The organism is Haloplanus aerogenes (genome assembly GCF_003856835.1).
GTDB classification, from domain to species: Archaea; Halobacteriota; Halobacteria; order Halobacteriales; family Haloferacaceae; genus Haloplanus; species Haloplanus aerogenes.
Genome location: NZ_CP034145.1, coordinates 2,451,036 through 2,559,907 on the forward strand (window position 1 = coordinate 2,451,036; position 108,872 = coordinate 2,559,907).

Genomic DNA, 108,872 nt, shown 5'->3' on the forward strand with positions numbered 1-108,872 from the left:
GCGACAGCGATGATCTCACGCTGATCTACCAGGATCTCGCGAAAGACGACGATCGCAACGAGTAACGCGGCGGGTCGCCGCGGCCGTCCGCCGCACCGATCCCGTCCGCCGGTTTCTTTTTCCTTTCTATTTTATGTCAGTGATCAACTGCATTAATTGATTATATTAACTATCAGATATTCTCGAAAAATTATAATTCGTAGTCACCCGACGGGTAGAGTGCAATGTCCGAACGTGACAGCAGTACGGTGAAAACGGCCCCGGCAGACAACCAGTTGACGGCGGACGGCAACGGCGGGGGAATTTCCGGCCCGATGAATGCCGACGGCAACGGCGGGGGAATTTCCGGTCCGATGAATGCCGACGGTAACGGTGGCGGTATCTCCGGTCCGATGAACGCCGACGGTAACGGTGGCGGTATCTCGGGACCGATGAACGCCGACGGCAACGGCGGCGGTATCTCGGGACCGATGAACGCCGACGGTAACGGTGGCGGTATCTCCGGTCCGATGAACGCCGACGGTAACGGTGGCGGTATCTCCGGTCCGATGAACGCCGACGGTAACGGTGGCGGTATCTCCGGTCCGATGAACGCCGACGGCAACGGCGGCGGTATCTCGGGACCGATGAACGCCGACGGCAACGGCGGCGGTATCTCCGGTCCCTAAAGTTTCGAGAATTCGAGTTCGTCGCTCCAGACGAGCGAGCCGTCGATTTTCACTGGTACCGTCTCGAGCGAGAGGAACTGCTGTAACTCGTCGAGCGTCAGGTCGAAGGTCCGAGAGTCACCCGACCAGAGGTGGTACTCGTCCACGTCGTTGAGCCACGGGATTACGAGACTTCCCATGCCGAACGACGTCGAGGGGTGTGTCTGCCAGTCGAGTTCGAAGTGGTCGTCGCCGCGGCGGCGAACGACGCAGACGTTCGGCGGCCCACCGTCCGTCCGGGCCAGCGACAGACTACTGTCCCCGATGATCGTGTACTGGTCGCCGATGATGGAGTCGTCGCGGGCGACTTCGAGGGCGCTTCCGACGGTGAAGCCCTGATTCAGGAGTCGGGCCAGCATCCGCCCCATCCGGACGGCACCGCTGTTGATCACGTCCGACAGCGTGACGATACCGGCGATGGCGCCCGCTTCGATCAGGGCCGAACCCTGTTCGTATGACTGGCAGGCGTTGAGCAGGAAGGCGTCGGGACCGGCCCTTCGGAGCGTCGTCGCGTCGAGTTTGCCGTCGGAACACTCGAACCCCTCGCCGTCGATGTGGCCGATGTAGTGGAGGAGGTCGGCCTCGACGGAGAGCACCTCCCGGAGTTCTGCCCGCGTCAGGTCGTGGTGGACCCGTACGTCGAACGGGAGTTCGTCGCGGGAGGCGTACACTTCGTCGACCACGTCGCGTTCGTCCGCCATCCGGGGGTCGTTGCAGACGACCGTGATGCCGATGTCGCCGTCGGCTGGCGTCCGGTCGAGACGGTTGTAGAAGGCGTTCGTCGTCGCCTTGCTGGCGCCGATGGGCGCCCCCTCGCCCACCCAGGACTGTTCGAGCGAGTCCGTCGCCTCCGGCTGGACGTACGACCGGGCCGCCCCGTCGGCCGACGCGCTCCGGGTGAACGACGCATCGCGGAAGAACTCGTTCGCGGCCGTCGTCTGTACCTCGGAACTCGGTTCCGGCTGATCCTGCGGCGTCCGCACGACGGCGAGGTCGTTGGTGACGAAGGGCAGGAGTTCGACGTTCTCGGGCGTGGGGGCGACGTGGGACGTCATCCGCCACTCCGGAAGTTCGTCCTCGACGGCGCCGAAGGGAACGGAGAGATACTCCTCCAGTTGCGTCCGAAGCGGCTGGTCGTACAGCCACCCGAAGTCGAGGTCGAGACTGGTCTCGATGGCCTCGCGTTCGTGGAGGTCGACCGAGTAGTATCCCTCCGTTCGCGTCACGCAGTCGAGGAAGAACGTCTGTTTGAGGACGCGCTCGACCTCGGTTTCGAACCCACGAACCGTGTCCAGGTCGTGGACGAAGCCGTCGTCGGTCACGAGTCGGGGACTGTCACCGGGAACGATGTCGGCCGCGATGTAGTACGCGAGCGGTGCGGCGACGTAAATCGACTCGTACTCCCGTGGGAGTTCGAGTCTGACGCCCGTGTCGGGCGAGACGACGCCGTCGGGAACGTCGAACTGCTCACCGAGTTCGACGAGCGGCGGGTGCCCCCGAAGCGTCGGATACGACCGCTCCGGCGACGTGGTCTTCAGGGCCGAGGAGAACTCGGACACGGCCATCATCACGTCGGTCGGGTCGTCGGTCGTCGTGATCGTCGCCGCCGGACCTTCGTGGTGGGAGCGGGCCCCGACGCGTACCTCGCGGGTGCCGTCGAAGTCGATCCGCGTGTGGCTCACGTCCGACGCGATGGCGACCGGTCCCTCGACCCGCAGATAGATCTTGATCGGCCCACAGAGTTCGAGGCTGTAGCTCCCGTGCGGGAACTCCTCGTGGGCGGAGTGATCCGTCTCCGCGAGCATGTCGCCCGCCTCGTTCCGGACACAGACCGAGACGACCGTCGGGAGTTCGATCGTCGCGGCGTCGATGGCCACCGCGGCGTCGATGGGGAAGCGGTGGCCCGCGGGGTCGACCGGCGTCGGCGAGACGGGCGTGTCGGTGAACAGGCGGAACTGATTCCGCTCGATCAGATCCGACACCACCAACCCCGGATCGTCCTCCAATGTCGAGAACGACACTTCGAGGTTGTCACTCTCCATCTCGAAGCGGTCCCCGCGCGGCCGCTCGGTCCGACTCATCGTGTGTATAGGTCAGTCGTCGTCCACAAAAGCGTATTGTTGGTTATGATACATTATTGAGAGGATCACGTCCCGCCAAGCGGTAACCAGTCGGACGTGAGGTCGCGGTCGCGGAAGTGCCACCGCTGATTGAGTTCGCCGCCGTCGATCCGAAGTTCGACCGTCGCGTCGAACAGCGGCTGGAACAGCCTGACGAGCTCGGAGTCCATGTCCCGCGGCAGCCGGAAGTGGACGAGGCCGGACACCGCACGGGCCTGTGCGACCATGACGTGCACGAAGCGAAACGCCGTCTCGCGGCCGTACGCCGAGAGCATCGTCGGCAGACAGTCGAAGGCCATGCGGAACTCCGCGGCGTCGAGGCCGCCCGCGAACAGGTCGAACTCCTCGATCACTTCGGCGACCGTCGTGCCGAGGTCACGGATCGAGCCGTCGATCACGTGCGTCCGCGGCGTGATCTGATCGAGTGGCCGGCTGGCCGCTGCGGCGCTCCGTGCTTCCTCGCCGCGCGTGACGAGACGGGCGTACTCCGAGGAGAGTGGCCCCGTCTCGCGGAGGCGACGGATCGCACTCGACCGATTCGGTTCCGGCGCCACGACGAGACGCCGCCGCGGGGGGTCGGCGGACGGATCGCCCAGCATCGTCGCTGACGCGTCTGCAAACATCTCTTCGGGGACTGATCCCACGACGAGAAGGGCGCTCCCTTGCTCTTTCAGCGTCGCCAGGGCGTGGGCGAAGCTGACACCGTCGTCGTCGGGTCCCATCCCACCACCCGCAACCATCAATCGTCCGAACGGAACGCCCCCAAATAATACTTCTTATCGAAGAATCACGGATAATATTCGGCCGGCGATGCAGTCGGGGTCTTCATCGGGTCTGCGGTGGCTGTGTCCCGGTGGACCGCCACCCGCCCGCTACGGACGTCCTCTCAGCGCTCGTCGATGAACGCCTCGATGCGGTTCAGCGCCTCCTTCAGATCCGACATGCCCGTGGCGTACGAGACGCGGAGGTGACCGTGCCCCTCCTCGCCGAAGACTCGACCGGGCACCAGCGCGACGCCCTTCTCGTGGAGGAGATCCTCCGCGAACTGCTCGTCGTCGTACGGCGCTTCGGGGAAGGCGTAGAAGGCGCCGGTCGCCTCGAAGCAGTCGAGGCCCATGTCGCGGAACCGCGAGATGACGAACCGCCGGCGGCGGTCGTACTGCTTGCGCATGTCCTGCACGTCGTCGTCACACGATTGCAGGGCTTCGAGCGCGGCGTACTGCGCCGTCGTCGGCGCCGAGAGCATCGTGTACTGGTGGATGCGGTTCATCGCGTCGATGGCCTCCGCCGGCCCCAGCGCGTACCCCAACCGCAGGCCAGTCATGGCGTAGGCCTTCGAGAAGCCGTTGAACACGATGGTCCGCTCGCGCATCCCGGGGAGCGTCGCGATAGAGGTGTGATCGCCGCGGTAGGTGAGCCCCGCGTAGATCTCGTCGGACAGCACCATCAGGTCGTGTTCTTTGGCGAACTCGGCGATCTCCGCGAGTTCGTCGCGTGTGGCCGTCGCCCCCGTCGGGTTGTTGGGGTAACAGATCATCAGCGCCTCGGCGTCCGCGGCACCGGCACGCTCCAAGTCGTCGTAGGTGAGCACGAAGTCGTTCTCGGCGCGGGTCGAGACCGGGAGCGGGTCGCCGCCCGAGAAGCGCACACCCGGCCCGTAGGAGATGTACGCCGGCGACTGGATGGCGACGGCGTCGCCGGGGTCGACGATGGCCCGGAGCGCCAGGTCGACCGCCTCGCTCGCGCCGGTCGTCACCAGAATCTCCTCCTCCGGCCCGTAGTCGAGGTCGTACCGCGTGACGTGCTCCGAGATAGCCGCTCGGAGGTCGTACATCCCGCGGTTGGTGGTGTAGGAGGTGCGGCCGCGCTCCAGCGAGTGGATGGCGGAAGCGCGCGCCTTCCACGGGGCGCTGAAGTCGGGTTCACCCACCCCGAGCGAGATGACGTCGTCCATCTCCTCCGCGAGCTCGAAGAACCGCCGAATGCCGGACGGTGGCGTGTCTCTGGCGCGTTCCGACAGCTTCATGGCGAAACCGAGAGCCGATCGTCGTCGTCGCGTTCGGTGAACTCGATCCCACGATTCTTGTAGGTCTTCATGACGAAGTGCGTGACCGTCTGGGTGACCTCCGGAATCGGTGCGATCTGTTCCGAGACGAACATGGAGACAGCGCGCATCGACTCCGCCTCGACGGTCACGTCGAAGTCGTAGTCACCCGAGACGAGGTGCAGCGCCGTCACCTCGTCGAACTTCGCGATCCGCTGGGCGACCTGCGCGTACGTCGTGTCGCGGTCGAGTTCGAGATTGAGTTCGACCTCCGCCGTGACGTGGTCCTCGTCGACCTTGCTCCAGTCGACGACGGCCTGATAGCCGGCGATGGAGCCGTTCGACTCGAGTTCGTCGAGCATCTCCTCGACCTCGTCCTGTGATCGGCCGAGCTGTCGCGCCATCGTCTCCGTGTCCTCGCGAGCGTCCTCCAGAAGTAAATCGACCAATTCCCGTTTAGCGTCCATACGGAGGGGTTGGACGCCTCAGTAAAAGGGTTTGCCTACGCGTCAGTATCCGTGTGGAACGATGGTGACACTACGTGTGCGTCGGCGTTCGAAGAGCGCCCGGCGGGGGTTCTCGGCGGCGAAAGACCGATGGTCGACGACGCCGATTTGCGGGCATGGCCCTCTCCGACGTGTTTCTGACACCGCTGGGGCTGGTCGCCCTGCTGGCCGTGGTCCCCATCGTCATCCTCTATCTCGTCCAGCCCGACCCGCGCCGAATAAAGCTCCCCACCCTCCGCCTCCTTCTCGAGGACGACGAGCGCGACGCGTCGAACCCCCTCCTCGAACGGCTTCGGCGCAGTCTCCTGCTCCTGTTGCAACTGCTGGTCATCGTCACCCTCGCCCTCGCCCTCGCCGGCCCCTACGTCACGGTCTCCGAGAGCCAGACGGTCGAGGAGACGGTGATCGTCCTCGACGGGAGCGCGAGCATGGGCGTCCAGACCGACGGCGGCACCCGTTTCTCGGCCGCCGTCGCCGCCGCCCGCGAGTCGACCACCGGCACCAACTCGGTCGTCTTTGCCGGGAGCGAGAGCCGGATCGTCCTCCGCTCCGGCGGCGTCGACGAAGTGGAGCGGACGCTCGACGGCCTCTCGGTCGCCGACACGCCGGCCGACCTCGGCGCCGCCATCTCACAGGCCGCCTCCATCGCCGGCGAAAACGCCCGCGTCGTCGTCTTCAGCGACTTCGCGGACGACACGGGGTGGACCGACGCCGTCCGATCCGCGCGCGCCAGAGACCTCCAAGTCGATCTCCAGCAGTTCGCTGGCGGAGGGGAGTCGAACGTCGGTATCGTCGACCGCGCCTTCTCGGGGCGACAGGTCACGCTCTCCGTGAAGAACTTCGGCACGTCGGAGGTCACCCGCTCGGTCGCGCTCGGCAACCAGCGCCAGTCGGTCACGCTCGGCCCCGGCGACCTCGAACGGGTGACGCTCACCGTCCCCGCCGGTGGCGGCGAGGCGCGACTCACGCCCGGCGACTCCTTCCCCACCGACGATACGGCGTACGTTTCCGCCCCCGCCGATCCGACGGTGGACGTGCTCCTCCTGACCAACGACCAGAACCGATATCTCACCACCGCGCTCTCGGTCATCGACGAGGTGCAGCTCACCGTCGACCAGCCGCCGACGACCGTCGGCGACGACTACGACGTGATCCTCTACAGCAACCTCGACTCCGAACGCCTCCTCCGGGGTAACGTCGAGGCCGGCCGCGACCTGATCGAGGCGGGCGGCGGCGTCGGCGTCCTCGCACAACCGTCGCCCCCGGACCTCCTCGGCGACCTCCTCTTACTCTCGCCGTCGGGGGTCGCCACCAACCCCTCCGTCGGCCGCGTGACGACGGACGAACTCACCCGCGGCATCGACTTCCCGCCGCCCGAGCGCTACCTCCAGGGATCGCTCGATTCCGGCACGCCCCTCGTCCAGACCGGGAACGGCACGGCGCTCGTCGCCACCCAGCAACGCGGCCAGGGGCGCGTCCTCTACTACGGCTACGTCGTGAACGACGACCCCTTCCGGTTCAACTACCAGTACCCCGTCTTCTGGAAGCGGGCGACGTTCTACCTCGCGGGGCGAGAGCCGCTCCCGACGCTGAACCGCGAAACCGGCGGCCGTCTCCAGTTCGCGAACGAGACGACCGTCGGGACGCCCGGCGGGAGCGTCTCGTCACAGGTCGTCCCGCTCGACAACGTTGGCTTTTACACCACCGCGACCCGCCGGATCGGCGTCTCGCTCTACAGCGAGAGCGAGTCCGACGTGGCCGCCGAATCGCTCGACGCTCGCAGCGACGAGACGGGCATCACCACGCGCGAGGAGGAACGGCAGGTGCCCCGGCCGCTGACGCCCATCGTCGCGCTCGCGGCCCTGCTCGTCGCCGTGGGTGAAATCGCCTACCTCCGCCGGCGGGGTGATCTCTGATGACGCCGCTCGCAGTCCGCACGACACTCGGTGACGGCACCGTCATCGGCCTCGAACGGCCGCTCCTGCTCGTGGCCCTGCCCGTCGCCATCGCCCTGTTCGTTCTGCTGATCCGCTACCGAGCGGCGGGGACGGCCTCGACGCGGAGTCGTCGCCTCCTGATCGCCTCGCGGGTCGTCGTCGCGACGCTGATCGTCGTCGCGGCCGCCGGCCCCTTTACCGTCGTCACGATGGAGACGCAGGGCGACCCCACCGTCTCTCTGCTCGTCGACCGCTCGGACAGCACGGCCGTCTCGCCGGACGTGGCCGAGGGCCTCGCGACCCGGATCGAGGAGGAGGGCGTCCCGGTCACCACCTCGACCATCGCTCAGGGGACGAACTCCCGGATCGGCGACGGCATCGCCGCCAACCTCCGCGAGAACGGCTCGGTCGTCGTGGTGTCGGACGGGCAGGTGACGGGCGGCCAGAGCCTGACCGAGACGGCGGAGTTCGCCCGCTCGCTCAACGCCACGATCAGTACCGTCACGCCCGGCCCGGCGGAGACGGAACGCTACATCACGCTCGCCGGGCCGAGCAAGGCCAGCGTCGGCGTCGAGAGTCGCTTCCTCGTGCAGGTGAACGGCGTACAGGCCGACGGCCCGGTCGAGGTAACGGTCGAAATCGACGGCACGCCCATCACGACCGAACGGATCGCGGAGGGAACGGGCAGCGTCTCCGTGAGCCACACCTTCGAGCAGACCGGGAGCCACGAGATCACGGCGGAGATCGACGGCAGCGACACCTACCCCATCAACGATCAGGCGCTGAAGACGGTCCGCGTGGTCGATCAGCCGAAGATTCTCTACGTCTCCCGTGGCAACTACTCCCTGCAGTCCTACCTGAGCGAACTCTACGACGTGGAGACGGCGGAGTCGGTGCCCGCGAACCTCGACCCCTACTACGCGGTCGTGGTCCAGAACGTCGCCGCGGGGGATCTGGGGAACGTCGACGAACTCCAGCGGTTCGTCATCGACGGCGGCGGCCTCCTGACGGTCGGCGGGCCGAACAGCTTCGAGAACGGCAACTACGCCAACTCCTCTATCGCCGCGACGCTCCCGGTCACCTTCGGCGAGTCGACGCCCGGCAGTGCCCGGATCGTCATGCTCATCGACGTCTCCGGGAGCGCGGGCGAGGGGATGCGTATCCAGAAGGCCATCGCGCTCGACGCTCTCTCGCAACTCGACGACGAGAACACGGTCGGCGTCGTCGGCTTCAACTATCAGGCGTACAGCGTCGTCGATCCTGCGCCGCTGAGCCAGAACCGTGGGACGGTACAGGATCGGATCAGGCGCCTGCAGGCCGGCGGGGCGACGAACATCGCCAACGGTCTCCGGGGGGCCGAGGAGATGCTCGGCGGCCAGCGCGGGACGATCATCCTCGTCAGCGACGGCGGCGACACCGAGAGTCGGTCCGCGGTGGTGGCGAACGCCCTCGGCCGGCAGGGCATCCGCGTCATCGCCGTCGGCGCCGGGCGCACCGTCAACGAGGGCGTCCTCCGGCGGATCGCCGAGGAATCGGGGGGGAACTACTTCCGCGCCGACGAAACCGACCGCCTCCGCCTCCTCTTCGGCGGCGGCAGCCGACGGTTCCAGGGCGAGGGGCTCACCATCGTCGATTCCGGCCACTTCATCACCAGCGGCGTGACGCTGGAGTCGAACCCCGGGCAGGTCAACGACGTGTCGATGCGCCCCGGCGCGGACTTCCTCGTCGCCGCGCCGGACGGCACGCCCGCCGTCGCCTCGTGGCGGTACGGACTGGGCCGGGTCGCCACCATCACCACCTACGGACCGGATGGCGGGCTGGACGGCCTCTTGCAACAGCCGGACTCCCTGCTCGTCTCGAAATCGGTCAACTACGCCATCGGCGACCCCGAGCGCAAGGCGTCGGGCGTGACGGACGTGGCCGACACCCGCGTCGGCGAACCGACGACGGTCATCTACCGTGGCGACAGCCCCCCGAGCGGGACGGACGCACCGTTCACCGCCGTCGACGAGGGCGTCTACCGGGCACAGGTGACGCCGACGAGTACCGGGTTCAAGAGCGTCGCCGGAGCGACCTACGCCGCGAACTACCCGGCCGAGTACGCCGCCTTCGGCACGTCGACGGCGCTGACGGAGGCCGTGCGGTCGACCGGCGGTCGGCAGTTCCAGCGCGGACAGGCCGCCGAAATCGCCGCGTTCGCCCGCCAGCAGTCGACGCGCATCCGCGACGTGCGCCAGACGTGGGACTGGGCGTTCCTCGTCGCCGGCCTCCTCCTCTTCTTGGCGGAGGTGGTCGTCCGGCGGCTTCAAGTGTACAACGGACGTACACAAACAGAGAGTGGTCTCCCATGAGCCTGATCGGTCGTTCGATTAATCTCGTCCTCGCCCTCCTCATCTGTGTGTCCGTCGCGGGCACCGCAGGTGCCACCCTGTACTACCAGGAGTCGGTCGAGGAACTCGACGCCGAGAACAGCCAACTCCGACAGCAGAACCAACAGCTCCGGCAGGACCTCCAGTCGACCCGATCCGACCTGCAGGACACCCGCCAGCGCCTCCAGGAGCTGAATCAGAGCCTCAGCACCACCCGGAGCGACGTGAACCAGGTCTCCGAGAACCTCGAAGAGACCGAAGGGGAACTGGAGTCGACGGAGGAGGAACTCGCGTCGACGCGCCAGAACCTGCAGTCCGCCCGGCAACAAGTGCAGGAACTCGAAGGCCGGGTCAGCACGCTCGAAGACCGGAACAGCGACCTCCAGTCCGAGGTCAACAGTCTGGAGTCCACGAACCAGAACCTCCGCCAGCAGCGCAATCAGCTCCAGAACGACGTGGACGACCTGAACGACGAAGTGTCGCAACTCGAAGACGACGTGAGTAGCCTCGAAAATCAGGTGAACGACCTCGAAGACGAGAACGCCAATCTCCGGAATGAGGTGCAGGACCTCCGGCAACAGCGAAACCAGGCGTGTTCCATGATCAACGGCTCCAAGCCGAGTTTCTGCCCATGAGTACGTCGGATACCGCCACCGCCGAAGAGGCGGACGACGCCGACCCGCCGACCGAGGCGCGCCGCATCCGCCGCGCGCTCACCGAGATCAGGCGCGAGGGGTGGAAGGTGGCCGTCATCTACGCCGTCGTCGACGCGACGCTCGCGACGCTGCTGGTGAACCTCGTCGCGACGTTCGTGGGTGGCGTTCCTCGACTCCCGACGCGGCTGCCCATCCCGCCGGCGATTCTCCGTTTCCTCCGGGAGACGGTGGGGGTGACGCTCGCGGAACCGACGGTGTCGAGCGCCGCCGTCGTCGGCGCCGCCGTCGGGCTTCTCGTCTTCGTCGTCGAGGTGGCGTGGCGGGTGCGACGGCCGCTGGTCGAACAGTTCGAGGCCGCCAACCCCGCACTCCGCGAGTCGCTGCGGACCGCGCGGGACGCAGTGGGCGAGGGGCGACGCCCCTCGAAGCGCCGGCCGACGGCCGGCGGCACGGACCGCCACTCGCGGATGGCCCGCCGGCTCTACGAGAGCGTCCTCGACGACCTCAAACGCTCGTCGAGCATCGGTCTCCTCGACCTCCGGCGCGTCGCGGTGACCGTCGTTCTCATCACCGCCGTGAGCGTCGCGACGATTCATCTGGCCGTCGTCGACATCACGCTCGCCGGTCTCGGTGACACGCCGGAGGCGGAGACGCCTGGCGGCGGCACCCAGTCGGACTACACCGGCCTGCAGGACGGGTCGTCCATCCTCGGCGAACCGGAGGACGTGCCGACGGGCGAGGAGAATCTGGACGCCACCGTCGACACCAGCGGGTCGGGGAGCGGCCAAGGGAGCGACGCCGAGTCGGCGGCAGCCTACGAGGACAGCGGCTTCGGCGGAGATGATGCTGTCGAGAGCCAGCGCGCCGGCTTCACGGAGCGCGAACAGCTCGAAGACGCGGAGCTGATCCGGGAGTACAACCTTCGAATACGGCAGGAAAGTCAGGAGACGGAAAACGAATGAGCGAAACGGACATCGACACGCTACAGCAACGACTCGGCCGCGTCCGCGAGGAGGTCGGCAAACGTATCATCGGGCAGCACGAGGTGCTCGAACGCCTGCTCGTCTGCATCATCGCGGACGGCAACGCGCTACTGGAGAGCAATCCCGGCCTCGGGAAGACCACCATGGTCCGGACCGTCGCCGACGTGACCGACCTCGACTTCTCGCGGGTGCAGAACACGCCCGACCTGATGCCCTCGGACATCACGGGAACCGAGATCATCCGCGAATCCGGTGGCAACCGCGAGTTCGTCTTCGAGAAGGGGCCTATCTTCGCGAACGTCGTCCTCGCGGACGAGATCAACCGCGCGACGCCGAAGACACAGGCCGCCCTGCTGGAAGCGATGCAGGAGAAGCAGGTGACGGCGGCGGGCGAGACGTACGACCTCCCGCGGCCCTTCTTCGTCCTCGCGACGCAGAACCCCATCGACCAGGAAGGGACCTACCCGCTCCCCGAGGCGCAGACGGACCGCTTCCTGCTGAAACTCGTCCTCGATTACCCCTCCTACGAGGAGGAACAGGACATCGTGAACCTCTACACCGGCGGCGGGTCGGGTGGGGCGCCCCCGCCGGTCGAGAAGGTGCTCACGCGCGAGGAGATCAAGCAGATCCAGTCGCTCGTCCGCGAGGTGCCCATCGCCGACGACGTGCGCGACCGGGCGATCCAACTGGTGCGAGCGACCCGCGAGGCGGAGACGGTCGACTTCGGTGCGAGTCCGCGCGCGAGCATGGGTCTCGTCCTCACCGCCAAGGCGCGGGCGTTCCTGCAGGGCCGCAACCACGTCTCGTGGGAGGACGTGGAGGCGATGGCGCCGCCGGTCCTCCGTCATCGCATCCTGCTCGACTTCCGGGCCGAGCGCGAGGGCCTGACCACCGACGACGTGATCGCGGATCTCGTCGACGACGTATGACCATCGACCCCGACTTTCTCGACGAACTCGATCGCTTCGAGGCTTCGATGAACCAGCAGACCACGGCGATCAAGAAAGGCGAGCGGGAGTCGCCGAGCGTCGGGGAGGGGTTGACCTTCAGCGACTACCGGCGCTACTCGCCGGGCGACGACACCCGCCTCATCGACTGGCGGCTCTACGCCCGCACGGAGGAGTTCTTCATCAAGCAGTTCGAGGAGGAGCGCAACCTCACGGTCCACATCCTGCTCGACGCGAGCGCGTCGATGGATTTCGGCGAGGGCGACGAACACAAGTTCGAGTTCGGCGCGAAACTGGGACTGAGCTACGCCTATCTCACCGCCGAGGAACACGACGACTTCCGCTTCTCCCTGTTCCGGGAGCGCCCCGAACGCATCGACACCAGCAAGTCCTCACGTGGCGAGGTGTTGGCGCTGGTCGACCGCCTCAACGAGACGGTCCCCGACGGAGAGGCGGACTTCGAGACGGCGCTCTCGGAGTACGCGGCGTCGATTCGCTCGCGGTCGCTCGTCGTCGTCGTCACCGACTGCATCGGCGATCTGGACGGCCTAGAGACGGGGCTGGCGTCGCTTTCGCGCAACGAAGTCGTCCTCGTGCAGGTGCTCTCGCCGGACGAACTCGATCCCGAAGTCGGCGGCGACACCATCTTCGAGGACCTCGAATCCGACCTGACCAGACGAACTTACTTCGGCGGGCGACTGGCGACGGAGTACCGGAGCCGCGTCGACGACTTCGTCGACGACGTGACGGGGCGGGCACAGGACCTCCGGATCACGCACGAACTCATCGCGACCGACGAGGACTTCTTCGACGCCTTCTCGTCCGTCTGGATCGGGTGACTCGTCAGGAGGTTTTTCCATCCACCCTGCCTACGGCGACTGGATGTCGTACGACGATCTCGTCGCCCGTCTGGCGGACGGCCTCGACCCGGTCCGCGTTGGAGCCTTTCCGGACGGCAGCGTCGACGACTACTACCGGCTTCGAGACGGCGAGTCGACGGTCACCTCGCGCGAGGCGTTCGCCGCGGGACTTACCGCCGGCCGCGACTCGTTCACGCTCGATCACGTGGTGACCGACGCGGGCGGGCAGTCCGTGAACGCGGCGCGGCAGGCGGCGGCGCTGGGCGACGACGTGACCCTCGCCGGCCACCTCGATCACCCCATCTTCGAGTTCGCCTTCGAGACGGTGTCGATGGGATCGCCTGCCCGCGTCCGGGTCTGTCTGTTCGACGCCGACGACGTGATGCTCGTCGAGGAGTCGGACGACCTCTCCTCGTGGTCCTTCGCGGATCTGGAAACGGCGCTGGACGTCGACGACTTTCTCGAACGCGACGCGCTCTGCTGTGTCAACTGGGCGTCGATGCCGGGACTCGGCCCGACACTCGGCGACATCGCGGCACGGGACCCCGACGGCGGCGTCTTCTGTGTCGACCCCGGACCGCTCTCGACGGCGCAGGCGGGCGACCTTCTCGACGCGCTCACCCGCCTCGACGGCGTCTACGATGTCGTGTTGAGCGTCAACGACGACGAGGCCAGACGGCTGGCGGACGCTGCGGGCAACGGGGAGTCGGCCGCGACCGACGCCGACGCTCTCGACGGCGTCCGGGCGGCGGCGGGTGCGACGGGCGTCGTCGTCCACGGCGAGGACGCCGCCGTCGCGGCGACGCCCTCGGGGAGGGTGCGGGTCCCGACGCTCGACGTGTCGCGGGCGCTGACGGAGACGGGAGCGGGTGACCGCTTCAGCGCCGGCCTCGCGCGCTCGCTGGCGGCGGGGTGGGATTGGCCCCTCGCCGTCGCCATGGGGAACGCCTGCGCCGCCTACTACGTCTCGGGGAACGGCACGGGAAGCGCCACCGACCTGCAGGCACACGTCGACGCGCATCGACCGTAGGGGAGGGCGGCTTCCCCAGAATCGAAACCCTATACTGGCCACCGGGCGGCGTACCCCACATGGGTTATCTCCAGTGGGCGCTCGTGGCGCTCGTCGCCTACTCGGCGGTCGCACCGCTGGTCGGTTTCGCGACGACCGGCGATCCGAAGATTCCGAGTTTCGTCGCCGCACTCATCACCAACGGCCTCCTCCTCGTCGCCACCATCGGCGTCGTCCTCTACGAGGGCCACTCGGTGACGACGTACCTCTCCCACCCCAAGGCGCCGTATCTCTACCTCGCCGGCCTGTTTCTGGCGGTGGGGATTCTCGCGTACTACCGCGCGCTCTCGCTCGGCCCCGTCAGCGCCGTCGTCCCCATCTTCGGCACCTTCCTCGTCGTCAGTTCCGTCGTCGGCATCGTCTTCCTGAGCGAATCGCTGACACTCCGCAAGGTGGCAGGCATCGCGTGTGCGATGCTCGGTATCTATCTGGTGTCGGTGTAGCGAGCCCCAACGATTTTGTGTTGGTTATCCGAAAACTCTGCCGTGTCCCGAACTGGTCCCCTTTCCGAGACGTGGCGGCACGCGCTCGTCGGCGGCCTCGTCGCCCTCCCCGGTACCGCCTACCTGCTCTGGCAATTGGGTAGCGAACTCTCCCTCGGCCCCGTCCTCCTCGGCGGCCTCGTCGCCGGCTACCTCCACGCAGGCGACACGTCGGCGCGCCGCTCGGTCGGCATCCGCGTCGGCCTGATCGGCGGGTTGCCGGTGCTCTGGATGCTGACCGACGTGCTCGTCGCCGTTCGTGGCGCGGCGGGGCCGGCGTGGTTCCAAGCCGCCGCCGTCGGGATGGGTGTCGGAGCGATACTAACGGTGTCCCTGCTCGCCTTCGGGCTGGCCGCGGTGACGGGCGTCGTCGGCGCGGCCATCGGTGACTGGCTGTCGCGGAAGACCGGCCGGCGACAGTCGCCCGCCACGGGCACCTGACGGGGAGTGGCTTCGACGGTGCAACAGCCGCTGACCCGATGCCGTTGCCGCTGGCCCACAGTATTTCACCGTCGCGGCTCAACTTTCGGTATGGCACTTCCGGAATCCGACTCCGAACTCGAAGACGGCGACGTAGCGCCCGACTTCGAACTTCCCGGCGTCGACGGCGAGACGTACACCCTCGACTCCTTCGACGAAGACGCCCTCCTCGTCGTCTTCACCTGTAACCACTGCCCCTACGCGCAGGCGAAGTTCGACCTGCTGAACGACATCGCGACCGAGGACGACGTGGCCGTCGTCGGCATCAACGCCAACGACGCCGAGGAGTACCCCGAGGACTCCGTCGAGAAGATGCAGGCGTTCGTCGAAGAGGGCCGCGTCGCCTACGACGCCTATCTCCGCGACGAGACGGCCGAGGTGGCCCGCGCCTACGGCGCCGTCTGCACCCCCGATCCCTTCCTCTTCCGGCGCGAAGACGGCGAGTATCGACTGGCGTACCACGGCCGCCTCGACGACGCCCTCGGCCCCGACGAGGAGGCCACCGAGTTCTACATCCGGCAGGCTATCGACACGGTGCGCGCGGGCGAGGACGTGGACCTCGACCCCGGTCCGTCGCGTGGCTGCGGGATCAAGTGGCCGTAACGTCGGCGACGGACGCGCCACCGAACGACTCACGAGCCTCGAACGCGTAGCTCCGGTATGCAAGACACCGACGCCGCCCCGATTCGTGTCGACACGGCTGCCGACCTTGACGCCCTCGTCGACGACCACGACCGCGTCCTCGTCGAGTTCTTCACCGAGGGCTGTGGCGTCTGCGCCTCGATGGAACCGGTCCTGAGCGTCGTCGCCCGAGAAACGGACGTTCCCGTCGTCCTCGTCAACCCTCGCGACGACCCCGTGTTGGTCGACCGGTTCGACATCCGAAGCGTGCCGACGCTCGTGCTGTTCGAGCGCGGAGCGGAAGTGAAGCGACTGGCGGACGGGTTCGTCGGCGCCGAACGACTGGTCGCGTTCGTCGAAGAAGCGGACTGATTACTCGCGCGCCGCCTCGAACGCCTCGCGGGCGTTCTCGACAGCCGACTCGCGTTTCGCGGGGTAGGCCTCGACTTTCCCGCGGAGGGTGATGCCGTCGCCCTGTCGCACCTCGCCGCCGAACGCGGCCTGCTTGTCCAGTGTCAGGTAGAGCGAACAGTCTTCGGACACCCGGTCGTCGAGTTCGTCGAGGAAGGTGTCGTAGTCGGGGAGGTCGGTCAGGCAGTCGAGGACGTGACGCACGTCGTCGGCGTTCTCCAGTCGCGCCGAGAGGACGACGATCCGGTCACCGTGGTGCCCGGTCGTCACCTGTCGCTCTATCTCGAACTCGTCGGGGAGATACGTCCGGAGCGCCTCCTCGACGCGCTTCTCGTCTTCCGTCGCGTAACAGAAGGTTCGCAGATCGACGTAGTGAAAGGGGACACTCGACATGCGGGCGGGGCGTCCGAACTATTCGTCGTCGTCGCTGTCGCCGTCGGCCGCTTCGAGGGCGTCCTCCGGCACACCCGTCTCCTGTCCGTCTTCGAAGCTGACCGTGTACGTGGCGTCGCCGAACATCGTCTCCATCACCTGCGTGATCGTCCCGGTCTCGCCGTCGTACTCGCTGTGTTTGTCGTGGAGTACGACCGAGTCGTCTTTCTCGAAGCTCATGTCTCGTCGTTCCGCCGGGGCACATTTAAGCGCGCTGATTCGGCGGGGTGATCGAACCACGAGTATAAGTTCGAAAGCGGCCAGTACGGAGTATGCATGGAACTCGGCGGCAGTATCTGCGTGCGGCGGTCGGCGTCGGCGGCGTCGGACTCGTGGCTGGCTGTCTCGGCGGCGGCACTCGCGGCACGAGCGACTGCGACATCGAGGACGAACCGACAGTGTCGGACCTCCCCGCGCCGACCATCGGCCCCAGCGACGCCGAGGTGACCGTCGCGGCGTTCGAGGACTTCGCCTGTCCCCACTGTGCGACCTACAGTCTGGAGGTGTTTCCCGACCTCCGCGCGGAGTACGTCGAGACGGGTGTCGTCCGCTACGAGTTCCACGACTTCCCCATCCCCGTCGACGAGCGGTGGTCGTGGCAGACCGCCAGCGCCGCCCGCGGCGTGCAGGACGAGACGGACGATGCGACCTTCTTCGAGTACGCCCACGCACTCTTCGAGAACCAGAACGACTACTCGCCGGCGCTCGTCACGGACCTCGCGAACGACGTGGGGGCGCCGGGATGTGCGATTCAGGCCGACGCCCTCAACGAGACGTATCGGCCGGTGATCGAAGCGGACCGCCAGCGTGCTCTCGACCGCGGGGCGCAGGGGACGCCCGCTATCTACGTCGCCGGACGGTCGGTCGAGCCGAGTTACGACGCCATCGCGAGCGCTATCGAGGCCGAACGGTAGCGTCGGCTTCGACGGGCGTACCACGGGACACTTGGTCGTCGGCCTCGAAGCGCAACCGATGAGCGACGACTCGGACGACGGGGGCACCCTCGGCCGCCGGCACCTCCTCGCTGGCCTCGTGGGCACGGGACTCGTCGGCGCCGGCGCCGTCGGGAGCGGCGTCGTCGACGTGGGGAGCAAGAGCGGCGCCCACCTCCCCGTCGAGGTGACGACGCTCGACGCTGTGGGATCGACGGCCGGTACGCAGCAGGTGCCGGCGGCGGGGACGCCGACACTGATCGACTGCTTCGCGACGTGGTGTGGCCCCTGTATCGAACAGATGGACTCGCTGGGGACGGCGTACGACCGCTACGGCGACGAGGTGGCGTTCGTCTCGGTCACCAACGAACGCTTCGGCGGCGGCCTCGACGCCGACGACGTGCGGGCGTGGTGGCGCGACAACGACGGCCGGTGGACGCTCGGCCACGACCCCGAGGGCGACTTGCTGGCGGCGCTCGGCGCCAGCGGCCTCCCCTACCTCGCCCTCACCGACGCCGAGGGATCGGTCGTCTGGACTCACGGGGGCGTCGCCTCGGCCGAGACGCTCGACCGGGAGATTTCGTCGGTCGTGTGATGGTCGACGCCGCCTTCCTCGGGACGCTCACGTTCGCGGTCGGCGCCGGCCTCGCCACCTTCTTCGCGCCCTGTGCCTACCCGCTCCTGCCGGGGTACGTGGGGTACGCCGTCCAGAACGACGAGACGGGGCTGGGCGGGGCGACCCTCCGCGGCCTCGCCGCCTCCGCTGGCGCCGTCGTCGTCCTCGCGGCCATCGGTGGCCTCCTCCTCGCCATCGGGGGGCGACTCGCCCAACGGTTGCCCCTGCTCGAACCGCTGGTCGGCGTCGCGCTGGTCGTCCTCGGTGTCCTGTTTCTGACCGACCGGGCGCCGACGCTCCACCTCCGACTCCCCGAGCGTCGGGGGTCGGTCGTCGGGGCGGCCATCTTCGGCGGCGGCTACGCGCTCGCGGCCGCGGGCTGTGTCGTCCCCGTCGTGCTTGGCGTGTTCACGCAGGCGCTCACGCTCGCCCCGCCGCAGGCGGCCGTGGCGCTCGGAAGCTACGCCGCGGCGACGGCGCTGCCGCTGACGGGCGTGACGCTCCTCGCGGCCGTCGGCAGCGACGCCCTCCGGGCGTGGAGCGGCCACGTCGGGACGGTAAAGCGCCTCGCCGCCGTCGTCATGATCGTCGCCGGCGTCGCACAGATTATCGCGTCGCTCCGCTATCTCGGCGTCCTGTAGCCGCGTTCGACCCGCGACGATAGCTTTCGACGGCCGGACCAGACGCGTTTTGAGTGGCGACCCCTTCCCACCGCTATGGACCGACGGACGTATCTCGGCACGCTGGGCGCAGCGAGCCTCGGCGGTGTCGCCGGCTGTCTCGGCGGCGGCAACCCGAACACGACGCTCGGCGAACCGGACCGCCCCGACGGCGTGACGAGCGAGGCGCTTTCCTATCCGGCGTGGGGCGAGCAGATTCCCGACGTGACGCTCCCCGATCCGTTGACCGGGACGGGGATCGGCCTGCGCGACGTGGACCGCCCGGCGCTCGTGAGCTTCTTCTACTCCAACTGTATGAGCGTCTGCCCGCGTCTCATCTCCGCGCTCCGCGAGGTGCAGATCCACAGCGTCAACAACGACTACGCCGACGACGTGGGCTTCTACCCCATCACGTTCGACCCCCAGCGTGACACGGGCGAGCGCCTCCGCGAGTACGCGGGGGAGATGAACGTCGAATTGGACGCTGGCAACTGGCACTTCCTGCGGCCCGAGAGTCGCGAGCGGGCGAAACGCGTTCTGGAGGAGGAGTTCGGCTTCGTCTTCCAGCGCACCGAACCCGAGGACGGCGGGAAGTACATGTTCAACCACATCGGCCTCGTCATCCTCGTGAACGCCGACGGCTACGTCGAGCGTGCGTATCGCGGGCAGGAAGGGAAGGAAGGAACCTACATCGAGGACCTGAAGAAAGTCCGCAACGGGGGCGGCGGCTTCCTTTAATCGTGCCCGGAGACGGGCACCGGTTCGTACGGCTCCTCCAGATACTCGATGTCGCTGTCCGAGAGGTCGATCTCCAGTGCCTCCACGGCGTCTTCCAGATGCTCGACCGTCGAAGTGCCGACGATGGGGGCGTCCACCCAGTCCTTGTGTAACACCCACGAGAGGGCAATCTGGGCCATTTTCACGCCGCGCTCCTCGGCGAGTTGCTGGACGCGTTCGTTGACTTCCGGCCCCCCGCCCTCGCGGTACGGGTGTTCGTACAGGTACTCCTCGGTCTCCCCGCGGGTCGTGGCGTCGATGTCCTCGTCGGGGCGGGTGAGGTAGCCCCGCGCCATCGGCGACCACGGGATGACGCCCACGTTCTCCTGTTCGCAGAACGGGAGCATCTCGCGCTCCTCCTCGCGGTAGGCGAGGTTGTAGTGGTTCTGCATGGTGGCGAAGCGCTCTAGCCCCAGCGCGTCGCTCGTGTGGAGCGCGTCGGCGAACTGGTAGGTCCACATCGAACTCGCGCCGATGTAGCGCACCTGCCCGCGCCGAACCGCGTCGTCGAGGGCGCGGAGCGTCGTCTCGATGGGGGTGTCGTAGTCCCAGCGGTGGATCTGATAGAGGTCGACGGTGTCCATCCCCAGCCGATCCAGCGAGTGTTCCAACTCCTGCTCGATGGCCTTCCGGGACAGGCCGCCGGAGTTGGGGTCGTCCTCGTCCATCTGGAAGTAGCCTTTCGTGGCGACGACTTTGTCCTCGCGTTGCCCCTCCAGTGCCTTCCCGAGGACGCGTTCGGACTCGCCGTCGGAGTACATGTTCGCGGTGTCGAAGAAGTTGATCCCGAGGTCGATGGCGCGTTCGACGAGTTCGATCCCCTCCTCCTCGTCGAGCACCCAGTCGCGCCAGTCGCTCGTCCCGATGCTCATACAGCCGAGACAGAGGCGCGAGACCTCCATGCCGGTGTCTCCGAGGGTGGTGTACTCCATGGACGGGAATCGGCGCGGCGGGACAAAAAGCTACGGCGGGCCAGTCAGTCGGAGGCGACCCCAACCGGAGGGTTGCGGTCACGCCCGAACTCGTCGACCGTCTCGGTGTCCGATGGGAGGTCGTACGCGATGCGACGCCGTTCGCGATTGTCCGCGAGTCGGCCGGGGTCCTCGGCAACCGACTGCCAGCCCGGTTTCACCTTGACGCTCTCGGCTGGTGTCCCGACGGCGACGTGATGGGCCGGCACGTCGCCCCGGACGATGGCCTTGGCGCCGACCATCGCGTTCTCTCCGACGCGACTGCCGGCAGCGACCATCGCGCCGGAGGCGATGCGCACGTCGTCGTCGACGACCGTCCGGTAGATAGACACGTCGGACTGGTCGACGATGTCGTGACTGTGACTGTGGAGGGCGGCGTCGTCGGCGATAGAGACGCCGTCACCGATGTCGAGTGCGCCACGGTCGTCCAACAGCACGTTCTCGTGGATGACCGTTCGGTCGCCGATTTCGATGTTGTGTCCGTAGGGAAAGCGGATGCCCCGGAAGAGTTTGAGATCGTCGCCAGCCTCGGCGAACAGGTGTGTCGCGAGCATCTGCCGGAACGGCAGGGCGACGGCATCGTTGTCCGCCAGCGGTGACGCGTCGAATCCGGTCCAGAGCCACCGGAGCGGTTTCGATTCCCGGAACCGATCCTCGTCTTTCTCCGCCCACGTCTCGCCCTTCGTGAGCGTGTTCGCGGGGTGGTACGTGTCGAGTCGGACGCGCTCGACGAGTGACAGCGACGCCCCGGACAGCCACCGGTCGTAGACGTCACCGTCGCCGTGGATGCGGCTCAGCACCTCCTGTACTACGTCGGCAGTCGGTTCGTCGGCCGACAGTCGCGCGTCCACTCCCTCGACGAACTCCTCGATCCGCGCTTCGATTTCCGGCGACACGGCGACGTGAACTTTTGTCATGTAGATACTGACACTAGCAAATTACTAAAGTTATGCGATTTTACCAAATATAACCTTCACGAACAAGTAGTATTTTCTTGTGGAAAGAATCATACTTTCATTCAATTATCGGCAGAGCCGACGCCGCCGTCGGAGGGGCTGATCGGAGGCCACACCGTTTTGCCACCCCCGTTCCAACGCCGGCCATGACCGTCTGGCTTCTCGGTGACCACCTCCACCCCGAACACCACGTCCTCGACGACGCCGACCGCGTGTTGCTGATCGAGGCGACCGAGTTCGCCGCCCGACGGCCGTACCATCCGCAGAAACTCGGCCTCGTGTTCGCCGCGATGCGTCACGCCCGCGACCGACTGCGCGGCACGGGGTACGAGGTGGACTACCGCCGCGCCGACACCTTCGGGGACGCTCTCGACGCCCACTTCGACGCCCACCCCGACGACGACCTGCGACTCATGCGTCCGCCGAGTTACGGCGCCGGGGAGCGCCTGCGTGAACTGGTCGCGGCCCGCGGCGGATCGCTGACGCTCGTCGACGACGACCGCTTCCTCTGTTCGTCGGCCGCGTTCGACGAGTGGGCCGGCGAGGACGCCTGCCCGTTCAACGCGCTGTACTGGGATTTCCTCAAAGCGCACGAGGAGACGGGGGACGGGTCGGATGGGGCTGATGTACAGCCACGTCGACCGGAAGTCGGCGGCTGAGTGGGACGAGATTCGTGAGCGAGCGGCGTGGCTCCGGGACCGGATAGCAGCGGGCACGCTGTAGCCACGGCTGGTGGGGGTGAAAATTGGAAGAATCTTTCTGCGGCGCTACCGAAGGGTCGAACCGGAAACCGGTTCGGCCTTACAGTCGCTGGAGATTGGTCGCTCGCGGGCCCTTGTCGGCCTGCTCGATATCGAACTCCACCTCCTGCCCTTCTTCCAGGTCCGGACCGCCGATGTCTTCCATGTGGAAGAAGACGTCTTCGTCCGAATCTTCAGTCTCAATGAACCCGTAGCCGCCAGTGTCGTTAAAGAACGCAACCGTACCAGTCGCCATTGCGTTGCTAGCGACGAAAAGCAGAAACATAAGGTTTCCGGGCAAATACACAGAAATATATATCCGTCAACTATTGGTCAGGATAGATCCGATCCCGACAGTTATCGTGGCCTACGTCTCCCGACCGAGCGTGTGAAACTCGGCATTCGGGCGCATATCGGCGAAACTCGCCAGCCGGTTGCTGAGATTGAAGAAGGCCGTGATAGCGCCGATATCCCAGATTTCGCGCTCGGAGAAGCCCGCCTCGGCGAGTCGGTCGAGGTCGGCTTGCGTCACTTCCCACGGCCGTTCGGTGAGTTTGACGGCCACGTCGAGCATGAGGAGGCGCTCGTCGCTCACGTCCGCCGTCCGGTAGTTGGCGACGAGCTGGTCGGCGAGCAACGGATCGTCCGCGTAGATCCGCACTAGCGCGCCGTGGGCGACGTTGCAGTAGTAGCAGTGGTTGACGCCGGAGACGGCGACGACGATCATCTCCACCGCCTCGCGGTCCAGACTCGTCCCGTCGACGAGGGCGTCGTGGAAGTCGACGAACGCGCGGAACTGGTCGGGGGCGTACGCGAGCGCCGCGAAGACGTTTGGCGTAAAGCCCGCACGCTCGGTCTCCGCGTCGATACGCTCGCGCAGGTCGTCGGGCAGGTCGTCGTAGTCGGGGACCGGGAACCGCGTCATCGCGTCGTCGTTCATGGACGCGCATGGGCGCGAACCGACAAAAGATCACGCCATTCGCAGGGCGACAAAGCCCGCCGCCGCCGTCGCACAGACGCCGACCGCGAGGAGGACGTAGTTGGCGAGGGCGTTGTCGGCGCGGGTGAGATACACCGAGAAGTCCCGGCCGGAGAGCGGCCAGAGGAACGGGACACCCGCGGGCGTCAGCGCGTCCGCGAGAAGGTGGGCGAGGATCGCGAGCGCACCCACGGCGAAACCGAAGGGAACGAGCGTGGCCCGGCCGCCGTCGAAGACGGAGGCGAGGCCGACACCCGCACCGGCGCCGACGGCGCCGACGAGGAAGGCGAACGCGAGGGTGTGGGTCGGGCCGCGGTGTGAGAGGAAGGGGACGCGGTGGTCCCAGTCGGGGAGCATCGACAGCCAGAGCATAGCGGCGCCACCGAGAAAAGCGAGGTCGGGCCGACCGAGGAGAACGAGTGCGAAGCCGACCGGTGCGAACACGAGCAAGGAGACGCCCCAGTGACCCCGTCGGTACATGGGAGAGGGTGTGGCAGGCACCGACCAGAACCTTTCGGCCGAGGCGAGGGATACGGTTATCGCGTTCCGGCGCCTCTATCGACCGTGTTCGATGGATTCGTCGCCAGTCTCGACGCTCTTCCCGCGTGGCAAGCCACGGCCGCCGTCCTCGCGGCCTCCTTCGGGAGTGCCGTCCTCCTCGAAGTGGTGGGGGTGCGCCTCGCCCGCCGTCTCACGAGTCGCACGGAGACGGCACTCGACGACATCGTCTTCGAGGAACTCCGCCTGCCTATCGTCGTCACCGTCGCCCTCGCGGGCGTCTACCTCCTGACGCGCGTCGAGTCGGTGGCGACGGCGACGCTCGTCGATCCCGCGACGCTCGCGCTGTTTTTCGGCAAACCCTCGCTGTCGGTCATCGTCCTCGTGTGGGCGCGGGCGCTCAACCGCGTCGTCAACCGGGTGGTGGAGGCCGTCAAGAACCGTGGCGACCGCTTCGACTTCGCGCCGGTCTTCTCGAACGTCTGGACGCTCGTCGTCCTCGTCGGCACCGTCGCCGTCCTCCTCTCGCTGTGGGACTACGACATCTCACCCCTGCTCGCAGGGGCGGGGATCGCCGGCATCGCCATCGGCTTCGCCGCCAAGGACACCGTCGCCAACTTCTTCGGCGGGATTGCGCTGTACTTCGACGACACCTACAAACTGGGCGACTTCGTGGTCCTCGACTCTGGCGATTCGGGGACGGTGGTGAAAGTCGGCGTCCGGTCGACGACGCTGCTCACCCGCGACGAGGTGCTCGTCACCGTCCCCAACTCCGTGCTGAACGCCACTCGCGTCACCAACGAGTCGGCGCCGGGCCGTCGCCGCCGGGTGCGCGTGCCCATCGGCGTCGCCTACGGCACCGACATCGACGCCTTCGAGGAACTGCTGGTCGACCTCGCGCTGGCGGAGTCGCTGGTACTCGACGCCCCCAAACCGCGGGCGCGCTTCCGGCGGTTCGGTGACTCGGCGCTGGAGTACGAACTCCTCTGCTGGGTCAACGGGCCGACGCGGGCGGCGAAGACGCGCCACCGACTCAACCGCGCCATCTACCACGCGCTCGACGACGCGGGGATCGAGATTCCGTATCCCCAGCGTGACGTGCGGATGCGAGCGAGCGGCGGCGAGATGGATCTCGGTGCAGTGGGCGACGGCGACGCCGTCGCTAGCGAGCGGTGAGGACAGCAAAGTGGAGGGAGGTGTACGTTACCATTGCCCACGGTAGCGGGGTGTCGGTGGGGAGGGGCCCCGTGTTCACACCGTCCCGATTCGGCCCTCCCGTACCGCCCCCTCGCGGGCGTGGCGTCCGCCGATTCGCCGCGAGGTCGGCCGATTCGTCGGGTCGAGTGGTCGTCGTTCGGGTCGCTGCACGGATTTAGGTTGGCCTAAACACACAAAAACGCATCGGATTTTTAGGTCAGACGAAACCGGTGTCAGTCCCGCAGGAATCGGTCGAACGCGGAGGCGAAGTCGGACTCGTCCTCGGTCGCTTGCTCCCACTCGACGAGGCCGCGTTCCTCGCGAGTGCCTTCGATGGTGTTGTCGAGGACGAAAGCGACGAGGCCGCCGACGGCCATGCCGGTCGATCCGATGACGTAGATCGTGTCCGCGACGGCGCGGGCGCCGAGGATCGGGCCGAGGACGGCGACCCCCTGCATCCCCTGCCGGAACGCCTCGGCGCTCCCCACGTTGCCCATATAGGCCGGGATGGCGAGGCCGGTAAAGAGGGCGATGCCGACGACGAAGACGTTGCGCGAGGAGTTCAGGTCGACGTACTCCAGATTCGAGAGGCCGACGGCGACGATCTGCCCGAACATGGCGACGTAGAGACCGCCGACGATGGGATCGGGGATGGTGGCGATGAGTTGGCCGAAGTAGCCGACGAAGCCGACCACCAGCATGACTGCAGCCCCGATCTGGACCACGTAGCGCGAGGCGACGCCAGTCAGGCCGATGGCGCCGATGTTCTCGGAGTAGGAGGTGGAGCCACCGGTCCCCATGAGACCGGCGAAGACGTTCATTATCCCCTCCATCCCGATCCCGTGGTTGATGCGGCGCTCGCTGGGCGCACCGACGCCGGAGAGGCGGGCAACGGCGTGGTAGTCACCGAACGATTCGAGCATGGATGCCGCGACGCCCGCGAGCATGCCGATCACGAACGCCGTCTCGATCCGCGGCATCCCCCACTGGAGGGGGTAGATGGGCATGAGCGCCGGCGCCGCGGCGACGGAGGCGAGGTCGACGTAGCCCGGCGTGTCCGGCGCGTAGACGGCGGTCACCGACAGGACGGCGGCGACGACCCACGCGACGACGACGCCGAGCAGGACCGGGAACAGTTTGAACGCCCGCGAACGACCGCCGAGATACTGCGAGAACAGGACGATCAGCCCGAGCGTCAGGCCGAGCAGCCACCAGTTCCCGCTCGGGCTCGTCACCTGCGGCGTGTTGAAGAGCGCGAGACCGATGAGCGCGATGGTCGGCGCGATGATGACCGGCGAGATGTAGGAGCGGAGGCGACCGAGCAGGCCGAAGTAGCCGACCGCCACCTCGACCACTGCGGCGACGACGATAGCGCCCTGGAGTTGGAGGAGCGCCGCCTCCCACGCTGGCCCCGTCGGGTTGCTCGCCTGCACGACGCCGATGACCGCGAGCGCCGGCGCGAGCATCGAGAACGGCGCCCCCTGCACGATGGGGTAGCGGTTCCCCAGCGTGGTCTGGGCGAGCGTCGCGATGCCGGAGACGACGAAGAAGGTCCCGACGAAGCGAGGAATCACCGACTCGGGCATCCCCAGCGCCCCCGCGAGGATCAGGGGCACCGCGACGTTCGCGCCGACCATCGTCAGGTAATGCTGGACGCCGAGGAAAATCGACGTGACGACCGGTGGCTTGTCGTCGATACCGTACGATACGAACCCGGCGCGGCCGTCCTCGCCGCTCATCGTCTCCGCTCACCCGCGTGCATATCCGGCATCTCACCACGGAGGTATCTAAAACTGACCGGATCGGGTCGGCGCCGGCCGAAAGTGTCACGGCGGCCGGGGCCGAGAGTGTGGTCGATGGACGCGGACGCGGACGACGATTCCCGTGGGACGACCACCCCGAACGCGAGTGGCGGCGGAGTCGGCGTGGCGAGCGTCGGCACTCCCGATCCGGTCGATGGGTCGACCGACTACGACCCCGAACGCCTCTGTTATGCCGGCGAGCGTGTCGTCGAGCGGGCGCCGCTGGGTGCCGGGTGGGCGGCCGTCACCACCCACCGCATACTGGCGTACAACCCGACCGCCGACGGGCAGCGATTCGAGGCCGTCGACCGCCCGAACGTCAGCGACGTGCGCGTCGACGCCGACGGCGACGGGCAGTTCCTCGGGTGGGGACTGCGCGCCGCCGTCTACGGGCTGGCCGGACTCGGCGGCGGCGTCGCCCTCCGGGCGATGGACCTCCAGTCGACGCTGTCGATGGACGCGTCGGCCGGCGCCGCCCCCGTCGGGAGCGTCCTCGCAGTGACCGACGCCCTCGCGGCGGCGCTCGCCCTTCTCACGACCGTCCTCCTCGTCGGCGGCGTCGCGCTCCTCGTCGGAGCGCTCGTCCTCCTCGGACGCTACCTCCGAACCCGCAAGCCGGCGCTCGTCGTCGAACGCTTCGGCGACGACCCGGTGCGGCTATCCGCCCCGCAGGGCGACGGCGAGCGGGCGGCGCGGGCGCTGTCGACGGCGCTGGAGCGAGCGGACGGAACGCGACCCGCGTCGAGATGAGACGGTGCCGCACACGGGACGCCAGTCGATCACGAACGAACCGAGTATTCACGCCCAGCAAGACATCTTTCGCCGCGTATCGCAGCGTGAACACCGGTGTGCGTCGCGAAAATTCGTCGACTCCACCTCGGGAGTGGTTGCCAGCGGACGGCTGTCAGCGGATGCGACGGTATCCGACACCGGAGACGACGGCGACGGCGTAGCTCCCGAGCAAGAAGGGCGCCCAGAACACCCAGATGGCGAGGTTCGGGAACAGATAGCTCCCGACGGAACTGCCGAGCATCAGCGCGAGGTAGCCCGGGTACGCCAACGGCGTCAGTAGTCGGCCGTCCAGACTGCCGACGACGAGTGGGATCGTAAGGAAGGCGAATACGGCCACGACGACGCGGCCGGTGAACACCGTCCGGAGATGCTGGCGGTCGAGTCCGCCCGCAGTCGAGTCGCTCATGTGTTCCTGTCACCGCCCGTGGGTTCGACCCGTCCGTCATGCCGCAGGATGCCGTGGTTCGCCAACAACGTCTCGGCAACGAGCGAGGTCCACCGTGCCGCAGTCGACGGATCGAGGACGAACTTCGTCGACTCGACGATGTACCCCGGGAGGTCGAGGTCACCCGCAACCTTGTGGACGAGGAGTGGCGAAGACCCGTCGAGGAGGTTCCCGCGCTCGTAGCGATGGTACGGCAGATACCACGGGACGACGGTGTCGTTCGCGGTATCGACGGCCGCCTGCGCGTACGTCGGGGCCGGGTCGACTACCGTCGGGAAAATTGCCTGCCCGACGAACGATTCGTGGGTTCGATACACCCCCTTCGAGGAGTGTAAATCGAGGACGACATCGGGGTCGGTTTCCTCGACCAGTTGCCAGATGGCCCGCGCGAGTTTCGTCTCCACCTCACGGCCCGTGGGAAACTTCCGATTCAGGTCACCGTTGTCGTTGTGTCGCGTCCCTCGCTCGATGGCCGGTTGATTCGCCTTCGGAAGGACGACCAGTTTCCCGGCGTCGAACGCCCACGAGGCGACGTCGCTCGCCGCCCGATATCCGCTCGGTTCGTCACCGTGCATCCCGCCGACGACGACGGCAGTGGGACCGTCGTTCGGCGCATCGATGGTGACCACCGCCGATGCGTACTTCGTCCCCGGCAGAAGCGTCTCCGTCGTGCGCGTCCCTCCACCTGGTTGCGCTGCCGCCATCGTCGATCCCGTCCCGAGAAGTGCTGACCCACCGAGGGCCGCCGCCGAGTGGGCGAGGACCGTCCGTCGTCTCATTGTCCCCCCCTTACTTCCACGGATGGAAAATTATCGGGAGGCTAAATGCGTTCGTCGTGTCTCGTTGCCGCCGACTACCGGTTCGATTTCCGCTCCTGATCGGGGTGATCCGAGATGAAGACGCTGGTGTTGTCCGGCACGTCGTCGGTCACCCAAGAGTTCGCCCCGATGCTCACGTGGTCGCCAATCTCGACCGGCCCGAGGATGTTGCTGCCGGCCCCGATAACGACGTGATCACCGATGTCGGGATGGCGCTTGTAGTCTTTCGCCAGCATGTGCTCCTCGCCCTCCTCCTCCTCGAAGTGGAGGGCACCGAGCGTCACGTTCTGGTAGATTCGGACCCAGTCACCGACCGTGGCCGTCTCGCCGATCACGACCCCGGTCCCGTGATCGACGAAGAAGTAGTCGCCAATCTCCGCACCCGGGTGGATGTCGATACCCGTCTCGCTTTTTGCGTACTCGGCGAGTTCGCGTGCGTACTGGAAGTGCTCCGCCTCGTAGAGGACGTGTGCAATCCGGTGGATCAGGATGGCGTGAAACCCGGGATACGACCGAATGATCTCACAGTAGCTCTTCGCCGCGGGATCGCCCTTGTACGCGGCCTCGACGTCACGCTTGAGGGTGTCCCGAATCGTCGGCAATCGGTCGAGCGTCCCGTCGACGATTGCGGTCAGGTCGTCCGCGCCGCGATCCGAGTAGGCCGTGATGCCTTTCTGGATGCACGTCCCGAGCCTGTTCAAGCGGTTGCGAGTTTCGGCCGGATCGTCGAGCAGGTCCGTCCCGTTCCAGCACAGGGGGAACAGAAGCTGTTTGAGGAGGAGTGGTTCGTCACGCAGGAAATCGCGGCGTGGATACTCCCGCGAGTCGTCAGTCGGGAACGGCGAGTCGTCCGCTCGATAGGCGTCGACGAGTTCGTCGTGAGTGTCGCCGGTGTAATCGTATCCCATTTGTGTGGCTGTTGTCGCTGTCGAGTAAAGTAGTTCTGCTACGTCACCCCCCGCCTCAGAAGACGGCACCGCAGTTCGCGCAGTCGTCGGCGTCGAGACCGATCCGTGACTTGCAGTTGCTACAGTACCCCCGGGACCCGCTCCGAAGGACGCGCGCGACCACGACGTCGTCGTCCTCGTCGAGCGGTTCGCCACACTCGGCACAGTAGTTCGGCGCGCCCTCGTGGTTCGTCGAACACGCTGGACAGCGGCGGAACCGCTCGGGGTCGTCGTCGTCGACCGTGTCGGCCGCGCTCCCGGCGACCACCACGTAGATCAGGAGGCCGATGAGCCCCGTGAAGAACGTAAGCAATCCCCACAGGAACCCGGATCGACCCCGGTCCATGGCGTGAATGCCGACGCCGACGGAAAGGGCGGTCCAGAACAGGAGGGCGACGACAGCGATGACCTCACTGGCCATGCGCGGGAGACGGCCCGCCGCGCCGAAAGGTCTTGCCCCGACCAATGATATATGCCCGCCGACGGCGTAGGAGCGTTCGATGGAAGTCCGGCGGTTCCTCCGCGGTCGGATCGACGACGACCGCCTCAACCGGGTGATCACGGAAATCGCGGACCGGTACGGCCGCGAGGAGCCGTCGGTTCGCTATCTCGACGCCGACAACTGGCTCTCGACACCGCTCGTCCTCGACGAGGACCTCTTCGTGAAAGTCATCTCCAAACAGAACTCGCTGGTCCACGCGCTCATCACGACCGGCCGCAACCTCGGCGTCTTCTCGGCGGGCACGGAGGGCTTTTTCGAGCATTTCGGCACGCCGTACGGGATGGCGAAACACGAACTCGAGGCGACCGAGCAGATGCGTGAGATCGGGGTGAACGCACCCGAACCCCTCGAAGCGCTAGAGATCGACGGCCTCGGCGTGGTCATCCTCGAATATCTCCCCGAGTTTCGGCCGCTCGACGAACTGGACCAGGAAGCCGAACGCGAACTCGCGCCGAAACTGTTCGAGGCACTCCGGACGATGCACGACCACGGCCTCGCCCACGGCGACCTCCGGGCGGAGAACGTCCTCATCCTCGACGGCGACCTCTACTTCATCGACGCGACGAACGTCGGCTCCGAGAGCCGAGACGACGCCCGGTCGTACGACGCGGCGTGTGGGCTGGCGGCGCTCGAACCGCTGATCGGCGCGACGGCGACCGTCGACGCCGCCGCGACAGTCTACACGCCCGAGGAACTACTCGACGCCCGCGACTTCCTCGACTTCGTCAACATCCGCCCGGATCACGACTTCGACGCCGCGGCGCTCAAGGGCGAGATCGAGAAACGCGCGGCGTAACGCGGTGCGTGGAACGGGTAGACGAAACGAGAGGTGGTGGCGGAACGGGACGAGGTGAACCCGGATCGCCCCCGCCGGGCAAAGGCGATCCGGGTCCGAGTCGGGCCGGGGCGAGCGACGACGTGGTGGAGTTGTTGATGCCGAGTCTCGACGAGAAAAGCGTCGATGCGTCGGCAAGCATGGATAACGGCCTCTGGGTCATAAACCCACCGGCACCGGCGGATTAGTCGCGGCGGTCGCGGAGCGCCGGGAACTCCTCGCGGACCGACTCGATCCGATCCGGATCGATATCGGCGACGACGAGCGTCGGGTCGTCGCCCGCACTCGCGAGCGTCGTCCCCCACGGATCGTAGACGGTCGACCGCCCGAGTACCGTCGCGTCCTCGAACTCGGCCGCGCCGTTCACGGCGGCGACGTACGTGAGGTTCTCGATGGCGCGTGCCCGGGCGAGCGTCTCCCAGTGTTCGACCCGGGGGTACGGCCACGCGCTCGGGACGCAGACGAGCGACACGCCCTGATCCGCCAGCCGGCGGTAGAGTTCGGGGAAGCGGAGGTCGTAACACGTCGACATGCCGACGGTGAAGCCCTCGAAGTCGACGATCGAGAGGTGTTCGCCGGGGGTGAGCAGGCGCGCCTCCGCGGATTCGTAGCCGAAGAGGTGGTGTTTGCGGTAGACGGCGCGGCGCGTCCCGTCGCGGTCGTAGAAGACGCAGGTGTTCGCCAGCCCCTCCGCTTCCGGCACGTCGACGCCGGCGTCGGCGCTGGCTTCGAGGTCCTCGACGTGACTACCCGCCAGCAAGCCGACGCCGTGGTCGGCGGCCATATCGGAGAGCCGACCGAACGTCGGCCCGTCCAGTCCCTCGGCGGCGCGGGCGTACGACTCGAACGCGAAGAAGCCGACGGTGAACAGTTCGGGGAGCGCAACCATGTCGGCGCCGCGAGCGGCGGCGTCGGCGATGGCCGTCTCCGCACGGTCGAGGTTCTCGCTCACGTCGCCGGCGGTCTGGTCGAGTTGGGCGAGTGCGATCTTCATGCTGTGAGTTCGAGGTCGCGTCTGAGCGCCGGTTCGAGGGTGGTGAGTTCGTCGTCGGGGCGTCTCTCGAACGCCCGCCGGACACGAACAGTCATACGATGTGGTCCCGTCGAACCCTCAAAAATTCGTGGGGTACGGTCAGCCTTGCGTGACGCGCCACGTCGTCGACCGGGCGCGCCCCCACTTCTCGATTTCGACGTCCTCGGACTTCTCGGCCAGTCGCGGGAGTCGGGAGCCCACCTGTTTGGCCGTCAGCCCGATAGCGTCGGCGATGTTTTTCGCGCGGAAGTAGCGTTCACCCCGGGAGACGCTGTCGTGGAGGTACGCGAGGATCCGCCGTTCCTCTTCGGTCAGGGAGGTCATCGTTCACCACCGTTAGGGGATTCATGCTCTTAACTCTTTCAAGGACGACCCGCGAATGGACGGACGTATCAGCGCCGTCGGGACTGGTTACCGCCGGTGCACCCGAATGGCAGCGAACCGGCGGAAATGACTGACGACTGGCCGTATCAGGCGTACGCCTGCACCGCCACGATGGAGAGCAGGGCGGCCACGATGGCGAGGGCGAACCCGCCAGCTTTCGTCAACTGTCCCGGCGCGGCCAGCATCGCCAGCGCGCCCACGACGGCGAGAATACCGAACAGCACGCCGAATCCCACTCCTTTGTCCGTCTCGACGGCGTCGAGTGCCATACACGCAGGGTTCGACGGGGAGAACTTAGCCCCTTCGGTGGCTGGAACGGCCAACAGTATTACCCCCGGCCGCCATACGCCCGCTATGGACTTCAGCCTCTCCGCCGAGCAGTCCCAGATCCGCGAGATGGTCGCCGAGTTCGTCGACGAGGAGATCGTCCCCGTCGCGGGCGAAATCGACGAGACCGACGAGTTCCCCCACGACTTGATCGACGAGATGGCCGAATTGGGGCTGATGGGCATGCCCTTCGACGAGGAGTACGGCGGTGCCGGCCTCGACTATCACTCCTACGCCGCCGCGCTTGCAGAGATCAGCCGAGGGAGCGGCGGTCTCGGCACCGTCGTCGCGGCCCACACCAGCCTCGCGGGTGGGATGCTGGACTCGTTCGCCTCCTCGGAACAGAAAGAGCGCTTCCTGACGCCGCTGAACGATGGAACCGACATCGGCGCGTTCGCGCTCTCGGAGGCGGGCGCGGGAAGCGACGTGCCCGCCATGGAGACGACCGCCGTCCGCGACGGCGACGAATACGTGATCGACGGCGAGAAACTCTGGATTTCGAACGGCTCCGTCGCGGACACGGTCGTCCTGTTCGCCAAGACCGACCCCGACGCGGGCCGGAAAGGTATCTCCGCCTTCGTCGTCCGCCCCGACGAGGACGACGGCTTCCACGTCGAAGGGACGGAACACAAACTGGGCGACAAAGGGTGTCCGACGGCGGAACTCCGCTTCGCCGACCTCCGGGTGCCAGCCGACCGTCGCCTCGGTGACGAGGGCGACGGCTTCGTGCAGGCGTTGAAGACGCTCAACGCGGGACGAATCACCATCGCCGCCCGCGGCGTCGGCATCGCGCAGGCGGCGCTGGACGAGGCGGTCGCCTACGCGAACGAACGCGAGCAGTTCGGCCAGCCCATCGGCGACTTCCAGGCTGTCGGCCACAAACTCGCGGACATGGACACGAAAGTGGAGGCGGCCCGCCTGCTCATGCACTACGCGGCCGACCGGAAGATCCGGGGGAAACGCTTCGTCAAGGAGGCGGCACAGGCCAAACTCTACGCCAGCGAGGTGAGCCGGGAGGTCGCCAACGAGGCGATCCAGATCCACGGCGGCTACGGCTACACGAAGGACTTCCCGGTCGAACGCTTCTACCGCGACGCCAAACTCAACGAGATCTACGAGGGAACCAGCGAAATCCTCCGCAACACCATCGCGGACGAGGTGCGGTAACCGGAAGCTTCGACTGGCCGGCGTCCCGACGGGTGGACATGACCGACTCCGGCGACGATAGTGGCGGTGTGACGGGGACGACGACCGACGACGATGTCACCGCGCGCTACTACGAGACTGGCGGCGAGCGTGTCCTCACGTTCGAATTGGACGGCCGGCACGCCACCCTCGCACAGAACAGCGAGGGGTACGCGATGTTGGCCGTCCGCCGCGCTCCCGACGGCGACGAACTCGAGCGCTACTACGGCTTCGACATGGCGCTCGACCACGCGGCCGAACTGCTCGGGGTGCGTCCGGCGGCCCTGCCGGTGCCGGACGAGGCGAGCGACATGGGGATGTGAGGATCAGGTCCAGTAGAAGCGCGGTCCGAGGAACAGGTAGGCGAGCGCGAGAAAGAGCAGGGCGAAGGCGAACACCTCGCCGGGGCGCCCGCGGAGGAAGATGGCGAGCACCTGCACGACACCCATCACGATGGCGTCCTGCGGGTGAAGGTCCGGGTACGTGATCTGTGTCACCATGAGCGCCGCAAGCAGTCCGGAGAGGGCGACGAGGAGGCCGGGACCGACGAAACCGGCGAGTACGCCCGCCGAGAGGACGGTCGCCGCGAGCGTCGACGGGACGCCCTTGGTCTCCGAGGCGTCGCTGTCGTAGGCCGTGTAGAGGCCGAGACGGGTGACCGCCATGGCGACGTAAATAGCGGGCAGGAGAAGCGCGAGGCCGTACTTGACCGGGTCGCCCCCGACCGTCCACGCGTCCGCCGCTCGCGAGGAGACGAGCAGGGCTGGCGCGACGCCGAAGGAGGCCACGTCGGCGAGCGAGTCGAGATACGGGCCGGCGAGCGTCCCGCCCCGTTTGCGGGCGATGACTCCGTCAAGGCCGTCGAGGACGGCCGCGAGCAGGACGATCCGGGCAGCGAGCCCCGCGTCCCGCGTCGCGACGAACGCCGCTAAAAATCCGAGCATCGCGTTGCCCACCGTCACGGCGTCCGCGAGGCCGAGTCGCCCGACGAACCGCGGTTGCATAGTCGCTCACTCTCCCACCGCGGATTTACGTCTTTATATCGTCCGTTTCGATCCGCGAACCAGTCTGCATATATCCGTCGACCACCGAGAGCCGCGTATGCGCAGACGTCGGGTACTCGCGACGCTCGGATCGGCACTCGCTGCTGGGAGTGCCGGCTGTACCGCCGTCGGAACGCTCGGCGGCGTCGACGGCGACGTGGGCATGACCGCGGTGGCGTTCGAACCCGCGACGATCACGGTCGGTGTCGGCGACGAGGTCGTCTGGTACAACAACAGCGCCCGCGCTCACTCGATCACCGCCTACGAGGACGGCATCCCTGAGGACGCCGCGTACTTCGCGACCGGAGGGTACGACTCCGAGAGCGCCGCCCGCGAGGCGTGGGACGGCATGCACGGCGCCATCACCAACGGCCAACAGTACGCCCACACGTTCGAGGTGCCCGGCACCTACAACTACTTCTGTATTCCCCACGAGCGGGCGGGGATGGTCGGACGGGTCGTCGTCGAGGAGTAGCAGTCGCTCGGTGGCGTCGCCATCGCCGTCACGGTCACCGTCGCTGACGCTGGCGTCGCTCAGGTGTCGACGACTCTGATCCGCCGAACGTCCGCGACGGACACACCGTAGACGGTCGATAGCACGTCGACCGCGACGCGCGCGACGGACTCCACGTCGACGTCGCCCGGCGCCCGCCCGGAGCTGAACGTGACGATTTCGCCTGCCGGATACGACTCCCTCACGTCGATCTGGTGTCCGTACTCGTCGGCGAGCCGCTCCGCGGCGGCGGCGGCCGCCTCGCTCAACCCAGTCAGGTTGTGCTGGTCCCACATGTTGATCTGGTAGTGGGCATCGGTGACGCCCTCGTGTTCGAACTCGACGTTGGCGAAGGCGTCCCCCTCGTTTTCGAGGTGTCGGTGGAGGCGGCGGACGCCGTCGATCAGATCAGCGGGTGCCGCTGGCCCACCTCCCGTGTCGGGCTGGGCGGCGTCACCAGCCTCGTCCCGACGAGGGTCGTCGAGATACTCGTCGAGGATGTCACGAGCGTCCGCGTCCAGCAACAGCGACGCTAACTGGTCACCCGCGATCAACTTCACGTTCAGACTCGCTGCGACTTCGCGCGCCCGTTCCGTGAAGTCACTCGTCGTGACGACCACCACCGTATCCACGTTTCCAAACTGCTGTTTTAGGCTGCTATACTGCTGGATGTCCGGACTTCCGACGTTGTTCCCACGGGCGTATCGTTTCGCCTGTATGAGCTGTTTTCGTGGGAACGGGTCGTCTTTCTCCGCGACGACATCGACGCCACCGTCGTTCGACCCCGTGGTGATCGTCGTCTCCCATCCGCGCAGGCGCCACAGATCCGCGACCACGCGTTCGAAGTCGTATGCGTCGATGTCATGCAGGTCGTCGAGAACGTCGTCCGGAGTCGGGCCCATGGAGTGGCGGATGGTTCGGGGACAGTCCCTAAACGGTACGGATTCCGCGCCGGGGAGATATCGACGCCGACGCGGCTCGCTCACCCGATAGTCGTGAGCGGGGCTACTCGTCGCTCGGCGACGGCTCAAAAGAGGCGTGTGTTCGAATTACTCCTCGACGGCGACGTCTTCTTCGTCCACGTCGACGGCGGCTTCTTCCTCGGCGGCGACCTCTTCGGGTCGCGCTTCGAGGGTGAGCTTCTGGATCTCGACCCGGCGAAGCGGGTAGACCGTCTTGGCGTCGCCGTAGATGGCCGAGGAGAGTCGGCCCTCGACGGCGCTCTCGACGAAGGACTGGAAGTCGCGTTCGGCGGCGGCGTCCTCGATGATGTCGATCATGATCCGACGGATGGCCTGCTCCTGACTGCGGTCGGCCTTCTTCGTCGTGAACGCGACGGGCTGGACGCGGACGCGGTAGTCGTCCGTCGTCAGCACCGTGATCGTCGCGTCGATCTTCGAGGCGCCGCGGCGCACGAGGCTCCGCAGGTAGTCCCGCGTGAGTTCGTGCTTCACGAACTCCGTGTAGGCGGCGTCCGAGCCCACGTCCGTGATCTTGAACGTGAGTTTGGTGTTGTTCGCCCCGGCGTCGTCAGTGAGTTCGCCGAGGGTCGTTTCGATCGTTCGTCCGATGACTTTCTCCGGTTCGTCGGCAACCGTCTGGCCGAGTTCCGCCCGGTCGTACTGCTCCGGGGCGAAGATGGTGTACCAGCGCTTGCCGCGTTTCTGCTTGGATACTGAACGTTCACTCATGGTTGTCGTGTTCGCGTGCTGTTCGTGCAACGGTCTCCGCGACCGTCAGGTTCACCACGTAGTCGTCCACGGTCGACTGCAGTCCGCCCGCAGTCTCGCGTTCGATGGTCGTGCGGACGACGTCGTCCGACACGTCCGTCGACATCGACGGCGTGTTGTCCGGCCGGAGTGCGGCCGCAATCGTCGCCGCGTGGTCGTGTGTCGTCTCGACGCGAGCGCGCTTCATAGCGCCTCCCTGAACGCCGTGACGAACCTCGATACCTCCACTGTACCGCTGAACCGCGCCGTCGCTCGCCGGCTCTCGCCAGCACTCGATCCCTCGGCGTCGACCGTCCGTACCGCCTCGGCCAACGCCGTCCCGAGCCGCGCGTCGTCGACACTCGCGGCGGCCGCGGCCGCGGATTCGCCCACGATCAACACGACCGGTTCCGGCGACCGGAAATCCCGACAGAGTCGAGCGATCGTGCCGAGTCGACCGGGGTCGCGCTCGTCGACCCGGGCGACGAAGACGCCGTCGTACCGGCCCGTCGCCGCCTCGGCCAGCGCGCCGTGCACGGCGCTGGCGTGGGCCCGCCACGCGTCGAGGGCCGCCGTTCGCAACCCGTCGTCGCGAATGGCGAGAGCGACGCCCGTCCCCGGTCGCTCGCGCGCGACCGCGTCGAGTGCGTCGCCGAAGCCCTCTATCGTTGCGAACGCCGCCTCTGGCGTCGCGTGCGGGCGCAGTGCCCGCTCGACCGCCTCGGCAGCCCGCGCCGACGACGCCGTCGCCTCGATGGCCAGCCACGACGCGAGCCGTCGGTACTCGTCGTCGGTCGGCTCCGCCGACAGGTCGAACTCCGACAGCGCCGCCCGCGCCGCCTCGGGATCGCCCGAGACGGGCGCCGAAACGAGCATCGAGTGGGCGAGGCCGTCCGCGAGATCCGTCGTCGGCACCGCCACGCCGGGGCGGCGGTCGACGGTCGTCCGCTCGCGGGCCGCGTCCAACAGCGTCGCCGCGTCACCCGCATCGAGCGGTCGATTTGCGGTCGCGACGCCGGCGAGCGCGAGCAACGGGTCCGGGTCGACGCCGAGTTCGCGCGCCACCGCGGCGGCCGTGAGGCTCGCCGGATCGGGGCCCGTGAGGGCGAGATCGCCACCCGTCGTTCCGACACCGACGACGAGGTCGTCCTCGTCACCCGGTACCGGGTCGGGCACCGCGTCGACGCGCACCTGGAAGGGGATCGCAGAGTCCCTGCACGCCCGCACGAGGACGCCGCTCGCGGCCAGCGAATCGCCGTCGGCGGCCGCGACGACCCGAACGAACGGGGCCGTGCTGACCGCGTCGGCAATCTCGCCGGCGTCGGCGTCCTCGGCAGTGGCGGGCGCGGTGGACATTTACTCTTCGAGGAGTTCGACGGCGACGTCGTAGCTGTAGGTGAAGTCCTCGTCGAGCGCGTCACCGCGGTAGTAGCTGACCAGGCGGCGGATCTTCGACTCCGTGTTCTGGAGCGCGCGCTTGTTCTGGTGGTCCTGCGGGTTCGCCTCCATGTGCTCGCGCAGGCGGATCGCCCGCACCATCAGGTTGCGTAGATCCGCCGGCAGGTCGCCGTCGGCGTCGTGCTCCTCGAGGATCTCGGTGAGCTTCTTCCCCGTCGCCAGCTTCACGTCGGGGATCGGCGTGCCCTTCACGCCCTCGTCGCGCAGTTTCATCCCGATGACGCTCGGGTCGTGACCCTGCTCGGCGAGTTCGACGACGCGCTCTTCGATGGCTTCCTCGTCTACGTCGCTCCACTCCGGGGGTTCGTCTGCCACCGGCTTGTCCGAACCGGACGAGCCACGGCGGCGGGTGTGCATTCGTGCCATAGATTGATTGGAACCGCACAGACCGCAGAAGCGTATCGTGTACCGACGCCTGCCGGTACACGCACTCCCGCAATCCCAAGCCCAGACGGGCGAGTCAGATTTGCGGTCGCGCCGTTCCCGGCAGTCCGTTCGTGAATCCAACACTAAACCGTTTCGAAGCCCCAATGTGCCACGCCATCGCGTACCTGACGGCCGAGTCGAAGCCCTTATTATTCGGACCGCGGTACGAATCGATGCGACGAGGGCTCGTAGATCAGGGGTAGATCACTCCCTTGGCATGGGAGAGGCCCCGGGTTCAAATCCCGGCGAGTCCACTCGACTCACTTCGTTCGTCTCGTTCCCTCGCCGACGTCCCGTTCGCTTCGCTCACGGGACCCCCGGCGAGTCCACTTTTCTGACGACGGCGTAGACGGGGAGACAAATCTCCCTCATTACATCCTAAATAGTCCAATTTCTCTGGATTCGACTACTGCGGAGTGCCGAAAGGGAGCCGAATTGGCTCAGGACGCCAAGCGCGGGTCGGCGCAGTCGAGCGGCGACCGCAGGGATCGAGAGAGAATCGACGAAGGCGACCACCGTTCGGATCGAACCGGGACGTGCAGTGATACGGGCCGACCAGTCGAGTACGTGCCCGGCCCGCACACTTATACAGATCATCCGAGTCGCTCACGGTATGTCAGGTGGTGTGAGCGACGACGCGTCGAAGAACGGGGCGGAACACGTCTACGACGCCCTCGTCGACGCCGGCGTCGATCTCCTCGTCGGGCTTCCAGGGACGCAGACGCTCCCTCTGGATCGGATCGTGACCCAGCGTGACGAGATCGACTACGTGATGGCCCGCCACGAGACGGCGATCCCGCACATCGCGTGGGGGCATTACGAATCCGGCGGAGGGATGGCGGCCACACTGACCGTCCCCGGGCCGGGGGATACGAACGCGATGCACGGGCTAAAGAACGCGTTCGAAGACTGCGTCCCGATGGTCCACATCTCGGCGGATGTCGATCCGGACGACAGGGGACGTGGTCCGATTCACGAAATTGCGGCCGACACCTTCGACAACGTCGTCAAATCGAACCAGAACGTCGGGGCGAAGGATCGGCTCGACGAGCAAGTCAGCCGTGGAATCGCTATCGCCAGGACGCCACCGACCGGGCCGGTTCGGCTCGGTATCCCGAGTTCGTTCCTCGATTCGCCCGTTCGGCCGCAGGATGTACGCGTCGACCCCGAACGGCAGTCGTACGACATCGACGACGAAGTCGAGGAGACGGTCGAACTACTGACGACTGCGGAGCGGCCAGTCGTTTACGTCGGTGGTGGGGCGCGTCGATCGGACGGCGGCCCGGATGTCGCATCGGTGCTCGCAGCGGCGCTCGACGCACCCGTCGTCGCATCGTACAAGGGGAAGGGAGTCGTCCCGGAGGACAACGAGCGGTTCGTCGGCGTGACTGGCAGTCACCTTCCAGCCGGTGCCGAGCGAATACTGTCCCGTTCTGATGTCGTCCTCGCCCTCGGAACCGACTTCGACGGGGTGACGACGGACGACTGGTCGCTCCCGATGGGCGACCGACTCGTCCACGTGAACGTAGATCCGGCCGACATCGGCGATCCGTACCCCCCGACGATCCCGATCGTGGGTGACGTGGGGGACGTCGGGAAGCGGTTGCTCGCAGGCATTCGTGCCCGTGACCAGCCGCGCACGCGGTGGGACGGGGCCGCACTCGGTCGTCGCGTCCGCGAGGAGTATCACGAGCATCTCGCGGACCTCGGCGTCCTCGCTGCCGACGCAGAGCCGGCGTACACACCCGCAGTGCTCAGGACCATCCGGGAGCGTCTCCCGCGTGAGACGGTCGTGGTGACGGGTGTGGGAGGGTTCCGCCTGTGGACAAAGCAGGTTTTCGAGGCGTATACCCCGGAAACCTACGTGACAGCCGGATCGTGGGCCGGAATGGGTGTCGGTCTCCCCGCAGCACTCGGCGCAAAACTGGCGAACCCCGACACGCCGGTCGTCTCGCTTATCGGGGACGGCGGGCTACTGATGTGTCTCCAAGAACTCCACACGGCCGTCGAGTACGACCTCGACGTGATCGCCGTGGTCTTCGACAACGCCGACTACGGGATCATCAGCAAGTCGGCGGAGTTCTCACAGCCGGGCGACCGATCACCGTTTCGGTGGGACTCGCCGGACTTCGTGACGCTCGCGGAGGGATTCGGAGCACGCGGGACTGCCGTCTCGACTGCGACCGAGGCGGGTGACGCCCTCGAAGCCGCGCTGGAACGAACGGCGGGACCGGAACTCATCGACGTGCAGATCACCCGCTCCGAGCCTTCGGTCGTCGAAGCGGCAGACTACGAATCGACGATCGCTCTCGAGTGACCACCGACGCGACTCAAACACAGGTACCACGGGCCGGCGCTTTGTCGGCCGAGATCGGCTCTACCATTGGTTCGTTCCCGTAGAACGACCGACGAACTGCGTGGCGAGTGGATAGGTGGTAGCCTGGAGTGATAGTCCCCGATTCCTCGCTTGCGACGAAGAAGGCGTCGGCGAGCCAGAGACACCGGCTATCGCCGGATAGCGCGAGAGCGTTCAGAATCCCGTCGGCGACGCATCCACTACCGACGTCTCACGGCGTCTCGATGTAGGCGAAGTCGTCTCGGGCCTGCAGTTTGGTGAGTTCGCCGACGCCGGCCGGCACCGTCTCGACGCCGTCGATGAGGGCTGATTCCTCGATGTCGCGTGCCGCCAGCGAGTTCTCACACGCACGGAAGGAGACGCCACGGTTGAGGAGTTCGGTGACGCGGTCGGGGTGATTCGATTCCGAGGCGACGAGGAGTTCGACCCCCTGCCCGTTGGCGACCACGACGACGTTCTCGACGGCCGTCGAGGAGTCGTCCAACAGGTTCGCGACGTTGGCGAGGGCGTGTTGCTGATAGTCGGGACCTCTGGCGAAGTGAAAGACGGTGCTCATGGATTGGGATGTCGGTGTGTCGGTGTCGGTCGATTCGTCGGGTTCGGTGGGCGAGCTGGACGTTCCGCTGTCGCCCGGTGCGGTGGAACACCCCGCAAGGGTGAGGGTGGAGGCGCCAGCCGCCAGCCCGAGAAACCGGCGTCGATCGTGTTCGGTACCCATCGCATCGACCGTCTCGCTCGGTTGACGTTATTACAGGGTGGTTAAATCGGGGGCACATCGGATGACCAGCGGTGGCGTCGGCCGGACGTTCTGGTCGACAGGCGAACGTTCCCACTGGCATCGAGAGAACGAGAAGTGCAGGGCGCTTCGCGGTAACTCACCCCGGCAACGCCACGTTGATCCCCGCCACCACCAGCCCCGCCACCCCCATTCGCGCCGCCGCGACGTACCACCGCTGCCCCGAAATCGACCCCATGTAGGCCCCGAACGCCCCAAGCACGCCCACGCCGAGACCGACGGCAACGACGCCCGCCTCCGTCATCGTGAACACCGACCCCTCGAACAGGAACGGCGTCAGGGGAATCAGAATCCCGATGAGTGGCCCGAGACCGCTCATGATGGCGTGGAGGAATCGGGCGCCGTGTTGCTCACGCTGGATGCGCGTGTCGTCGAGGTCGGTGAGCATCGCCCGCTCCAGTTGCAGAATCTGGGCTCTGGTCTCGGCGCGTTCGATCTCCCAGACACTCCAGACGGCGGAGGTGCCGAGACCGACGGCCGCCCCCAGTCCGATCTTGATGACGGTTGCTCCATCCGGGATGCCGGAGAGGACAGCGCCGACGACGATGCCGATGGCCGTGAGCGTGCCGTCGAAGCCGTTGGAGACGAAGTAGCGCCGCGAAATCGAAACGACATCCTCGTTCGCGAGCAGTCGGCGGAGGAGCCGCTGGATCGAGACCACGGCTTCAGCGGTCTCGGCTGGGTGGCCGATCACCGACGACGTATTCACCACACGCGACCAGATCGACGGAGTGGATGGTGCCGCCGAGCTGTTCGATGGTCTCCTCGATGGACGCCACGTCGAGGGCGGCTCCGTCCAACGTCACCTCGACGTTCTGCACCTCTCGGTCGTGTTCGATGAGTGAGACGGTAACTCCCTCGACACCGTCGGTCTCGGCGACGCGATCCGCGAAATCCACGAGTGGCGGGTCGTGCGGTTTGAGCACGTCGAGGACGAGTCGTCGAACGGTTGCCATGCGTCGAAGTGGGGGCGGCCCCTCCTAAAAACATCTCCCTGTCTTCACATGTAGGGAGGGGCAACCATCCTTTACCAGCCTTCGGACCGACGTGACACGTGATGCTCGTCGACGCCGTGCTCTTTCTGGGGGGATTGGCGGCGCTCGTGGTGGGTGCCGACCGAGCCGTGACCGGCGCCGGTGATCTCGCGCTCTACTACGGCGTCTCGCCCTTCTTTATCGGTGTGACCCTCATCTCGGTCGGTACGTCGGTGCCGGAGATGGTCACGTCCGTCTACGCCGCCTACTACGGCGCGGGTGATCTCGTCGTCGGCAACATCGTCGGCTCCGAGACGGCACAGATCACGCTCGCCGTCGCCATCATCGCGTTGATCGCCCCGTTCGTCACCGAGCGACGCAACGTCCTCGTCTACGGGTCTGCCATGTTGCTGGCGATGATCATCATGCTCCTGACGCTCGACGACGGCATCATCGTCCGATCCGAGGGCTTTCTCATGATGCTGGCGTACGTCCAGTTCATCTACACCCTCTACACGAACGAGGGTGGCGAGGAAATCGCGGAGGAGGTGATCGAGGAGCCAGCGGAACCGGAACACGCCCTTCCCTGGATTCTCGGCGGGCTGGCGCTGGTCGTCGTCGGCGGGCAGGTCATGGTCACGAACGGCGTCGACCTCGCGCGGGTGGTCGGCATTCCCGAATATTTGATCGGCCTGCTCACCGGCCTCGGGACGACGGCACCGGAAATCGTCGTCGCCGGTATCGCCGCCCACGAGGGTCGAGGTGGCATCTCGGTCGGGTCGATCCTCGGGAGCAACATCACCGACCCCGTCTTCTCGCTGGGGGTGGGCGCCCTCTTTTTCGACGTGCGTGTCGAGAACGTGGCCGCGCTCTGGCCCTCGCTCACGTATATGTTCGTCGCGTCCGTGATCGTGCTGTCGCTGTTCTACTGGCGGGAGGGGATCGACCGCCGGATGGCCATCGTCTGCCTGTTGCTGTATCTCCCGACGTTCGTGGTGGTGTAAGCCTACGCGCCCGCCTCGACGACGATCACGTCCCGGTCGGTCCGCTCCCGAACCGTTCTCCCGACGCCCGAGAAATGTTCCGCGTGGTCGCCGCGGTCACCGACGACGATGGTGTCGGCGTCGACTTCCTCGGCGTAGTCGAGGATGACCTCGTGGGGAATCCCGTGGCGCGTGTCCCCCTCGACGGTCACGGGGCGGTCCGCCGCCATTGCGACTACGTCCGCGACACACAGCTCGGCGTGGTCCTCCGCGTAGATGGTCGCGAGTTCCGCCGAACTGAGCGCTGGGTCACCGAAGCGGCGCTTGTCGACGACACAGATGACGTGGAGCGTCGCCTCCCGTTCCTCCGCGAGGTCGATGGCCTCGCTCGCCGCCTGACGTGCGTCCTCGCTCCCGTCCGTGGCTAGAAGGATGGTTGCCATACGCTCCGTAGGCGCCAAAACGCATTAACTATTTGTCACTCGGAACGGCGACGAACGGGCATCCGGCACGTATAGGATGACGGACGACCGATACCGTCGCATGAGCCACGCCGAGCGAATCGCGATTCTCGGTGGGACGTTCACGCCGATCCACAACGGCCACCGCGCCCTCTTGCACAAGGCCTTCCAGACGGCGAGCCACGACGGGCCCGGCGACGGACACGTGATTGTCGGCCTCACCTCGACGGAACTCGCTGCGAAGACGCGGAGCGCGGCCCACGCCGAACGCCTCGGCGATTACGAGGACCGGCGGGCGGCGCTCGCGGCCGAACTCGACGATACGGCCGAGCCGTACACGGCCACCTGCGAAATCGTCCAGTTGTCGGATACGGAAGGTCCCGCGGCGACGCGAGCGGACGTGGACGCCCTCGTCGTCTCTCCGGAGGCGAAGGCCCAGCACCGCGCGCACGAACTCAACGCCCACCGACGCGAGGCCGACCTCTCACCGCTGGAGATCCACACGCCACCTTTCGTCGTCGCCGAGGACGGCAACCGGATCAGTAGCACCCGCATCCGAAACGGCGAGATCGACGTGCACGGCCGCCTGCTCGACTGAGACGGATTGTTGTGACTGTTTGCCGGCCGTCGCTGCCCTCTACCCGGTCGCGTTGCTCTCGGGCGCCGCCTCGTAGACGACCTCGACGGTCGTCGTCACGGTGACGGGACCGGATTCGAGGTCGGACGGCGGCGCGGCGGTCGCGACGGGTGTCTCCGTCATCGCTCCGCCAGCGCCGGCGTCGGCGTACCGGGGCACGCCGCGACTGGTCGTCCGGATCACCCGGACCCCGGTGACGGTGAGGTTCGCGTCGGCCGCGAGCGCTCGCGCCTTCGCCCGCGCGTCGGCCATCGCCGCACTCCGGGCGCGCTGTTGAAGCTGGCGACGACGCTCCGTCGAGAGTGTGAAGGATACGTCGTTGATCTCGCTCGCCCCGTTCCGAACGGACGTGTCGATCACCTCACCGACGCGGTCGGGGTCGGTGACCGTGATCTCGAAGTCGTGGGAGGCGCGGTACTGCACGCGAGGTTCGGCGCCCTCCTCGCGAGGCCGGCGCCGATCCTGATAGATGTCGTACCGTCGGGTGGTGATCCGATCCTCCCCGATACCGATCTCGGAGAGCGCGGTGCGCATCCGCGAGGTGTTCTCGGCGAGTCGCTGGCGGGCCGTCGCGGCGTCGGGGCCGACGGCGACGACCGCGACGCGGACGACCGCCTGATTCGGTTCGGCGTCCGCGCTCCCGCTCCCGGCGACCCGGATGGTGCTATCCGAGGCCGGGGTGGCTGGCGTGCGATCCGTCGACTGTCCCGGCGCGTCGGCCGTCGCAGTCGGTGATTCGGTCGGTCCACCCGCACAGCCGGCGAGCACGAGCAAGGCCGCGACGCCGACGGCGGCGAGTACGTGTGTGCGTCGTCGCATAGGTGACGTGTCGGAACGAGAAGATAAGTGCCTCGTGGAAGCACAAACGGGCGTTTGATACTCTCGGCTGTCCGTCCGTGGTGTATCCCGACGCGCCTACCATGGCGGGCAGTGACGGCGACCGGCCGGAGTGATACGGGCTCGGGACAGGGGATTGATACCGCTGGAGAGGGATCGACGTAGCACATGGACACGGAGGCAGAGGGATGCGTCGTCGACCGTCCGACGCGAGCGCGCGACGGGGGGCGCGTCGATGGCCGCTGAGACGGCCCTGCTCGAAGTCGGCGCGATGTTCGCGGCCATCGGCGCCGTCGGCTTCCTCGCTGGCCGACTCGACCTCTCGCCGATCCCGTTTTACATCCTCGTCGGCATCGCCCTGAACGAGTCCGTCCTCGGCGCCGTCGGCCTCCCCGCGGTGTCGAACGGGGAGTTCGTCCAGGTCGGCGCCGAACTCGGCATCGTCTTCCTCCTCTTTTTCCTCGGTCTGGAGTTCAATCTGGACCGCTTGCTCGCGGATCGGACACGGATCGGCACGGCCGGCGTGATCGACCTCGTCGTCAACTTCGGCGTCGGCCTCGGAGTCGGGTGGCTCCTCTTCGGCAGCCTCCTGCCCGCCCTCTTGATCGCCGGTGTGGTGTACATCTCCTCCAGCGCCATCATCACGAAGTCGCTGCTCGACCTGGGCTGGATCGCAAACCCCGAGAGTTCGCCCCTGCTCGGCGTCCTCGTCTTCGAGGACCTCGTCGTCGCCGTCTACCTCGCGGTCGTGACGGCACTGGTTGCCGGCGGCGGCGACGTGGGCGCGGCGGCCCGCGCCATCGGTATCGCGTTCGCGTTCATCCTCTTTCTCCTCGCCATCGTCGCCGCCGGAACGGCGCTGTTCGAACGTCTCCTCGATACGCCCTCCTCGGAGTATTTCATCCTCCGGGCGGTCGGCGTGACGGTCCTGCTGGCGGGCGCGGCGCTCGCCGTCGGCGTCAGCGAGGCCGTCGCCGCCTTCTTCGTCGGCATGGCATTCAGCGCGACGGAGTACGTCCACGATCTGGAGACGGCGCTCTCCTCGATCCGGGACGTCTTCGCCGCGGTCTTTTTCTTCTGGATCGGCCTCGTCACCGACCCGTTCGTGGTCGTCGGGGCCGCCGATGTGATCCTGCTTCTGGTCGTCCTGACGGCCCCAGCGAAACTCCTCAGCGGCTTCTACGGCGGCCGGGCGTACGCCCTCAACGACCGCCGCTCGCTCCGCGTGGGGTTGGCGATGGTCACCCGCGGGGAGTTCTCGCTCATCATCGCCGCCGTCGCACTCTCCGGCGCCGGCAGTACCCTCCCCGTCGAGACGGCCGAGACCATCTACGCCGCCGCGGTGGGCTACGTCCTCGTCATGAGCGCGCTGGGCACGACACTGATGGGGGCGTCCGGCCGCTTCGAGCGGTTCCTCCCCTCCTGACCGACGACACGTTTAACCCCGGACCGCGTAGAGTGAGGATATGCGGGTGTACGAGTCGGAAGTCCCCGGCGTCGGGCGGAAGTTCGAACTCGAACTCACCGGCGGCACGTCGGTCGTCGTCGTCGTCCACCACGACGGCCGGTGTGAACTGTTCCGTCGCGACGGCCCGGACGCCGACGGCGAGAAGATTCTCGATCTGAAGGGCGAGCAAGCCAACCGACTCGGCTCGATCCTCGAAGGCGCGTACTTCGAATCCGTCGACGTGGATTCCCTGTCGGTCCCGCTCGGCGAAGCCATCATCGAGTGGGTCGAAGTGGGCACGGGGTCACCAGTCGCGGGCGAAACGCTCGAATCGTCGGAGATACGGACCGAGACGGGCACGTCGATCATCGCGATCCAGCGCGGGGAGGAGACGGTCTCGAATCCCGACGCCGACACGGAACTCGAACCCGGCGACCTCCTCGTCGCCGTCGGAACCCGAGAGGAACAGGCCGAACTCGCTGCGCTGGTCGAGGGATCGGCGTAGGTCGTGGCCGGGCCGACCGCCGTCGACGATCGCCCCGACGGCGCCTTTTTGTCGCCGCCGTGCCTGTGTCGAACCATGTCACACGCACTCGTCGACTACCACGACGTCGATCCGGTCGGTGGCGGCCTGCACTTCCTGCGAGACAGCCTCGGCTGCGAGAAATTGGGCGTGTCGGTGCTAGACGTGGAGGCGGGGTGGAGCGGCAAAGCACACGACCACGCCGACGACGGACAGGAGGAGGTGTACGTCCTCGTCGAGGGGGCGGCGACCGCCACCGTCGACGGCGAGACGGTAACGATGTCGGCCGGTGACGCGCTCCGTGTCGACCCCGCGGCGACCCGGCAACTCGACGCCGAGGAGTCGTCGCTGTTCGTAATCGCCGGCGCGCCCTAGAGGCGCGCCTCTAGATCGACGAGCGCCGCATCCGCTACCTCGGCGTCGACGAGGTGTCGACGGGCGATGGCTCGGGGGCGTTTCGCCCGCCGACGGCCGAGCCATCGCCAGCCGAGACGTCGTAGTTCACGGCGCGTTTCGCGGTCGAGTCGGGATCGGGAGGTGTCGCTCGTATCGCTCATGGTCAGTCGCTCGGATCACGGCTCCGTCCGTCGATCCGGTCGGCTATGTGCCCACTCGGCGCCCGACCGACTTCAACCTGTGGGTAGGTGTCACACGACACACGAATCGGCGGGTACATTCACAAAAACAATTATGGACTCACGCGGACACCTTGGTGGCATGCAGAAACCGCTCCTGGTGACGGATTTCCTCGACAGGGCCCGCGAATACTACGGCGACCACGAGGCAGTGGTGGCGACGACGGGGGATCGGTACACCTACGACGAACTCGGCGAGCGAGCGGACCGGTTCGCAGCGTTCCTCCAGTCCCGCGGTATCGAGAAGGGCGACCGGGTGGCCGTACTCGATCCGAACACCCACTATCACCTCGAAGCCGCGTACGGGATCATGCAGTGTGGCGCCATCCACACGCCGCTGAACTACCGGCTCACTCCGAACGACTTCGAGTACATCCTCTCCGACGCCGGCGTCGACGCCATCTACGCCGACCACGACTACGCCGACAAGATAGAGACCATCCGCGACGACGTGCCCACCGAGACGTTCGTGACGAACGACCCCGACGCCGTCGACGGCGACTGGGAGGGCTTCGACGCCGTCCTCGATTCAGCGGGCGCCGACTACGATCGCCCCGAGATGGACGAGGACGAGGTCATCACCATCAACTACACCTCGGGCACCACCGGCGACCCGAAAGGTGTGATGCGCACCCACCGCTGTGAGACGCTCCACGCCTACCTCACGGCGATCCATCAGGACATCAGCGACGACGACGTCTACCTCTGGACGCTCCCGATGTTCCACGTCAACGGCTGGGGGCACATCTTCGCCATCACGGGCATGGGTGCGAAACACGTCTGCACGCGCGGCATCGACGCCGAGTGGATCCTCGACACCGTGGCGACCGAGGACGTGTCCTACCTCTGTGGCGCGCCGACCGTGCTGAACATGCTGATCGACTACTACGACGACCACGACGTGCCCACGCAGGGTGCAAACGACGTGCGCATCGCCACCGCGGGGTCGGCGCCGCCCGAGGCGACCATCCGCACCGTCGAAGACGAGTTCGGCTGGTATCTCACGCACGTCTACGGCGCAACCGAGACGGGACCGCTCGTCACCACCTCCAACGCGCGTCGCTTCTTCGACGACGACGACCGCGGCCGCTTCAGGGTGAAAAAGCGGCAGGGACTCGGCTTCCTCGGCACGGAGGTGCGCGTCGTCGACGAGGACGGAAACGATGTCCCCCGCGACGACGAGACCATCGGCGAGGTGGTCGTCCGCGGCAATCAGGTGATGGATGGCTACTGGGAACAGCCCGAAGCGACGGAGGAAGCCTTCTCCGACCGGGTCGAGGGCTACTACCACATGGGTGACCTCGCCACCGTCGACGAGAACGGCATGATCTCGATTCAGGACCGCAAGAAGGACATCATCATCAGCGGGGGCGAGAACATCTCCAGCATCGAACTGGAAGACACGCTGTACGACCACGAGGCGGTCGGGAGCGTGGCTGTCGTCCCCGCGCCGAGCGACGAGTGGGGCGAGGAGCCGAAGGCCTTCGTCGTGCCGGCGAACGGGAATCCGGACGACCCCGGCGTCGACGCCGCGGAACTGATCGCGTTCACCCGCGAACGCCTCGCGGGGTTCAAGGCGCTCAAACAGGTCGAGTTCGTCGAGACGCTTCCCACCACCGCGACGGGCAAGGTCCAGAAGTACGAACTCCGGTCCAAGGAGTGGGAGGACGAAGATCGGATGGTCGGGGAAGGATAACGCTACGTTGCTCGCGCACGAATCGAACGTATGAGCGTCATCCTGGAATTCTCGATTCCGAGTGAGGAGTTCACGCTCGGACGGGTACTCTCCGGGCCACCGAGGATGCACTGCGAACTCGAACGCATCGTCCCGACGGGCGATATGGTGATGCCGTTCGTGTGGGCGACCGGCGACGACCACGAGGGGTTCGCGGAGAGCATCCGTGACAACCCCGTGGTGAAGGAACTGCTCGTCCTCGATACGGTCGGGGAGAGCGGGCTGTATCGGATCGAGTGGACGGAGGAGCCGACGGACCTCATCGAAGGAATCGCCACCACCGACGCCGTCGTGTTGGAGGCGTACGGCAACGAGAACTGGAACTTCCGACTCCGGTTTCCCGACCACGACGCCCTCTCGGAGTTCCACACCTACCTCCTCGAGCACGACATTCCGTGCCACATCGACCGCACCTATACGCTGACGGAGACGGGAAAGGGTGGCTACCGGTTCGACCTCTCACAGGAACAGCGCGAGGCCCTCGTGCTCGCGCTCCAGCGTGGCTACTTCGCCACACCCAGCGAGATGATGCTGGACGAACTCGCCGACGAACTCGGCATCACCAGACAGGCCCTCTCGACCCGGATTCGCCGGGGCAACGAACAGGTGCTTCGGGCGGTGTTGCTCCCCTCGACCAGCGAGTTCGAATAAGGCGTGTCATGTACCAGTTTACCAGTCAACCCTATCATATATACCAGAACGTGATGTAACAAATGGTCGAAATGGCACCCTCAGACTTCGGCATATACGAAGCGCTCGTCCACCCATACCGCCGCCGTCTGCTGGTCGCCATGCTCGATGCCGACCGGCGCGATGCACCCTACCCCGATCCACTGGAATTCGCGCCCGACGCGGAGGAGGAACGGCATCGCATCGGCATGATCCACACCCACCTGCCGAAACTCGACGACATGGGCGTCATCCAGTGGGATCGGGAGACGGAGGAACTTTCGAAGGGTCCACGGTGGGACGATCTCGAACCGCTGCTCCGCTGGATGGACGAGAACCGGGACGAGTTGCCCGAGGGATGGCTGCCGGAGCCGACGGGCGACTGGACGCCTCCGAACGCACGCTCCGAGTCGTAGTCGCCCTCGCCGCCCGCGGCGCCTCATACGGCCGGCTGTAAGTCCGTACAGTTACAGCGGATAGTCTCAGTCGTCCGCGTCCGGGTCGACGACCCGCGACGTGTCCGCGTACTGGTTCCCCCGCATCACGTACTCGTCGGCGGCGATTTCGCCCATCTCCGCGTCGGGAATCTCCTTGACCACCTCGGCGGGCGTGCCCGCCACCAGCGTTCCGGGCGGCACGTCGGTCCCGCCGGTGACGACGCTCCCTGCGGCGACGACGGCACCCGCCCCGATGGTGGCGTCGTCGAGGACGATAGCGCCCATCCCGATCAGCGCCTCCTCCTCCACCGTCGCGGCGTGGACGATGGCGGTGTGCCCGACGGTGACGCGCGGGCCGAGGACGGCGTCCTCGTGGAGGACCGCGTTGTCCTGTACGTTCGACTCCGCGCCGACGACGATGGGGTGGTGGTCGCCGCGGAGCGTGGCGTTCGGCCAGACCGAGGCGTCGCGTTCGAGCGTCACGTCACCGATGACGACGGCGTCCTCGTCGACGTACGCGTCCTCGTGGACGGTGGGTTCGACTCCATCCACAGCTCTGAGTACCATGCAGGCGCGTTCGACGGGGGGAGATAAAGGCGTTGAGGGCGAGAGGCCAGTCAGCGGAAGCGGCCCAGCAGTTCGTAGTCGTGGTCCGGCGTGTACCGGCGGAACAGCAGGCTGTTGGCAAGCACCGAGACGCTGGAGAAGGCCATCGCGCCCGCGGCGAGGACGGGCTGGAGGAGCCCGAGCGACGCCAGCGGGATCATCGCGGTGTTGTAGCCGAGCGCCCACACGAGGTTCTGCTGGATCTTCGCCAGCGTCGCGTCGGAGATGCGGATGGCCTTCACCACGTCGAGCGGGTCGTTGCGCATCAGCGTCACGTCCGCCGCCTCGATGGCCACGTCCGTCCCCGAGCCGATAGCACAGCCGACGTACGCCACCACGAGCGCGGGGGCGTCGTTGACGCCGTCGCCGACCATCATCGCCCGTCGGCCCTCGTCCTGAATCGCCTCGACGGCGTCGGATTTGTCCTCCGGCAGGACTTCGGCGCGGACGTTGGCGGGATCGATACCCACCTGCTCGGCCACCGCGCGAGCGGTGCGCTCGTTGTCGCCGGTGAGCATCATCACGTCGAGACCGCGCGCCCGGAGCGCGCTCACGGCGTCTTTCGCGCTCTCTTTCACCGTGTCGGCGTCGGCGACGACACCGAGGAGTTTGCCTGCCGCTCGCGGCTGGTCGCCGCTCGCATCGCGATTCTCGCTTCGCTCCGAATCGCGCATCGCGACTAGCATCGCCGTCTTCCCCTCCGATTCGAGCCGTTCCATCGTCGCCGCGGCGGGCGAGGGGTCGATCCCCTCGTCCCGGAGGAGTTTCCGATTGCCGACGAGCACCTCGCTCCCCTCGACCGTCGCCCGGACGCCGTGGCCGGGGACGTTCTCGAAGTTCTCGGGGTCGCTCACCTCGATGCCCCGCGCTTTCGCGCCCTCGACGATGGCGCGGGCGAGGGGGTGTTCGCTCCCGTGTTCGGCCGTCGCGGCGAGGCGGAGCACGTCGTCTTCGGTCAGCCGGTCGGGCGCCGCCAACTGGCCGCCGTCGGTGGCGCCGCCGCCGTCCGTGATCGGGTTGTCGTCCGCATCGACGGAGCCTCCGGCTCCGTCTGTCCGTTGCGTCTCCGACGCAACGCTATCAAACACCACCACGTCCGTCAACTCCATCTCACCCTCGGTCAGCGTCCCCGTCTTGTCGAAGACGACCGTGTCCACGTCCTTCGCGCGTTCGAGGATGTCACCACCCTTGAACAGGACGCCGTTCTGCGCGCCGATGGTCGTCCCGACCATCGTCGCCGCGGGGGTCGCCAGCCCCAGCGCACAGGGACAGGCGATGAGGACGGCGGACGCGAACACGACGACGGCGAACTCGAACACCGAGACCGTCCCGCCGACGACGGCGGGGCCGCCCGCGACCAGTCCCCAGAGCGGGAGCCAGCCGACGAATCCAGCCAGCGCCTCGGGGAAAAGATACCAGACGGCGCCCCACAGGAGGGCGTTGACGATGACCGCGGGCACGAAGTACGCGGAGATGCGGTCCGCGAGATTCTGGATGTCGGGCTGGCGGGACTGGGCCTCTTTGACCGTCCGAACGATCTGCTGGAGCGCCGTGTCCGTGCCGACCCTCGTCGCCTCGACGACGAGGACGCCGTTCTCGTTGATCGTGGAGCCGACCACCTCGTCGCCCTCGCCTTTCTCGACGGGGACGGACTCGCCGGTGACCATCGACTCGTCGACGGCGCTCTGGCCCGAGACGACGACGCCGTCGGTCGGAACCTTCTCGCCGGGGCGGACCTTCATCCGGTCGCCCACCTCGACGTCTTCGAGCGGTACGTCCTCCTCACTGCCGTCCTCGCGGACGACGGTAGCCGTCTCGGCCTCCATCTCCAGCAGTTTGCGGAGCGCCTCGCCGGCCTGTCCCTTCGACCGGGCTTCGAGGTAGTTGCCCAGCGTGATGAACACGAGGATGAGCGCCGCCGTGTCGAAGTAGAGGCCGCCGGCTATCAGGCCGAGGAGAACGGCGACGGAGTAGACGTACGCCGTCGAGGAACCGAGCGCGATCAGCACGTCCATGTTGGCGCGGCCGTTCTTCACGACGGCCTTGTACGAGTTCTTGTAGAACGGCCAGCCGAGGACGGCCTGGACCGGCGTCGCGAGCAGGAACTCGGTCCAGCCGAACGCGACGCCGAAGACGCGGTCGGGAAGGACGTCACCCCCGAGCAGGAGCTTTTCGACGAGAAAGAGGAGAAGCGGCGCCGCCAGTGCCGCGCCGAAGAGCGTCAGGCGGCGCTGTCGACGGATCTCGGCCTCGCGGGCGGCTTCGCGGGCGTCGGGCGCCGACTCGCCATCTCCGCCCTCGTCGTCCGCCTCGCGGACCGGCGAGTAGCCCGCCTCCTCGATGGCGTCGTAGAGGGCGTCGACCGAGGTTGCCCCGGAGACGTAGGTGACTTGCGCCTCGTCGGTGGCGTAGTTCACCTCCGCGTCGACGACCCCGGGCGTGCCTTCGAGAGCCGTCTCGTTGGTGTCCGCGCAGTTCGCACACGACATGTCGGTGATGGCGATGGTCACGGACTCGGTGACGACACCGTAGCCCGCGTCCTCGACCGCCGCGACGAGGTCCCCGAGCGACACCGTCTCGGGATCGTACTCGACGGTCCCCTCGTCCGTGGCGAAGTTGACCGTCGCCTCTGACACGCCGTCGAGGGCCTCCAGCGCATCCCCGATCGTCGACGAGCAGTTGGCGCAGGACATGCCCGTGATGTCGAGGTGAATCGTGCGGGTACTCATGATACTCGCAACTAGGGGACCCACCTTTAGTTCGTTTGCGACTTCGAAATCGGCAGTCTGGCTCGATTCAGCTTTCGAATCGAAAGTGACGAGCGTGTCGTCACGCCTCCTCGGCAAGTCGCTGGTACCGCTCCTCGAACCGGCTTCGACACGACGGACAGCAGAAGTGATAGACGGTGTCGTCGATGCGCGCCGACTCGCCCTCGCTGTCGACGGTGTTGCCACACTCGACGCAGGTGACGGCGAACTCGGTGCCGTCGAGCGACGGGGTCCACTCGGCTTCGTCGACGAGCGTGACGGTGTACGCGGTCGTCGGCACGTCGTCGAGGAGGCTCTCGACCCACCGCCGGACGTTCGCGCCCTCGGCACGGCCGTAGAACCAGACCTTCCCCTCGGCGGTCACGAACACGTGTTCGACGCCGTCGGCGCCGGCGAGTCGGTCCCGGAGCGTGTCGACGACCTCGGGGGCGTTGTCGAACTGGACGAACATCGGGACGCCGGCGCGGAGATACTCGCGATTCACGTCGACGGTGAACCCCTCGACGATCCCCGCCTCCTGCAGTCGCGTCACGCGGTCGGAGACGGCCGGACCGGAGAGCCCCACCTTCTCGCCGATGGAACTGAACGACCGGCGCGCGTCTTCGGCCAGCAAGGAGAGTATCTCCATGTCCGTCTCGTCCAGATTGCGCATAGTCCTCCGTAGAAACCGCAGATACAATATCCTTCCCCGCCACTCACTTTCGAATCCAACGTCGATCGACCGCGGCCCTTCGGCGTCGAAACGACAACGCAAAAAGACGGTCGCCCCCAATCGACGACCGTATGTCGCAGACGATCACTGTCGACGGGATGTCCTGTGAACACTGTGAACGGACGGTCGAAGACGCGCTCGAAGCCGTCGACGGCGTCACCGCCGCGACCGCCGACCACGAGGCGGCATCCGTGACGGTCGAGGGAGAAGCGGACACCGAGACGCTCGTCGTCGCCGTCGAGGACGCGGGCTACGAGGCACCGGCGCGACCGACGCTGCCCGGTTCGGGCCGCTAGCCACAACCCCGTTAAACGAGCCGCGGCTATTCCGACACGGCGAGTTCTCTATGCCACTCGACCAGTTCTTCACGCGGATCGAGCAGTCGGCCGCTCCCGCTCGCGAGATACTGAAACCGATCCTGTCGGACCCGCGGGTGATCACCCTCTGGGCGCTCCTCGTCCTCATCTCGGTCGGCATCCTCTGGTGGGACGTTCGTGAGCGCAACCAGGCGTTGCCCTCGATGATGAAAGGCGTCTGGACGCTCGTCGTGTGCTACTCCGGGCCGTTCGGCCTGTTGCTCTACTGGTACGGCGGCCGCACGCAGATCAGTCACGACTCGCTGTGGCGGCGGGGCGTCCGCTCGACGGCTCACTGTTACTCCGGGTGTGGCGCCGGCGAAGTCGTCGGCGTCACGCTGGCACAGGGTATCCTCGCGCTCACGGTCGGCTGGGTCGCCGCCATCACCTTCGGCTTCGCGTACCTGTTCGGCTACGCGCTCACCGTCGGCCCGCTGATGCAGGAGGGCGTCGCCTTCAAGCAGGCGATGCTCGACGCCCTGTACAGCGAGACGCCGTCGATCACGATCATGGAGGTCGTCGCCATCGGGGCGGACCTCCTGCTGGCGTCGGGGACGCACATGGGCCAGCCGCTGTTCTGGATGGCGCTCGTGTTCTCCCTCTCGCTGGGCTTTCTCGCCGCCTTCCCCGTGAACGTCCTGCTCGTCCACGCGGGCGTCAAGGAGGGCATGAAGAATCCGGCCGAGATGGGAGGGCAAGGAGGCGCCTCGACCGCCGGCTGACGGCGACGTCAGTCTCCGCCGTCGACGGCGGTCAGGACGCGTTCGAACCGGTCCCGAACCTCGCCCGCGATGGAATCGAGTTGGGGGTTGTCGGCGACGCCGACGAGTCGCTCGGGATCGACGGCGCTCACCGTGACACTTCCGTCGTCGGCTTCGTAGACGATCACGTTGCAGGGGAGCAACGCCCCCAGTTCGAGTTCCTCCTCCATCCCCTCGTAGGCCAACTGGGGATTGCACGCGCCGAGAATCCGGTAGCGACGGTACTCCACGTCGAGTTTCTCCGCGAACGTTCCCTGCACGTCGATGTCACAGAGGACACCGAACCCCTCGTCTTGCAGCGCATCGACAGTCGTGTCGACGACGGCGTCGAACGGCGCGTCGACACTGATTTTCATTGTATAGGACATACTTCACAATATCGCTGTGCAGGCTAATAGCAGTTTCGCAGGGGGACGCCACGAAGGGCGAGTCCGCGAGCGCCCCCAACATCCATAGGTCGACAGGCGCCATGACCGGACGTGCCCTCCACGAACCGACTGGCCGGCGTCTACGCGTGGGTCACGGACCAGCGACAGGTCACGATTCTCGTCGCGATACTCGTCGCCCTGCCGACGGCGTACGCATTCCACGCGACGTTCGGCGGGGACACGACGGGCGGTGGCTTCCTACTCCTGATGACGCTCGCGGTCGGCGTCCCCACCGCGTACGACACGCACTGGCCGGCGTACGACCGGACGTGGCAGGCCGTCGGCTGGGTGTTCGCGGCCTGTGTCGTCGCCACCGTCGAGTTCGTCGGGCTCTACCTCGTCGGAACGGCGCTGGGACTCGCGCCGATACCCGCCGCCATCGGGGCGTTTCTCGTCACGTATCTCGGAACGTTCGCGTGGCTCGCGAGTCGATAGCGGCGTCGATGAACCGAGGCGACGGTGCCGAACACCTTTATCGCCGCAGGCGTCGAATCCGACGTATGACCGTAGACGTCGAGGTCCCGCCGCCGCCGGAACTGGAGCGAATCGACCCGAACGAGTACGAGGACGCCGACGTGGTCGGTGACACGGACTACAAACGCGACGAAATCGAGGCGTTGCTCCGCGACGGTGCGTGGGCGGAGGCGTTCACCGAGTGGGCGGCCGACACCGGTATGGACGAACGCGAGTTCGACATCGTCACCGACCTCGACATGCTCCGGCAGTTCGACTTCTTCTGGGACTCCTTCGCGGAGCGGGTCGGCTACCACGCGCCCGGTATCCCGGAAGACTGGAAGGAGCGGAACTACCACCCCGAACTCGACTCGTGGGGCACCGTCTCCTCCATCAACGCCAGCCTGACCGAACTCGGACAGATCGTCTGTGACGTGTTGCTCGACGAGTACATCGACTGGGAGACGGAGTACGAGGCGCCGGACGACCTTCCGGACTTCGAGTAGGCGGTCTACGCGTTCGTCGGGACGGAGAGCCGAACGATGCTGCCTCCGGCATCACTCTCGGCCACGTCGAACCGGCCGCCCGCCTTGGTGACGACCCAGTAGATCAGCCAGAGGCCGAGGCGCTCCGCGTGGTTCAGCGGCGTCTCACCGCCTTCGAGGACTTCTATCTCTTTCTCCGGGATACCCGGCCCCTCGTCTTCGACCTCGATGTCGACCCACCCGTCCGCCCGGGTTTCGATCCGAATCTCGACCGACGGAGCCGGCGACTCGTCGTGTTTGATGGCGTTCTCGACCGCCTCCTCGATAGCGGCCATCAGGCCAGTCACCCCGACCGGGACGGACTCCTCGGGGAGCGTGGCCGTGATTGTCGCCTCGGGGTAGCGGTCTTCGAAGATGTCGATCAGCCCGTTCACGTGAGCCGTCAGTTCGACCGGTACCCGTGCGGCGCCGGCCGCGGAGATGATACGCTCGGACTCCCGAACCGACTCCGCGAGACCCATGAGGTCGAGCGACGCGTTCCGGATCGTTTCGAGCGACGCTGGCTCCGCACCGTCCTCGAACTCCTCGCGGAGCAACGCCACGTGCCCCTCGATCACGTTCATCTTGTTTTTCAGGTTGTGACTGAGAACGCGGTTCAACACCTCCAGCCGACGTTCCCGGATCTTTCGGTCGGTGATTTCCGTCTGGAAGCCGACGAAGTTCGCGACGGCCCCGTCGTCGCCACGGACCGGTGAAATATCGAGCTTCTGCCAGATTCGCTCGCCGCGCTTGCGGTAGTTCACGATGTCGACCGACACCGGCCGTTCGGCGTCGATCCGCTCCCGGAGTCGCCGTCGCGTCTCCGGATCGGTGTCCGGCCCCTGCAGGAACCGGCAGTTCCGACCGAGCGCCTCCGAACGGTCGTAACCCGTGAGTTCCTCGAAGCGCTCGTTCACGTACACTATCGGGTTGTCGTCGCGGTCCGGGTCGGTGATCGTGATTCCCACTGGCGCCTCGTCCATCGCCCGTTCCCTCAGTCGGAGGTCGGCGACCGTCTCCTCGAGTTCCCTGGACCGCGCCTCTAGCTCCGCGGCGGTCCGGCGGCGTTCGACCAGATTCCCGATCCGGGTGCGGAGTTCCGCCGCCTCGACCGAGAGTTCGATCACGTCGTCGACGTACTCCCAGACGCCCGTCTCCGTCGCCAAATCGGTGTCGACGGGAACCAGTAGCACGAACGGACAGAAGACGTCGGTCGCGTCGCGTTCGGCTTGGATCCGGTCCGCGATCCGGTCGAACTCGGCGTGTCCGACGAGACAACAGTCGAACGTCGTCTCGAGGTCGCTGGGATCGTCCGTCACCTCGATACGGTAGTCGTCGAGCGTCTCCGCCACCAGGTCGTAGTGTCGTCCCGACTGCACGAACAGCAGGACCCGTGGCTCGTCGGCGGCGCTGTCGTGCCCGGCCAACCGGTCTGTATTCGTGTCGTGGGACATTCGTGGCGGAGTTAGCGTGCGTTCACACGGCTCGGAGCAGGATTTTAATCAGCCAGCCCTGATAGATAGATGATCCGATTTACATCAGCTCGGATAGATGAACGGGGTGCCGAGACTGACACCGTTCGACCCCGGCGCGCTACGACTCCATCCGTTCGACGAGGCGCTCTAGCTGAGCGGCCCGGTCGTCGAGGGCGGCGTCCCGAAGGCGACGTTCGCCCTCGGTCGGGCAGTGGAGGTCGGGCACGGGCGTCGGGTCGCCGTCGTCGTCGACGGCGACGAACGTGAAAAACGAGGACGTGGTGGCGTACTCGGTGTCCGTTTGGGGGTTCTCCGCACGCACCTCGACGGTCACGTCGAGGCTCGTGCGACCCGTCTCGTAGACGTACGCCTCGACGACGACCACCTCGCCGAGGTCGATGGGCCGCTTGAAGTCGACGTGTTCCATCGACGCCGTGACGACCCCCTCGTTGGCGAAGCGCATCGCCGCGATGGCGCCGCAGACATCCATCCAGTGCAGGACCACGCCACCGAGCGCTCGCCCGTGTGTGTTCGTATCGTTCGGGAGGACGATCTCGGTCGTCTCGGTGTGCGACTCCGCGAGCGTCGCCGTCTCGTCAGTCATGCCGGATGGGAGAATCCCGGACGTGAAAAGTGCCGCCTCTCGGGTCGCCACGGCGGCCGACCGGCGCAGCCCCTATCGCTCGTCGTCGAAGTCGTCGATCCGTTCGGGTTCGAACTCGTCCTCGTGGCGGCCGGCGCGGTCGAGGACGCCGTCGGAGACGGTGATGGGGCAGTCCACCCGGACTGCGAGGGCGATGGCGTCGCTCGGTCGCGCGTCGAAGACGAACTTTCGGGGCTCGCCGTTCTCGTACTGCTCCACGTCGACTTTGGCGTAGAAGGTGCCGTCCGCCAAGTCGTCGATGCGGATGCCGTCGACGGCACCGCCGAACTCGGTAAGCATCTCGACCAGCAAGTCGTGTGTGAGCGGTCGCTCGAACGGTTCGCCGGAGAGTCCGAGCTGGATCGCCCGTGCCTGATCGGCCGTGATGACGATGGGGAGGTACTCCTCGCGGGCAGCCAGCAGGACCGCCGGGACGTTCGAACCGTCCTCGCTCGTACCCACCCCGATGCCGGTCACCTCGGCGGTGTGCTCCATACGTGCCGTTTGGTGCGGGAAGTATGAATAGCTACGGGGCTTTCGTCTTCGACCGTCGCTCGACGCTACCGCCGCACGTACCACACGGCTCCGATGACGGCGAGGGCGACGAGGCCACCGAGGAAGAAGAGCAGTCCCGGCGGAAGCCCACCCGCCGCGTCCGCGGCCGTCGGCGCCGCTTCCGTACTCATGGTTCCCATGCCACCACCACCGCCGTCGGCGGCACCGCCGGTCTGCGCACCGAACGGAGGGCCGTCGACGTACCACTGCACGAGGAGGCTCACGACGCCGAGGATGCCGACGGCGCCGAGGAGGTTCTTGAGCGCGCTTTCGAGGCCCTGACTCTCCTCCTCACGCCCGGCGAAGACGACGAGCGGTCGGTCGGCGGGCGCGTACCGCTTCATCTCCCGCCCCTTCTCCGAGTAGACGGTGTCGGCCACTTCGATCAACCCCGCCTCTTTGAGGTTGCCGAGGTGGTACTGGGCGTTCTGGAGGGAGGTGTCCACCCGATCGGCGACGTTGGCTGGCGTGTCCGGTTCGTCGTGGAGGGTCGCGAGCACCTCTCGGGCCGTTTCGGAGGAGAGGGCCGACAACAGGTCGTCGGCGTCCTCGCTGTCGAGGCCGATGACGCGCGGATCGGCCTCCTCGTCCGCGGAGGTGTCGGGACGCGAGGGCAGCAAGTCTGCCATGTGCATCGCTACAGCATCACGGGGTACAAATCTTCCTCTCTCGACACCGGCAAAATGGTGGATCTAGACGTGCCGCTAAAAGCCTGAATCGCACGAATTCTGGCGTTTGAAACCGTGTCAACGGCTCACAGCGAAAACAGATAAGTGGATGGAGACCCTACATGTAATCGTAATGAGTACGCAGGAATCAGTCCGACAGCAGGCCGACACGGTAGAAGCCAGCGAAGCGCTCCGCCTCGAACAGGAGAAAGTCGAACAGCTCGTCGAGGCGCTCAACACCGACCTCGCCGCGACGTACGTCCTCTACCACCAGCTGAAAAAGCACCACTGGAACGTCGAGGGTGCGGAGTTCCTGAACATCCACGAGTACCTCGGTGAAGCCGCCGCGGACGCCGAGGAAGCGGCGGACGAACTCGCGGAGCGCGCGCAGGCGCTCGGCGGCGTCCCCCTCGCCGGCGGCAAGCGCCTCGAGGAGAACGCACCCGTCGAACCCGAGGGTGACGACGTGTACGACATCCGGACCTCGCTCCACAACGACATGGAGATGTACGGCGACATCATCGAGACGGTCCGCGACCACGTCGAACTCGCCGAGGGCCTCGGCGACCACGCCACCGCCGAGATGCTCCGCGAACAGCTCATCACCCTCGAAGAACACGCCCACCACCTCGAACACTACCTCGAAGACGACACGCTCGTCCTCGACAGCGCGACGAACTAAGTCATTCCTGCTGGAGGACGATTTCCAGCGCTGTTTCGCGTCCGTTTCAACCTCCAGCGACGCCTATTCGACGACCAGCACCCGGAGGTCGTTGACGTTCGTCCCCGTCGCGCCGGTGCTGACGATGGCGTCCCGACTCCCGAGGTAGCCGTAGGCGTCGCTGTTCCCGAGCGCCTGCCGGGCCGCCCGTACGTCGTCGACGGTGTCGCCGTCGACGACTGCCCCGGCGAAGTCGCTGCTGCCGTCGCGGCCGTCGGTGTCGACGCAAGCGAGCGTCGACGAGTCGGGGAGTTCGACGGCGGCCGCCAGCGCGAACTCGGCGTTCGGGCCGCCGACGCCGTCGCCCCGGACCGTCGCCGTCGCCTCCCCGCCCGAGAGGACGACCGCCGGCGCCTCGATTGGGTTGCCCGTCGCCTCTATCTCCTCCGCGACAGCGACGTGGGTCAGGGCGGCCTCGCGCGCCTCGCCCCGAACCGACGACGAGAGAATGCTGGTGTCGTAATCCCGCTCCTGCGCCACCTCGCGCGCGGCGTCGAGCGCGGTGAACCCGTCCGCGAGGATGTGGTTCGTCACCCGATCGAACACCTCGTCGCCGGGCCGTGGCGTCTCGGGGAGGTCGCCCGCGGCGCCGGCCTCCAGTCGCTTTCGCACCGCCGTCGGCGGATCGACACCGTACCGTTCGAGCGCGTCGAGCGCGTCGTCGTAGGTGGACTCGTCGGGCGCCGTCGGCCCGCTGGCGATCACGCTCAGGTCGTTGCCGACCACGTCGCTGAACACGAGGCTGACGACGGTGGCCGGAGCGGCGAGTTCCGCGAGTCCCCCGCCCTTGAGCGTCGAGAGGTGTTTGCGCACGGCGTTGAGGTCGCCAATCTCCGCGCCCGCGTCGAGGAGCGCGTCGGTCGTCCGCTGCAGGTCGTCGAGCGTGATTCCCTCCGCGGGGGCGGGAAGCAGGGCGCTCCCGCCGCCGGTGATGATGGCGAGGACGAGCGTCCGCTCGTCCGCCTCGGCGACGAGTTCGCGGATACGGTCGGTGCCGTCGACGCCGTCCTGACTGGGGACGGGGTGGTCGCCGTGCAGGCGTTCGATGCGCTCCCCCTCGCCGGGGTCGGGCGTGACGACGGCGCCGGCATCGATGCGGTCGCCGAGGACGCGCTCTAGGGCGTCGGCTACCCCGTCGGCCGCCTTCCCGCCGCCGACGGCGACGATCCGATCCACGTCCGACAGGTCGTATTCCGTCCCCGCGACGTGGAGTCGGTCGCCGTCGAGGCGAACCGACTCGTCGACGACGCGGTCGGGTCTGGCAGCGTCGATACCGGCCCGGACACACGCGAGCGCCGTCTCGCGCCTGCGGGTCGACGTCAGCGTGTCTTCATTCTCGATGGAGACCATACCCCGCCTCTCTCCGACAAGGGTAAAAAGCGTGCCCCAGTAGCGAGCGGTGATGGGAGAGTCCGCCACGTCGACCGGTCGGGAGGGACGCGTCAGGGTCGTGGGCACAGCCCACGTCTCCGAAGACAGCGTCCGAGAGGTCGAGGAAGTCATCGAGGCCGACCGGCCCGACGTGGTCGCCGTGGAACTCGACGAGGGGCGCTACCGCCAGATGCAGGGCGAGACGCCCGACGACATCGAACCCGGCGACCTCCTGCGCGGCAACACCGTCTTTCAGTTTCTCGCCTACTGGATGCTCTCGTACGTCCAGTCGCGACTGGGCGAGAAGTTCGACATCCAGCCCGGGGCCGATATGCTGGCCGCGGTGGAGAAGGCCGAATCACTGGATATCGACGTGGCGCTGGTCGACCGCGACATCCAGACGACGATCCAGCGGTTCTGGGCGCGGATGGGCGTGCTCGAAAAACTCCGTCTCGTCGGCGGCCTCGCGTTCGGTCTCACCGACGCCCGCGGTATCGGCCTCGCCCTCGGTGTCTTCGTCGGCGTCGTCGCCGGCCCGCTGCTCGGCCTGTTCGGCCCGGCACTCGGCCTCTCGACGCCGTTGCTGACTCGCGTCACCGGCGGCGTCCTCCTCACGCTCGGCGTCGGCTTCGTCGCCCACACAGTCGCGGACGTCGTCGACGCCTTCGACCCCGACGAGCGCCTGTTCGCCGCGGCGGGCGTTGGCCTCGCCGTCGGCCTGATCGGCGGCGTCGGCCTCGGTCTCGCGGACGGCGTCGTCACCTCGCTCGGCACGTTCGTCGTCCGCGTCGTCGGGAGCCTCACGCTCGGCCTCGTCGGCGGCGTGACCGTCGGCCTCGCCGCCGGCTTCCTCGCGGACCGCGCCGGCTACGGCGCCACCGCCGAGGAGGAGTTCGACGAGTTCGACATCGCCGAACTCACCGACGCCGACGTGGTGAGTGTCCTGATGGAGGAGTTCCGAACCTTCAGCCCCGCCGGGGCGCGCGCCCTGATCGACGAGCGCGACGCCTACATCGCGCACGAACTCGTCAAACTCCGTGACGCGGGCAACCACGTCGTCGCCGTCGTCGGCGCGGGACACCGGGAGGGGATCGAGGCGTATCTCGACGCACCGGAGACGCTCCCGCCACGGGAGACGCTCGTGGGCACCGACTCCGGCGGCGGGATTCCGTGGCTGAAAGCGGTGGGGGTGCTCGTCTCGCTCGGCTTCATCGCCTTCTTCGTCCTCCTCGCGATGGCGGGGGTCCGCGACGGCTTCCTCCTTCGCCTCTTTGCCGCGTGGTTCGTCGTCAACGGCGTCTTCGCGGCCGGCCTCGCCAGACTCGCGGGCGCCCGCTGGGACTCGACGCTCGTCGGCGGCCTCGTCGCGTGGATGACCTCGGTCAATCCCCTGCTCGCGCCGGGGTGGTTCACCGGCTACGTCGAACTCCGGCACACGTCGGTCAACGTGAGCGACATCTCGACGCTCAACGAACTCCTGAGCGACGAGGAGACGCCGATCCGCACGCTGATCGGCCAGATGTTCGACGTGCCGCTCTTTCGCCTCATCATGATCGTCGCCATGACCAACATCGGGAGCATGATCGCCAGCCTGCTCTTTGCCGTCTACATCCTCCCGCTCTTCGCGACGGAGATCGGCGGCGTCGAGGGGGTCTCCCGCCTCATGATCGAAGGAGCACGCAACAGCGCCGAACTCCTCTGGAGGACCGTCGCGTGAACCTGACGTTCAGTTCGCGCGAACTGCAGGATCTGGCCGTGGCGTGGATCGCCCTCGGCGTCGCCTTCGCCATCTTCTTCGCCGGCGGCGGGAGTCGCGCCCTCTCTATGCTCACCGACGAGGGACTGGTTCAGCCCCTCCTCGTCTCCCTTGTCACTGCCGGCCTCGGCTTCCTCCTGCACGAACTCGCACACAAGGTCGTGGCCGTCCGGTTCGACCAGATTGCCGAATTCCGCGCCGACTACGGCATGCTCTTTCTGGCGATCATGAGCGCCCTCGTCGGCTTCCTCTTTGCCGCACCGGGCGCTGTCCACCACCGCGGCCGAATCACGGCGCGCGAACACGGCCTGATCGCCCTCGCCGGGCCGGTCACGAACGGCCTCCTCGCACTCGTGTTCGCGCCGGTGTACGTCGTCGGCCTCGTCGTCGGGTCGCCGCTCCTCGCGCTGATCGGCGGGCGCGGCGTCGCCATCAACCTCTTTCTGGCGGCGTTCAACCTCGTCCCGTTCGGGGCGCTCGACGGGAAGACCGTCCTCGGCTGGAGCAAAGTGGTCTTCGTCGTCTCGTTCGTCCCCGCGGCCGTCGTCACGGTGTTCGTCGTGTTCGTCCTCGGTATCGGCTTCTGAGTCACCGAACGACCGTCACCGCCGCGTCCGCCCGGCGGAGGACCCGTTCGGCGACACTCCCGAGAACGAGCCGTGAGAGGCCTTCGCGGCCGTGACTGCCGATGACGACGTGGTCGATATCGTGCTCGTCGACGTACCGGACGATCTCACGGGCCGGAGCGCCGACGGCCACCTCGGTTCGGAGACCGGCACCGGCGTCGCCCGCCCGGTCACGTGCCTGGTCGAACAGCACCTCGGTCGCCTCTTGCTGTGCCTCGTACCACGCCTCGCCGCCGCCCGGGCCGCGCATCTCCGACTCGTAGACGGCGTCGATAGGATCGATCACGTGCAGGACCGTCAGTTCCGCGTCGGGCCACTCGTCGAGCGCGTGATCGAGAGCCCGCATCGCGAGCGGCGAGCCGTCGAGCGGGACGAGTACGCGTGTCATACCACGCCGTTGGGCACGGTCCACCATATAGCCAGGCGCCAACGCTACGGGGGGCCGGGGAGTACGCCGTCGTATGCTGAAACGATTGCTCGGCGACGAGGTGACCGAACACGGTCGCTATCTCCCCGAAATCATCTACGGCGCCAACGACGGCATCGTGACGACGTTCGCCGTCGTCGCGGGCGTGGCTGGCGCCGCGCTCGACCCCGCAATCGTCCTCGTCCTCGGCGCCGCGAACCTCTTCGCCGACGGCTTCTCGATGGGCATGAGCAACTTCCTGAGTCGACGCTCCGAGGAGGACTACCACTCCGCGCAGGGGACGGAGACGGGCGACGGCGACAAACCCCCGGCGGCGACGGCGCTCGTCACCTTCGGGGCGTTCGTCGTCGCTGGCGGCTTCCCGCTCCTTCCCTACCTCGCCGTCGTGCGCCCGCTCTTCCCCGCCTCGGTGGTCGTCACCGGCCTCGCCTTCTTTCTCGTGGGTGCGAGCCGCTCCTTGGTAACCGAACGGGGATGGCTCGTCAACGGCGCGGAGATGTTCGCCGTCGGAATGACCGCCGCGACGGTGGCGTACGTCGTCGGGAATCTGCTCGGATCGGTCGCCTGAGACGACAGCCGACAACACGAGTTCCGAAGGCTTTTGCTGACTGACCGGTCAGTTAGAACGTGACCGCCGACGCGCCCTCCACCCCGACCGACGACATTATGTGCGCGACGTATCGCGCCCTCTGTCGGCACGGGTACGCCGATCTGACGATGCAGGACATCGCGGACGAGTGGGAGAAGAGCAAGGCCGCCCTCCACTACCACTACGACACCAAGCGCGGCCTCTTGCTCGCCTTCCTCGATCACCTCTTCGACTCCTACACCGACCGCGTCACCGATTCCGGTTCGGGCACGCCACGGGAGCGACTGCACGCCCTCGTCGCCGCCGCGCTCGACCCCCCGCGGGCGGACGCGACCCGCGAACTCCGGACCGCGCTGGTCGAGGTGAAAGCGCAGGCGCCCCACGACGACGCCTTCCGCGAGCGACTGGCGCGGTTCGACCGCTACCTCCACGAGGAGATTCGGAGCGTCGTCGGCGACGGCGTCGAGTCGGGTGCCTTCCGCACCGATATCGACCCCGACGAAACCGCGACGCTCCTCGTGACGCTCGTCAACGGCGCCCACTCCCGCCGGGTCGCCCTCGGTGACGACGCGGGTGTGCCCGCGGCGATTCGGTCGTACGTCGACGAACATCTCGTAGCGGGGGCGACGACCCGGTGATGAATCTCTCGGATATCTTCAAATCCCGCGAGGAGTTCGACCTGACCAGCGGCGACGTGGGCAAGCCCCTCTTCTATCTCTCGCTCCCCATCGTCGTCACGAATTTGCTCCAGACGGCGTACAACCTCGCCGACACCTTCTGGATCGGGCAGTACAGCACGGACGCCCTCGCGGCGATCAGTTTCGCCTTCCCGATGGTCTTTCTCATCATCTCGCTGGGGATGGGGCTCGCGGTGGCCGGCAGCATCCTCGTTGCCCAGCACACCGGCGCTGGGCAGGACGGCGAGGCGGAGTTCGCGGCCTCCCAGACCGTCGGGTTCGCGGCCGTCGCGTCCGTCCTCCTCGGCGCCGTCGCCTACGTCTTCGTCGGCGACGCACTCTCACTCCTCGGCGCCTCGCCGGACGTGTTGCCCCTCGCCACGGCGTACATGGAGATCATCTCGCTGGGCATCTTCTTCATGTTCGGCTTCTTCGTCTTCATCTCGCTCATGCGGGGGTACGGCGACACCATCACGCCGATGCTCGTCATGCTCGGCTCCGTCGCCCTCAACGTCGTCCTCGACCCCTTCCTCATCTTCGGCTGGTGGATCTTCCCGCAGTGGGGGATCGAAGGCGCGGCCATCGCCACCGTCTTCTCGCGCGGCCTCGCCCTCGCCGTCGGCCTCTGGATCATGCTCTCCGGCCGGCGCGGCGTGCGCATCCGGCCCCACGACATCGTGCCCGACCTGGAGTACGGCCGGCGACTCCTCCGCATCGGCGTGCCCGCCTCCGTCGAGGGGACGGGGCAGGCCGTCGCCATCAACCTCCTCATGTTCATCGTTGGCACCTTCAGCACCCCCGTCGTGGCGGCGTTCGGTATCGGCGTCCGGGTGTTCTCGGTCATCTTCCTCCCCGCCATCGCCGTCTCGCGGGGCGTCGAGACGATGTCGGGCCAGAACATCGGCGCCGGGAAGCCCGACCGCGCGGCGCTGACCGCCCGCGTCGCCGCCCGGACGACGTTCGTCGTCCTCGCCGTCGCCGGCGTGTTCACGTTCTTCTTCGCCGACCCCGTCGTCTCGCTGTTCACGAACGACGAGGCCGTCGTCGAGGTTGGCGCAACCTTCCTCCGCTACGTCGCTCCCTCCTTCGGCTTCATCGGCATCATGCGCTCGTACAACGGCGGATTCCGTGGGGCCGGAAAGACGCTCACCGCCGCCGCCATCGCCGTCTCGATGCTCGGCTTGATCCGGCTCCCCATCGCCTGGGTCGCCTCGGGATTCATGGGCCCGCCGGGCATCTGGCTCTCCTTCTTTATCTCAAACGTCGTCGGCGCGGTCATCGCGTACGTCTGGTTCCAGCGGGGCACCTGGCGGTCGAGCGGAACGCGTCCCCGCGTGGACGTGGCCGACGATCCGGCGACCGACTGATACGGGTTATTGTAAGTCATTACCGGTGGTTCGCCAAGAAGGTCCGGCGAACCGCCGGTACACAGTTACAATAACCCGTATGAGACGGGCGGTGCGAAACGAGAGGCACCACCCACCCCACCGCCGACAACGACTAAGTTGTCGTTCCACGTACAGCTATTCATGTCACCCAATCCATCAGCCGACCCGTCCTTCCACATCTCCGACCACACTGCCCCGTCCGCGACGGTCGTCGCGGGCTTCTCGGCGTTCGGCCTCGCCGGCCTCACCGCCGTCGACTACCTCGTCGAACATCTCGATCTGGAGGAGACGGGCCACCTCACCGCCGACGCACTCCCCTCCATCACGCCGTTCGAGTCCGGGCGGCCGCGGCACCACTCGCGATTCTTCTCCCGGCCGGACCTCGATCTGACCGTCTTCGTCAACGAACTCTTCCTGCCGGCGCCCGTCGCCGATTCCTTCGCCGAGGCGCTCCTCTCCTGGACCGACGAACACGGGGTCTCGGAGTTCGTGGTACTCTCCGGCATCCCCTACGCACACGGTCCCGACGAACACGACACGTTCTACGTCGCCTCCGACGATTACCGCGACCGCCGACTCGTCGACACCGACGTGCGGCCGATGGGCCGCGGCTTTCTCGACGGCGTCAACGGCGCGCTCATGTATCGGGGTATCGAGTCCAACCTCCGGACCGGCGTGTTCATCACCCCCGTCCACGCACAGGCCCCCGACGTGTCGGCGGCGATCCGCCTCATCGAGACCTTCGACCGGGTGTACGACCTCGGCATCGACGCCGGACCGCTGGAGGAGTTCGCCCAGACGGTCGAACAGTACTACCAGGACCTCGCCGCCCGACTCGAAACGATCGAGGAGCGCCAGACTCCCGAGGATCGGATGTACATGTAGGCGGTATCGGAGATTCTCGCCGGCACGGTCCGGCGAGAACTACGGGCAGTTACGATACCCCCTATAGCTAGAGCCACCCTTCCGAACGGAAGTACTGGAGCATGGCCGCCGCCGTGAGCGCCATCCCGACGAGGACGGCCGGGTAGCCGAAGCGCCACCCGAGTTCGGGCATGTTGTACGGTCCGCCTCCGAAGTTCATGCCGTAGACGCCGACGACGAACGTGAGCGGCAGGATGATCGTCGCGACGACGGTCAGACGTTTCATCACCTCGTTGGTCGACTGCGAGAGCGTGTTGAGGTAGATGTCGCGGGCGCCACTCGCCAGATCGCGGTACGTCTCCACGAGTTCGACGTGCTGGACGAGGTGATCGTACACGTCGCGGTAGTACTTCTCCGTCGACTCCTGCACGTGGTCGGCGTCGCCGCGAGCGAGGACGCTCACGGCGTCGCGAGTGGGCCAGACGATCCGCCGGATGGAGAGCAGTTCCCGGCGGAGGCTGTTGAGGATCTCCAAGGTCTCCGTGTCGGGGTCGTCGATGATCCGGTCCTCGACGGCCTCGATGTCGCGCCCGATCTCGTCGAGGATGGCGAAGTACTCGTCGACGATGGCGTCGAGAACGCGGTAGGCAGTGAAGTCGGCATCGCGCTGGAGGAGCCGTGGCTCCTCGCGGCGGACGCGCTCCCAGACCGTGTCGACAGCCCCCGTCTCCTCGATAGCGACCGTGACGATCCAGTCGTGGCCGAAAAACAGGCCGACGGGCTGGTCGCGTATCTCCTCCTCGAACGTCGTCTCGCCGCCGCGCAGGCGTGCCGTTTTGACGAGAACGAACGTATGCTCCGGGAACAGTTCGACCTTCGGGCTCACGTTGCCGCGCACGTCCTCTATTTCGAGGGTGTGGAGGCCGAACGCGGCGCTCAGGCGGTCGAGTTCCTCGTCGGTCACGTCGGAGGCGCGGATCCACGTCGTGCCGGTCGCGGTGCGGGCGTCGCGGAGCGACTCGGCGTCGGTGTCGTCGCGGGTTTCGACCCGGTCGCCGTCGTAGACGAGCGTGCGGATGGTCACGCGCTTGCCCCCCGATGGTCGCCGATGGCCGCGAGCGTGATGCCGACCATGAGCGCCGTGAGCGAGAACGACCGTCCCGGATAGGTGACGAGGACGCCGACGACGTAGCCACAGACGCCGACGACGGTGAGGCCGGCGCCGACGGTGAACGTCCGATCCATGCTTCGCACTCGCACGGCGACCACCAAATACTGTCCGCCGACGAACGGTGTGCTTTTGCGTCCGGCCGACGCGATGTGGCGCATGAACGATGGGGACGCGGATGCAGAGGAGGAACTGACGTACGCGGCGGCGGGCGTCGATATCGAGGAGAGCGAGGCGGCGACGGCGGCGCTCGTCGGCGCCGTCGGCGAGAGCGCAGGCGACTACGCCGGCCTCCTCGACATCGGTGATCGCTATCTGGGACTCGCCACCGACGGCGTCGGAACGAAACTCCTCGTCGCCGAGGCACTCGCCGACTACTCGACGGTCGGCATCGACTGCATCGCCATGAACGCCAATGATCTCGTCGCAGCGGGCGTCCGCCCCATCGCCTTCGTCGACTACCTCGCGGTCGACGAACCGGACGAACGCTTCGCCGAACAGATCGGTGAAGGACTGTCCGAGGGGGCCGAGCGCGCCGGGATCGAACTCGTCGGCGGCGAGACGGCCGTGATGCCCGAAGTCATCCGGGGGCTGGACCTCGCAGGCACCTGCGCCGGTCTCGCGGCGAAAGACGCGCTGTTCCCGGGGAGCGCCGAAGCCGGCGATGCGCTCGTGGGCGTGCCTTCGTCGGGCATCCACTCGAACGGCCTGACGCTGGCCCGGACAGCGGTCACGCGCGAGGGCGAGTACACCGACCCCTGTCCGTTCGGCGACTACGACACCCTCGGCGAGGCGCTGCTCGAACCGACGCGGATCTACACGGACCTCCTCGATCCGATGCGGGAACACGGCGTTCACGCCGCGGCTCACGTCACGGGCGGCGGATGGACGAACCTCGAACGGCTGGGCGACTACCGCTACGTGGTCGACGACGCGTTCGACCCGCAACCGGTGTTCGACTTCGTGCAGGAGGCCGGCAACGTCTCCGACGAGGAGATGCACCGCACGTTCAACATGGGAACGGGCTTCGTCGCGGCGCTTCCCCCGTCGGACGCCGAGTCGCTGGCCGACGCGGTCGACGGGCGAGTGATCGGCCACGTCGAAGACGGGGAAGGCGTCGCCATCCGGAGTCTGGATCTGTAAGCGAGCAGGTGTCCGCGCAGTCGTCGGGACGGGCTGGACACGCAACCGCGGACCGGCCCCGACTCGCAGTCAGGTCACGGGGACGGTGGCCGCGTCCCGGTATATGAACCTCAGGAGAGTTCCGCCGCGATGTCGGCTTCGGTGATGATACCGACGGCTTCGCCGCCGTCGGTGACGATGACGGCCTTGTAGTAGTCGAGCAGGTTACTGATCTTGTCGACGGAGTCTTCTCGCGAGACGGTCGGAAACTGTTCGCTCATGATTTCGGCGACGGCTTTCTGGCCGACGTTCTCGCCCGCACGACGGATGTCGCTGAAACTGATCGAGCCGACGGGAAGCCCGTTCTGCAGGACGGGCAGTTGCGAGAACGCCGCTTCCTCCATCCGGCGTTCGGCGTCGGCCACGGAATCGTCGGGCGCGACGCTGACCAGCGTCTCGTTCATCAGGTCCTCCGCGCGCACGACACCGCCTTCCGCCTCGTCGAGCGCCGAGACGATGCGGCGGAGCGTCGAGAGCCGTGGGTCGACGTCCCCGCCTTCGATCCGCGCGATCAACGGCTGGGAGACGCCTGCCATCTCCGCGAGCGCGCTCTGGGTCAGATCCAGCGAGGTTCGCCGCTCCCGCAGATCCTGCGGCGTGGGTAGTTCCATACCCGCTAATTACTAGAAGTTATTAAAATTACTTTCGACCCGTTCGGGGACGAGGAAGTGCGATCTGGCCCCAAGACTTATGTAAAATCTGACGGGAATTCCGTGCCGTATGCCCGAGTGCCAGAACTGTGGTGCGTTCGTCACCCGTGACTACGCCCGGGTGTTCACCCCCGACGGCGTGGACGAACCTCGTGTGTGTCCTCGCTGTGAAGATATGGTCCGCGACGGCGCGGACGTCCGTACGGCTCGCTCTCCGCGAAATTCGTAGTGGAAGGGGCGGGATTCGAACCACGCGAAGCCGTGTGTCGACCGGAGTCCGGTCGACTTCCTCGCTGACCGTCGGCCGGTGCCGACGGCCGGCGAGGACGCTCTACCACTGAGCCACCCTTCCACTGGATAGTATGCCAACGAGTCACTAATACGCACGGGTCCAGGCGCGAGTATCGGACATCACGAGGGACGCTCGCCGGGCCATGCCAGCGACCATCTATCGGAAGTTACGACACCCATGCTAGTCTCCCGACGGCAGGGCGAGTGTCACGACGCTCCCGCGTGGCTCGTTCGCTTCGAACGTGACTTCGCCGCCGGACATCGTCGCGATCCAGTACACCAGCCAGAGTCCTAGCCCGCTTCCGTGTTCCAACGGCGTTTCCGTGCCCTTCCGCAACACCTCGCGTTCGGTTTCCGGGATTCCCGGTCCGTTGTCGGCGACGCGGATGTGGACGTAGGGAGCCGCCCCGTCCGTCGCTTCGGCAGTGATCCGAACAGACGGCCGTTCGGCGTCGTTGTGTTTGATGGCGTTGTCGAGCAGATTCCCGACGGCCGCCGTGAGGTGCTTGGCCCAAGGGACGGTCACTGTCACACCCGGACTGATGGCCGATTCGATGCGCACGTCCGGATGCTCCTCTCGGGCACGCTCGATCAGGGGAGTCACGTGCGCGTCGACGGCGACGGATCGCACGTCGTGACCGCTATCCTCGGCAGTCTCCACCAGTAGCCGGGCCTGTTCACCCAACTGGGTCAATCCCGCCGCCGTCTCGGCGATACGCTCCCCGGCCGCCGCAATCTCCGGATCGTCGCTTTCGGTCACTTCGTCCGCCCAGCCGCTGATGACGTTCATCCGGTTGCGGAGGTTGTGACGCAACACCCGGTTGACGACTTTCAGCCGCTGTTGGTACAGGTGTCGGTCCGTCACGTCATGGAACCGGAGGACGTATCCCACGACCCGTCCGTGGCCGTCCGACAGTTCCGAGCAGGTCAGATCGTACGTTCGTTGCGTGTGTTCGACCACCGCCGTCAGCGTTCGTCCCTCGAACGTGTCGGGGTCGAAGTCGGCCAGTTCGGGGACGGGTGCCCGAATCGGTCGTCCCGTCACCGAGCCACCGAGGATGCGCTCCGCGGCCGGATTCGCCGTCACGACGCGTTCATCCTCGTCGAGAACGACGAACCCGTCGTCGGCGTCGGCGATGATTCGTTTGTGTGCGACGGGAACGCGTTCGAGCAGGTCGAACCGAAACAGCGCCAGTACGAAGAAGGGACCAGTGACCATGAACGCGAAGGGCGTGTAGTCGAGTGGCGGAAAGAAGGCCGGTTCGATACCCAGCGAGAACGCGCCGTTCGCCACGAGCGGCGGGACGGCCCCGAGAACGAGCAGGCCGGCCTGTGTCCGATACAGCGTCGACCGAACGGCGGCGAGCGCCAGCAGGCCGAACCCGATGGGCGTTACGACGTACGCGTACCCGAGGTGGAGGAGGTACATCGGCCCGAACGTGAACTCGAGTGCGTGGAGAGAACCGTAGGTGACGAGCGCCGTGTCCGTCCAGATGAGTCCGTGTGACGGATTCGTGAGCGTCAACAGGCCGAACACGAGCGGATCGATAATCATGATCGCACGGACCGGTCGGGTGAGCCACGTCTCGTGGTTCGTGTACTGGACGGCGAACAGAAACCAGAGCGTTGGGACGAGCCCACCGATGGCGAGGGCGGCGCGCTGCCAGACGAGCTGGGCATCGAGCGTCGTGAATCCCAGTCCAATCGCGTAGAGGAGGATCCACCCACCGATCGTCGAGATGAGAGCGAGAAACGCCTTCGACACCGGCTCGCTCCGGTACTGCCAGCCGGCCAGCACGATCAGGAAAAACAGGACGGCTGCCGAAACGCCGACGACCGTGTACAGCGTCGGGTCCCAAGCCACGCTGGTGGATGGGCGAAGCCGAGATAAAAATACTCCGGCAGAGTCGGCCTACTGGAAGCCGATCCGGCCACCGCTGCCGCGACCGGCGAAGCTCTCGCCACCGCCGCCTTTGAACTGCTCTTCGATCTGTTCGTAGTAGTCCATGATGTCGTCGGTGATGGTGGGTCGAACGTTCTCCATCGCCTGCCGGAAGTGCCGCATCTCGACTTCTTCGGCCGCGTCGTCCTCGCGCAGGGCGACCATCGCCGCCTCCCGGGCGATGCTCTCCAGATCGGAGCCGACGTAGCCGTCCGTGATCTCGGCGATTTCGCGCAGGCTCACGTCGGGTGCGAGCGGCGAGTTCTGCGTGTGAATCTTCAGGATCTGCTCGCGGCCCTCCTGTTCGGGTTCGCCGATGAACACGAGGCGGTCGAACCGGCCCGAACGGATGAGTGCGGGGTCGATCATGTCGGGGCGGTTGGTCGCCCCGATGACCATGACGTTGCCCATCTCCTCCAGCCCGTCGAGTTCGGTCAGAAGCTGATTGACCACGCGCTCGGAGACGTTGTTGCCCACCTCGTTCCCGCGCGACGGCGCGAGGGAGTCGAGTTCGTCGAAGAAGATGACCGTCGGCGCCACCTGCCGGGCCTTCCGGAAGGTCTGCCGGATCGCCTTCTCCGACTCGCCGACCCACTTCGACAGCAACTGCGGGCCGCGCACGCTGATGAAGTTGGCGTTGGTCTCGTTGGCGACCGCTTTCGCCATCAGCGTCTTGCCCGTCCCCGGCGGACCGTACAGCAGGACACCCTTCGGGGGTTCGATCCCCATACGGTCGAACTTCTCGGGAGAGGAGAGCGGCCACTCGACCGCCTCCTTCACGTTCTGTTTGGGGTCTTCCAACCCACCCACGTCGTCCCACGTGATCTTCGGGAGTTCGACCAGCACCTCCCGCATCGCGGAGGGTTCGACCTCGCCCAGCGCGCCGCCGAAGTCGTCGCGCTTGACGATCATGCGGTCGATGAGGCTCGGCGGGATGTCCTCCTCGTCGAGGTCGATTTCGGGGAGGTAGCGGCGGAGTGCCTTCATCGCCGCCTCCTTCGTCAGGCTCTCGATGTCGGCGCCGACGAAGCCGTGGGTCTCGTCCGCGAGGTGATCGAGGCTCACGTCGTCCGAGAGCGGCATCCCGCGGGTGTGAATCTGGAGGATCTCTTTGCGACCCTCCTCGTCGGGCACGCCGATCTCGATCTCGCGGTCGAACCGGCCCGGTCGACGGAGCGCGGGGTCGACGGAGTCGACACGGTTCGTGGCCGCGATGACGATGACCTGGCCACGGGTTTCGAGGCCGTCCATCATCGTCAGCAACTGCGCGACGACCCGGCGTTCGACCTCGCCGGTCACGTCCTCGCGCTTGGGCGCGATGGAGTCGAGTTCGTCGATGAAGATGATCGACGGCGACTCGTCTTTGGCGTCCTCGAAGATTTCGCGCAACTGCTGTTCGGACTCGCCGTAGTACTTGGAGATGATCTCGGGGCCCGCGATAGAGAAGAAACTCGCGGAAGTCTCGTTGGCGACGGCCTTGGCTAGCAGGGTCTTCCCGGTCCCCGGCGGGCCGTGCAGGAGGACGCCCTGCGGGGGTTCGATTCCCAGTTTCTTGAAGATCTGCGGGTGCTTCATCGGGAGTTCGACCATCTCCCGGACCCGCTGGATCTCGTTTTGCAGGCCACCGATATCCTCGTACGTGATGCCGCCTCCGGTCTTCTCGAAGCCGGAAATCGGCTCCTCACGAAGTTCGACCTCGGTGTCCTCCGTCACGAGACAGACGCCGTCGGGTTCGGTTTCGACGGCGATGAGCGGGATGGCCTGCCCCGGCGACCGCATGAACGGGTGGTTCGTACTGCTCATTACGGGAACGATGTCGCGTTCGACCACCGGCCGCTTCAGGATCTGGCGTTTCACCATGCCGGCGGCGTCGGAGCCGAACTGGACGCTCGCCTCCTCCGGCGGCGCGAGGACGAGTTTCTCGGCTTTCGTCGCCTCCGCCTTCCGGATAGTGACGCGTTCGCCGATGCCCACGTCGGCGTTCTGCCGCGTGAACCCGTCGATCCGAACCGTGTCGGTGTTCCAGTCCTGTCGGTCGGCACGCCACACCTTCGCCGCCGTTCGGTCGGCCCCCTCGATTTCGATGATGTCACCTGGCGACAGCTTCAGGTGAAGCAACGTGTCGGGGTCCAGTCGGGCGATGCCGCGTCCCGAGTCGTTCGGGTACGCTTTCGCCACTTCGAGTTGCACTTCGTTCATGATATACCCGCGAGGATGGTCGTGTTTCGGCGGTGGCGCGGGATAAGTTTGTTGTTACCCGGAACCACGTGCCGGCGGGTCGGCTCGGGCCATGTCATACGATAGCATATGAGTGGGGTGTACAAACCCCTACCGATCCGCCGGTGGGCTGTGAGTCCGGCGCGGTCGACGGGTCCACCGGGGCAGTCGCAAACCGTTTGGCCGTCGGGTGCGAGCGACCCGTATGAAGACGCTCGCGTTCGACGGCCGCATGGGAGCGAGCGGCGACATGCTCTGTGCGGCGTTGCTCGCCGCCGGCGCCGATCCGGCCGTCCTCGCCCCCGTCGAAGACGCCCTCGACGTACACTATGCCGTCGGGTCGACGACGAAGGCCGGTATCGCGGCGACGACCGTCGACGTGGTGATCGACGGCGACACGTCTGCCGAAGCGGACAGTCACGACCACTCGCACGATCACTCGCACGACCACGACGACGGACACAGTCACGACCACTCACACGATCACGGCCACACCCACGCCGAAGGCCACGGTCCCAACCGAACCTACGCCGAGGTCGTCGCCCTCGTCGAGGACCTAGATCTCCCGCCGGCCGTCGAACGCGACGCGCTCGCCGTCTTCCGTCGTCTCGGCGAGGCAGAGGCGTCGGTCCACGGCACCGACCTCGACGACACCCACTTCCACGAGGTCGGCGCCGACGACGCCATCGCGGACGTGGTGGGTGCCGTTCTCCTCCTCGACGACCTCGCAGTCGAACGGGTGGTGACGACGCCCATCTCGGCCGGCGGCGGCACGGTCGAGATGAGCCACGGCACCTACCCCGTCCCCGCGCCCGCGGTGGCCGAAATCGCGGCCGGTGCCGACTGGTCGCTCCGCGGCGGCCCCGTCGACCGCGAACTTCTCACTCCCACAGGCGCGGCCCTCCTCGCGGAACTCGCCGACGGCGTCGATGCGCTCCCGCCGCTCGACGTGGACGCCGTCGGCTACGGCGCCGGCGACGCCGACGTACCCGATCACCCCAACGTCCTCCGAGCGCTCGTCGGCGACGGCGACGGCGGCCTGCGCCGGGAGTCCATCTCGGTATTGGAAACCAACGTCGACGACGTGAGCCCCGAAGTGCTCGGCAGTCTGCAGGAGACGCTCGCCGAGGCGGGCGCGCGCGACGTGTCTATCGTCCCGACGACGATGAAGAAGTCTCGGCCGGGCCACCTGATCAAGGTGGTCGTCGACCCCGCCGACGCCCACGCCGTCGCTCGCCGCCTCGCGGAGGAGACGGGGACGCTCGGCGTGCGCGAGGGGAGTGCCGGCCACCGCTGGATCGCCGAGCGAGCCTTCGAGACGGCGACGCTCGAACTCGACGGCGAGTCCCACGAGGTGCGGGTGAAGATCGGCGCCGACACCGATGGCCGGGTCTACGACGTGAGCGCCGAGTACGACGACGCGCTGGCGGTCGCTCGGGAGACCGACCTGTCGGTGCGCGAGGTGCTGCGGCGGGCGGAGGCGAGGGTCGCGGAGTCGGCGTCGTCGCCGGAGTAAGCGTTTCGCGTGTCGGCGCCGACACCCATCCATGGACCGTGAACACGTCTCGTCCGGTACCGAGTGGGAATCGACCGTCGGCTACTCCCGCGCCGTTCGCACTGGCGACGAGATCCACGTCTCCGGAACCACCGCGACGGACGAGGACGGGGCGGTCGTCGCACCCGGCGACCCCTACGCCCAGACCGTGCGGGCCATCGAGAACGTCGCGGACGCGCTGGCGGCACTCGACGCGTCGCTGTCGGACGTGGTGCGAACCCGTCTGTTCGTCACCGACATCGACGACTGGGAGGAGATCGGGCGTGCCCACGGCGAGTTCTTCGACACCGTACGTCCGGCGACGACGATGGTGCAGGTCGAGCGGTTGATCGATCCCGCGATGCTCGTGGAGGTGGAGGCAATTGCCCGCCTCTAATCTCGGTGTTCGTCCAGCGCTTCCTCGACAGTGAGGTCGCCGGCGGCGACCCGGCGTGCGAGGGCGTCGTCGATGGTCCGGTCGTCGGTCGACACCTCCCGGGAGCGATCCTTGATCCGCTGGAGTTCGCCGGCCGTCGGGTCGATTTCGCGGGAGTCGACGGCCTCGCCCTCCAGTCGCGCGATGTTGACCGCGGCGAGTACGTCGCCCATGCCCCGCGCTCCGGTTCCGAGGTAGGGCGTCGTCCCCGTCTCGTCGACGAGTTCGACCGTCACGTCGTCGAGGTCGTTGACGAGGCGAGCGCCCTGCAGGCGGGCGCCGTCGCCGACGCGGACGAGGGGGTCGACGGCGTCCTCGACTTCCCGGCGGATGGTGTCGACGGCGTCGCCGAGGGGCACCTGAAACGCGGCGACGACCGTCTCGCCGGAGAGGACGGCGATGCCAGGGCGGGTGCCGGGGTCGACGCCGACGACGGTCCGTCCCTCGCCGCCACGGAGGAGCGCGAGGGCTTCGTCGACGGCGCGCCGGGCGTCGGCGGCCGTCGCGGTGACGCGTTCCACGTCCGCGTCCGTCGGTGCCGGGTCGTCGGGGGCGGCGACGACCACCGACGCCCCCTCGGGCAGGTCGTCGCCCGGTTGGACCGTCGTGAACGTCACCCCGCGGTCCCGGAGCAGGTCGACGACCTCGTGGTACAGCTCGAAATCGGCGGTGGCGACGACGATCACGGCGGCCCTTCGCCGTCGGCGAGGTAAAACGTGTCGCGCGGGCGAGGAGGGTGTGGCCACCCACCCCGCAGTGTCGAGGCTTTATGACCCACAGCGACCGAGAGAACCTGTGTCCGAGCCAGTACCTACCGGCTGCCCGCCCCTCGACGACCTGCTGGGTGGAGGATTCGAGCGCGGCACCGTCACGCAGGTGTACGGCCCGCCCGCCGCCGGCAAGACGAACCTCGCGCTCTCGGCGGCCGTGCAGGTGGCCGTGAGCGGGGGAACGGCAGTCTACATCGACACGGAAGGGCTCTCGGTGGATCGCTTCCAGCAGCTCGCGGCGGCCGAGGCGGACGACGAGGGCCTCGACGCCGTCACCTCCCGTATTGTCGTCAGCGAAGCCCACGACTTCGCGGAACAGGAGGAGGCGGTGCGCGATGCCGCCGACTTCGCGCCGCGCGCCGAGTTGATCGTCCTCGACAGCGCGACGGGATTCTATCGCCTCGAACGCCACGACGACGACGAGGGCGAGACGTTACGTCGCGTGGGGCGGCAGGTGACGCACCTGCTCTCGCTCGCGCGAAAACACGACCTCGCGGCGGTCGTCACGAATCAGGTGTTCACCGACCCCGAGGGCGACCGGTCGCGAGCGCTCGGCGGCCACACGCTCGATCACTGGACGGGGACGGTGGTGCGGTTGGATCGGTTCCGTGGCGGCAATCGACGGGCGACGCTGGAGAAGCATCGGTCGAAGCCCGCCGGCGAGACGGCGACGTTCCGCATCACCGGCGAGGGACTGGCCGCAGGTGAGGAGACGTTATAGTTCGCCGAGCTTCCGGAGGAGCTGCCCGCGGTACTGCTCGTCGGCGATGAGACCTTTCAGTTCGAGGACGTTGCGTTCGAGCGTGTCGGCGGCGACGTGGAAGGCGTGATCGGCGCCGTAGCCCTCGCCGGAGCCGGCGACCTGCCCCCGATTCGTCCGCAGGCGGATCTGACACTGGATCAGCGGCGTCCCGCGGAGTTTCTCCTTGTGTTCGTGGAAGCGAACGTGGGCGTGGTGGACCTGCATCTCCTGGTACTTGTCCGCGACGTTGGTGATCTCCTCGACGATCTCCTCGCGGCTGATCGTGTCGAGGAGCGCGACGTTGGTGATCTGCACGTCCATCTGACCCTCCTCGGTGAAGGTGAGGGCGCGGAGCACGTCGGTCTTGGTGAGGACGCCACCGACGGTGTCGCCGTCCGACGTGACGACGAGACCGGAGATGTCGTTGTCGAGCATCGTCCGGACGGCCGCTTCGACGGTTTCGTCGGCCGTCGTCGTCAGGACGGGATTCGTCATGAGGTCGTAGACAGGGAGATCGAGCATCCGGTCGATGTCGCCGCGGCGGTCGCCCCGACCCTGACGGTCGGTTTTGCGGACGACGAAGTCGACGATGTCGTGCGTGGTGAGGACGCCGGTGAGCGAGCCGTCGTCGTCGTCGACGACGGGGAGCCGAGAGACGCCGTGTTCGCGTAGCCGGTTGATCGCCTGCCCGACGTGGGCCTTCTCGCCGATGGTGACGACGTCCTCGGTCTGGATCTGTTCGACCGTCAGCGCGTCGAGACTGTCGAGCACCGCATCGAGGATAGCGTCGGCCGTGATGATCCCCCAGAGGTTGTCGCCTTCGTAGACGGGCGCGACCTTGGTGTTGCCCTCGACGAGGACGCGGGCCACTTCACGCACGTCCTCCGTGCGGTCGACCCGCGGAGCGGACTTCATCAGCACGCCGGCCTTGGTGTCGTCCTCGATCTGCGAACGAACGAGGTCGCGTTCCCCGATCACGCCAGCGTACTCGCCGTCACGCGTGACGATGAGGCCCTTGGGGTTCTCGCGGTCGAAGATCGAGCGGACCTTGCCCAACCGCTCGTCCGCGTCGACTTCGATGTACTCGGAGGTCGCAATCTCGGAAATATCCATAGCTACACGTGGTGCATGCGGTGGCTTGAAAGTTGTTTCTTCCCGCCGTCTGGCATGTGACACGGTGCCGCTACACCCGGTAACGTTTGCACCGAGGTCCACCCTTTTGGTTCGAAACGGCCAGAGGACCGTGGTGACCCGCTCGAACGTCCCCATCGTCGCCAACCGGTGGTTACTCCGGCGTGTCGCCCGTCCTGTGGTCACGCTGGTGGGCGTCGTCGTCGCCGGCATCGCTGGCTTCGTCGCCATCGGCGGCGTCAGCCTCGTCGACGCGGCGTTCTGGCTGCTCGATCCGTCGAGCATCGAACTCTACTATCAGTCTGCGTCGGGACCGGTCGACCGCGTCAAGACGTTCGCCATCGTCGTGCGCGTGGCGCTCGTCAGCGCACTCATCTGGACGGGCGAGACGGCGCTGACGGCAGCGTTCGGCGGGCAGATCCAGGAGGAACTCAGACGCGTGAAAAATCAGCGAGAACGGGCGTCGGTCAGCGAGCACACTATCATCTGCGGCTACGGCATGTTCGGCCGGACGGTCGCCGAGCGGTCGCGCGAACGTGGCCGCGCCGTCGTCGTGATCGAACACGAACCGGCACAGTACGAACGCGTTCTCGACGCCGATCTGTTGGGAGTGGAAGGTGACGCCCGGCGCGAGGGTATCCTTCGGGACGCAGGAATCGAGCGAGCGGACACGCTCGTCGCTGCCATCGACGACTCGAACGTGAACATCCAGATCGCACTCCTCGCGACGCAACTGGCGCCGGATCTGACCGTCGTCGTCCGCGTCGGCGACGAGACCTACGAATCCGTCGCCCGCCACGCCGGCGCCGACGACGTGATCATCCCCGAAGTCGCCGGTGGCGAACGCGTCTCGGAACGGTGGTGAGCGGCCTCACGACGGGTATCCGATTACAACGCGTTGTATTTGCAGAGTAACATATAAGTGCGCTATTCACGCCACTTCGGGCGTGTCACGCACATACTTACACGTCGGTCGAACGTTCGAAGGCGATGCGGCGAACGATAACTGGACTCCGCGACGCTCGACAGCCGATACTCCGCCACCGAACGGGTCGCTACGAGGCCGCCGATCCGGCGGGACCCCGAGTGATATCGGCCCCCATAGTATCTCCGGCGGAGGGGCTTGATGGGCACGCCACTGACCGATGGAGCGATCCGCTTAGACGAGATTTCGCTCCTCCACGTCGACGACGACCCGTCATTCGCGGATCTCGCGTCCACCTTTCTGGAGCGAGAGGACGGACGACTCAGCGTCGAGACGGCCGGGAGCGTAGCGGTGGGGCTGGAGCGAGTGGCCGAGGGGGGCGTCGACTGCATCGTCTCGAACTACGACATGCCAGGACAGAGCGGCATCGAGTTCCTCGAAACCGTCCGCGAGGACCACCCCAATTTACCGTTCATCGTGTTCACCGGGAAGGGGAGCGAGACGGTCGCGAGCGAGGCGTTCTCGGCGGGCGCCACGGACTACCTCCAGAAAGAGCGCGGGACCGACCAGTACACCCTGCTCGCGAACAAGGTGACGAACTACGTCGAGAAGTACCGCACCGAACGCGAGATGCGGCGTCGGGCACGGGCGATGGAGGCGGCGAACGAGGGGATCGCCCTCCTCGACGAGGACGGTCGCTACGTCTCGGTCAACGAGGCGTACGCCGACATCTGCCGGACGACGCCGGAGGAGATAGCCGGCACCCACTGGACCAGCACGTTGCCGGACGACGAGGCCGAGCGGTTGCGAGCCGAGGCGTTTCCGGAACTGGCCGAAGGGTCGTCGTGGACTGGCGAGGCGACCGGGGTGCGTGCCGACGGGAGCACCTACTCGAAACGTATCTCGCTCGCGGCACTCGACGGCGAGGGACACGTGTGCGTCGTCCGCGATATCACGGAGCGCAGACGGCGGGAACGCGAACGCCGCCGCTACGAACACATGGTGAACTCCATGCGCGAATCGGTCTGTGTCTACGACGAGGAGGGGCGGTTCGAACTCGTCAACGATTATCTGGCCGAGTTCTACGGCACGACGAAAGCCGACCTCGAAGGTGAGCGAAGCACGCTCATCCAGCGGCTCCGAGAGGAGGCCGACAGCGACCCGTTCCAAGCGCTGCTCGACGGGGAACGAGACGAGATCCGGGGCGAAATCGGTGGCGAGTTCCCCGGACACGGGCACACACTGTTGGATTACCGACTCACGCCGCTAACGGTCGGCGGATCGGTCGAAGGGGCTGTGGGCGTCGCGCGCGCCGTCACCGACCGCAAACAGCGCCAGCAGCAACTCCGTCGGTACGAGCGGATCGTCGAAGCCTCGGGCGACCCGGTCTACAGGCTCGACACCGACGGCCGCTTCACCTTCGTGAACGACCGCCTCGCCGACCGGACGGGCTACGATCGGGCCGACCTCGAAGGCGAACACGTCTCGATGCTGATGAACGAGGCGGACATCGAGCGGGGCCGCCGGCTGATCCGGTCGTTGCTGACCGGCGACGACGACCGAGGCACCTTCGAGATGGACATCGTCACGGCCGACGGCGAGACCATCACCTGCGAGAGCCACGTCGCCCTCGTCGTCACCGACGGCGAGTTCGAGGGCACCGTCGGCATCATCCGTGACATCACCGAACGCAAGCGACGTGCGAAGGAACTCGAACGGAAGAACGACCGGCTGGAGCGGTTCACCAGCCTCGTCAGCCACGACCTCCGCAACCCGCTGAACGTCGCGCAGGGACGCCTCGAACTGGCGCGCACGGGCGACGACCCGGACGCCAACCTCGACGACGCCGCCCACGCGCTGGGCCGGTGTCAGCGTCTCGTCGGCGACCTCCTGTCGCTCGCGCGCGAGGGGGATCGGATCGACGACCCGGACGCCGTCACGCTCCGCACCGCCGTCGAGAACTGCTGGCGACACGTCGAAACGGGCGAGGCGACGCTTGCAGTCGAGACCGAATCGACGGTCGTCGCCGACCGGAGCCGACTCCAGCAGTTGCTGGAGAATCTCGTGCGGAACTCCGTGGAGCACGGCCCCACGGGCACTCAGTCACAGGCTCCCGAGGACGCTGTCGAACACGGGTCGACAGACACCCAGACGCAGTCCGGTGACGCCGTAATGATCACCGTCGGCGACCTGCCCGACGGCTTCTACGTCGCGGACGACGGCCCCGGAATTCCGGACGCCGACCGCGGCCGCGTGTTCGACTCGGACTACTCCACGAGCGACGAGGGGACGGGGTTCGGACTCAGCATCGTTCGGGAGATCGCGGAGGGACACGGCTGGAGCGTCGCCGTCGACGAGAGCGACGACGGCGGCACACGCATCGAATTCACCGGCGTCGACGCGGCATAACACCCGGTACATCTCCTGACCGCACGCGTGGCCACACCCGTTCGGTGAGGTTAGTCAAGAATCCATAACGTTTTTTGATTATCGTTGTCTGTATGGATCCGATGCGCTACTCCGAGACTCACCAGTTGTTCGATCAGGCGTGTAGCTTCCCCGTCGAACACGAGATGGTCGTCGAGCAGGTGGGTGACGTGACGCTGACGACGCCGGCCGGAGACTCCTTCACCGTCCAGGAGATTCTGACGGTGACCGACGAAACCAGCTACCGGTCCGTCGACGCCCTCTACACCACCCTACTCCGGAATCTCGACGAAGCGTTCATCGGCTCCAAATACTACGACGACCGATCCGGCCCCGCTCCCGGGGAAGAGCAAGTGCGAGGGGAAGCCGACGCGTTCTGATCGTCTCCTGTTTCGACGGCTATACCAATACGGTTAATTCGAAATGAGCAAAAGCCGGAACTGGGCGTTGACGCCCGGAGACCGGACAATCGCCTCTTCCCCCACACGAGGCACCCCCCCTTTCGGCGCATTCACCCCTTTCAGAGTACCGGTGGGTCAGTGCGGCTGCTCGGCGAGTGACGCGGAGCGGTAGGTGCCGGATTCGGATGGATAGTTCTCACCGCGAGTTTGGCGCTCTATGGAAGAGTGAGTAACGAGGAGTAATCGCCCGGCGAAGAGGAAATGGGTTGGGCAGATTTGAACCATGAGGACATCGCTTCGCTCGTCCTCTGGGGACAGATCTCCCGGCCCATTTTCGATTCCACGGACTCCTCGCTGGCTCACGGCCCCGCCGTTCGCCATATCGAGACGCTCACTCCGTTCACGTCTCGCACCGCTCGTCGTTGCGAGGAATCAGAAAATGGGTTGGGGCAGATTTGAACTGCCGGCCTCCTCCATGTCAAGGAGGTGTCATAACCAGACTAGACCACCAACCCGGTCGTGACGTGCTTTCGAACGCATCCAAACGTATCCCCGGGCACTAATTGAACCTTTCGGAACGGGGCTTCGCAAGGCGATTCCGAGGGAACTATTAGCCAGCATCGTCGGTGTCGGCGACTTTCGTCTCCCGTGAGACGATCCGTCGACGGTGGTGGCGGATCGCTCGCCGTCCCGACGACAGGTTTAAGACGATGTATAGATTTGTTCATCGTAACCCGAAGTAATACACTGGTGTTCATCCATGCAGGACTATATCGAGCGCGTCACCGACGGTGAGGATCTGACACAGGAGGAGGCCCGGGACGCATCCCGGGCCGTCTTCGAGGAGGCGACCGAAGCCCAGATCGGGGCGTTGCTGGCGGCGCTCCGGGCGAAAGGCGAGACGGAGACGGAGATCGCCGGCTTCGCGCAGGGGATGCGCGACGCGGCGCGGACCATCGCGCCCGACCGGTCGCCGCTCGTCGACACCTGCGGTACCGGCGGCGACGACTACGACACGATCAACGTCTCGACGACGAGCGCCATCGTCGCCGCGGGCGCCGGCGTCGCCGTCGCCAAACACGGCAACTACTCCGTCTCCTCCTCCTCGGGGAGTGCGGACGTGCTCGAAGTCGCGGGCGTGAACGTCGAGGCCGAACCGCCGGCAGTGGAGGAAGCCATCGAGCGCGACGGCATCGGCTTCATGCTCGCACCCGTCTTCCACCCGGCGATGAAGGCGGTCATCGGCCCGCGGAAGGAACTCGGAATGCGGACGGTGTTCAACGTGCTCGGACCGCTGACCAACCCCGCCGGCGCCGACGCGCAGGTGGTCGGCGTCTACGACCCCGACCTCGTGCCCGTCCTCGCCCAGGCGCTCGCGCGGATGGACGTGGACCGAGCGATGGTCGTCCACGGCTCCGGCATGGACGAAATCACGCTCCACGACGCGACGACCGTCGCGGAGGTCGACGGCGACGAGGTGACGGAGTACACGCTGACGCCCGCCGACCTCGGCCTCGAAGGGGCGCCCATCGAGGCCGTCGCTGGCGGCGGACCCGAGGCGAACGCGGCCGACCTGCGCGGCATCGTCGAGGGCGACGTGACGGGGGCGAAACGCGACATCATCCTCGCGAACGCCGGCGCGGCCATCTACGTCGCCGGCGCGGTCGACGACCTCCAGTCGGGCGTCAACGCCGCCCGCGAGGCCATCGACTCCGGCGCCGCCGCGGCGAAACTCGACGACCTGCGGGGTGCCTGAGTCGATGGTCCGGTCGAAGATCTGTGGCGTAACGAACGAGGCGGACCTCCGGGCGGTGGCCGAATCCGGCGCCGACGCCGTCGGCATCGTCACCGAGGTATCCGTCGACACGCCCCGTGAGGTGGCGCCGGACCGCGCGGCCGACCTCGTCGCTGCCGCGCCACCGTTCCTCTCGACGGTGCTGGTGGCGATGCCCGACTCCGCGACCCGCGCGGTCGAACTCGCCGGCGCCGTCGCGCCCGACGCGATCCAGTTGCACGGCGAGTTCGACGATGCGGACATTCGCTACGTCCGCCGCGAGACGCGCGCCGACGTGATCACCGCCGTCGACGCGGCCGACACCGACCGCGTCCGTCGCTACGACGGCGTCGCCGACGCCATCCTGCTGGACTCCACGACCGATGACGGCGCCGGCGGGACGGGCGAGACCCACGACTGGGACGCCGCACGCGCGCTGATCGACGACTGCGCGACGCCGGTCGTCCTCGCCGGTGGCCTGACGCCCGAGAACGTCGCCGACGCGGTGCGGACGGTCGATCCCTACGCCGTCGACGTGTCGAGCGGCGTCGAGCGTAGCGGTGGCGAGAAGGATCACGAAGCCGTCCGCTCGTTCGTCCGCAACGCGGCGGTGGAGGTGTCCGCATGACGCCGGAGCACGACCGGTCGGCCTTCGTCGACCTGCTGACCGACCGGACGGGGCCAGTCGTCGTCCGCCTCGCCGTCACGCTCGACGCGGAGACGACACCCCTCTCGGCCTACGCCGCCCTCGACGGCCACAGCGACTACGGCTTCCTGCTGGAGAGCGCGGAGAAGACGCCCTCTAGCGATCCGGAAGGGGCGTTCACCGCCGACGGCGAAGGAGCGGACCGCCACGCACGCTACTCCTTCGTCGGCTACGACCCCGACGCCGTCGTCTCCGTGACGGGGAGCGATGTGACCGTCGAGTCACTGGATGGCCGAGCCGCCGAACTGGTAGCCGAGATGGCGGGGCTGGACGGTAAGGGCGACGTTCTCGACGCCCTCCGGACCGCGCTCCCGAACCTCGACCGCGTCGGCTTCCCCGAAGCCGACCGCCAGCATCTCGACGGCGGCCTCGTCGGCTTCCTCGCCTACGATGCCGTCTACGACCTCTGGCTCGACGAGGTGGGTGTCGAGCGTCCCGATCCCATCGTCCCGGACGCCGAGTTCGTCCTCACGACGCGGACGATCACTTTCGATCACGCCGAGGATGCCATCCAACTCGTCTTCACGCCCGTCGTCGACCCCGACGCCGACCCCGGCGCGGTGTACGATGCGCTCGTCGAGGAGGCCGCGGCGATCGAGGAGACACTCGCCGACGCGGACGATCCGGAGACGGGTGGATTCGTGCGCGCCGACGAGACCGTCGGTCCGCGCGAGGAGTACGAGGACGCGGTGCGAACGGCGAAAGAACACGTCCTCGACGGCGACATCTATCAGGGCGTCATCTCGCGGAAGCGTGAGTTGACGGGCGAGATAGACCCGCTCGGTCTCTACGCGTCGCTCCGCGAGGTTAACCCCTCGCCGTACATGTACCTCCTGCGCCACGGTGACCGCTCCATCGTCGGCGCGAGTCCGGAGACGCTGGTGTCGGTGCAGGGCGAGCGCGTCGTCTCGAACCCCATTGCAGGCACCTGTCCGCGCGGGACGAGTCCGGTCGAGGACCGCCGACTCGCGGGCGAGATGCTCGCGGATGGGAAAGAGCGCGCCGAACACACGATGCTCGTCGACCTGGCGCGCAACGACGTGCGCCGCGTCTCCGAACCGGGCTCCGTCCGCGTCGAGGAGTTCATGAACGTCCTCAAATACTCCCACGTCCAGCACATCGAATCGACGGTGACGGGGCGGCTCGCAGGCGCGGACGCTGGCCCCGGCGCGGGCGGCGAGCGTTCCCCGCCGTTCGACGCCTTCGACGCCACGCGCGCGACCTTCCCTGCCGGGACGCTCACGGGTGCCCCGAAGGTGCGTGCGATGGAGATCATCGACGCGCTCGAACGCGAACCTCGCGGCATCTACGGCGGCGGCGTCGGCTACTACTCGTGGTCCGGCGACGCCGAGTTCGCCATCGTCATCCGGACGGCGACTATCGAGCATGGCGATCCGGACCGCATCACGGTGCAGGCGGGTGCAGGTATCGTCGCCGACAGCGACCCCGCGAGCGAGTACGAGGAGACCGAACAGAAGATGGGGGGCGTCCTCGACGCCATCGAGCGCATCGAGACGGCGGCCCCGGAGGTGTCGCGATGAAAGTCCTCGTCGTCGACAACTTCGACTCGTTCACGTACAATCTCGTCGAGTACATCTCCGACCACCCCGATCCGGTGACGGGCGAACCCATCGCCGTCGAGGTGTTGAAAAACACCGCCACGCTGGAGGAGGTGCGGGCGGTCGATCCCGATGCCATCGTCGTCAGCCCCGGGCCGGGCCACCCGAAAAACGAACGAGACGTGGGCGTGACCAACGACGTGTTGCTGGAGGTCAGCAAGACGATTCCGACACTCGGCGTCTGTCTCGGCCTCGAAGCCGCCGTCTACGCCTACGGTGGGACCGTGGGCCACGCCCCGGAACCGATCCACGGCAAGGCCTACCCCGTCGACCACGACGGCGAGGGTGTCTTCGCCGGGCTAGAACAGGGCTTTCAGGCCGGTCGGTATCACTCGCTCGTGGCGACGAGCGTCCCCGACTGTTTCGAGGTGACGGCGACGACTGCCCACGAGGACACCGATCTCGTCATGGGGATTCGCCACCGCGAGTACCCCATCGAGTGCGTGCAGTTCCACCCCGAGAGCGTCCTGACGGCCGCCGGCCACGACGTCATCGACAACTTCCTGCGTCGCGCCCGGACGCCGGACGCGACGGCCTAGGCGAGAAACATCGATGCCAGCAGGAGGAGACCGACGACGAGGGCGGCGATTGTCACCAGCCGCCACGCGATTTTCAGGACGACACGACCGACGACGATGACGACACCGATGACGACGATGGTCAGCAGTAACTGTCCGAGCGGCCCGCCGAGGACACCGCCGAACTGCAGCGCTACCTGAGACGTGAGCGACATATCCGATATGCACTCACAGCGGGCGCATAAGTCTGTGGGCAGTAGCCCGCCGTTCGGGGCAGGCTCACCCATATCAGAATCTGGATATGTAATGCTGGACCGGCCGCAGGGACGGGCCGTGACCCACGAGATGTATTGACACCCTGTCAATCCTGAGGCGTGCTCTCACCCGCCTCAGCGACCCCCCTTCCGTTCGACTGGATTCTCCCACGTTGTCGGGGGATTTCAGTTCTCGTATTTCACTTTCACTTCGGTCTACATACCGTTATATGCGTTGGGAAGTGATGATGGAGTCGTGTATGCGGCTTCGCGCCGCACTCGATCCCACGAAGTGGACAGGAATCGGATAGATTGGCGAGCGGAACCAACGCCTTTACACCCCCGATTCCACTTACAGCAATCGTCACACACGCGCGGATACGAGCCAGCTACCGGACCCACCCGACCCCGGGGGGGCTAGGGGACAGGGCCGCGAACCGATCACCATGACGACCAACACATGAGTACGCACGACATCGACGCCACCGAACTGGAGTTGCCGATCAAACGCACGAACGGGGAGACACTGGAGGACCGCCTCACCGCCAACGCCTATCACAACATCCTCCCGGCACGCTATCTTCGCAAGGACGCGAACGGGGACCTGATCGAGGATCAGGAAGACCTCTTCCCCCGTGTCGCGAAGAATATCGCCCTCGCGGAGGCGGTGTTCGAAGCGCGCAAGCAGGACGTGGAGATTACGGTCACGCCCGACCAGTTGAAGCCGGACCACCCCCGGCGTGACGAACTCGCCGCCGAGGTGTTCGGGAAAGGGACGACCGCCGACGCGGACGCCGAGACGACCCTCTCCGTCTACAACGTCAACAAGTTCGCCTACGAGACGGTCGTTCCCGAACTCCCCGACGAGGTACGCACCGTCGTCGAGGAGACGCGCGACGAGTTCGAGACGCTGATGGAAGACCTCTCCTTCATGCCCAACTCGCCCACGCTGATGAACGCGGGCGACGAACTCCAGCAGCTCTCGGCCTGTTTCGTCGACTCCCCCGACGACGACATCGACGACATCCACCAGACGGCCAAGGAAGCCGCACAAGTGTTCCAGTCCGGCGGCGGCATGGGCTACGCCTTCTGGCGCCTGCGCCCCTACGGCGACCCCGTCGGCTCCACCGGCGGCATCGCCTCCGGCCCCATCACGTTCATGCGCACGTTCGACCAGATGTGCGAGACCATCGCGCAGGGCGGCGCTCGCCGTGGCGCCCAGATGGGCGTCATGCGCGTCTCACACCCGGACGTGATCCAATTCATCCACGCGAAAAACAAAGACGTCTCGCTCGCGCACACGCTCCGCCTCAACGACCCCGACGACTACACGCACACGAGCTTCAAGGACGCACTCGAGGAAGCCCGCGAACTCATCGACGACGAAGGGAGAGTGCCGAAACACCTCCGCAACGCCGTCGAGGGCCACCTCTCCAACTTCAACATCTCCGTCGGCGTCACCGACGACTTCATGGAGGCGCTGCAGGCGGGCGAGGAGTTCACGTTCACCAACCCGCGCACGGGCGAGGCGCACATCGCCACCGCCGAGACGAAGGAACTCTACGAGATGTTCGACCTCGGCGAGTACGTCGAAGTCGGTGAGGAACTCTCCATGCCCGCCGAGGTGCTCTGGGAGGACATCGTCGAGGGGGCCCACGAGAACGGCGAACCCGGCGTCATCTACCTCGAACGCGTGAACAAGCAGCACTCCTTCGACGTGGAGGAGCATCCGGACCACCGCATCCTCGCCACGAACCCCTGCGGCGAACAGCCGCTGGAGGAGTACGAGGCCTGTAACCTCGGTCACATCAACCTCTCGACGCTCGCAGACCTCGACGCGCCGGACTGGCGGGTCTGGGCCGACGAACACGCCGACGAGTACGACTCGCAGGCCGAGGCGGTCGAGGCGTTCCTCGACGAGGCGATGGACTGGGAAGCCTTCGATCACCGCATCGACTACGGTACCCGGTTCCTCGAGAACGTCGTCACGATGTCGGATTTCCCGGTGCTGGAGATCGAGCAGAAGGTGCGCGAGATGCGCAAAATTGGGCTCGGCGTCATGGGGCTGGCCCAGCTGTACGTCCAGCTCGGCATCCGCTACGGGAGCGACACGGGCAACGAAGTCGCCCGGCAGTTGATGACCCACATCAACCACGAGTCGAAGTGGGCCTCCCACGAACTCGCACAGGAGCGCGGGTCCTTCGAGGACTGGAACGACTCGAAATACGCCGACCCCACCCGCTACCGCAAGTGGTTCGAACACCACACGGGACTGGACGCCGACGAGTGGGCGGACGGCTTCCCGATCCGCAACCACAACACGACGACCATCGCCCCGACGGGCACCACGTCGATGGTCGGCAACACGACCGGCGGCTGTGAGCCGATTTACAACGTCGCCTACTACAAGAACGTCTCCGACGACGTGCAGGGCGACGAGATGCTCGTCGAGTTCGACGACTACTTCCTGCGGACGCTGGAGGCCAACGACCTCGACATCGACGCGGTGAAAGAGGAGGCACAGGAGCAGATGGCCACCAACGCGTTCGACGGCGTCGAAGGGCTGGAGACGGTGCCGGACGCCATCGGCGAACTGTTCGTCGTGACCGGCGACCTCGCCGGGAAGGAACACGCCGCCGTCCAGTGTGCGTGTCAGGAGGGCGTCGACTCCGCCATCTCGAAGACCTGCAACTTCCCCAACAGTGCGTCGGTGGAGGACATGGACGAAGTGTACCGCTACATCTACGAACACGGCGGAAAGGGCGTCACCGTCTACCGCGACGGCACGCGCTCGAAGCAGGTGCTGACCACCCGCGCGAAGAACACGGAGTTCTCGGACGAGGGCGAGGCCGCGGAGGCGCTCGTCGAACAGATCGAAGAGGTGTTCGGCGGTATCGAGGGCTTCCTCGACAACGAGGACGTGCAGGCCGCGCTCGATCAGGAGCTCGAGAACCTGCTCGCGGCCGCCGACGGCGAGCGCGAACTCGGCACCAAGCGTCCGCGGCCGGACGTGCTCCACGGCGTCACCCAGCGTATCGACACCGGCTACGGGAAACTCTACGTCAACATCAACGAGGACGAGGACGGGCGGCCGTTCGAACTCTTCGCCAACATCGGCAACTCCGGCGGCTTCACCGCCTCCTTCACCGAAGCACTGGCGAAGACCATCTCGACCGCCCTCCGCTCCGGCGTCGATCCGAGCGAGATCGCCTCCGAACTGCAGGGAATCCGCTCGCCCAAAGTGGCGTGGGACAAGGGCGAACAGATCAACTCCATCCCCGACGCTATCGGGACGGCCATGCGCCGCTATCTCGACGACGAAATCGACCGGCCCTACCCCAAACAGCAGAACCTCACCGAACTGGAGAAGGCCGAGGCGCGAGCGACGCCCGGCGACTCGCCCGAGGCCGACGGCGGCGCCGCGGCAGCGACCACAGCCGACGACGACACCGCGGAACTCCTCGCCGCCGGCGAGAGTCCCGAGTGCCCGGATTGTGGGTCCATGAGCCTCTACTACTCCGAAGGTTGCAAGACGTGCGAGTCCTGTGGCTGGTCCGAGTGCTGAACTGATTCGGCCACCCGAGACGCGCTGACGCAACGACTGTCGACCCGTTTCCGTTCGGCGTCCATCATCTCGACAGTCAATTTCTCCCCGATTCAAAAATATACACTCCCCGACGCGAAACGTTTCGATCCGGACATCGAATCCCCTGCCGGCGGAACAGTCATGTCGATGTGGGAGATATATAAGGGTATGTCTGCTCGGCGCGGGCGACCCTGCCCTCACTGTGAGACGGCGATGCACCGCCGTCACTGCAAGTACGTCTGTCCGAACCACGGGGTCGTCTACGACTGCAGCGACACGTTCTGGTGACATGAGGGTCTCCGATTCAGCTTCGACACGTCCCGGCCAGTCGGGGGTCGGTACGCCGACACTACAGGGGACGAACGGCGGGGGGAACGACCGATGGTGAGCGACGACGGCGTCGCCCGCGGGAAAGCCATCCAGCGGCGGACGGGGAAGACGTTCCATCTCGCGACTCGCTTCCTTCCCGAACGGGTTCGGGAAGCGACGTACGTCCTCTATGCCTTCTTCCGGGTTGCCGACGAGGTGGTCGACGACGCCGACGGTGTCCCGCCCGCCGAACAGCGCGCCGAACTCGAACGACTCCGGGCGGCGGCGCTCGGCGAGGAACCGACGGACGATCCGGTGCTCGACGCCTTCGCCGACCTTCGCGAGACCCACGGAATCGCCGACTCGGACGTGAACACGTTCGTCGACGCGATGCTGACCGACGTGACCAAGGACCGCTACGAGACGTTCGCGGAACTCCGGGCGTACATGGACGGCTCCGCGGCGGCGGTGGGCCGCATGATGACGGCAGTGATGGACCCCGAGAACCCCGAACGGGCGCTTCCGCACGCGACGGCGCTCGGCGAGGCGTTCCAACTCTCGAACTTCCTGCGTGACGTGCGCGAGGACATCGTGGAACGGGACCGGATCTATCTGCCGATGGAGACGCTGTCCGAGTACGGTGTCTCGGAGGCCGCCCTCCGGAACTTCGAGATGAGTCATGGGTTCCGCCGGGCGATGGAGCGCGAACTCCGTCGGACGGAGGCGCTCTACCGCGAGGGGGTGGCGGGCATCGAATCTCTCCCCAGAGACTGCCAGTTTCCGGTGCTCGTCGCCGCAGTCCTCTACGCCGATCACCACCGCCTGATCCGCGAGCGTGACTACGACGTGTTGTCCACGACGCCACAGATCGGAACGCTCCGAAAACTCGCGCTCGTGGCCCGGACGCGCTGGCACTGGGCGTGGAACCGCGACCCCGAAATCGTGTTCCGACGGGTGAGTTGCGTCCCGGACGCGTCCGGCGATCCGGACCCCGGTGCCGGACACGGGCACGCCCACGAACCGAATCGTGGGATCGGCCGGCGCCTCCTGCAAGGCGCCGTCGAGGGTCTCCGGCGGCTCACCTGACGACGCTCTCGGATCGCTTGCTCACCGAAGTCTCGGCGGCACGAACGGCGTCGACTCTCAGCGACCGATCCGATCCGCCGCGTCTTCCCGCCGCCTCACCGAAGTCTCGGCGGCACGAACGGCGTCGACTCTCAGCGACCGATCCGATCCGCCGCGTCTTCCCGCCGCCTCACCGAAGTCTCGGCGGCACGAACGGCGTCGAATCGAATCGCTCAGTCCGAAGCAACCCCACCCCGAACAGCCCGCCGACGGCCGCCGCCCCCCAGTTCCCGAACCAGACGTTGACCGCGCTCCAGAGCAGGACGAAACTCACCAGGTCGTCCAGCGCGAATTCGCAGGATTCCAGTCGGTCGAGGAGCGCGGTGCGGTCGAGGACGGCATCGAGGACGAGAACCGTCACCGTCGCGGACAACACCCACCCCGCGAAGTTCGAGAGCGGGACGCCGTACACCGGGCCGCTCCCGGGATAGGTCCAGAACCCCAGCGCCACCGCGCCGGGATCGAGGACGAGATCCATCGCGACAACAGTCGCGATCACGACCGGAAGACGAATCCGCGCCCACCGCGCCCGGTCGCCGAGAAGGAGCAGGCAGAGCAGGTAGGCGTTACACACCAGCGGCAGGAAGAAGACGGGCAGTCCGACCGGGACGCCTGCGACGGTCGGCCCGAGGTCGATGACGTAGTGGAAGTCGCCGTACGGCCACCCGGTCCGCAGGCCGACGAACTCGATGGCGTAGGCGTAGACGGCGAGGCCAGCGATCCCTACCGCTGCCCGGCGGTCGATCAGCGGCGCCAACCCGACGAGCAACGGCGACCGCATGACGAGCGTCCCCAGCAGGATCAGGAAGGGATCGAACGAAAGCGGCGGGGGGAGGAGACCCTCCGCGCTTGCGACGAGGAGGACGGCGCCGACGACGGGAAAGACGACGGCGATGGTGAAGCGGTTGTCGCGGACGAGGGCGTCGAGACGCGCCTGCATCTCGGGGCGGGTCGGCGTCCGCGTCGACGCCGCGGGCGCGAACGCACCGTCGTCACCGTCAGCCATGGACCAGCCTCCAGAGCCCGCCCATCGTGATGAGCGCGCCGACGACGGTGTTCACGGCGGGGAACCACCAGTACGCCCGTGTGGCGTCCACCGACGACCACGCGACGAGGGCGACGCCGACGGGGTAGCAGCCGATCAGAGCGCCGAGCCGTGGGTCGAGGAGGCCGAAGGCGACGGCGGCGAGCGCCCAGCAGACGGCGCAGTAGGCGTAGGTCCGCCGTTCGCCCAGTTTCGTCGCCGTCGTCTCGATGCCCGCGCGACGGTCGGGGTCGATGTCGGGAATCGCGGAGAAGGTGTGCATCGCCATCGTCCACAGCCAGCCACCGACGACGGCGAGCAGTGGCGGCTGGGCGCCCGCGACGGCGGCGTAGGCGGCGGCGCCGGGCAGGACGTACAGCCCGTTCGAGAGGGAGTCCAGCGGCGGCCGGGTCTTCAGGCGCAACGGTGGCGCGCTGTAGGCGACGCCGAGGGCGAGAAAGCCGGCGAGCCACGGCCACGCGAGCGGTGGCGTCACGGCGACGGGAGCGAGGAGGAGGGCAGCGCTGGCGACGACGGCGGCCGGCACCACCCAGTCGCCGCCGTAGCGCACCTCGCGATCCTCCTTTTTCGGGTTCTCCGCGTCCACGTCGGCGTCGAACACGTCGTTGACGCCGTACAGCAGGACGTTCGCGGGAAGCAGGAAGTAGGCGAAGAGTGTGAGCGTCGTCGGGGTGAACAGGTCGGCGGTCGACGCCGCGGCGTAGACGACGCCGACGGCGACGGGACCGGCGAGGTAGAGCCAGAAGCGCGGGCGCGACAGTTTCAGGAGGTAGCGGCCACGCTCGCTCGCGCTCATCGTTCGCGTGCCATCCGTTCGGCCGTCAGCTGGCCGCTGATGAGACACATGGGGACGCCGATGCCCGGCGTGGTGTACGAGCCGGTGAAGTAGAGGCCGTCGACTGCGGTGGAGGCGTGCGGTGGGCGAAAGAGGGCGGTCTGGCGGAGCGTGTGCGCGAGGCCGAGCGCCGTCCCCTGCGTGCTGTTGTAGCGCTCGCCGAACTCGGAGACGGAAAACGTCTCCTCGAAGACGATGCGGTCGCGGATGTCGACGCCGGTGTGGTCCGCGATGTCGTCGAGCAACAGGTCGCGGAACTGCTCGCGGCGCGTCGGGCCGTCCTCCAGTCCGGGCGCGATGGGGACGAGCGCGAACAGGTTGCTGTGGTCCTCTGGCGCGACGGTGTCGTCCGTCTTCGAAGGGACACAGAGGTAGTAGGCGGGGTCCTCGGGCCACGACGGGTCGTCACCGAAGATGGTGTCGAAGTGGTCCTCCCAGTCGGTCGGCAGGACGAGCGTGTGGTGAGCCAGTGGCTCCACGTCGCCTTCAACGCCGAGATAGAGGAGGAAGGCGGAGGGGGCGTAGGTGCGGGAGTCCCAGTAGTCGGCGTCGTACTGGCGGTCCTCGGGGACGAGAAGGTCCTGTTCGGTGTGGGCGTAATCGGCGTCGGAGACGACTTCGTCGGGGAAGAACTCGCGACCGTCCTCGGTGCGGACGGCGAAGGCCCCCTCGCGGCCCCGAATCTCGGCCACCGGGCTGTCGGTGTAGAACTCGACGCCCAGTTCCTCGGCCATCGCGACCACGCCGTCGACGACGCCGCCCATCCCCTCCTCGGGGTAGTAGACGCCGAGTTCGAAATCGACGTGGCTCATCAGGTTGTAGAGCGCGGGCGTGTTCGACGGCGCGCCGCCGAGGAAGACGAGGGAGTACTGGACGATCTGCTGGAGTTTCGGGTGGTCGAAGTAGTCCTCGACGTGGTCCTGCATCGTCCCGAGGAGGGAGAGGCCGTGCGCGTAGCGGAGCACGTCGAGGTCGATAAAGTCGCGGAGGCGGGAGCGATCCTCGTAGACGAAATGTTCCATCCCCACGTCGTAGGTGTAGGCCGCCTGCTCCAGATACTCGTCGAGGGCCTCGCCCGCCCCGGGTTCGTAGGACTCGAACGTCTCGCGGTTCTGTGCCAGATCGGGGACGAGGTCGACCCGGTCGCCGTCCTTGAAGAAGATGCGGTAGTGGGGGTCGAGGCGTTCGAGGCCGTAATACTGTCCCGGCCGGCGCCCGAAGTCGGCGAAGAAGTCCTCGAACACGTCGGGCATGAGATACCAGGAAGGCCCCATGTCGAACCGGAAGCCGTCGGCGTAGAGCCGACTGGCGCGACCGCCGAGTTGTCCGTTTTTCTCCAGTACCGTCACGTCCGCACCGGCGTCGGCGAGATAACAGGCCGTCGAGAGACCGCCGAACCCGCTGCCGACGACGACGACCGACCGACCGTCGGCCGACTCCATCGGCGGCTTGGCATTCATGCCCCTTCGTAGGGACGTGATCCGTATATACTACCCGCCGCGTGTGCAGGGGGTGATCGCCTGCCCACGCACCGATCAACTCTCCAGCCGACCGTTCACCACTTTCGCCGCGACGAGAACGGGATCCCACACCGGGCTGAACGGTGGCGCGTACGCCAGATCGAGGCGTTCGAGGTCGTTCAGGGTCATCTCGGCCTCGATGGCGGTGGCGAGCGTGTCGATCCGGATGGCCGCCCGGTCCCGCCCCACGATGGCACCGCCGAGGACCCGTCCGGTCCGCCGGTCGGCGACGAGCGTGACGGTCGTCTCGTCGCCACCGGGGTAGTAGCCCGACCGCGACCCGGCGGTGATCGTCTCGCTCACGGGGTCGAACCCCGTGTCCGCGGCCACGTCTTCGTCGACGAGACCAACCCGCCCGCATTCGAGGTCGAACGCCTTCACCACCGCCGTCCCGGCCACGTTGCCGACGGGTGTGGGATCGCCGGCAACGGTCGCCCCGATGGCGCGCCCGGCGCGATTCGCCGTCAGGCCGAGCGGCACCCACGTCTCCGCCCCCGTCACCGCGTGCCGGGCAGTCGCCACGTCCCCCGCGGCGTAGACGGCGGGGAGGGTCGTCCGCCCGTAGGCGTCGGTGCGAACGGCACCGCTCGGCCCCCGGGCGACGCCCGTCCCGTCGAGGAGTTCCGTGTTGGGCTGGATGCCGACGCCGAGGAGGGCCATCTCGACAGGGTAGCGCTCGCCGTCACCGGGCTCTGCCCGGTTGCTCGTGGAACTCCGTTCCACGCTGTCGACGGCTTCGCTGTCTGCCCGAGTGATCTCCGATCCCTCGCTGTCGTCGGCGACAACGGCTTCGATGCGATCCGCGCCCACCAGTTCGTCGACCACCGTCCCGGTGTGGAGCGTGACGCCCTGCGCGTCGAGGTGGGGTTCGACGCGTTCCGCGACTGCCGCGCCGAACGGCGGGAGGACGTGGTCGGAGCGCTGGAAGAGATGTACGTCGAGGCCGCGAGCGGTCAGCGCTTCGGCCATCTCGATACCCACGTAGCCGCCGCCGACGATGGCCACCCGCTCCGGCGGGTCGAGGGCGGCGTTGTGATCGATCAGCGCGTCGTCGACGGGGCCGTCTCCGAGACGGTCGCGGTCGTACTCGCCGGGCGGGGCGAGGTAGGCGTCGACGGCGGCCGCGCTGTCGAGGCCGTGGATAGTGAAGACACCGTCGAGGCTGGCGTCGAACGCGCCCGTCGTCGCTCGCGCGCCCGTCGCCACCAGCAACTCGCTGTAGGGCTGATCGAAGCGCTCTCCGTCGGTGCGGACCGTCACGGTTCGCTCCGTGGGGTCGACCGACACGACTTCGTGTCCGCGCCGCAGGTCGATGCCCCGATCCTCGATGTCCGACGGCGAGAGCGAGAGGAGGTCGGTCAACCGCTCGACCGACCCCTCGACGAAGTAGGGCAGGCCGCAGTGAGCGTAGGAGACCCACTGCCCTTTCTCGAAGACGATTACCTCGCGGTCGGCCTCGCGCCGGAACTTGCTCGCCGCGCTCAGACCGGCAGCGTCGCCGCCGATCACGACGAACGGATCGCGTGCCATGCGCTCCCTTCACGGAGCGGCGACAAAAGCGTACGTCGCGTTCGCGCCGCCGCGACAAAAGCGAGCGAACGGATCGCGACGGCGACGGCGACGTGAACTGTGGTATGGCGGTCCGGTTACGGACCGGGAGTGGCAGGCAGCGAAACCGGGTTAGAACCGGCCGCGACGGCGGAACAGGCGCGTGAGGAGGCGCTCGACCGGGCCGGGCGCCGTGGAGGGGTTCGTGCCGGGGAGGTAGTTCTCGAACTCTGACTGCTGGTCGGAACGTGGAGTCTTGCTCATGTACTCCTCACTTTGAGCCGGATTGGATTAAAAATTCCGAAGTAAAGTTGTGTAATCGAAAAGCAAAGTCCGTTATTGACGAACGTTCACACACCCCATCCGCGTGCCGTCCGGGGGTTCATGCGGCTTCCGGCCTAACGAACACTATGGACGGAACGAACGCCGTCATCACCGGAGCGAGTCGGGGTATCGGCGCGAGCATCGTGCGGCAGTTCGCCGCCGACGGCGCGCAGGTCACGTGCTGTGCCCGAACGCGGGAGGAGCTAGAATCGGTCGCCGACGGCGAGGCGGCGGTGACCGCGGTTCGGGCCGACGTGCGCGACGAGTTCGACGTGGAACGGTTGATGGAGACGGCCGCGGAGGCGGGCACCATCGACGTGGTGGTGGCGAACGCCGCGGTCAACCACGGCCCGCCGGGAGAGAGTCCGTTGCAGGAGGAGTCGTACACGCGGTTCGACGACACGATTCGCACGAACCTTCGGGGCGTCTTCACCACGGTCCGCGAAGCACTCCCTCACCTCGCGCCGGACGGACGAATCCTCGTCCCGTCGGGCAGCGTCGCTCGCGAGTCGGTGCCGGGCATGGGCGCCTACGCCGTCTCGAAGGCGGGCGCCGAGGCGCTGGTCCGGGGGTTCGCGGCCGACATCGACCAGTCCGTCGCCGTCGTCGACCCCGGCTACGTCGCCACCGACCTCAGCGGCGGCAAGGGGCGTGACCCCGAGGACGTGGCGCCGATGTTCGTCTGGGCGGCCCGCGACGCCGACGATATCGACGGGGAGATACTCGACTTGCGGGCGTGGAAACGAGCCACCCGATAGGCCGAATCGAACGTATTATTAATTGCTGGCGTTTCGTTGTTAATATGACTCGATTCTCCCTCGCCGGCGGCGGTGCCGCCGGCACGCTGGTGGTGCTCTCCGTCCTCGCCGCGACCAGTGGTGCGTGGAAGCTCCTCGGTATCTCGTGGGTCGCGTTCGCCGCCATGGCGCTCGGTATCCCACTCGGTCGGCAGACGCTCGGCGACCGCTCGTGGGCACTCGTGTGGGGCTACGGTCTCGCGGCGGGCGCGATGGTGACGAGCGCCGCGGTCTTTCTCATCCCGCAGGCCATCGCCCACGACGCCAACTTCGGGGGTTTCGGCATCGCTCTCGGCCTGCTGGTCGGCTTCGCGGGTCACACTATCGGCCACCGCCTCGCCCACTACGACCTGCCGCTCGACCGCACAGTCGCCGAACTCTCGGCGCACGCCTTCTCCGCCGGGATCATCATCGGCATCGTCTACGGCAACATGCCCGAGCTCGGCCCCATCCTCGGCCTCGCCATCGTCTCGCACAAGGGGCCGGCGGGCTACGCGGCGGCGCGGCGCCTCGTCTCGAACGACCGCGATCCGACCGTCCTCCTCCTGCCAGCCGCGGGCGTCGGCATCGCGGCCATCGTCGCCAGCCTGATCCAGTTGCCAGCAGCGCCGGCCATTCGGGGCATCGTCTTCGGCTTCGCCGCCGGCATCTTCCTCCACGTCGCCATGGACTTCCTCCCGCGGTGTGAACTCGGCAGCGACGTGCACGAACTCCTGACGGTGACGGGCGACGCGCACGAACTGCTGGACCAGCTTCGCATCCACGCCGTCCTCAGCACGGGCCTCGGCGGCGTCGCCGTCTTCCTCGCGTGGGTGGCGGTCACCTAGCCGTACAGCCGCCGAAGCTGGTACGAGATGCCGACACCCGCCGCCAGCAACACGACGAGGTTGAACGCCGCCTGGAACAGCGACCGGTACTCGGGGTTGATCCACGTCCGGATTGCGTTCGAGACGCTGAGATACAGTTGGATCACGGCGACGAAGGCGAGCAATCCGAGGACGAGCAGAACGGCGTAGTTGGCGTACCGCCGGACGCGGGGGCCGTCCGTGGTCGCGTCAGTCTCGGTCTCGGTCTCGGCCGCAGTGTCGTCGTCGGTACTCTCAGTCTCGTCGGGGGCGGTATCGGTATCACTCATTGGCTCTTCCTCCGTGCGAGCAGCGCGGCAGCGACGAGGGCAACGAGAGCGACGCCGACGCCGAAGCCGGGACCGCCGCCCGCGGTGGGCATGCCCGTCTCCTCCGGCACCGGTCGGTCGCCCTCCGCCCCGTCGCCGCGGGTGAAGTCACTCACGCGCAGTTCCACGTCACGCCGGGTTTCGTTGACGCTGATCGTCTCCGAGGGGTCGAGGTTCGCGGCCCCGCGGGCGCTGTCGATGACGACGCCGTCCTTCCAGAGCACGACGTCGATGTAGTAGTTGTAGTCCGTCGGCACCGACAGCCGCGTCTCCACCGTCTCCGTCCGGCCGGGGCGGATCGACCCCACCGGGACCGAGGTGCGGTTGGCGACGATGTTCGAGTCGGCCTGCCGGAGCGTCACCGTGACCCGCAGGTCCTCGGGTTGCTCGTCGCCAGTGTTGGTCAACGCCATCTGGAGGGCGAGGACCGTGCGGTCCGGGTCGCCTCCGACGACGGAGAAGGCGACGGGCGGGAGGGCATCGGCCTCCGCGAACTGGACGGCGCTCCGGGCGTACGGTGGCTGGAGCGCGTCGAGGCCGCGGAGTTCGCGCGCCCCGCTGTCGACCCGCTGACCGTCACGGTAGACGACCGCGCGGATACGGTAGCCCCCCTCACGCTCGACGGTCAGGGTCGTCGGCACCGCTACCTCGCGTTCTTCGGTCAGGTCGCCGACGGTAGCCGTCCGGGTGGTCTCGACCAGCCCGGACTCCGCGTCGACGGCCTGTACCCGCACGGTCACGTTCCGGGCCGGTGGGCCGCGGTGTGACAGCCGGGTCTCGACGTTCAGGGCGACCGTGTCGCCGGTCACCTCGCCGGCCGAAATCTCCATCTCCGTGATGTCGACCGGTCCCGGACGGACCGGCCGCTCCTCGGTGGGGTCGGCGAGGGCGCCGGGGGCGAGGACGGCAGCGACGACGGCGATCAGGACGACGCCGGCCGCGCCGACGGCCAGCGCGGTTTCACGACGCATGGGCGTGGGGAGTCGGGGACTCGGCAAAGGCTTTGGGGAGAGTGAAACACCCATTTATGTTTTCGAGCGACGAGAGGGGACGTATGGCCAGCTACGTGATCGGGACCGACACGGTCGACACGAGCGCCGCGCTGTGTGACTACCTCGACCGCCGGATCGACGCCGGCGACACGATCCACGCCGTCAACTCCCTGCGCGGCGGCGACGCGACGAGCGCCGAGGACGTACGCGACGGCGAGGACGCGGTCAACGTCGTCCAGTCGCGGCTGGGCGCCGTGGCGACGGTCGAGACCCACCAGTTCGTCCGCGGCAACGACCCCGCCGAGGACCTCCTCGCCTACGCCGACGAAATCGACGCCGACGAACTCGTCATCGGCGTTCGCAAGCGCAACCCGACGGCGAAAGTCGTCTTCGGGAGCAACGCGCAGTCGATCCTGCTGCGCTCGGCGCGTCCCGTCGCCGTCGTGCCGTTGACCGAGGGGATCTAGTCTAGCACTTTCTCGGCCAGCATCGGCACGAACGTCCCGATATCGGTCACCATGCCGACCGCCTGCGAACTCCCGCGGTCGAGCAACTGCGTCACCGTCGCCGGGTTGATATCGACACACACCACCTTCGTCGTCGAGGGGAGACAGTTACCCACCGCCACCGAGTGCAGGAGCGTCGCCAGCATCACCACCATGTCGGCCTCGTGGGCCTGCTCCCGGATGGCGTTCTGTGCCTCGATGGCGTCGGTGATCGTCTCCGGCAGTGGCCCGTCGTCGCGAATCGACCCCGCGAGGACGTACGGCACGTCGTTCGCGACGCACTCGTACATCACGCCCTCCTCGACCAGTCCCTCGGCCACCGCGTCCTCGATTCCGCCCGCCCGGATCACCTCGCTGATCGTGTAGATGTGGTGTTTGTGTCCCTTGCGCGGGTGTTCGAGCGTCTCGATGTCCATCCCGAGCGACGTGCCGTAGAGCGCACGCTCGAGGTCGTGGACCGCGAAGCCGTTGCCCGCGCTGATCGCGTCGACGTACCCCTCGCGGACCAGGCGGGCGAGGGCGTCGCCCGCGCCCGAGTGGATCACCGCGGGACCGGGCACGACGAGCACTCGCCCGCCCGCTTCCTTCGTCTCCACCAGCGCCGCCGCCACCTGTTCGATCAGCGACTCGGAGGGGCGCTCGCTGGAGACGCCGCCCTGCATAAAGCCGAACGGCCCGCCACTCCCGCGGGGACGGTCCGGGGGGTCGACCCGGATACCCGCCTCACCCGTCACGACGAGGTCGCCCTCCCGAATCGCATTCAGGACCGCCGTGTACGCTCGCGGCCCGTCGGGATCGACGACGATGGCACAGTCCATCTCGATATGCTCGACGGGGAGCCACTCGCCCTCGTAGCGCACCTCGGTCGGGTGATTCGTCGTCGAGTAGAAGTCCGTCGGCACCACCTGATCGGCTGGCGCGGGATCGAGCGTCGCGTCCACCGGATCGGAGAGGTTCGCCCCGTTCTGGTGGAGTTCGTGGAGAATCGACTGGAGCAACGACGGGTCGTCCGCGCGCACCGCCATCCGGCAGTACGACTCCTCGTCCTTGTGCCGACCGATGTCGAACGCCTCGACCTCGAACTCTCCACCCATGTCCATGACGAGGCCGAAACACCGCCCCATCGTCCCCGAGTCGATGATGTGCCCCTCGAGTTCGACCGTTCGTGTGGGAACCATTACCACAGGAGAGGGGCGACCGCGGTATCAGGGTTGCGGGCGGCCTACACGCCCAGCAGGTCGTCGAGGAAGGCGAGTTGGTGGCTTGCGGCCGTCTCGAACGCCGATCCGAGCGCGTCGACGTGGCCGACAGGGAGACGGAGATACGTCGACCGGTCGATCCGATCTGCCGCGTCCGCGACGGTATCGGCTGGGGCGAGTTCGTCGTCGCCGGCCGCCACCAGCAGCGTCGGGCAGGTTACGTCCTCGGCGTCGGCGAGGGGGCGGTAGCGAAACAGGGCGAGCAGTCCGCGGGCCGACGTTTCGTTGCGCCAGTCGCTCTCCGGCGGAACGAGGTCGAGATACGCGTCGCCGGTCGGTTTGGGCAGGACGCCGAACTCGTCGTAGCCGCCGACGACGGGGACGGTGTGGCCGCGACCGAGCGGCGCCGTCAGGCGGTCGCGCAGACCGGCGCCGACCGCTCGGGCGAGGTAGCGAGGTGAGCGGGCGCGGGCGAACGCCCGGCCGTCGAGCATCGGTGCGACGGCGACGACGCCGTCGACCCGGCGGTTCGCGGCCACGCGAACAGCGTGCCCGCCGCCGAGGCCGAACCCCCAGAGGACGACCCGCCGGCGCTCGCCGTCGAGACGGCGAACGCGGTCGATCGCCGCGTGCCAGTCGGCTACCTGTGTGTCGGGGTCGACGAGGTTGGTGGCGCCGTGACTACGGAATCGGCCGGCCGGCGCGAGGTCGTCGCTCTCGCCGAAGCCGCCGTAATCGAAGACGAAGGCAGCGTAGCCGGCGCGAGCGAACCGCTCGGCGTAGCGCGGGTAGCCGAACGTCCCCTCGGCCGCGAACGTCGGGCCCAACACGATCACCGGCGGCGTCGCGGGGCGGGCCGGTCGGTAGAGTCGACCGCGACACGTCCGGTCCTCGCTCTCGAAGGCGAGCGTCGTCGTCGCGACGTCGAAGCGACGGCGGTCGCGTGTCACGGTCGCCGCCATCTTACAGGTCTTCCTCGAGGGTTTCGAGGACGCGCGTGGAGAACTCGGTCTCCGAGATGCGGTACTCGCGCAGACCCTCGAACCACTCGGCTTTGGCGTACCACGTGTTCATGACGTCGTCCTCGAACCGGAGGACGGTCGCCTCGACGCGAGTCGTGTCCCACTCGTTCTCTTCCTCCAGGTCGATGAAGGCGTTCAACACCTTCCCCATCTCCATGTGGTTGACCTCGTCGCCCGGGTACGCAGTGATGTACGACAGTTCGACGGGATCGACGTCCTCGATGTCGTGTACGTCGACGCCGAAGTTCCGCAGTTCCTCTTCCAGTTCGGATTCGTCCATCGTGGTCGGTCTTGCACCTCGGTAGGCAAAACCCTTGCCGGATGGTGGGTGAAAATGCGAAGGGGGAGGAGACGGTGGCCGTCAGTTCCGGTTGGGCTTCGGTCCGAGTCCACCGCGGTCGATCATCGGGATCATCGTCGTCGGTTCGGGGGTCGGCTCCGGCTCGGGCCGATCCCGGCGGCCGTCGGTCGTCGGTCCGCTTCCGGATCGCGGCTGCAGCGGGATGACGGGGTCGATGGTGATCGTCGAACGGTTCTTCTGTGTCGTGCGTCGGGACGTGCTCATTGGGGTGTGTCGTATGCTGGTGTCGGTTGCCGAACTGCGCTGGATCGTCGGACCGTGATCAGCATACGAGTACGACGCGTTGCATCGTAGTTCCTCCAAAGAGCCCATCCATAATAAACCTTCATGATCGTTACTGATATGCTGACGCGTCACACGGTTTCGATCATGTCATTTGCCTAATATCAGTATGGCTTCGACATCTTGAATGGGCCAGCCCGTCTCCATTCTTCGAAGACGTGCCCCGAACTGGCTGTGTCGTCACCGAGTTGACTGCCCCGACGCCGGCCGCAGTCACCGGGTTACCTCCGGTGACGACCGACGCTCTCGTCGTCTTCGGCATCGTCGTCCTCACGCTCGTCCTGTTCGTGACTGAACGGGTGCCCATCGACGTGACCGCCATCTTCATCATGGTCCTCCTGATGTTGCTGGGGAGCGACGGCGTGGTCAACCTCACCCACATCTCCACCGCGGAGGGCATCTCGGGCTTCTCCAACCCCGCGACGATAACCGTCCTCGCGATGCTCATCCTGAGTTCGGGTATCAGCCGGACGGGTGTGGTGCAGATCCTCGGCCGGAAGATGGCCGCCTTCGCCGGCGAGGACCGCGACCGGCAGTTGCTCGCCACCATCGGCGTCGCCGGTCCCGTCTCCGGGTTCATCAACAACACGCCCGTCGTCGCCATCCTCGTTCCCGTCATCACCGACCTCGCACACGCGGGCAAGACCTCGCCCTCGAAACTCCTGCTTCCCCTCTCCTACGCCTCGATGTTCGGCGGGATGCTCACGTTGATCGGCACCTCGACGAACATCCTCGCCAGTGACGTGTCGGCCCGCCTGCTCGGCCATCCCTTCTCCATGTTCGAGTTCACGTCGCTCGGGGTCATCGTCCTCGTCGCCGGCAGTCTCTACCTCATGACTATCGGTCAGCGCCTCCTCCCCGAACGCGTCCCCGTGAAAGACGACTACGTGCAGGAGTACGCCATCGAGGAGTATCTGACCGAAGTGATCGTCGAACCCGACTCGCCGCTCGTGGGGACGACAGTCGAGACGGCCATCGACACGGTGGAGTTCGACGCCGACATCCTTCAGGTCGTCCGCGACGGCGAGGAGTTCATCGAACCGCTCGGTCACATGATGATCCGCGAGGGGGACGTGCTGCGCCTCCGTGCCGACCGCGAGACGCTCCAGGAACTGGTCGAACGCGACACGCTCACCCTCACCGGCCACCCGCCACAGACGGGGGCGGAACTCGAACCGGAGACGGAGGAGGCCCAGACGCTCGTCGAAGTCGTCATTCCCCGGGGCTCCTACCTCGCCGGCAAGTCGCTGGCGAGTTCCACCTTCCGCCAGCGCTACGACGCGAACGTCCTCGCCTTCCGCAGTCGAGGGGAGACCGTCCGCGACCACATGGACCGCCGGCGCATCCGCGTGGGGGACACCCTCCTCGTCCAGGCCGCGCCGGACAGCATCGACCGCCTCGCCGACAACGAGGATTTCATCGTCGCCCACGAACCCGACGAACCCCACTACCGGACGGAGAAGATTCCCCACGCCATCGCCATCATGCTCGGCGTCGTCGGCTTCGCCGCCGTCCCGTGGGCGCCACTCGGCGGCGCACTCGCCAGCGTGACCG

At 67.0% G+C, this 108,872-nt stretch carries 122 protein-coding genes, 3 tRNA genes and 1 pseudogene (2 of these 126 cut by a window edge); 64 read left to right on the forward strand and 62 right to left on the reverse strand.

All coding sequences use genetic code 11. The features are described from left to right. Window positions 1-65, forward strand: the 3' end of a protein-coding gene (locus tag DU502_RS12530; RefSeq protein ID WP_121920498.1) for a HalX domain-containing protein. It extends 523 nt beyond the left edge of the window; the window shows 65 of its 588 coding nt (coding positions 524-588); its start codon lies off the left edge, out of view; its stop codon occupies window positions 63-65. 159 nt (window positions 66-224) lie between these two features. Beyond that, window positions 225-668: a hypothetical protein gene (locus DU502_RS12535; RefSeq protein WP_124897081.1), complete on the forward strand. Its 444-nt coding sequence runs from the start codon at window positions 225-227 to the stop codon at window positions 666-668. Here DU502_RS12535 and DU502_RS12540 read toward each other — a convergent pair. From DU502_RS12540 to DU502_RS12555, 4 genes are all read right to left on the reverse strand, one after another. Continuing rightward, complete coding sequence (locus DU502_RS12540) at window positions 665-2,788, reverse strand: CHAT domain-containing protein (RefSeq protein ID WP_241966801.1); 2,124 nt, start codon at window positions 2,786-2,788, stop codon at window positions 665-667. The two genes, DU502_RS12535 and DU502_RS12540, sit on opposite strands and share 4 nt — an antisense overlap. A 65-nt stretch (window positions 2,789-2,853) precedes the next feature. Then, on the reverse strand, window positions 2,854-3,567 hold the full coding sequence (locus tag DU502_RS12545) for a DUF7504 family protein (protein ID WP_121920497.1): 714 nt from the start codon (window positions 3,565-3,567) through the stop codon (window positions 2,854-2,856). A 146-nt stretch (window positions 3,568-3,713) separates the two neighbouring features. Then, entirely contained in the window at window positions 3,714-4,853 is a 1,140-nt protein-coding gene (locus tag DU502_RS12550) for a pyridoxal phosphate-dependent aminotransferase (protein ID WP_121920496.1), read from the reverse strand. Next, the gene (locus DU502_RS12555) at window positions 4,850-5,338 is read right to left on the reverse strand and encodes an Lrp/AsnC family transcriptional regulator (protein ID WP_121920495.1); all 489 of its coding nucleotides are present in this window, start codon (window positions 5,336-5,338) and stop codon (window positions 4,850-4,852) included. Before DU502_RS12555 ends, DU502_RS12550 begins: the two co-directional genes overlap by 4 nt. Before the next feature lie 155 nt (window positions 5,339-5,493). On the opposite strand from DU502_RS12555, the gene DU502_RS12560 reads away from it, so the two are divergent. From DU502_RS12560 to DU502_RS12610, 11 genes are all read left to right on the forward strand, one after another. Then, window positions 5,494-7,293, forward strand: a complete 1,800-nt coding sequence (locus DU502_RS12560) for a vWA domain-containing protein (protein WP_121920494.1) — start codon at window positions 5,494-5,496, stop codon at window positions 7,291-7,293. After that, window positions 7,293-9,665: a VWA domain-containing protein gene (locus DU502_RS12565; protein ID WP_121920493.1), complete on the forward strand. Its 2,373-nt coding sequence runs from the start codon at window positions 7,293-7,295 to the stop codon at window positions 9,663-9,665. The genes DU502_RS12560 and DU502_RS12565 overlap by 1 nt, the downstream gene beginning before the upstream one ends. Further along, entirely contained in the window at window positions 9,662-10,318 is a 657-nt protein-coding gene (locus DU502_RS12570; RefSeq protein ID WP_121920492.1) for a chromosome partitioning protein, read from the forward strand. Before DU502_RS12565 ends, DU502_RS12570 begins: the two co-directional genes overlap by 4 nt. Continuing rightward, complete coding sequence (locus DU502_RS12575; protein WP_121920491.1) at window positions 10,315-11,301, forward strand: DUF7502 family protein; 987 nt, start codon at window positions 10,315-10,317, stop codon at window positions 11,299-11,301. Before DU502_RS12570 ends, DU502_RS12575 begins: the two co-directional genes overlap by 4 nt. Further along, window positions 11,298-12,251 (forward strand): AAA family ATPase, encoded by a 954-nt coding sequence (locus tag DU502_RS12580; RefSeq protein WP_121920490.1) that lies wholly within the window; start codon window positions 11,298-11,300, stop codon window positions 12,249-12,251. The genes DU502_RS12575 and DU502_RS12580 overlap by 4 nt, the downstream gene beginning before the upstream one ends. Next, window positions 12,248-13,108: a DUF58 domain-containing protein gene (locus tag DU502_RS12585; protein WP_121920489.1), complete on the forward strand. Its 861-nt coding sequence runs from the start codon at window positions 12,248-12,250 to the stop codon at window positions 13,106-13,108. The genes DU502_RS12580 and DU502_RS12585 overlap by 4 nt, the downstream gene beginning before the upstream one ends. Window positions 13,109-13,151: 43 nt before the next feature. Further along, window positions 13,152-14,159 (forward strand): PfkB family carbohydrate kinase, encoded by a 1,008-nt coding sequence (locus DU502_RS12590; RefSeq protein ID WP_121920488.1) that lies wholly within the window; start codon window positions 13,152-13,154, stop codon window positions 14,157-14,159. Between the two features lie 59 nt (window positions 14,160-14,218). After that, window positions 14,219-14,641, forward strand: a complete 423-nt coding sequence (locus DU502_RS12595) for an EamA family transporter (RefSeq protein WP_121920487.1) — start codon at window positions 14,219-14,221, stop codon at window positions 14,639-14,641. 42 nt (window positions 14,642-14,683) lie between these two features. Continuing rightward, complete coding sequence (locus tag DU502_RS12600) at window positions 14,684-15,121, forward strand: DUF5518 domain-containing protein (RefSeq protein WP_121920486.1); 438 nt, start codon at window positions 14,684-14,686, stop codon at window positions 15,119-15,121. Window positions 15,122-15,211: 90 nt separating this feature from the next. Next, complete coding sequence (locus DU502_RS12605; RefSeq protein WP_121920485.1) at window positions 15,212-15,763, forward strand: thioredoxin family protein; 552 nt, start codon at window positions 15,212-15,214, stop codon at window positions 15,761-15,763. A gap of 57 nt (window positions 15,764-15,820) precedes the next feature. After that, entirely contained in the window at window positions 15,821-16,153 is a 333-nt protein-coding gene (locus DU502_RS12610) for a thioredoxin family protein (protein ID WP_121920484.1), read from the forward strand. Here DU502_RS12610 and DU502_RS12615 read toward each other — a convergent pair whose 3' ends face one another. Continuing rightward, window positions 16,154-16,585 (reverse strand): RNA-binding protein, encoded by a 432-nt coding sequence (locus tag DU502_RS12615; protein ID WP_121920483.1) that lies wholly within the window; start codon window positions 16,583-16,585, stop codon window positions 16,154-16,156. An 18-nt stretch (window positions 16,586-16,603) separates the two neighbouring features. Further along, a complete protein-coding gene (locus DU502_RS12620) occupies window positions 16,604-16,804 on the reverse strand; it encodes a DUF1918 domain-containing protein (protein WP_121920482.1) in 201 nt (66 codons plus the stop codon). A 92-nt stretch (window positions 16,805-16,896) separates the two neighbouring features. On the opposite strand from DU502_RS12620, the gene DU502_RS12625 reads away from it, so the two are divergent. The 4 genes from DU502_RS12625 (at window position 16,897) to DU502_RS12640 (ending at window position 19,569) form a co-directional block, all read left to right on the forward strand. Then, on the forward strand, window positions 16,897-17,538 hold the full coding sequence (locus DU502_RS12625; RefSeq protein WP_121920481.1) for a thioredoxin domain-containing protein: 642 nt from the start codon (window positions 16,897-16,899) through the stop codon (window positions 17,536-17,538). 58 nt (window positions 17,539-17,596) lie between these two features. Next, window positions 17,597-18,151: a TlpA family protein disulfide reductase gene (locus DU502_RS12630; protein ID WP_121920602.1), complete on the forward strand. Its 555-nt coding sequence runs from the start codon at window positions 17,597-17,599 to the stop codon at window positions 18,149-18,151. Then, window positions 18,151-18,813 carry a cytochrome c biogenesis CcdA family protein gene (locus DU502_RS12635; RefSeq protein WP_121920480.1) on the forward strand — a complete coding sequence of 221 codons (663 nt, stop codon included), beginning with the start codon at window positions 18,151-18,153 and terminating at the stop codon, window positions 18,811-18,813. The genes DU502_RS12630 and DU502_RS12635 overlap by 1 nt, the downstream gene beginning before the upstream one ends. Window positions 18,814-18,888: 75 nt before the next feature. After that, complete coding sequence (locus DU502_RS12640; RefSeq protein ID WP_121920479.1) at window positions 18,889-19,569, forward strand: SCO family protein; 681 nt, start codon at window positions 18,889-18,891, stop codon at window positions 19,567-19,569. On the opposite strand, the gene DU502_RS12645 is transcribed toward DU502_RS12640, so the two are convergent. Then, on the reverse strand, window positions 19,566-20,540 hold the full coding sequence (locus DU502_RS12645) for an aldo/keto reductase (protein ID WP_121920478.1): 975 nt from the start codon (window positions 20,538-20,540) through the stop codon (window positions 19,566-19,568). The two genes, DU502_RS12640 and DU502_RS12645, sit on opposite strands and share 4 nt — an antisense overlap. A 44-nt stretch (window positions 20,541-20,584) precedes the next feature. Next, entirely contained in the window at window positions 20,585-21,496 is a 912-nt protein-coding gene (locus DU502_RS12650) for an acyltransferase (protein ID WP_121920477.1), read from the reverse strand. A 185-nt stretch (window positions 21,497-21,681) separates the two neighbouring features. On the opposite strand from DU502_RS12650, the pseudogene DU502_RS12655 reads away from it, so the two are divergent. Further along, window positions 21,682-22,155 (forward strand): annotated as a pseudogene (locus DU502_RS12655) (cryptochrome/photolyase family protein); the annotation flags it as partial. Window positions 22,156-22,336: 181 nt separating this feature from the next. Here DU502_RS12655 and DU502_RS12660 read toward each other — a convergent pair. From DU502_RS12660 to DU502_RS12670, 3 genes are all read right to left on the reverse strand, one after another. Beyond that, the gene (locus tag DU502_RS12660) at window positions 22,337-22,531 is read right to left on the reverse strand and encodes a cold-shock protein (protein WP_049938024.1); all 195 of its coding nucleotides are present in this window, start codon (window positions 22,529-22,531) and stop codon (window positions 22,337-22,339) included. Window positions 22,532-22,642: 111 nt separating this feature from the next. Further along, on the reverse strand, window positions 22,643-23,215 hold the full coding sequence (locus DU502_RS12665) for a peroxidase-related enzyme (protein ID WP_121920475.1): 573 nt from the start codon (window positions 23,213-23,215) through the stop codon (window positions 22,643-22,645). A 30-nt stretch (window positions 23,216-23,245) separates the two neighbouring features. After that, window positions 23,246-23,734 (reverse strand): metal-dependent hydrolase, encoded by a 489-nt coding sequence (locus DU502_RS12670; protein ID WP_121920474.1) that lies wholly within the window; start codon window positions 23,732-23,734, stop codon window positions 23,246-23,248. A gap of 84 nt (window positions 23,735-23,818) precedes the next feature. Here DU502_RS12670 and DU502_RS12675 point away from each other — a divergent pair, with 84 nt between their 5' ends. Then, window positions 23,819-24,928 (forward strand): mechanosensitive ion channel family protein, encoded by a 1,110-nt coding sequence (locus tag DU502_RS12675; RefSeq protein ID WP_121920473.1) that lies wholly within the window; start codon window positions 23,819-23,821, stop codon window positions 24,926-24,928. A 254-nt stretch (window positions 24,929-25,182) separates the two neighbouring features. Here the strand turns inward: DU502_RS12675 and DU502_RS12680 are convergent, their stop codons facing one another. Beyond that, window positions 25,183-26,688: a uracil-xanthine permease family protein gene (locus DU502_RS12680; protein WP_121920472.1), complete on the reverse strand. Its 1,506-nt coding sequence runs from the start codon at window positions 26,686-26,688 to the stop codon at window positions 25,183-25,185. A 117-nt stretch (window positions 26,689-26,805) separates the two neighbouring features. Here DU502_RS12680 and DU502_RS12685 point away from each other — a divergent pair, with 117 nt between their 5' ends. Continuing rightward, window positions 26,806-27,501 (forward strand): hypothetical protein, encoded by a 696-nt coding sequence (locus DU502_RS12685; RefSeq protein ID WP_121920471.1) that lies wholly within the window; start codon window positions 26,806-26,808, stop codon window positions 27,499-27,501. Between the two features lie 154 nt (window positions 27,502-27,655). On the opposite strand, the gene DU502_RS12690 is transcribed toward DU502_RS12685, so the two are convergent. The 4 genes from DU502_RS12690 to DU502_RS12705 all read right to left on the reverse strand — a co-directional run bounded on the left by DU502_RS12690 (window position 27,656) and on the right by DU502_RS12705 (window position 30,174). Further along, entirely contained in the window at window positions 27,656-27,949 is a 294-nt protein-coding gene (locus tag DU502_RS12690) for a hypothetical protein (protein WP_121920470.1), read from the reverse strand. Beyond that, window positions 27,946-28,767 (reverse strand): succinylglutamate desuccinylase/aspartoacylase family protein, encoded by an 822-nt coding sequence (locus DU502_RS12695; protein WP_121920469.1) that lies wholly within the window; start codon window positions 28,765-28,767, stop codon window positions 27,946-27,948. The genes DU502_RS12690 and DU502_RS12695 overlap by 4 nt, the downstream gene beginning before the upstream one ends. Window positions 28,768-28,841: 74 nt before the next feature. After that, complete coding sequence (gene epsC / locus DU502_RS12700) at window positions 28,842-29,714, reverse strand: serine O-acetyltransferase EpsC (protein ID WP_121920468.1); 873 nt, start codon at window positions 29,712-29,714, stop codon at window positions 28,842-28,844. Window positions 29,715-29,769: 55 nt separating this feature from the next. Beyond that, the gene (locus DU502_RS12705) at window positions 29,770-30,174 is read right to left on the reverse strand and encodes a double zinc ribbon domain-containing protein (RefSeq protein ID WP_121920467.1); all 405 of its coding nucleotides are present in this window, start codon (window positions 30,172-30,174) and stop codon (window positions 29,770-29,772) included. Between the two features lie 79 nt (window positions 30,175-30,253). On the opposite strand from DU502_RS12705, the gene DU502_RS12710 reads away from it, so the two are divergent. After that, window positions 30,254-31,051, forward strand: coding sequence for an RIO1 family regulatory kinase/ATPase domain-containing protein (locus DU502_RS12710; protein WP_121920466.1), 798 nt, complete (start codon window positions 30,254-30,256; stop codon window positions 31,049-31,051). 223 nt (window positions 31,052-31,274) lie between these two features. On the opposite strand, the gene DU502_RS12715 is transcribed toward DU502_RS12710, so the two are convergent. The 3 genes from DU502_RS12715 to DU502_RS12725 form a co-directional block, all read right to left on the reverse strand. Continuing rightward, the gene (locus DU502_RS12715) at window positions 31,275-32,084 is read right to left on the reverse strand and encodes a carbon-nitrogen family hydrolase (protein WP_121920465.1); all 810 of its coding nucleotides are present in this window, start codon (window positions 32,082-32,084) and stop codon (window positions 31,275-31,277) included. Between the two features lie 138 nt (window positions 32,085-32,222). Continuing rightward, window positions 32,223-32,447 (reverse strand): DUF7123 family protein, encoded by a 225-nt coding sequence (locus DU502_RS12720; RefSeq protein WP_114586681.1) that lies wholly within the window; start codon window positions 32,445-32,447, stop codon window positions 32,223-32,225. 146 nt (window positions 32,448-32,593) lie between these two features. After that, window positions 32,594-32,776, reverse strand: coding sequence for a DUF7525 family protein (locus tag DU502_RS12725; RefSeq protein ID WP_121920464.1), 183 nt, complete (start codon window positions 32,774-32,776; stop codon window positions 32,594-32,596). Between the two features lie 85 nt (window positions 32,777-32,861). Here DU502_RS12725 and DU502_RS12730 point away from each other — a divergent pair, with 85 nt between their 5' ends. Further along, window positions 32,862-34,001 carry an acyl-CoA dehydrogenase gene (locus tag DU502_RS12730; RefSeq protein ID WP_121920463.1) on the forward strand — a complete coding sequence of 380 codons (1,140 nt, stop codon included), beginning with the start codon at window positions 32,862-32,864 and terminating at the stop codon, window positions 33,999-34,001. 38 nt (window positions 34,002-34,039) lie between these two features. Next, window positions 34,040-34,342, forward strand: a complete 303-nt coding sequence (locus DU502_RS12735; RefSeq protein WP_121920462.1) for a DUF7111 family protein — start codon at window positions 34,040-34,042, stop codon at window positions 34,340-34,342. Window positions 34,343-34,345: 3 nt separating this feature from the next. Here DU502_RS12735 and DU502_RS12740 read toward each other — a convergent pair whose 3' ends face one another. Then, window positions 34,346-35,023 carry a protein sorting system archaetidylserine synthase gene (locus tag DU502_RS12740; protein WP_121920461.1) on the reverse strand — a complete coding sequence of 226 codons (678 nt, stop codon included), beginning with the start codon at window positions 35,021-35,023 and terminating at the stop codon, window positions 34,346-34,348. 97 nt (window positions 35,024-35,120) lie between these two features. On the opposite strand from DU502_RS12740, the gene DU502_RS12745 reads away from it, so the two are divergent. Further along, window positions 35,121-35,537 (forward strand): plastocyanin/azurin family copper-binding protein, encoded by a 417-nt coding sequence (locus tag DU502_RS12745; RefSeq protein ID WP_121920460.1) that lies wholly within the window; start codon window positions 35,121-35,123, stop codon window positions 35,535-35,537. A 59-nt stretch (window positions 35,538-35,596) separates the two neighbouring features. On the opposite strand, the gene DU502_RS12750 is transcribed toward DU502_RS12745, so the two are convergent. The 5 genes from DU502_RS12750 to DU502_RS12770 all read right to left on the reverse strand — a co-directional run bounded on the left by DU502_RS12750 (window position 35,597) and on the right by DU502_RS12770 (window position 39,088). Then, window positions 35,597-36,457, reverse strand: coding sequence for a restriction endonuclease (locus DU502_RS12750; RefSeq protein ID WP_121920459.1), 861 nt, complete (start codon window positions 36,455-36,457; stop codon window positions 35,597-35,599). 147 nt (window positions 36,458-36,604) lie between these two features. After that, window positions 36,605-37,246: a 30S ribosomal protein S3ae gene (locus DU502_RS12755; protein WP_121920458.1), complete on the reverse strand. Its 642-nt coding sequence runs from the start codon at window positions 37,244-37,246 to the stop codon at window positions 36,605-36,607. Beyond that, on the reverse strand, window positions 37,239-37,472 hold the full coding sequence (locus tag DU502_RS12760) for a KEOPS complex subunit Pcc1 (RefSeq protein WP_121920457.1): 234 nt from the start codon (window positions 37,470-37,472) through the stop codon (window positions 37,239-37,241). The genes DU502_RS12755 and DU502_RS12760 overlap by 8 nt, the downstream gene beginning before the upstream one ends. Then, window positions 37,469-38,620: an exonuclease RecJ gene (locus DU502_RS12765; RefSeq protein WP_121920456.1), complete on the reverse strand. Its 1,152-nt coding sequence runs from the start codon at window positions 38,618-38,620 to the stop codon at window positions 37,469-37,471. Before DU502_RS12765 ends, DU502_RS12760 begins: the two co-directional genes overlap by 4 nt. Continuing rightward, window positions 38,621-39,088, reverse strand: a complete 468-nt coding sequence (locus tag DU502_RS12770; protein WP_121920455.1) for a 30S ribosomal protein S15 — start codon at window positions 39,086-39,088, stop codon at window positions 38,621-38,623. Window positions 39,089-39,330: 242 nt separating this feature from the next. Between DU502_RS12770 and DU502_RS12775 the strand changes: the two genes are divergently transcribed. Both DU502_RS12775 and DU502_RS12780 read left to right on the forward strand, forming a co-directional pair. Next, a tRNA-Ala gene (locus DU502_RS12775) sits at window positions 39,331-39,402 on the forward strand. A 359-nt stretch (window positions 39,403-39,761) separates the two neighbouring features. Next, window positions 39,762-41,465, forward strand: coding sequence for a thiamine pyrophosphate-binding protein (locus tag DU502_RS12780; RefSeq protein ID WP_121920454.1), 1,704 nt, complete (start codon window positions 39,762-39,764; stop codon window positions 41,463-41,465). A gap of 250 nt (window positions 41,466-41,715) precedes the next feature. Here DU502_RS12780 and DU502_RS12785 read toward each other — a convergent pair whose 3' ends face one another. The 3 genes from DU502_RS12785 to DU502_RS12795 form a co-directional block, all read right to left on the reverse strand. Further along, complete coding sequence (locus DU502_RS12785) at window positions 41,716-42,222, reverse strand: DsrE family protein (RefSeq protein ID WP_121920453.1); 507 nt, start codon at window positions 42,220-42,222, stop codon at window positions 41,716-41,718. Between the two features lie 157 nt (window positions 42,223-42,379). Continuing rightward, the gene (locus DU502_RS12790; RefSeq protein ID WP_121920601.1) at window positions 42,380-42,961 is read right to left on the reverse strand and encodes a VIT1/CCC1 transporter family protein; all 582 of its coding nucleotides are present in this window, start codon (window positions 42,959-42,961) and stop codon (window positions 42,380-42,382) included. A 4-nt stretch (window positions 42,962-42,965) separates the two neighbouring features. Continuing rightward, window positions 42,966-43,256: a DUF211 domain-containing protein gene (locus DU502_RS12795; RefSeq protein ID WP_121920452.1), complete on the reverse strand. Its 291-nt coding sequence runs from the start codon at window positions 43,254-43,256 to the stop codon at window positions 42,966-42,968. A 101-nt stretch (window positions 43,257-43,357) separates the two neighbouring features. Here DU502_RS12795 and DU502_RS12800 point away from each other — a divergent pair, with 101 nt between their 5' ends. Beyond that, a complete protein-coding gene (locus DU502_RS12800) occupies window positions 43,358-44,278 on the forward strand; it encodes a sodium:calcium antiporter (RefSeq protein WP_121920451.1) in 921 nt (306 codons plus the stop codon). A gap of 2 nt (window positions 44,279-44,280) precedes the next feature. Here DU502_RS12800 and DU502_RS12805 read toward each other — a convergent pair whose 3' ends face one another. After that, window positions 44,281-44,700, reverse strand: coding sequence for a universal stress protein (locus DU502_RS12805; protein ID WP_121920450.1), 420 nt, complete (start codon window positions 44,698-44,700; stop codon window positions 44,281-44,283). Window positions 44,701-44,800: 100 nt separating this feature from the next. Here DU502_RS12805 and DU502_RS12810 point away from each other — a divergent pair, with 100 nt between their 5' ends. Further along, window positions 44,801-45,316: a phosphopantetheine adenylyltransferase gene (locus DU502_RS12810; protein ID WP_121920600.1), complete on the forward strand. Its 516-nt coding sequence runs from the start codon at window positions 44,801-44,803 to the stop codon at window positions 45,314-45,316. Window positions 45,317-45,355: 39 nt separating this feature from the next. On the opposite strand, the gene DU502_RS12815 is transcribed toward DU502_RS12810, so the two are convergent. Further along, complete coding sequence (locus tag DU502_RS12815; RefSeq protein ID WP_121920449.1) at window positions 45,356-46,174, reverse strand: SIMPL domain-containing protein; 819 nt, start codon at window positions 46,172-46,174, stop codon at window positions 45,356-45,358. A gap of 253 nt (window positions 46,175-46,427) precedes the next feature. Here DU502_RS12815 and DU502_RS12820 point away from each other — a divergent pair, with 253 nt between their 5' ends. From DU502_RS12820 to DU502_RS12830, 3 genes are all read left to right on the forward strand, one after another. Continuing rightward, on the forward strand, window positions 46,428-47,618 hold the full coding sequence (locus tag DU502_RS12820) for a cation:proton antiporter (RefSeq protein ID WP_121920448.1): 1,191 nt from the start codon (window positions 46,428-46,430) through the stop codon (window positions 47,616-47,618). Between the two features lie 40 nt (window positions 47,619-47,658). Beyond that, window positions 47,659-48,144 (forward strand): cation:proton antiporter regulatory subunit, encoded by a 486-nt coding sequence (locus DU502_RS12825; protein ID WP_121920447.1) that lies wholly within the window; start codon window positions 47,659-47,661, stop codon window positions 48,142-48,144. 75 nt (window positions 48,145-48,219) lie between these two features. Beyond that, window positions 48,220-48,537 (forward strand): cupin domain-containing protein, encoded by a 318-nt coding sequence (locus tag DU502_RS12830; protein WP_121920446.1) that lies wholly within the window; start codon window positions 48,220-48,222, stop codon window positions 48,535-48,537. On the opposite strand, the gene DU502_RS12835 is transcribed toward DU502_RS12830, so the two are convergent. After that, window positions 48,534-48,719 carry a hypothetical protein gene (locus DU502_RS12835; protein WP_121920445.1) on the reverse strand — a complete coding sequence of 62 codons (186 nt, stop codon included), beginning with the start codon at window positions 48,717-48,719 and terminating at the stop codon, window positions 48,534-48,536. The two genes, DU502_RS12830 and DU502_RS12835, sit on opposite strands and share 4 nt — an antisense overlap. Window positions 48,720-48,879: 160 nt before the next feature. Here DU502_RS12835 and DU502_RS12840 point away from each other — a divergent pair, with 160 nt between their 5' ends. The 3 genes from DU502_RS12840 (at window position 48,880) to DU502_RS12850 (ending at window position 51,617) form a co-directional block, all read left to right on the forward strand. Next, the gene (locus DU502_RS12840) at window positions 48,880-50,493 is read left to right on the forward strand and encodes a long-chain-fatty-acid--CoA ligase (RefSeq protein ID WP_121920444.1); all 1,614 of its coding nucleotides are present in this window, start codon (window positions 48,880-48,882) and stop codon (window positions 50,491-50,493) included. A 30-nt stretch (window positions 50,494-50,523) separates the two neighbouring features. Next, window positions 50,524-51,183, forward strand: a complete 660-nt coding sequence (locus DU502_RS12845) for a bacterio-opsin activator domain-containing protein (RefSeq protein WP_121920443.1) — start codon at window positions 50,524-50,526, stop codon at window positions 51,181-51,183. Window positions 51,184-51,254: 71 nt separating this feature from the next. Continuing rightward, window positions 51,255-51,617 carry a DUF7344 domain-containing protein gene (locus DU502_RS12850; protein ID WP_124897082.1) on the forward strand — a complete coding sequence of 121 codons (363 nt, stop codon included), beginning with the start codon at window positions 51,255-51,257 and terminating at the stop codon, window positions 51,615-51,617. A gap of 66 nt (window positions 51,618-51,683) precedes the next feature. Here DU502_RS12850 and DU502_RS18905 read toward each other — a convergent pair whose 3' ends face one another. The 3 genes from DU502_RS18905 to DU502_RS12865 form a co-directional block, all read right to left on the reverse strand. Continuing rightward, the gene (locus tag DU502_RS18905) at window positions 51,684-52,205 is read right to left on the reverse strand and encodes a gamma carbonic anhydrase family protein (RefSeq protein WP_121920441.1); all 522 of its coding nucleotides are present in this window, start codon (window positions 52,203-52,205) and stop codon (window positions 51,684-51,686) included. A gap of 50 nt (window positions 52,206-52,255) precedes the next feature. Continuing rightward, complete coding sequence (locus DU502_RS12860; protein WP_121920440.1) at window positions 52,256-54,973, reverse strand: heavy metal translocating P-type ATPase; 2,718 nt, start codon at window positions 54,971-54,973, stop codon at window positions 52,256-52,258. A gap of 100 nt (window positions 54,974-55,073) precedes the next feature. Further along, the gene (locus DU502_RS12865) at window positions 55,074-55,664 is read right to left on the reverse strand and encodes an AsnC family transcriptional regulator (protein ID WP_121920439.1); all 591 of its coding nucleotides are present in this window, start codon (window positions 55,662-55,664) and stop codon (window positions 55,074-55,076) included. Between the two features lie 131 nt (window positions 55,665-55,795). On the opposite strand from DU502_RS12865, the gene DU502_RS12870 reads away from it, so the two are divergent. Continuing rightward, entirely contained in the window at window positions 55,796-56,020 is a 225-nt protein-coding gene (locus DU502_RS12870) for a heavy-metal-associated domain-containing protein (protein WP_121920438.1), read from the forward strand. A gap of 50 nt (window positions 56,021-56,070) precedes the next feature. Beyond that, window positions 56,071-56,802 carry a DUF4396 domain-containing protein gene (locus DU502_RS12875; protein ID WP_121920437.1) on the forward strand — a complete coding sequence of 244 codons (732 nt, stop codon included), beginning with the start codon at window positions 56,071-56,073 and terminating at the stop codon, window positions 56,800-56,802. 8 nt (window positions 56,803-56,810) lie between these two features. Here the strand turns inward: DU502_RS12875 and DU502_RS12880 are convergent, their stop codons facing one another. Beyond that, complete coding sequence (locus DU502_RS12880) at window positions 56,811-57,209, reverse strand: DUF302 domain-containing protein (RefSeq protein ID WP_121920436.1); 399 nt, start codon at window positions 57,207-57,209, stop codon at window positions 56,811-56,813. Window positions 57,210-57,320: 111 nt separating this feature from the next. Between DU502_RS12880 and DU502_RS12885 the strand changes: the two genes are divergently transcribed. Together DU502_RS12885 and DU502_RS12890 are read left to right on the forward strand one after the other, a co-directional pair. Next, window positions 57,321-57,704, forward strand: coding sequence for a hypothetical protein (locus tag DU502_RS12885; protein ID WP_121920435.1), 384 nt, complete (start codon window positions 57,321-57,323; stop codon window positions 57,702-57,704). A gap of 65 nt (window positions 57,705-57,769) precedes the next feature. After that, complete coding sequence (locus DU502_RS12890; RefSeq protein ID WP_121920434.1) at window positions 57,770-58,228, forward strand: hypothetical protein; 459 nt, start codon at window positions 57,770-57,772, stop codon at window positions 58,226-58,228. A gap of 5 nt (window positions 58,229-58,233) precedes the next feature. Here DU502_RS12890 and DU502_RS12895 read toward each other — a convergent pair whose 3' ends face one another. The 4 genes from DU502_RS12895 to DU502_RS12910 form a co-directional block, all read right to left on the reverse strand. Further along, window positions 58,234-59,700, reverse strand: a complete 1,467-nt coding sequence (locus tag DU502_RS12895) for a PAS domain-containing protein (protein WP_121920433.1) — start codon at window positions 59,698-59,700, stop codon at window positions 58,234-58,236. Window positions 59,701-59,839: 139 nt separating this feature from the next. Continuing rightward, window positions 59,840-60,325, reverse strand: a complete 486-nt coding sequence (locus DU502_RS12900; protein WP_121920432.1) for an acyl-CoA thioesterase — start codon at window positions 60,323-60,325, stop codon at window positions 59,840-59,842. 72 nt (window positions 60,326-60,397) lie between these two features. Further along, entirely contained in the window at window positions 60,398-60,859 is a 462-nt protein-coding gene (locus tag DU502_RS12905; RefSeq protein ID WP_121920431.1) for a bifunctional nuclease family protein, read from the reverse strand. Between the two features lie 65 nt (window positions 60,860-60,924). Beyond that, the gene (locus tag DU502_RS12910) at window positions 60,925-61,548 is read right to left on the reverse strand and encodes an ArsR/SmtB family transcription factor (RefSeq protein WP_121920430.1); all 624 of its coding nucleotides are present in this window, start codon (window positions 61,546-61,548) and stop codon (window positions 60,925-60,927) included. 172 nt (window positions 61,549-61,720) lie between these two features. On the opposite strand from DU502_RS12910, the gene dpsA reads away from it, so the two are divergent. After that, window positions 61,721-62,269 (forward strand): DNA starvation/stationary phase protection protein DpsA, encoded by a 549-nt coding sequence (dpsA, locus tag DU502_RS12915; RefSeq protein ID WP_121920429.1) that lies wholly within the window; start codon window positions 61,721-61,723, stop codon window positions 62,267-62,269. Between the two features lie 63 nt (window positions 62,270-62,332). On the opposite strand, the gene DU502_RS12920 is transcribed toward dpsA, so the two are convergent. Further along, a complete protein-coding gene (locus tag DU502_RS12920) occupies window positions 62,333-63,649 on the reverse strand; it encodes a glycerate kinase type-2 family protein (protein WP_394338931.1) in 1,317 nt (438 codons plus the stop codon). 61 nt (window positions 63,650-63,710) lie between these two features. Here DU502_RS12920 and DU502_RS12925 point away from each other — a divergent pair, with 61 nt between their 5' ends. Beyond that, a complete protein-coding gene (locus tag DU502_RS12925) occupies window positions 63,711-65,396 on the forward strand; it encodes a TraB/GumN family protein (protein WP_121920427.1) in 1,686 nt (561 codons plus the stop codon). Beyond that, the gene (locus DU502_RS12930; protein ID WP_121920426.1) at window positions 65,393-66,022 is read left to right on the forward strand and encodes a zinc metalloprotease; all 630 of its coding nucleotides are present in this window, start codon (window positions 65,393-65,395) and stop codon (window positions 66,020-66,022) included. The genes DU502_RS12925 and DU502_RS12930 overlap by 4 nt, the downstream gene beginning before the upstream one ends. A 1-nt stretch (window position 66,023) precedes the next feature. Here the strand turns inward: DU502_RS12930 and DU502_RS12935 are convergent, their stop codons facing one another. Continuing rightward, window positions 66,024-66,449: a universal stress protein gene (locus DU502_RS12935; RefSeq protein WP_121920425.1), complete on the reverse strand. Its 426-nt coding sequence runs from the start codon at window positions 66,447-66,449 to the stop codon at window positions 66,024-66,026. A 73-nt stretch (window positions 66,450-66,522) separates the two neighbouring features. Between DU502_RS12935 and DU502_RS12940 the strand changes: the two genes are divergently transcribed. The 4 genes from DU502_RS12940 (at window position 66,523) to DU502_RS12955 (ending at window position 70,027) form a co-directional block, all read left to right on the forward strand. Further along, complete coding sequence (locus DU502_RS12940) at window positions 66,523-67,056, forward strand: VIT1/CCC1 transporter family protein (RefSeq protein ID WP_121920424.1); 534 nt, start codon at window positions 66,523-66,525, stop codon at window positions 67,054-67,056. A gap of 59 nt (window positions 67,057-67,115) precedes the next feature. Beyond that, entirely contained in the window at window positions 67,116-67,715 is a 600-nt protein-coding gene (locus tag DU502_RS12945; protein ID WP_241966800.1) for a TetR/AcrR family transcriptional regulator, read from the forward strand. Continuing rightward, window positions 67,715-69,121 (forward strand): MATE family efflux transporter, encoded by a 1,407-nt coding sequence (locus DU502_RS12950; RefSeq protein ID WP_121920423.1) that lies wholly within the window; start codon window positions 67,715-67,717, stop codon window positions 69,119-69,121. The genes DU502_RS12945 and DU502_RS12950 overlap by 1 nt, the downstream gene beginning before the upstream one ends. A 162-nt stretch (window positions 69,122-69,283) precedes the next feature. Then, entirely contained in the window at window positions 69,284-70,027 is a 744-nt protein-coding gene (locus tag DU502_RS12955; protein WP_121920422.1) for a proteasome assembly chaperone family protein, read from the forward strand. Window positions 70,028-70,094: 67 nt separating this feature from the next. Here the strand turns inward: DU502_RS12955 and corA are convergent, their stop codons facing one another. Together corA and DU502_RS18355 are read right to left on the reverse strand one after the other, a co-directional pair. Next, window positions 70,095-71,090, reverse strand: coding sequence for a magnesium/cobalt transporter CorA (gene corA / locus DU502_RS12960; RefSeq protein ID WP_394338927.1), 996 nt, complete (start codon window positions 71,088-71,090; stop codon window positions 70,095-70,097). Beyond that, complete coding sequence (locus tag DU502_RS18355; RefSeq protein ID WP_166033680.1) at window positions 71,087-71,251, reverse strand: hypothetical protein; 165 nt, start codon at window positions 71,249-71,251, stop codon at window positions 71,087-71,089. The genes corA and DU502_RS18355 overlap by 4 nt, the downstream gene beginning before the upstream one ends. 82 nt (window positions 71,252-71,333) lie before the next feature. Between DU502_RS18355 and purM the strand changes: the two genes are divergently transcribed. Beyond that, entirely contained in the window at window positions 71,334-72,317 is a 984-nt protein-coding gene (gene purM, locus DU502_RS12965; RefSeq protein ID WP_121920421.1) for a phosphoribosylformylglycinamidine cyclo-ligase, read from the forward strand. A gap of 110 nt (window positions 72,318-72,427) precedes the next feature. On the opposite strand, the gene DU502_RS12970 is transcribed toward purM, so the two are convergent. After that, complete coding sequence (locus tag DU502_RS12970; protein WP_121920420.1) at window positions 72,428-72,967, reverse strand: CBS domain-containing protein; 540 nt, start codon at window positions 72,965-72,967, stop codon at window positions 72,428-72,430. A gap of 109 nt (window positions 72,968-73,076) precedes the next feature. Here DU502_RS12970 and DU502_RS19215 point away from each other — a divergent pair, with 109 nt between their 5' ends. Next, window positions 73,077-73,235: a DUF7563 family protein gene (locus DU502_RS19215; RefSeq protein WP_449271734.1), complete on the forward strand. Its 159-nt coding sequence runs from the start codon at window positions 73,077-73,079 to the stop codon at window positions 73,233-73,235. Here the strand turns inward: DU502_RS19215 and DU502_RS12975 are convergent. The 3 genes from DU502_RS12975 to DU502_RS12985 all read right to left on the reverse strand — a co-directional run bounded on the left by DU502_RS12975 (window position 73,236) and on the right by DU502_RS12985 (window position 77,438). Further along, a tRNA-OTHER gene (locus tag DU502_RS12975) sits at window positions 73,236-73,358 on the reverse strand. A gap of 120 nt (window positions 73,359-73,478) precedes the next feature. After that, window positions 73,479-75,161: a sensor histidine kinase gene (locus tag DU502_RS12980; protein WP_121920419.1), complete on the reverse strand. Its 1,683-nt coding sequence runs from the start codon at window positions 75,159-75,161 to the stop codon at window positions 73,479-73,481. 48 nt (window positions 75,162-75,209) lie between these two features. Further along, on the reverse strand, window positions 75,210-77,438 hold the full coding sequence (locus DU502_RS12985; protein WP_121920418.1) for a CDC48 family AAA ATPase: 2,229 nt from the start codon (window positions 77,436-77,438) through the stop codon (window positions 75,210-75,212). Window positions 77,439-77,661: 223 nt separating this feature from the next. On the opposite strand from DU502_RS12985, the gene larC reads away from it, so the two are divergent. Beyond that, entirely contained in the window at window positions 77,662-78,972 is a 1,311-nt protein-coding gene (gene larC, locus DU502_RS12990; protein ID WP_121920417.1) for a nickel pincer cofactor biosynthesis protein LarC, read from the forward strand. A gap of 31 nt (window positions 78,973-79,003) precedes the next feature. Next, the gene (locus DU502_RS12995; RefSeq protein ID WP_121920416.1) at window positions 79,004-79,387 is read left to right on the forward strand and encodes a RidA family protein; all 384 of its coding nucleotides are present in this window, start codon (window positions 79,004-79,006) and stop codon (window positions 79,385-79,387) included. Here DU502_RS12995 and DU502_RS13000 read toward each other — a convergent pair. After that, the gene (locus DU502_RS13000; RefSeq protein WP_121920415.1) at window positions 79,384-80,112 is read right to left on the reverse strand and encodes a hypothetical protein; all 729 of its coding nucleotides are present in this window, start codon (window positions 80,110-80,112) and stop codon (window positions 79,384-79,386) included. The genes DU502_RS12995 and DU502_RS13000 overlap by 4 nt on opposite strands. Window positions 80,113-80,221: 109 nt before the next feature. Here DU502_RS13000 and radB point away from each other — a divergent pair, with 109 nt between their 5' ends. Next, window positions 80,222-80,917, forward strand: a complete 696-nt coding sequence (gene radB / locus DU502_RS13005; protein WP_121920414.1) for a DNA repair and recombination protein RadB — start codon at window positions 80,222-80,224, stop codon at window positions 80,915-80,917. On the opposite strand, the gene DU502_RS13010 is transcribed toward radB, so the two are convergent. Next, window positions 80,912-82,051, reverse strand: coding sequence for a CBS domain-containing protein (locus tag DU502_RS13010; RefSeq protein WP_121920413.1), 1,140 nt, complete (start codon window positions 82,049-82,051; stop codon window positions 80,912-80,914). The two genes, radB and DU502_RS13010, sit on opposite strands and share 6 nt — an antisense overlap. Window positions 82,052-82,184: 133 nt before the next feature. Here DU502_RS13010 and DU502_RS13015 point away from each other — a divergent pair, with 133 nt between their 5' ends. From DU502_RS13015 to DU502_RS13025, 3 genes are all read left to right on the forward strand, one after another. Continuing rightward, window positions 82,185-82,934 carry a potassium channel family protein gene (locus tag DU502_RS13015; protein ID WP_241966799.1) on the forward strand — a complete coding sequence of 250 codons (750 nt, stop codon included), beginning with the start codon at window positions 82,185-82,187 and terminating at the stop codon, window positions 82,932-82,934. A gap of 261 nt (window positions 82,935-83,195) precedes the next feature. Then, a complete protein-coding gene (locus DU502_RS13020; protein WP_121920411.1) occupies window positions 83,196-85,403 on the forward strand; it encodes a PAS domain S-box protein in 2,208 nt (735 codons plus the stop codon). Between the two features lie 101 nt (window positions 85,404-85,504). Then, complete coding sequence (locus tag DU502_RS13025; RefSeq protein WP_121920410.1) at window positions 85,505-85,801, forward strand: DUF5789 family protein; 297 nt, start codon at window positions 85,505-85,507, stop codon at window positions 85,799-85,801. A gap of 461 nt (window positions 85,802-86,262) precedes the next feature. Here DU502_RS13025 and DU502_RS13030 read toward each other — a convergent pair. Then, window positions 86,263-86,337: transfer RNA gene (locus tag DU502_RS13030), tRNA-Val, on the reverse strand. A gap of 245 nt (window positions 86,338-86,582) precedes the next feature. Here DU502_RS13030 and trpD point away from each other — a divergent pair. The 4 genes from trpD to trpG are packed head-to-tail and all read left to right on the forward strand — an operon-like array spanning window position 86,583 to window position 90,460. Further along, window positions 86,583-87,578: an anthranilate phosphoribosyltransferase gene (trpD, locus tag DU502_RS13035; protein WP_121920409.1), complete on the forward strand. Its 996-nt coding sequence runs from the start codon at window positions 86,583-86,585 to the stop codon at window positions 87,576-87,578. A gap of 4 nt (window positions 87,579-87,582) precedes the next feature. After that, window positions 87,583-88,224, forward strand: coding sequence for a phosphoribosylanthranilate isomerase (locus DU502_RS13040; protein ID WP_121920408.1), 642 nt, complete (start codon window positions 87,583-87,585; stop codon window positions 88,222-88,224). After that, window positions 88,221-89,843 carry an anthranilate synthase component I gene (gene trpE, locus DU502_RS13045; protein WP_121920407.1) on the forward strand — a complete coding sequence of 541 codons (1,623 nt, stop codon included), beginning with the start codon at window positions 88,221-88,223 and terminating at the stop codon, window positions 89,841-89,843. Before DU502_RS13040 ends, trpE begins: the two co-directional genes overlap by 4 nt. After that, on the forward strand, window positions 89,840-90,460 hold the full coding sequence (trpG, locus tag DU502_RS13050; RefSeq protein WP_121920406.1) for an anthranilate synthase component II: 621 nt from the start codon (window positions 89,840-89,842) through the stop codon (window positions 90,458-90,460). Before trpE ends, trpG begins: the two co-directional genes overlap by 4 nt. Here the strand turns inward: trpG and DU502_RS13055 are convergent. After that, complete coding sequence (locus DU502_RS13055) at window positions 90,457-90,654, reverse strand: hypothetical protein (protein WP_121920405.1); 198 nt, start codon at window positions 90,652-90,654, stop codon at window positions 90,457-90,459. The genes trpG and DU502_RS13055 overlap by 4 nt on opposite strands. A gap of 499 nt (window positions 90,655-91,153) precedes the next feature. Here DU502_RS13055 and DU502_RS13060 point away from each other — a divergent pair, with 499 nt between their 5' ends. The 3 genes from DU502_RS13060 to DU502_RS13065 all read left to right on the forward strand — a co-directional run bounded on the left by DU502_RS13060 (window position 91,154) and on the right by DU502_RS13065 (window position 95,674). Further along, on the forward strand, window positions 91,154-94,258 hold the full coding sequence (locus tag DU502_RS13060) for an adenosylcobalamin-dependent ribonucleoside-diphosphate reductase (protein WP_121920404.1): 3,105 nt from the start codon (window positions 91,154-91,156) through the stop codon (window positions 94,256-94,258). A 168-nt stretch (window positions 94,259-94,426) separates the two neighbouring features. Beyond that, entirely contained in the window at window positions 94,427-94,567 is a 141-nt protein-coding gene (locus DU502_RS18985) for an HVO_2523 family zinc finger protein (protein WP_394338926.1), read from the forward strand. Between the two features lie 93 nt (window positions 94,568-94,660). Continuing rightward, on the forward strand, window positions 94,661-95,674 hold the full coding sequence (locus tag DU502_RS13065) for a phytoene/squalene synthase family protein (RefSeq protein ID WP_121920403.1): 1,014 nt from the start codon (window positions 94,661-94,663) through the stop codon (window positions 95,672-95,674). Between the two features lie 169 nt (window positions 95,675-95,843). On the opposite strand, the gene cruF is transcribed toward DU502_RS13065, so the two are convergent. The 5 genes from cruF to DU502_RS18910 form a co-directional block, all read right to left on the reverse strand. Further along, window positions 95,844-96,719: a bisanhydrobacterioruberin hydratase gene (cruF, locus tag DU502_RS13070; RefSeq protein ID WP_121920402.1), complete on the reverse strand. Its 876-nt coding sequence runs from the start codon at window positions 96,717-96,719 to the stop codon at window positions 95,844-95,846. Continuing rightward, window positions 96,712-97,554, reverse strand: coding sequence for a prenyltransferase (locus DU502_RS13075; RefSeq protein ID WP_121920401.1), 843 nt, complete (start codon window positions 97,552-97,554; stop codon window positions 96,712-96,714). Before DU502_RS13075 ends, cruF begins: the two co-directional genes overlap by 8 nt. Then, window positions 97,551-99,053: a phytoene desaturase family protein gene (locus DU502_RS13080; RefSeq protein WP_121920400.1), complete on the reverse strand. Its 1,503-nt coding sequence runs from the start codon at window positions 99,051-99,053 to the stop codon at window positions 97,551-97,553. Before DU502_RS13080 ends, DU502_RS13075 begins: the two co-directional genes overlap by 4 nt. 75 nt (window positions 99,054-99,128) lie before the next feature. Next, window positions 99,129-100,643, reverse strand: coding sequence for an FAD-dependent oxidoreductase (locus tag DU502_RS13085; protein ID WP_121920399.1), 1,515 nt, complete (start codon window positions 100,641-100,643; stop codon window positions 99,129-99,131). Between the two features lie 150 nt (window positions 100,644-100,793). Next, window positions 100,794-100,925, reverse strand: coding sequence for a hypothetical protein (locus DU502_RS18910; protein ID WP_277872144.1), 132 nt, complete (start codon window positions 100,923-100,925; stop codon window positions 100,794-100,796). Window positions 100,926-101,071: 146 nt separating this feature from the next. Between DU502_RS18910 and DU502_RS13090 the strand changes: the two genes are divergently transcribed. Next, window positions 101,072-101,743 (forward strand): SDR family oxidoreductase, encoded by a 672-nt coding sequence (locus DU502_RS13090; protein ID WP_121920398.1) that lies wholly within the window; start codon window positions 101,072-101,074, stop codon window positions 101,741-101,743. A gap of 44 nt (window positions 101,744-101,787) precedes the next feature. Then, complete coding sequence (locus DU502_RS13095; protein ID WP_121920397.1) at window positions 101,788-102,609, forward strand: ZIP family metal transporter; 822 nt, start codon at window positions 101,788-101,790, stop codon at window positions 102,607-102,609. Here the strand turns inward: DU502_RS13095 and DU502_RS13100 are convergent. Together DU502_RS13100 and DU502_RS13105 are read right to left on the reverse strand one after the other, a co-directional pair. Then, the gene (locus DU502_RS13100) at window positions 102,606-102,917 is read right to left on the reverse strand and encodes a hypothetical protein (protein WP_121920396.1); all 312 of its coding nucleotides are present in this window, start codon (window positions 102,915-102,917) and stop codon (window positions 102,606-102,608) included. The genes DU502_RS13095 and DU502_RS13100 overlap by 4 nt on opposite strands. After that, on the reverse strand, window positions 102,914-103,927 hold the full coding sequence (locus DU502_RS13105) for a DUF7490 domain-containing protein (RefSeq protein WP_121920395.1): 1,014 nt from the start codon (window positions 103,925-103,927) through the stop codon (window positions 102,914-102,916). The genes DU502_RS13100 and DU502_RS13105 overlap by 4 nt, the downstream gene beginning before the upstream one ends. Before the next feature lie 83 nt (window positions 103,928-104,010). Here DU502_RS13105 and DU502_RS13110 point away from each other — a divergent pair, with 83 nt between their 5' ends. Then, complete coding sequence (locus DU502_RS13110) at window positions 104,011-104,415, forward strand: universal stress protein (RefSeq protein WP_121920394.1); 405 nt, start codon at window positions 104,011-104,013, stop codon at window positions 104,413-104,415. Here DU502_RS13110 and DU502_RS13115 read toward each other — a convergent pair. From DU502_RS13115 to DU502_RS13130, 4 genes are all read right to left on the reverse strand, one after another. Next, window positions 104,412-105,632: an ornithine cyclodeaminase gene (locus tag DU502_RS13115; RefSeq protein WP_121920393.1), complete on the reverse strand. Its 1,221-nt coding sequence runs from the start codon at window positions 105,630-105,632 to the stop codon at window positions 104,412-104,414. The two genes, DU502_RS13110 and DU502_RS13115, sit on opposite strands and share 4 nt — an antisense overlap. Before the next feature lie 44 nt (window positions 105,633-105,676). Next, entirely contained in the window at window positions 105,677-106,615 is a 939-nt protein-coding gene (locus DU502_RS13120) for an alpha/beta hydrolase (protein ID WP_121920392.1), read from the reverse strand. Between the two features lies 1 nt (window position 106,616). Then, a complete protein-coding gene (locus DU502_RS13125) occupies window positions 106,617-106,955 on the reverse strand; it encodes a hypothetical protein (protein WP_121920391.1) in 339 nt (112 codons plus the stop codon). Between the two features lie 81 nt (window positions 106,956-107,036). Further along, window positions 107,037-107,240, reverse strand: coding sequence for a hypothetical protein (locus DU502_RS13130; RefSeq protein WP_121920390.1), 204 nt, complete (start codon window positions 107,238-107,240; stop codon window positions 107,037-107,039). 266 nt (window positions 107,241-107,506) lie between these two features. Between DU502_RS13130 and DU502_RS13135 the strand changes: the two genes are divergently transcribed. Beyond that, window positions 107,507-108,872, forward strand: the 5' portion of a protein-coding gene (locus tag DU502_RS13135) for an SLC13 family permease (protein ID WP_241966807.1). 560 nt of this gene lie beyond the right edge of the window; only the first 1,366 of its 1,926 coding nucleotides appear in the window; the start codon lies at window positions 107,507-107,509; the stop codon falls past the right edge of the window.

Coding starts and splice junctions, on each gene's coding strand:
- DU502_RS12535 (WP_124897081.1), top strand. CDS start 225: ATGTCCGAACGTGACAGCAGTACGGTGAAAACGGCCCCGGCAGACAAC.
- DU502_RS12540 (WP_241966801.1), bottom strand. CDS start 2,788: ATGAGTCGGACCGAGCGGCCGCGCGGGGACCGCTTCGAGATGGAGAGT.
- DU502_RS12545 (WP_121920497.1), bottom strand. CDS start 3,567: ATGGTTGCGGGTGGTGGGATGGGACCCGACGACGACGGTGTCAGCTTC.
- DU502_RS12550 (WP_121920496.1), bottom strand. CDS start 4,853: ATGAAGCTGTCGGAACGCGCCAGAGACACGCCACCGTCCGGCATTCGG.
- DU502_RS12555 (WP_121920495.1), bottom strand. CDS start 5,338: ATGGACGCTAAACGGGAATTGGTCGATTTACTTCTGGAGGACGCTCGC.
- DU502_RS12560 (WP_121920494.1), top strand. CDS start 5,494: ATGGCCCTCTCCGACGTGTTTCTGACACCGCTGGGGCTGGTCGCCCTG.
- DU502_RS12565 (WP_121920493.1), top strand. CDS start 7,293: ATGACGCCGCTCGCAGTCCGCACGACACTCGGTGACGGCACCGTCATC.
- DU502_RS12570 (WP_121920492.1), top strand. CDS start 9,662: ATGAGCCTGATCGGTCGTTCGATTAATCTCGTCCTCGCCCTCCTCATC.
- DU502_RS12575 (WP_121920491.1), top strand. CDS start 10,315: ATGAGTACGTCGGATACCGCCACCGCCGAAGAGGCGGACGACGCCGAC.
- DU502_RS12580 (WP_121920490.1), top strand. CDS start 11,298: ATGAGCGAAACGGACATCGACACGCTACAGCAACGACTCGGCCGCGTC.
- DU502_RS12585 (WP_121920489.1), top strand. CDS start 12,248: ATGACCATCGACCCCGACTTTCTCGACGAACTCGATCGCTTCGAGGCT.
- DU502_RS12590 (WP_121920488.1), top strand. CDS start 13,152: ATGTCGTACGACGATCTCGTCGCCCGTCTGGCGGACGGCCTCGACCCG.
- DU502_RS12595 (WP_121920487.1), top strand. CDS start 14,219: ATGGGTTATCTCCAGTGGGCGCTCGTGGCGCTCGTCGCCTACTCGGCG.
- DU502_RS12605 (WP_121920485.1), top strand. CDS start 15,212: ATGGCACTTCCGGAATCCGACTCCGAACTCGAAGACGGCGACGTAGCG.
- DU502_RS12610 (WP_121920484.1), top strand. CDS start 15,821: ATGCAAGACACCGACGCCGCCCCGATTCGTGTCGACACGGCTGCCGAC.
- DU502_RS12615 (WP_121920483.1), bottom strand. CDS start 16,585: ATGTCGAGTGTCCCCTTTCACTACGTCGATCTGCGAACCTTCTGTTAC.
- DU502_RS12620 (WP_121920482.1), bottom strand. CDS start 16,804: ATGAGCTTCGAGAAAGACGACTCGGTCGTACTCCACGACAAACACAGC.
- DU502_RS12625 (WP_121920481.1), top strand. CDS start 16,897: ATGCATGGAACTCGGCGGCAGTATCTGCGTGCGGCGGTCGGCGTCGGC.
- DU502_RS12630 (WP_121920602.1), top strand. CDS start 17,597: ATGAGCGACGACTCGGACGACGGGGGCACCCTCGGCCGCCGGCACCTC.
- DU502_RS12635 (WP_121920480.1), top strand. CDS start 18,151: ATGGTCGACGCCGCCTTCCTCGGGACGCTCACGTTCGCGGTCGGCGCC.
- DU502_RS12640 (WP_121920479.1), top strand. CDS start 18,889: ATGGACCGACGGACGTATCTCGGCACGCTGGGCGCAGCGAGCCTCGGC.
- DU502_RS12645 (WP_121920478.1), bottom strand. CDS start 20,540: ATGGAGTACACCACCCTCGGAGACACCGGCATGGAGGTCTCGCGCCTC.
- DU502_RS12650 (WP_121920477.1), bottom strand. CDS start 21,496: ATGACAAAAGTTCACGTCGCCGTGTCGCCGGAAATCGAAGCGCGGATC.
- DU502_RS12660 (WP_049938024.1), bottom strand. CDS start 22,531: ATGGCGACTGGTACGGTTGCGTTCTTTAACGACACTGGCGGCTACGGG.
- DU502_RS12665 (WP_121920475.1), bottom strand. CDS start 23,215: ATGAACGACGACGCGATGACGCGGTTCCCGGTCCCCGACTACGACGAC.
- DU502_RS12670 (WP_121920474.1), bottom strand. CDS start 23,734: ATGTACCGACGGGGTCACTGGGGCGTCTCCTTGCTCGTGTTCGCACCG.
- DU502_RS12680 (WP_121920472.1), bottom strand. CDS start 26,688: ATGAGCGGCGAGGACGGCCGCGCCGGGTTCGTATCGTACGGTATCGAC.
- DU502_RS12685 (WP_121920471.1), top strand. CDS start 26,806: ATGGACGCGGACGCGGACGACGATTCCCGTGGGACGACCACCCCGAAC.
- DU502_RS12690 (WP_121920470.1), bottom strand. CDS start 27,949: ATGAGCGACTCGACTGCGGGCGGACTCGACCGCCAGCATCTCCGGACG.
- DU502_RS12695 (WP_121920469.1), bottom strand. CDS start 28,767: ATGAGACGACGGACGGTCCTCGCCCACTCGGCGGCGGCCCTCGGTGGG.
- epsC (WP_121920468.1), bottom strand. CDS start 29,714: ATGGGATACGATTACACCGGCGACACTCACGACGAACTCGTCGACGCC.
- DU502_RS12705 (WP_121920467.1), bottom strand. CDS start 30,174: ATGGCCAGTGAGGTCATCGCTGTCGTCGCCCTCCTGTTCTGGACCGCC.
- DU502_RS12710 (WP_121920466.1), top strand. CDS start 30,254: ATGGAAGTCCGGCGGTTCCTCCGCGGTCGGATCGACGACGACCGCCTC.
- DU502_RS12715 (WP_121920465.1), bottom strand. CDS start 32,084: ATGAAGATCGCACTCGCCCAACTCGACCAGACCGCCGGCGACGTGAGC.
- DU502_RS12720 (WP_114586681.1), bottom strand. CDS start 32,447: ATGACCTCCCTGACCGAAGAGGAACGGCGGATCCTCGCGTACCTCCAC.
- DU502_RS12725 (WP_121920464.1), bottom strand. CDS start 32,776: ATGGCACTCGACGCCGTCGAGACGGACAAAGGAGTGGGATTCGGCGTG.
- DU502_RS12730 (WP_121920463.1), top strand. CDS start 32,862: ATGGACTTCAGCCTCTCCGCCGAGCAGTCCCAGATCCGCGAGATGGTC.
- DU502_RS12735 (WP_121920462.1), top strand. CDS start 34,040: ATGACCGACTCCGGCGACGATAGTGGCGGTGTGACGGGGACGACGACC.
- DU502_RS12740 (WP_121920461.1), bottom strand. CDS start 35,023: ATGCAACCGCGGTTCGTCGGGCGACTCGGCCTCGCGGACGCCGTGACG.
- DU502_RS12745 (WP_121920460.1), top strand. CDS start 35,121: ATGCGCAGACGTCGGGTACTCGCGACGCTCGGATCGGCACTCGCTGCT.
- DU502_RS12750 (WP_121920459.1), bottom strand. CDS start 36,457: ATGGGCCCGACTCCGGACGACGTTCTCGACGACCTGCATGACATCGAC.
- DU502_RS12755 (WP_121920458.1), bottom strand. CDS start 37,246: ATGAGTGAACGTTCAGTATCCAAGCAGAAACGCGGCAAGCGCTGGTAC.
- DU502_RS12760 (WP_121920457.1), bottom strand. CDS start 37,472: ATGAAGCGCGCTCGCGTCGAGACGACACACGACCACGCGGCGACGATT.
- DU502_RS12765 (WP_121920456.1), bottom strand. CDS start 38,620: ATGTCCACCGCGCCCGCCACTGCCGAGGACGCCGACGCCGGCGAGATT.
- DU502_RS12770 (WP_121920455.1), bottom strand. CDS start 39,088: ATGGCACGAATGCACACCCGCCGCCGTGGCTCGTCCGGTTCGGACAAG.
- DU502_RS12780 (WP_121920454.1), top strand. CDS start 39,762: ATGTCAGGTGGTGTGAGCGACGACGCGTCGAAGAACGGGGCGGAACAC.
- DU502_RS12785 (WP_121920453.1), bottom strand. CDS start 42,222: ATGGGTACCGAACACGATCGACGCCGGTTTCTCGGGCTGGCGGCTGGC.
- DU502_RS12795 (WP_121920452.1), bottom strand. CDS start 43,256: ATGGCAACCGTTCGACGACTCGTCCTCGACGTGCTCAAACCGCACGAC.
- DU502_RS12800 (WP_121920451.1), top strand. CDS start 43,358: ATGCTCGTCGACGCCGTGCTCTTTCTGGGGGGATTGGCGGCGCTCGTG.
- DU502_RS12805 (WP_121920450.1), bottom strand. CDS start 44,700: ATGGCAACCATCCTTCTAGCCACGGACGGGAGCGAGGACGCACGTCAG.
- DU502_RS12810 (WP_121920600.1), top strand. CDS start 44,801: ATGAGCCACGCCGAGCGAATCGCGATTCTCGGTGGGACGTTCACGCCG.
- DU502_RS12815 (WP_121920449.1), bottom strand. CDS start 46,174: ATGCGACGACGCACACACGTACTCGCCGCCGTCGGCGTCGCGGCCTTG.
- DU502_RS12820 (WP_121920448.1), top strand. CDS start 46,428: ATGGCCGCTGAGACGGCCCTGCTCGAAGTCGGCGCGATGTTCGCGGCC.
- DU502_RS12825 (WP_121920447.1), top strand. CDS start 47,659: ATGCGGGTGTACGAGTCGGAAGTCCCCGGCGTCGGGCGGAAGTTCGAA.
- DU502_RS12830 (WP_121920446.1), top strand. CDS start 48,220: ATGTCACACGCACTCGTCGACTACCACGACGTCGATCCGGTCGGTGGC.
- DU502_RS12835 (WP_121920445.1), bottom strand. CDS start 48,719: ATGAGCGATACGAGCGACACCTCCCGATCCCGACTCGACCGCGAAACG.
- DU502_RS12840 (WP_121920444.1), top strand. CDS start 48,880: ATGCAGAAACCGCTCCTGGTGACGGATTTCCTCGACAGGGCCCGCGAA.
- DU502_RS12845 (WP_121920443.1), top strand. CDS start 50,524: ATGAGCGTCATCCTGGAATTCTCGATTCCGAGTGAGGAGTTCACGCTC.
- DU502_RS12850 (WP_124897082.1), top strand. CDS start 51,255: ATGGCACCCTCAGACTTCGGCATATACGAAGCGCTCGTCCACCCATAC.
- DU502_RS18905 (WP_121920441.1), bottom strand. CDS start 52,205: ATGGTACTCAGAGCTGTGGATGGAGTCGAACCCACCGTCCACGAGGAC.
- DU502_RS12860 (WP_121920440.1), bottom strand. CDS start 54,973: ATGAGTACCCGCACGATTCACCTCGACATCACGGGCATGTCCTGCGCC.
- DU502_RS12865 (WP_121920439.1), bottom strand. CDS start 55,664: ATGCGCAATCTGGACGAGACGGACATGGAGATACTCTCCTTGCTGGCC.
- DU502_RS12870 (WP_121920438.1), top strand. CDS start 55,796: ATGTCGCAGACGATCACTGTCGACGGGATGTCCTGTGAACACTGTGAA.
- DU502_RS12875 (WP_121920437.1), top strand. CDS start 56,071: ATGCCACTCGACCAGTTCTTCACGCGGATCGAGCAGTCGGCCGCTCCC.
- DU502_RS12880 (WP_121920436.1), bottom strand. CDS start 57,209: ATGTCCTATACAATGAAAATCAGTGTCGACGCGCCGTTCGACGCCGTC.
- DU502_RS12890 (WP_121920434.1), top strand. CDS start 57,770: ATGACCGTAGACGTCGAGGTCCCGCCGCCGCCGGAACTGGAGCGAATC.
- DU502_RS12895 (WP_121920433.1), bottom strand. CDS start 59,700: ATGTCCCACGACACGAATACAGACCGGTTGGCCGGGCACGACAGCGCC.
- DU502_RS12900 (WP_121920432.1), bottom strand. CDS start 60,325: ATGACTGACGAGACGGCGACGCTCGCGGAGTCGCACACCGAGACGACC.
- DU502_RS12905 (WP_121920431.1), bottom strand. CDS start 60,859: ATGGAGCACACCGCCGAGGTGACCGGCATCGGGGTGGGTACGAGCGAG.
- DU502_RS12910 (WP_121920430.1), bottom strand. CDS start 61,548: ATGGCAGACTTGCTGCCCTCGCGTCCCGACACCTCCGCGGACGAGGAG.
- dpsA (WP_121920429.1), top strand. CDS start 61,721: ATGAGTACGCAGGAATCAGTCCGACAGCAGGCCGACACGGTAGAAGCC.
- DU502_RS12925 (WP_121920427.1), top strand. CDS start 63,711: ATGGGAGAGTCCGCCACGTCGACCGGTCGGGAGGGACGCGTCAGGGTC.
- DU502_RS12935 (WP_121920425.1), bottom strand. CDS start 66,449: ATGACACGCGTACTCGTCCCGCTCGACGGCTCGCCGCTCGCGATGCGG.
- DU502_RS12940 (WP_121920424.1), top strand. CDS start 66,523: ATGCTGAAACGATTGCTCGGCGACGAGGTGACCGAACACGGTCGCTAT.
- DU502_RS12950 (WP_121920423.1), top strand. CDS start 67,715: ATGAATCTCTCGGATATCTTCAAATCCCGCGAGGAGTTCGACCTGACC.
- DU502_RS12955 (WP_121920422.1), top strand. CDS start 69,284: ATGTCACCCAATCCATCAGCCGACCCGTCCTTCCACATCTCCGACCAC.
- DU502_RS18355 (WP_166033680.1), bottom strand. CDS start 71,251: ATGGATCGGACGTTCACCGTCGGCGCCGGCCTCACCGTCGTCGGCGTC.
- purM (WP_121920421.1), top strand. CDS start 71,334: ATGAACGATGGGGACGCGGATGCAGAGGAGGAACTGACGTACGCGGCG.
- DU502_RS12970 (WP_121920420.1), bottom strand. CDS start 72,967: ATGGAACTACCCACGCCGCAGGATCTGCGGGAGCGGCGAACCTCGCTG.
- DU502_RS19215 (WP_449271734.1), top strand. CDS start 73,077: ATGCCCGAGTGCCAGAACTGTGGTGCGTTCGTCACCCGTGACTACGCC.
- DU502_RS12985 (WP_121920418.1), bottom strand. CDS start 77,438: ATGAACGAAGTGCAACTCGAAGTGGCGAAAGCGTACCCGAACGACTCG.
- larC (WP_121920417.1), top strand. CDS start 77,662: ATGAAGACGCTCGCGTTCGACGGCCGCATGGGAGCGAGCGGCGACATG.
- DU502_RS12995 (WP_121920416.1), top strand. CDS start 79,004: ATGGACCGTGAACACGTCTCGTCCGGTACCGAGTGGGAATCGACCGTC.
- DU502_RS13010 (WP_121920413.1), bottom strand. CDS start 82,051: ATGGATATTTCCGAGATTGCGACCTCCGAGTACATCGAAGTCGACGCG.
- DU502_RS13020 (WP_121920411.1), top strand. CDS start 83,196: ATGGGCACGCCACTGACCGATGGAGCGATCCGCTTAGACGAGATTTCG.
- DU502_RS13025 (WP_121920410.1), top strand. CDS start 85,505: ATGCGCTACTCCGAGACTCACCAGTTGTTCGATCAGGCGTGTAGCTTC.
- trpD (WP_121920409.1), top strand. CDS start 86,583: ATGCAGGACTATATCGAGCGCGTCACCGACGGTGAGGATCTGACACAG.
- DU502_RS13040 (WP_121920408.1), top strand. CDS start 87,583: ATGGTCCGGTCGAAGATCTGTGGCGTAACGAACGAGGCGGACCTCCGG.
- trpE (WP_121920407.1), top strand. CDS start 88,221: ATGACGCCGGAGCACGACCGGTCGGCCTTCGTCGACCTGCTGACCGAC.
- trpG (WP_121920406.1), top strand. CDS start 89,840: ATGAAAGTCCTCGTCGTCGACAACTTCGACTCGTTCACGTACAATCTC.
- DU502_RS13055 (WP_121920405.1), bottom strand. CDS start 90,654: ATGTCGCTCACGTCTCAGGTAGCGCTGCAGTTCGGCGGTGTCCTCGGC.
- DU502_RS13060 (WP_121920404.1), top strand. CDS start 91,154: ATGAGTACGCACGACATCGACGCCACCGAACTGGAGTTGCCGATCAAA.
- DU502_RS18985 (WP_394338926.1), top strand. CDS start 94,427: ATGTGGGAGATATATAAGGGTATGTCTGCTCGGCGCGGGCGACCCTGC.
- DU502_RS13065 (WP_121920403.1), top strand. CDS start 94,661: ATGGTGAGCGACGACGGCGTCGCCCGCGGGAAAGCCATCCAGCGGCGG.
- cruF (WP_121920402.1), bottom strand. CDS start 96,719: ATGGCTGACGGTGACGACGGTGCGTTCGCGCCCGCGGCGTCGACGCGG.
- DU502_RS13075 (WP_121920401.1), bottom strand. CDS start 97,554: ATGAGCGCGAGCGAGCGTGGCCGCTACCTCCTGAAACTGTCGCGCCCG.
- DU502_RS13080 (WP_121920400.1), bottom strand. CDS start 99,053: ATGAATGCCAAGCCGCCGATGGAGTCGGCCGACGGTCGGTCGGTCGTC.
- DU502_RS13085 (WP_121920399.1), bottom strand. CDS start 100,643: ATGGCACGCGATCCGTTCGTCGTGATCGGCGGCGACGCTGCCGGTCTG.
- DU502_RS18910 (WP_277872144.1), bottom strand. CDS start 100,925: ATGAGCAAGACTCCACGTTCCGACCAGCAGTCAGAGTTCGAGAACTAC.
- DU502_RS13090 (WP_121920398.1), top strand. CDS start 101,072: ATGGACGGAACGAACGCCGTCATCACCGGAGCGAGTCGGGGTATCGGC.
- DU502_RS13095 (WP_121920397.1), top strand. CDS start 101,788: ATGACTCGATTCTCCCTCGCCGGCGGCGGTGCCGCCGGCACGCTGGTG.
- DU502_RS13100 (WP_121920396.1), bottom strand. CDS start 102,917: ATGAGTGATACCGATACCGCCCCCGACGAGACTGAGAGTACCGACGAC.
- DU502_RS13105 (WP_121920395.1), bottom strand. CDS start 103,927: ATGCGTCGTGAAACCGCGCTGGCCGTCGGCGCGGCCGGCGTCGTCCTG.
- DU502_RS13110 (WP_121920394.1), top strand. CDS start 104,011: ATGGCCAGCTACGTGATCGGGACCGACACGGTCGACACGAGCGCCGCG.
- DU502_RS13115 (WP_121920393.1), bottom strand. CDS start 105,632: ATGGTTCCCACACGAACGGTCGAACTCGAGGGGCACATCATCGACTCG.
- DU502_RS13120 (WP_121920392.1), bottom strand. CDS start 106,615: ATGGCGGCGACCGTGACACGCGACCGCCGTCGCTTCGACGTCGCGACG.
- DU502_RS13125 (WP_121920391.1), bottom strand. CDS start 106,955: ATGGACGAATCCGAACTGGAAGAGGAACTGCGGAACTTCGGCGTCGAC.
- DU502_RS13130 (WP_121920390.1), bottom strand. CDS start 107,240: ATGAGCACGTCCCGACGCACGACACAGAAGAACCGTTCGACGATCACC.